Consider the following 91,005-nt stretch of genomic DNA (forward strand, 5'->3'; position numbering starts at 1 on the left):
TTCATCAAGATCGGCACCATCGCCGGACTCGCCTTCGGGATCATCGTGACGTTGCCGGAGATGAAGCTGCCGGCGATGACGCAGTTCGTGAACGGGACCGGGCCGGTCTTCGCGGGGTCGCTCTTCCCGTTCTGCTTCATCACCATCGCGTGCGGCGCAATCTCCGGATTCCACGCCCTCGTCTCCAGCGGCACCACGCCGAAGATGCTCGATCGCGAGAGCGACGCGCGCGTGATCGGTTACGGCGCGATGCTGATGGAATCGCTTGTCGCGGTCATGGCGATGTGTGCGGCGTCGATCCTCGATCCCGGCGTCTATTTCGCGATGAACGCGCCGCTCGCGCTCCTGGGCACGACCGGAGCAAGCGCGGTGCAGGCGGTGCAGCACTGGGGATTCACGCTGGCGCCGGGACAGATGGATGCGCTGGCGCATGCGGTCGGCGAAACGACGCTGATGGCCCGCACCGGAGGCGCGCCGACGCTCGCGGTCGGGATGGCGCAGATCCTGTCACGCGTCTTCGGTCAATCGCTGATGGGGCTCTGGTACCACTTCGCCATCATGTTCGAAGCACTCTTCATCCTCACCACCATCGACGCCGGCACCCGCGTCGGCCGCTTCATGATGCAGGAGCTCGGCGCGCAGATCTGGCCGGCGCTCGGGGAGACGTCGTCGTATCCCAGCACCATCCTCACATCCGCGCTGATCGCTGCCGCGTGGGGATGGTTCCTGATCCAGGGCGTGAACGATCCGCTCGGCGGGATCAACTCGCTCTGGCCGCTCTTCGGGATCAGCAACCAGCTCCTCGCCGCGGTGGCGTTGTCGGTCGGCACCACATTGATCATCCGGGTCGGGCGGGCGCGCTATGCGTGGACCACGTTGCTGCCGCTCGCATGGCTTCTCGCGGTCTGCAGCGCCGCCTCGTGGCAGAAGATGTTCGCCGCCGATCCCCATCTTGGATTCATCTCGCATGCCGCGACCATCGCAGCGGCCATTGCCGGCGGCACCATGGAGAGTGCGCGCGGCGCGCGGCTGATCTTCAACGATCGCGTCGACGCGGTGCTGTGCGGACTCTTCCTGGTGATCACCTGGGCGGTCGTCCTGTCGTCGGCGCGGGTGTGGCTGCGCTCGGTGCGGTCGCCCGCCGCGCAGCCGGTGATGAACACCGAGGGGATCGCATGACGCACGCTACCGCCGACGCCCGATCGGCCTCGCGCGCCCGGCAGATCATGACTGCGATCCGCCGGATCGTCGGCATGCCGGATTACGACGCCTACGTCGCGCACCTTCGCGATCACCACCCGGAATGCGTGCTGCCCACCGAACGCGAGTATTACGAGCTCTATCTGCGCGGACGCTACGGCGGCGGCTTCAGTCGCTGCTGCTGACTACCGCGGCATCCCGGCGATGCATTCGATTTCGACTTTCGCCGCCGGACTGACGAGTGCCGCCGCAATCACCGTGGACCGCGCCGGTGGATCCTTGGGAAATGCCGCCGCGTACGCCTGATTCATGCCGCCGAAATCCTTGAGGTCGATCAGGAATACGGTGCACTGTGTCACGTTCTCCATCGTCGTCCCTGCCTTCTCGAGCACGCCGCGCACATTCTCGAGCGCCTTGGTGGTCTGCCCCTGAATGGTGGAATCAGGCGCCGCGCGGCTCACGCCGAGCTGTCCCGAGACGAAGACGAAGTCGCCGAACCGGACTGCGGGCGACAGCGTGGCCGACGGTGTGCCGACCACCTGGCGGACCGGGGCTTGCGCTGACCCCGCGCTTGCTGCGACGATCCATACCGTAAAACTTCCTGCCAACAACTTCCGAAAGCTGGTCATGCCGAACCTCTGCGGGCTGGAGTGTGGCTCGTCGGCGCGCAATTGCGGGCGCCGGCGACGCCGGGGCGGTGTTGCGGTCGCGGTCATTCCGGTATTCCTCGCGATGATCGGCTGCAATCATCGGCCTGTCGGCCTCTACACTAGCGCGCAGGCGACGCGTGGCAAGGATGTCTACGCCGGGATGTGTCTCTCCTGCCATGTCGGGATGGGGAACCACACCGGCGCCAAGTTCCGCGCGCAGTGGAACGGACACGCCGTCGGCGAACTCTATGGATTCATCCATGACAACATGCCGCAGAACGATCCGGCGTCGCTTCCGGACGCCGATTATGCCGCGGTCGTCGCGTATCTGCTTCAGGTCAATGGCATGCCCGCGGGCGCAACGCCACTCCCGCCGGACACGCTGGCACTGGCTCACGATACCATCGCTGTGACACCCGCAACACGCTGATTCCCGGAGACGAAATCATGGCTGCACCGTCGGTCCTGCGTCGAAGCGCCGTCGCTGTCCTGCTCACCGTCACGGCCCTCGCCGGTGTCCCTCGCAACCACGCCGCGGCCCAGGCACGCACTGCGCTGGTTCGCGGCAATGCGCCGGGTGAATGGCGCTACTGGGGCGGTGACGCCTGGAGCACCCGCTATTCGCCGCTCGATCAGATCAACGCCGCCAACTTCAATTCGCTGCACATCGTGTGGCAATGGAAGGCCGGCGATTTCGGTGCAGACGAGTACTACCGCACCACGCCGCTCTATGCCAACGGGCGCATTCTCACCGTGGCGACGACGCACCGCGACGCCTTCGCGATCGATCCCGCGACCGGCAAGACGCTCTGGGAGTGGGTCAATCCCGAGACGATCCGCTATCAGAAGGCGCCGCGGATGTTCGCCGGCCGTGGACTCGCCTACTGGACCGACAATCACGAGGAACGGGCGATCGTGATCACGCCCGGATACCATCTCGTGTCGATCGACGCCAAGACCGGGAAGCTCGACCCGAATTTCGGACACGCTGGCATCGTCGATCTCGAGGAGGGGCTCGGATACCCGCTGGTGCCGCTTGCCGTCGATGACACCGGCGCATTGGTGATCAGTGAAGCGAATCCGGCGCGCCGCGCTCGGCCGGGAGAGAAGTGGGATGCCGCGACACGGACCGGCGCCGACGGCAGCGTCGGGATCGACCCGGCCAACGGCGAGATCGCGTCCAGCTCACCGGCGATCGTGGTCGGCGACGTGATCATCGTCGGCAACTCGTCGATCCATGGGTACTATCCGCTCCACCTGCACAACATTCCGGGATTCATTCGCGGCTTCGACGTCCACACCGGAAAGCTGCTCTGGAAGTTCAACCTGATTCCGCAGGCCGGCGAATTCGGCGCCAATACCTGGACGCGCGGCACCAAGCTCGGCACTCCCGGCGTCGGCAAGAACGATGCATGGGCGCCGTATTCCGCCGATCCTGACCTCGGACTGGTGTATATCGGCGTCGGCGAGGGGCTCAATGATGATTACGGCGGTCATCGTCCCGGCGCCAACCTCTTCGGCAATTCGATCGTGGCGCTCGATGCGAAGACCGGTGTTCGCAAGTGGCACTTCCAGCTCGTGCACCACGATATCTGGGACTACGATGTGCCGATGGCGCCGAATCTTCTCGACGTCACGGTCAACGGACAGAAGCGGAAGATCATCGCGGCGACCACCAAGCAGGGGTGGGTCTACGTCTTCGATCGCGTCACCGGCAAGCCGATCTGGCCGATGCCCGAGACACCGGTCGAGCAGAGCGAGGTCCCCGGCGAGAAGACCTGGCCGACGCAGCCGATTCCATCCCGGCCCGCGCCCTACTCGCAACAGGGACTCGTGGCGAGCGACCTGATCGACTACACGCCCGCGATCAGGGATTCGGCCCGCAAACTCGCCGAGCGCTGCCGCATGGGGCCGTACTTCGTGCCACCGTCACCGGCCGACGGCCACGGTGCGGCCGGACCGGCGAAGTACAGCTGCTCATGGTATGCGCCGGGTGCCGCAGGCGGCGTGAATATCGATGGCGGGACCGCCGCCGATCCCGAAACCGGGATGATCTACGTCGGCGGGCAGAGCGGTGTGCAGCCCCTCGGCATCCAGAAGGATCCCTGCTCCGAGCACGCCTACAGCGAAACGCACAACAGCTGCGGACTCCCCGGCGCGCTCCCGCCGCCGGCGGGATACACGGCGACCGAGACTCCGGGCCGGGGCGGGCGCGGCGGTGGTCGCGGCGGCGCACCATCGATCGGCGGCGTCTCGATCGTGAAGCCGAAGGAATTCGGCGGCGTCACCGCGTACAACCTCAATTCGGGTGACAAGATCTGGTGGATTCCCAACGGCGGGCAGATGCGGCCGGTGACATCCGCCGATCCGCTCTTCGCCGGGATCTCCCTGCCGCCGATCCCGGCCGGCAACGGCCAGGCGCAGGTGATCAACACCAGGACGCTGGTGATCTACGGCACCGGCCGCAGTGGCGGCGCGCCGAACGCGACACCGGAGTTGTATGCGCTGGACAAGATGACCGGCAAGCAGGTCGGCGCCGTCCAGATCCCGTCGAAGACCAGTGCCGTGCCGATGACGTTCATGCACGACGGCAAGCAGTACATCGTCTTCGCAACCGGGGTCGGGTCGAACACGTCGCTCGTGGCGCTGACGCTACCGCGGTAGCGTCACGCGTTGGCGGAGAAGGCGCCTCGTGCCACCAGTGGAGCTGTCGTGGGGAGTGCGAATAGTGATGACGAGCTTCTGCAGCGCGACCGTATCGGCTGCAAGCTCGGCGCTCCCCGCGGGCATGCCGTTGAGCTTGAGGAGATACGCTGTCACGTCGAGATAGTCCTGCTGCGAGAGCGTGCCGGGATCATCATCCGGCATCGTGCTCCGGAGATAATCGAAGAGTGAACGCACGGTTCGGCCCTGCCACGATGTCCGGAAGTCCGGTCCGGTGTGATCGGCCTCGAGATGGCACCGCCCGCACTGGACCTGGTATACCTGGCCGCCACGAACACCCTGCGCGGCGGTGTACATCCCGGCGGCGGTTGCCGCGGCAGCGGAATCCGACTGCGCAGCCGCCTCGCCGGACGTTCCGGCAATCAGCGCGACGACCAGGACTGCACGATGCAGCAACGCCACGAGCACACTCCGATTCGATCGCTGGACCGCACCTGCGAAGTGGTATAATCTCTAGGTATCCCAGCACTTCGCCAACTCCACCCCTGCGACCGCCGGTAGTGCGGCCGCGACAGCCACTTCCGCACTCGCTTTCGTTGACAGGAGTTTGAGATGCCGCGACGCCGTGTTCCAGATCCCGACGTGTCGATCCTCCCTCGCCGCGACTTTCTCAAGGCCGCCGGGTTGGGCGCCGGTGCGCTGATCGCCGGCAGCACCACGGCGCTCGAAGCCGAGGCCGCGCCAAAGCGGCGCACCTTCCCGAGCGTGACACCGCCGTCGTTCCGCGTGATCGTGATCGGTGCCGGCGCGTTCGGTGGCTGGACGTCGTATCACCTCCGCCATCTCGGCGCGCACGTCACGATGGTCGACGCGTACGGCCCGGCGAATTCCCGCGCCACGTCCGGCGACGAATCCCGCGGTGTTCGTTCATCCTACGGCGACAAGGCGGCACCGGTCGGCGAGCTCTGGTCGGCATGGGCGCGCGAAGCGATGCATCGCTGGCCGGCGTTCGACCGCGAGTGGGGACACGACCTCAAATCGCAGATGTTCTGGAAGACGGGCGATGTCTTCCTGCGCCCCGACTGGCAGCCCGATATCAAGCGGACCCGCGAAATCTGGGACAAGGCGAAGGTCCCGCACGAAGTGCTCACCCCGGACGAATGCCGCTATCGCTGGCCGCAGATCAACATCGACAACATCACCGCAATCCTCTACGAACCCGACGCCGGCGTCGTCCGGGCACGACGCGGCGCGCAAGCGGTCGCGTCGGTCGTGACCCACGCGCTCGGCGTCAAGCTGATCATCGCCCACGCGCGCCCCACCGACCCGGTCAACGGCCGCATGAACGAGCTCGCGCTGATCAACGGCGACAAGCTTCGCGCTGACGCCTATGTCTTTGCCTGCGGCCCGTGGCTGCCGAAGGTCTTCCCCGACCTTCTCGGCAACAAGTTCCGTCTCCCGCTCGGTCAGGTGGTGTACTACGGGACACCGCCGAGCAGCGATGCCTTCACCTTCCCCAACATGCCGAGCTTCAACTTCCCCGGCGTCACCGGATGGGTGGCGCTTCCGGAAGACAGCCGTGGCTTCCGCGTGCGCGGCACCGAGAGCGGCCCACGCCCGGCACCCGCGGCAACGGACACCACCGGCCGGGGTGGGCGCGGCGCGGCAGCTGGAGCGACGCCCGGAGCAGCCACCGATTCGGGACGAGGCGCAGGGCAGCGCGGTGCTGCCCCCGCGGATTCGACCGGCCGCGGCGGCGGTCGCGGCGGCGCTGGAGCTGCGACTCGCCCGCCCGCCGATCCCGCGCAGCAGGATCCCGATCTGAGCACGCGGTGGTTCGACATCGCGACGCAGGCGCGCCAGCGCGAGTTCGTCAATCATCGCTTCCCCGGGATGAAGGATGCCCCGGTAGTCGCCACGCACGCCTGTCACTACGAAACGACCAGCTCGCGGAATTTCATCATCGATGTACATCCGCAGATGAGCAACGTCTGGATCGCCGGCGGCGGCAACGCCGAGGCGTACAAGTCGGGGCCGGTCATCGGCGAGTACGTCGCGCGTCGCGTCACCGGCCACCCGGGAGATCCGGCGATCGCCACGCAATTCAAGATCCCGAAGGACGGATATCCCGCACCGGGAACGCCTGCAGATAGCGCCAGCCGTGCCGGGCGTGGCGGCCAACCGATTCCGGCGCGTACCGGCGGCGGATATGACGAGTTCGAGGACGAGGAGTATTGATGCCGCGGCGCCCACGCGCGTTGATGACGGCGTTGGTCACCTGCACCGCAGCCGGAGCGCTCGCGGCGCAAGCGACACCGACCAACGACGCTCCCAATCCGTATCGCACCATTGAGAACTGGGCCAAGCTTCCCGACGGTCGCACCTGGGGATCGACCAGCGGCGTCGCGATCGATCGCGACGGATCGTCGGTCTGGGTCGCCGAACGCTGCGGTGCCAACAGCTGCGCGTCGTCGGATCTCGCGCCGATTCTCGAATTCGACGCGTCCGGTACCCTGGTTCGATCATTCGGACAGGGGATGTTCGTCACCCCGCACGGGCTTTTCGTCGATCGCAACGACAACATCTGGGTGACCGATTGCGCCTGCACCGGTGCCGGGCGCGGCGGTGGACGAGGCCGCGGCGCTGATACCGCATCTGGACGCGGCGGACCACCGCCGGCATCACCACCAGCGACCACCGCACCGCGCGGCGATCTCGTCTACGAGTTCTCCTCTGACGGCAAGCTGCTCCTCACGCTCGGCACCCCAGGCGGCGCGCGCGAGCCGGGATATTTCTTTCAGCCCAACGCGGTCCTCGTCGCGCCGAACGGCGACATCTATGTCTCCGAAGGGCACTCCTCCGCCGCCGGCGCCACCGCGCGCGTCCTCAAGTTCGACGCGCACGGTACCTTCGTCGCCAGCTGGGGGAGCAAGGGAAACGGGCCAGGGCAGTTCGACCAACCGCACGCGCTGGCGATGGATTCGCGCGGCCGGCTCTTCGTCGGCGATCGCGCCAATAATCGGATCCAGATCTTCGACCAGAGCGGCAAGCTCCTCGACACCTGGTATCAGTTTTCGCGGCCGAGCGGGATCTACATCGACCAGCATGATTCGATCTACGTCGCGGATTCCGAATCGGGGAGCATCGCCCGCGATCGCACCGACTGGAAGCGCGGCATCCGCATCGGCAGCGTGCACGACGGGAAGGTGATCGCGTTCATCCCCGATCCCGTCGAAACCGCGACGAACACCAGCGCCGCCGAAGGAGTCGCCGTCGACGTGCACGGCGTGATCTACGGCGCCGAGGTCGGTCCGCGCGCCCTGAAGCGATACATCAGGAACTAGCCGGCGCGATTGTCGCCGGCCGACGTCAACTCCGGAGCCGCTCCATGATCGGAATGCGTCCGCGCCTTGTCATCGCCACCATGGCGGTCGTTGCCGTGGTGGTCTCCCAGCGCACGCACACCGTGCGCGCCGCAACGCCGCGCGCAGCGGGCCCGGCGCCGCATTTCACCGTCGATCCGTTCTGGCCCAGGCCGCTGCCGAATCACTGGCTCCTCGGCTCCGCCACCGGCGTCGCCGTCGACTCGCACGACAACGTCTTCGTGCTGAACGTGCCGACGTCGTTCAATGCACGCACCGAAATCGGCGGCGCGACAACACCGCCGACCGGCAATTGCTGCTTCCCCGCCCCACCGGTCCTCGAGTTCAATCAGGCCGGTGAATTGATCGGACACTGGGGCGGTGCCGGCTCCGGGTACGACTGGCCTGCGACGCCATCAGGGATCGCACTCGATGCCGACGACAACGTCTGGATCGGTGGCAGCGGTGTCGCCGACGGACAGATGCTGGAGTTTTCGCACGACGGCAAGTTCATCCGGCAGATCGGCAAGCCGGTCACTCCCGCGCGTGACAGCACACCTGGCCGCGGCGGTGGACGTGGACGCGGCGGCGGGGTGCAGGGTCCTGTCGCACAGCCACCCGGCAACAGCGCTGATCTCAATGCGTTCGGCGCGCCGGCGGGGATCGCCTTCGATGCAGCCGCAAGACTCGCCTACGTTGCCGATGGGTACCGCAATCGGCGGGTGGCGGTGCTCAACCTCGCCAACGGCACGATCGAGAAGGTCTGGGGCGCCTACGGAGCACTCCCCGACGATCGTGCAGCGACTCCCTACGCCTCAGACGCTCCACCGGCAAAGCAGTTCGCGGCGCCGGATTGCGTCCACGTCGCGACCGACGGCACCATCTACGTCTGTGATCGCGGCAACGACCGTATCCAGGTCTTTCACAAGGATGGCTCGTTCGTGAAGGAACAGACCGTCGCCGCCGGGACGCGTGGCGAAGGATCGGTCTGGGACATCGCCTTCTCGCGCGACGCGGCGCAGCGATATCTCTACGTCGCCGACGGGATGAACGAGCGGATTCACGTCCTCGATCGCCAGACACTGCAACCGATCACCGCTTTCGGCGACGGCGGACGCTATCCTGGGCAATTTCTCGCGGTGCACAGCCTCGCCACCGATTCACACGGCAATCTTTTCACCGCCGAGACGTACGAAGGGAAGCGGGTGCAGCGCTTCATCCTCGGCGGCACGCTCGCAAATCCGCCGGCCGATCAGGGAACGGTGTGGGGCGCGGCAACGCACGTCGCGCCGCACGCCGCACCCTCGGCGACCGTGGTGGCGCCACGCTTTGCCGTCGATCCCCAGTGGCCCAAGCCCCTTCCCCATCATTGGGTGATCGGAATGACCGTCGGCGTTGCGGTTGACGCGCACGACCACGTCTTCATCGTGCAGCGCCCCCGCAGCGTGAATCTCGCAACGGAGGCTGGCGGCGCGGCGAATCCCGCGACCGCCGACTGCTGTATACCAGCGCCTCCGGTTCTCGAGTTCGATCCCGCGGGAAATCTGGTGAATTCGTGGGGCGGCGCGTCGCCACAGTACGACTGGCCCAATGGGACCGGCGCATCCGGTGAGCACGGCATCGCCATCGATGGCCAGGGCAATATCTGGCTCGGGAGCACCGGCGTGACCGACCGTCAGATCCTCAAGTTCACCCACGACGGCAAGTTCATTGCGCAGTTCGGCAAGCCGTCGGCCGGCAAGAACTCGCTCAGCACCACCGACTTCGCCGGCGTCGCCACGATGTCGTTCGACGACAAGGCCAACGAGGCGTTCGTCGCCGACGGCTATCGCAATCGCCGCGTCGTCGTGATCGACATGACCACCGGCGCGGTCAAGCGCTTCTGGGGAGCGTACGGTCACAAGCCCGATGACGACGACAACACCGCGTACGTCCCGGGCGGGCCGCCGTCACAGCAATTCGGCAACCCGGTCCACTGCGCCATGCTCGCCAACGACGGACTGCTGTACGTGACCGATCGCAAGAACGACCGCATCCAGGTCTTCCACAAGGACGGCACGTTCATCAAGGAAAAGATCATCGCGCCCGAAACCCTCGGCGACGGCTCGGTGTGGGAAGTCGCATTCTCACGCGATCCCGCGCAGAAGTACATGTACATCACCGATGGCAAGAACGAGAAGATCTACATCATGGATCGCCAGTCGCTCGACGTCCTGACCACCATCGGCGACGGCGGGAGGCAGCCCGGCGAGTTCTTCGGCGTGCACAGCATCGCCACGGATTCGAAGGGGAACATCTATACCGCGGAAACCTACGAGGGACGCCGGCTGCAGAAGTTCAACTACCAGGGAATCGGACCCGTCGCAAAGGGCGATCAGGGCGTCACCTGGCCGGTGAAGTGACCCCTAGTGCGACATCGAGTAGATCAGGTAGTTGACGCCGAGCTTGTACGCTTCGTTGTCCTGCGGCACGGGATAGCGTCCCTGTGCCGCAAATTCCCAGTAGTCCGAGATGTCGGTGTTGAAGTTGATCATCGCGAGCAACCGCTTGCCGGGATCGTTGTCGTCGTAGATTCCGCGAAGCAGCGGCGGCCCCGCATCGTACGCCTGCGGCAGGATGTTGAATGAGTTGATCTCGAAGAACGAATGGAAGATCGGATCGGTCGGCTTCAGGTCCACGACCCGGCCCTGCGGCAGGATCCGCCGCATGTTCGCCGCGAATCCATCCCAGCCAATTCCCCCGAACCGCCCCGGATCGCGAAAGTCGTCGAAGATGATGAATCCGCCCTTCTCCAGATATTTCCGGAGATTGAGCGCGTCCTTGTCCGACAGTTCCCAGAAATCGGCCTCCGCCATGTACGCGACCGGATACTTGAAGAGCTTCGGATCGCCCACATCGTACACGACGCCGGTCTCGAGCCGAGGCTGCGCCGTGCTGAGCGAATTCAGGATCTGCATCAGGTTCCGCTCGGCGAGGTCATAGCCGTGCGCCCACGGCGGGAGACCGCGATAGTAGTACGGGTTGCCGGGGCCGCCCACCGTATAGCTCAGCCGGGCGAATGTGAAGCGACCATCGTACGGAATGTTCTCGATGGAGAGATTGACCGGCGCAAACGACCGGCGGCCGAAGCCTTGTGCGGATGCAGGGTGAAACCCCGCTCCACACAATGCCACGGCCGCCAGAATCCCGCCGAATCGCGCCATCAATGAATCGTGCACCGGCCGCGCCGGAACGCAAGTGCGCTACTTGAGGAAGAGCAGCTCCCGGTAGGTCGGCATCGGCCAGAGATCGGCCGCGACGTGCGTTTCGAGCTCGTCAACCGCTTCGCGGAGCGCTGCCATCGCCGGGCGCACCTTTGCCCGGAAATGCGCCGCGTGGCGCAGCGGATCATCGTCCTCATGCGCGGCGGTCGTCTCGACCGCAACCAGTGCCTTGCGGGTGGAAGTGACCAGCGCCGCGAACGCCTCCAGCGCCTTCACCGTGTCGTCGCAGTCGACGCCGGCACTCTCCGTGGCGGTGACCGCGGCAGCAAGCTCGGTCTGCTGCCGGATCGCCGCCGGTAGCACCATCGTCCGGGTCATCGTCGTCATCATCTCGGCTTCGATGCCAAGCTGCTTGACGAACTTCTCCACCGCGATGTGATACCGCGACTCCACCTCGGCCTTGGTCAGCACGCCGTACTTCTTGAACAGGTCGACCGTCTTCTTCGCCTTGAGGACCGGGAACGCCTCGACCGAATCGCGCAGGTGCGGGAGACCGCGCTTCGCCGCTTCCTTGTGCCAATCCGGCGAGTAGCCGTCGCCATCGAACACCACGCGCTTGTGTTCCTTCACCACCCGCTTCAGCACGCCCAGGACCGCGCCCTGCAGCTTCGCGGCTGTCGGGTTGGGGCCGGCGGCCTTCTCGAGTTCGGTGGCGAGATAGTCCAGCGATTCCGCGGTGATGGCGTTGAAGACCGTCGTCGGCCATGCCACCGATGCGGTGGACCCGACCGCGCGGAACTCGAACTTGTTGCCGGTGAACGCGAAGGGAGAGGTCCGGTTGCGATCGCCCGAGTGCCGCGGGATCTGTGGCAGCGTCAGCGCACCGAGGTCGAGCGTGCCGCCCTTGATGGTGCGCTTCGGCAGTCCCTGCTCGATCTGCTCGAGGATGTCGGAGAGCATGTCGCCGAGGAAGATCGAGATGATCGCCGGCGGTGCCTCGTTGGCCCCGAGACGATGATCGTTCCCGGCGGCGGCGATGGACGCCCGCAGCAGGTCGGCGTGAATGTCGACGGCGCGAACCACCGCGCAGAGGAAGGTCAGGAACTGCATGTTGCTGTGCGTGTCGTCCTGCGGATCGAGCAGGTTGACGCCGGTGTCGGTCGACATCGACCAGTTGTTGTGCTTGCCGCTGCCGTTCACGCCGGCAAAGGGCTTCTCGTGCAGCAGTGCCTTCAGGCCGTGCCGGTCGGCGACGCGACGGAGGATCTCCATCAGCACCATCTGGTGGTCGCTGGCAATGTGCGCCGTCTCGAACAGCGGAGCGACCTCGAACTGCAGCGGCGCGACTTCGTTGTGCCTCGTCTTGACCGGCACGCCGACGCGGAAGAGCTCTTCCTCGGCGTCGGCCATGAAGTTGAGGACCCGTGCCGGAATCGCCCCGAAGTAATGGTCCTCGAGCTGCTGGCCCTTGGGCGGGCGCGCGCCGAAGAGCGTGCGCTCGCAGGTGATCAGGTCGGGACGCGCCGAGAAGGTGGACTTGTCGATCAGGAAGTATTCCTGCTCGGGCCCGAGCGTGGTCTGGACGCGCGTCACGCCGGCGTCGGTGCCGAAGAGGCGGAGGATGCGCATCGCCTGCTTGGACAGCGCCTCCATCGAGCGGAGCAACGGGATCTTGGTGTCGAGCGCCTCGCCGGTCCACGATACGAACCCGGTCGGAATGCAGAGCGTGACGGCCTTGCCGTTGCGATTGAGGAAGGCCGGCGACGTCGGATCCCACGCCGTGTAGCCTCGCGCCTCGAAGGTGCCGCGCAGGCCGCCGGACGGAAACGATGACGCGTCCGGCTCACTCTGCGTCAGGTCGGTCCCGGAGAAGTTGTAGATCACTCCACCCATTCCGTCGGGCGACACCAGCGAATCGTGCTTCTCCGCGGTGAGCCCGGTGAGCGGCTGGAACCAGTGGGTGAAGTGCGTCGCCCCGCGCTCGACCGCCCAGTCCTTCATGCTCGCCGCCACGATATCGGCGATCCGCGGGTCGAGCGGCTCGCCCAGGTCGATGGTGCGCAGCAGCGATTTGTAGACCGCCTTGGGGAGCCGCTTCTGCATGACATGCTTGGAGAACGTGTCGACGCCGAAGAGGGCATCGACACGGGAGGTCGGCGAAGTGGGGACGGACGGATCGGTCACGCGCGAGGTCCTCGGGCTGGGGTCGGCAAGCGGAAGGCGAAGAACATAGCGAGTGGGGCGCTGTGCGCAATCTTGATTAGGCGGCTAACATAATGGGAATTCCAGCGATAGAATGCGGCTTTGGCGATACTCAATCTTCATGGCATCAATAAATAGCCGACTATCTTGATTCGATGTTTCGCGCCGTTCTCCGGCCCCGGCCGGCCGCGCCGCGGCCTGAATCGCCCGATCCCTTGCGGCCTCCTGCGGTCAACACGATCTTGGTCGGTCGGCATCAAACCCGTTCCCCGGAATCGTCGTGAGCAAGCTCCCATCCCTGAGCCTGGTCGTCCTGACGCTTGCCGCCTGCGCCGGCAACGCCGGCAACGCGCCGCCTCCCGGATCGGCGAGCGAGCCGTTGTCGACGTGGGATGTCGTGGAAGCCGATACGGGCTCGCGGATGATCTACGCGCGCAACAACACGTCGCAGCCGATCACCATCGAATCGATCACCATCACCCGCTGCGAGAATCTCCGCCAGAACTGCGGTGATCATCCGGCACACCTGGTCGTGCCGCCCGGGAAATCGCTGCCGGTGTTCCACGTCGACCGGCTCTCATCGCGACTTGCCTGGTCATGGGGATACCGGATTCACACCGCGCCGCGACCGGTCACCATGTCCACCGGCCCGACGCGAACGGTGGTCACCGGCCCGACCGGGGCGCAGACCACAGCGCAGCCGATCGCAGTCGACTCATTCCGTGCGGCGGTTCCACCGATCACCACCGACGCATCGTGCGGCCACATCACCGTCCCCGATCTGCCGGAGGGTCATCGCGCATTGCTGATGGTCTTTGGCACGCCGTCGCAACCCGCGGCGCGCCGCATCATCGTGCGGTACGACGCCAACGGGAACGCGTACGATTACAACGAGACACGGACTGGTCCACCCGAGGACGGCACGGCAACCTGGATCACCATCGACCTGGTGCGGCAACGCGGGCTGGTGCGGAACGCGCGGGCAGGCGGCACGTCAGAGTGGTACACTGTGACCGGCGGCACGCTGACAACTGCGCAATCGCTCGATCGTCCCGCCGAGATGATCGCCCGGATCAAGCGAGAGTGCAGCAACAGCTGAACCTTCCCGGGGAGTTTCCCGGGAATTTGGCTACGAAGTCTCCAGCGCCCACCGCGCCAGGTGCACCGCGAGTCCTCCCCCGCGGATCGCCTTCAGCAGGAAGACCACCGGATCGCCGCCGACCTCGGCATACCACGATTGCCACGCCTCGTGCGCCAGTCCCGCAGCGAGCGCGCCGAGCGGCTGGCACGCGACGTTCCCGACGATACGAATCGGTGCGTCTTCATCGGCACCGCCAAGCAACTCCGCCGTCCGTTCCACCAGTTCATCGGCGCTGCTCATCCCGGCGTGCAGCATGAGGTCATTCTCGGCAGCGACATTCTCCTCGAGCGCGACATACGACATCATCACCCGTCGCTCGGGGAGGCCGAAGACATCGGTGCCCCGCAGGAGCGCCGCGACCGTCCGTCCCCACCCTGCGAGCAGTCCGGGTGCCAGCAACGCGCGCCGCACCGACCGCGACATCTCCGCTCGCTCGGCGAGGAGCATCCGCACAGCGTGGTCGCGCACAGCGTACGCTGCCATCGACCAGCCGTCCTGCGCAGTGACCGGCGGCTCGGGTGGTTCGGTATCGACGACCGGGAGGCCAAGGGCGTGCATCTCTTCCCAGACGCGGCGCCATTCATCCTGCCAGAAATCAGTCATCAGGTCGGCGGCCGGACTGACCGCCGCCAGTCGCGCCGCGCACGCCAGCGGCTCCTCGTCGCCAAGTTCGGCCGCAGCCGCCACGAGCGAACGTTCGACACCGCCGCGCCGCAGCTCGAGGAGTCGAAAGGTCCCCTTGATGCCGAGCGGCTCGCTCACGAGGTGTGACAGGCACGCCTCGAGGGGCCCCGTTCCCCAGCCATAGGCGCCGCCTTCGCGCTCCGCGCCGTGCAGCCAGGCGCGATGCTCGCCGATCGCCACCAGCGCCGGTTGCACAGCCGCATCGTCGAGCCGCTCGGTCGCGGCATCGAGCGGGCCATCCGCGTCGAGCGCCGTCTCGCGCCGCGCCTGCGCCACGATCATCGGTGGCGCGGGCCGGGCGTCTTCCCTGAGCGACGCGAGAAAGCCGGGCACCGCGGCCACCCGATCGCGCAACGCCGCTTCGCATCGCGCATCGAAGTCCTCGCCCATCAGCGCAGTGAGCGCCGCATCGAGGTGCGCCAGCGGCAAGGCGGGATTGGATGTCTCGCAGCAGAGTGCGGCTTCGGCAAGGGAGATATCGCTGCGAATGGTATCGAGGAGCATCGTGCGATCGATTTCGTCGTCGATCATTTCGACCGTCTCGAGATCCTCGATCGCATTGGCTACGCTCTTGAGCGCGGCGACGTGCGCCTTCTGCGCCAGCGCGTCGAAGCGACCGAGCCGGTGACGGCACTCCGGCGGCGCATTCTCCGGATAGCGGAACGGGTCGATGTGGCGCGCCAGATCGAGATACGATGCAAGCAGCGGTTCGAGCTCGCTCACGCGCGCCCCGCAATCTCGCTGTGCGCACCGATCGTCCCCGACCCGGTGAAGTCGGCGATCTTCACCTTATCGCCGAGCATCGCGTGCGTCAGCGTCGAACGCTCGATGGTGCATCCCGGGCCGACGATCGCGTGCGCTACCGCGGCGTCGCGGACAGTGGTACCGGTTTCGAGTGTCACGTTCGGTCCGATGGTGCAGCGCTCCAGGGTGCAGCCAGCCTCGATCAGCACCGGCTCGACCAGCCGTACATCGGCGCCGACCGCCGGGTGCTTCGCAGCACCCTGCTCGAGGAGGATCCCGTTGGTCTCGATCGTCGTCTCGAGCTGTCCACAGTCGTACCAGCCGCCGACCTCCGCCGTCCTGATCTTGCAGCCGCTGTCGATCATCTGCTGGAAGGCATCGGTGAGGTAGTACTCTCCCTTGTTCGGCGCGCTCGCGAGGACGTGATCGATCCCCTTCCAGAGCGCGTCGACGTTGCGGATGAAGTAGAGGCCGATGTTCGCCAGCTTCGAGATCGGCTCGCTCGGCTTCTCGACGATCTTCGTCATGTGGCCGTGCGAATCGGTCACCACCACGCCGAAGCGCTGGTAATCCTCGACCTCCTTCGCCCAGATGATTCCGTCGTCATCGGTCCGCTCGGCGAGCGAGAGATCGGCCTCGAAGACGGTGTCAACGAAGATGATCATCACCGGTCCGTGCACGAACGGCCGCGCCAGATTCACGGCACCTGCAGTGCCGTCCTGGACCGTCTGCTCGACGAATCGCGACGGGATCGTGTAGTGCTCTCGGGCGTACTGCTCCACCTGTCCCTTGAGATGTCCCGTGATGAAGATCAGTTCCTCGACGTGCAGCCCTTCGAGGCGATCCATCACCCAGTCGATCACCGGACGGCCGGCAACCTTGAGCATCGGCTTCGGCACGAGATGCGTGTGCGGGCGGAGCCGGGTTCCCTTCCCCGCGAGCGGAATGATCACCTGCATGCGTTCAGCTTCTCCCGTATCGGTCGGTGATGCGAACCAGGTCGTCGAGTTCCGGCGTCGAGGCTTCGAGGACGTCGCTGTCGAGGACCGCTTCGATCTGATGGATCGTGGGCGCCGGAATATGAACCGATTCGCCGGCGCGAAAAGCGCGCTCCACCGGCTTCCCGTCGCGCTCCGGCCAGGTGCGGAGGATCAGCTCACCGGAGAGGACGTGCATCGTTTCGTCTTTCCTGTGATGGAACTGGATCGAGAGGAGGTGCCCGGCGTTGACGTGCAGGATCTTGCCGACATAGCGATCGGTGTGGGCCCAGATCAGTTCGTATCCCCACGGCTTGTCGACCCGGCGTGGCACCTGCTGCATCAGCGCTCCAGCGGAATCAGGGTGAACGACGACGGAAACGTGGGACAGGCGCGCACGCACACGCCGCACCCCACGCACCCTTCCCAACGGAGCACCGGCCGCCCCTGATCGTCGGCCACCAGCGCGCTTTCACCGATCGGACAGGCGTCGACGCAAATCCGGCACTCCTCGCCCCGGAACGTAACGCATCGGTCGGGATGGAAGACCGCCCGCCCCAGCCGCTCCTCCGCCCACCCATCCGGCGGCACCAGGAGCGCGCCGGTGGGGCACTTCGTGGCGCACGGCATGTCGGGGCAGGCGGTGCAGGCGACCTGGTCTGGCTCGAGAAACGGCGTCCCCGAGGCGAGCCCGCCCTCGGGCCCGGCGTAGCGGATCGCCTTCGGCGGGCAGACATCGGCGCAGATTCCGCAGCGGGAACACGCCGCCAGAAACGCGACCTCGGGGAGCGCGCCAGGTGGCCTGATATACCGGCGCTGCACGATCCGCTCCTCGGTGACGCGGGCGACCTGCTTGACCGCACCACCGAACGCCCGTCGCAGGAAGCCGCGCCGATCGCTGAGAAAATCCTTCATCGCCCCAATCTAGGGAGTCACCGTTCCCCCGGCTCGCGCCACAAAACGACGACGCCCCGTCGCGAGCGATCGCGACGGAGCGTCTGACCACAGAGTTCCCGCAGCTACGGAGTCAGCAACTGCTGCCGGAGGGCGCCGAGGCGCTTCCGGAGCGATCCGTCATAGATCCGATCGCCGATCCGCACGATGGTGCCGCCGAGAATGGCGGGATCGACGGTGAAGCCGGCGATGACACTCTTGCCGATCGACTTGGAGAGCCGCTCGATGATCAGGTTGCGAGCCAGCGCATCGACGTCGCGCGCCACCGTGATTCCGGCGCGGACGCGGCCGAGCTTGAGATCAACCAGCGCATGATACTCGTCGGCGATCTGCCCGAGGAGCGTCTGGCGCCCGCGGCGGATCACCGCCACGATGAAGAGCGAAAACGGCCGCGGATGATCCTGCAGCGCATCGCGCACCAGCTCGAGCTTTTTCTCGCGCGGCACCCGCGGCGACATCAGCACCACCTCGATCGCCGGGGTGCTGAACGCTGCCGCCGTGACGTCGAGCTTCGTGCCCCACTTCTCCAGCGCGTCGTGTTCCTGCGCCAGCTGCACCAGCGTTTCGGCGTAGTTCCGCGCGATGGTGACGTCTCTCACCCTTTGGCTCCGCTCTTCCCGATCGACGCGATGTAGTCATCGACGATCTGGCGGTCAGCGGCGGAGTCGAGCCGCGAACCGACCACCTTCCCCGCCGCCGAAATCGCCAGGTCGACGGCGTCGCGACGGATTTCCGCGATCGCGCGCTCGCGCTCGGCATCGATTTCACGCCGGGCACGATGGAGCAGCTCTTCCTGTTCCTGCCGGGTCTTCTCGACCCCGGTCGCGCGCTCGCGATCGGCCGCCTGGCGCGCTTCGGTGATGATCGCCTGCGCCTCGCCGCGCGCACTGGCGAGCAGCTCGCGCTGTTCCTCCAGCGCCGCGGCGGATTCCGTCCGCAGCCGCTCCGCTTCGGCGAGATCCTTGCGGATCTGCGCTTCGCGGTCGGCCACCGACTTCATGATCGGCGGATAGACCAGCTTCGCCAGGATCACCATCAGCAGCAGGAAGACAATCCAGGTCCAGATCGCGACACCGATCGTCGGCTGGAATGGCGCCGGCAGGTTGTTCATGCTCGCGTCCTCGGTCCGTTACATCAACTTGAAGAGAAGTCCGAACACCAGCGCGATGATCGTCGTTCCTTCGAGCAGCGCGGCGAAGAGAATGCCGGCGGCGCGAATCGCGTTGGTCGCTTCGGGCTGGCGCGCAATCGCCTCGGCGCACTGTCCGCCGATGCGGCCGAGACCGATGCCGGCACCGACGATGGCGAGACCGATGCCGATACCGGCGCCGAGCTGGCCGTAACCGGAGGCCGTGGCCTTGGCGAGGTCGAGCGGCGTCTGGGCCTGGAGCAGGATGGGAAGCAGCATGTCAGTTCAATCCCTGTGTGTTGGAAGAACAGTATCTGTCGCATCGCTCGTCGGACCACCGGTCTCTTCCGGAACCGGCGCCCTTCGGTGGAGACCCGCGGGATCACTCCCAGTCTCCGATGACGGCATCATGCGCCGCCTGTCGCCGTCACCGCGGGATGCGCGAGGTGACGGCCTCCTGCTCAACCGCTAGTGCTCGTGCTGCATCAACCCGATGAAGACCGCGGTCAGCACCGCGAACACGTATGCCTGGATCGTCGCGACGACGAGCTCGAGGATCATCACGCCGAGGACCACGAGTGCCGTGACCCCGCCGATGCCGTAGCTCGCCAGCCCGAAATGCCCGAACATGAACACGATCCCGAACATCGCCAGGATCACGAAATGTCCCGCGGTCATGTTGCCGAAGAGACGGACCGTCAGCGCGAACGGCTTGACCAGCTTCGACATGAATTCGATCGGCGCCATGAAGATCGACATCGCGATATTCCCGGCCGGCGGCAACCCCTCGATCGGCGGGAAGATCGTCCCCATGTATCCCTTGAAGCCGAGCTTGACCATCCCGCCGATCTCGATCACGACGAACGCGATCAATGCCAGTGCGCCGGTGAAGGCGAGATTCCCGGACGGCGTGTTGCTCCACGGCACCAGGCCGATGAGGTTCGCGACCCAGATGAAGAAGAAGAGGGTGAGGATCAGCGGCGCATAGAAATCCGCGGCCTCGTGCCCGATGTTGTCGATGACGAGTTCCTGCCGTGCCCAGAGGATCAGCGCTTCCATCATCCCCGAAAAGCCGCCGGGGGCGCGCCCTTCACGGCGAGCGCGCTGCACGCCGAGCGAGGTGATCTGCAGCAGCGCATAGGTGATGATCCCGGTGATGACGATCAGCACCACGTACTTGGTGGGCGAGACGTCGATGCTCCACGAGCCGATGTGAATCGGCTTCCACTGCGGCAGGTGGACCGTCCCGAACGGCGCAAAGTCGAACTCGTGCGAGTCGCCGGTGTGGTGGAAGATCATCTCGCCGATGTTGAGCGGCTGTTGCGGTTCTTGCATCATCGGGCCAGTCGCGTCTCCAGATACAACAGTGGCAACACCGTGCCGACGTAGCCGAGCGCGCTCGGCAGCGGCTGAAACACCGTGCGATCGAAGTGCACCGCGAGAAAGAGCACGATCACGCCGCTCAACCGCAGGATCACGCCGATCCCGTACACCTTGAGATGCTCCGGCGTCGGCGATTCACCGGTCTTCGCCATCGCCCGTGCGGCGAGGAGCTGCATCGCCAGCGCCACTCCACCCATCAGCACCGCGGCGCGGCATCCCGGCTCCCCCCATACCACCGCGGCGATGGCACCGATCAATCCGGCGCACACCACACCCCAGATCGCGCGCTGGCCCTGGGCGCCGATTCCGGTCAACGATCGCTCCGGCTCTCCCGGCGCAACCGCTGGAACATCCAGAATCCGCCGATCGCCATCCCGCCCAGCGTCCCCGCGACCGTGAAGAGCGGCACCGTGTGCAGCCGCCGATCGGCCCAGACCCCGAGGAGGACGCAACCGGTCAGCGTCAGCGCGAAGGTGATTCCGATCGTGAGCAGTGCGTACCCCTCGCCGATCTCCTTCGAATCGTCACCGGATCCGGGGCGCTTCACGGCGGCAAAATTAGGACTTTGTGAAATATTTCGCAAGCAAAAAGTGGCGCCCTTATCTTTGGGGCCGATGACCCTCGCACCCCCCTCCGACGACGTCGCCCAGCTCGCCTTCCTGGCGGACTCGGTGGCCACCCTCCGCAAGGAAGTGGCATCGAGAATCGTCGGTCAGCAAGGGGCGGTCGACGGGGTCCTGACCGCGATCCTCGGCGGCGGACATGCCCTCCTCGTGGGGGTGCCCGGGCTCGCCAAGACGCTGCTGGTCTCGACCGTGGCCGAGGCGCTCGCCCTCTCCTTTAATAGGGTGCAATTCACCCCGGATCTCATGCCCGGCGACATCACCGGGACCGAGCTGGTCGAGGAGGACCCGGCGACCGGGAAGCGTGCCTTCCGGTTTGTCCGCGGGCCGATCTTCGCCCAGGTCGTCCTCGCCGACGAGATCAACCGGACTCCTCCCAAGACCCAGGCGGCGCTCCTCCAGGCGATGCAGGAGCGGGATGTCACCGTTGCCGGGCAGACCTACCCGCTGCCGGCGCCGTTCTTCGTGCTGGCGACGCAGAATCCGATCGAGCAGGAGGGGACGTATCCGCTCCCCGAGGCACAGCTCGACCGCTTCATGCTCGAGTTGCGGCTGGGATATCCATCGCGCGGCGACGAAGAAGCGATTGTGACGCAGACGACGGGGATGCATACCTCGACAGTGCGGCCCGTCATGGATGGGCCGACGCTCGTCGCGATGCAGGCGTTGGTTCGTCGGATTCCGGTGTCGCCGTCGCTGATCGCGTCGGCGGTGATGCTGGCGCGGATGACGCGGCCGAACGAAGCCGATGCGGCAGCGATCAGCCGCGCCTATGTCGAGTGGGGCGCCGGCCCGCGCGCGTCACAGTATCTCGTCCTCGGCGCCAAGGCGCGCGCCGCGATGGATGGGCGACCGCAGGCCGATCTCGATGACATTCGCAATGTCGCGGTGGATGTGCTGCGGCATCGGGTGATGACGAACTTTGCAGCCGAAGCGGAAGACCGGCAGAGCGAAGATGTAGTTCGCGAATTAGTGGAAGGAGGTAACTGGGAGCAACGGTGAACGCATGATCGTTACCGTAACTCACCGGATTGGCGCATCGAATCCGGTTCGGGCTGTAACAGTATCCCACCAGAATTGATCAGTTGTCGAAGATGTGCTAACGGTTGCCCCCCTTCATTCGTCATATAGCGCATCCTCCGGCACGCGTGCGAACTTCGACGCGCGTGTGGTCATCCTGACCTTTCGCGCGGAGGGCTGACCAGGAGAACTGCAATGGATGCAACGAACCTCAAGCGAGGCACGCGGCGCGCAGCGTCGCGGCTCGCTCTTTCTGCGGTACTTGGCATCGCCGTGATCGCAGCGGCATGCTCATCGAACAACAACGACAACACCACCCCGACCCCCACGGCGATCGGCATCACCGGCGGCAACGCCCAGACGGCCACGACCAGTGCCGCCGGTCTCGCGGCACCGTTCAAGGTGAAGGTCACCGATCAGAGCGGCAATCCGATCAGCAACATCACCGTCACCTTCACGGCGAGCGGCGGCGCCACGCTGAAGTCGCCGACCGCGGTGACCGGCACCGATGGAAGCGCCACCGATTCACTGACGCTGGTTCCCGGCACCGCCGGTACTGATACGGTCACCGCGTCGGTCTCCGGCGTGACCACCAGCGCGGTCTTCACCTACACCGTGACCGCGCAGACCTCGGTCGCGACGACGATCGCCGTGACCAGTGGAAATACCCAGACGGCCGTGGCAGGCGCCGCGGGATTGACGACGCCAATGGTCGTCACCGTCACTGACCAGAGCGGCAATCCGGTCAGCGGCGCAACGGTGACGTTCACGGCGAATGGCGGGGCGACGCTGACCACTCCCACCGCGACGACTGGTGCAGGCGGGACCGCAACTGATTCGATCACGCTGGTCGGCAACACGGCGGGGGTCGACACGGTGACCGCGTCAGTCTCCGGTGTCGCGACGCCGGCGACCTTCACCTACACGGTGAACGCTGGTGCGGCGGCGACGGTCTCGGTGGTGAGCGGGAACAACCAGACCGCCACGCATGGAACGCTCCTCGCGGCGCCGATGATCGTGAAGGTGGTCGACGCACACGGCAACGCGGTTGCCGGCGCGACGATCAACTGGACCACCACCGGGGGCGTCCTGGGTGGACTTGCGGCGACGATGACCGACGTCACCGGGACGACGCAGAATACGCTGACGTTGCCCGGCACGGCGGGACCGGTCACGGTGACCGGAGCGCTGGCCGGGACCGCGTCGACGGCGGTGTTCACCGAAACGGGCAGCTGAACATCCGAGGCTGAAGACGGCGATGTAGCGCCGCTTCTGACAGGAAGTCGGCAACGAGCGCCGGTCCCCGATGCGGGGGCCGGCGCTCGATCGTTGGACAACGTCCTCCATTGAACCGATCGCGCTAGCGCGATGACTATTACTTGTGCGCCCCGAGTGGGGTAGGCAGGAGATATTCGACTATCCCGGGCGACGGATCGATGCGGACGATGAACAGCATGCGATCGTCGGGATCGACCGTGAGATCAAATGCTTCCGCCCCCAACCCCAGCACACGTTCGAGCTTCCCTGTGGGGCTATATACCTCGACATGGGACCCGGCCGCAGGCGAGGCCACGGTGGAGTCATCGTTTCGGTGCCCGGAGAACAGCGCGTAGATGTGTGACGCGGTCGTCTTGACACTCCGGACGCCGTTGTACGATTGGTTCGTCACCGTTGCCACCCGGCCGGCCTTGCCGACTTCCTTGAGCACCGGATCAAACGCGAAGGGCCGATCGACGCCGCCGGTCCGCTGGCCCTGGAGATTGAAGAAGTCGATTCGATCGCTGTAATGACTGAACAGCAAGAGACGGTTGCCGCCGTGATCGACCGCCATCTGGAATGCATATCCATTCTGCCGGCCTTCGATCGAGAGCTTCGGATCGCCGTAGTCAAAGGTGCCGAGCACTCCTTCGTTCTTCCCGTTCTTGTTGAACACGATCAAGAGGCCGCCGGGGATGTCTCCCGTGCTCACCAAACGCCCGTCGGCGACCCATTGCGGCCGCTCCAGGTTGGTCGCTCCACCCTGGAGTTGGAAGAGGAGCGACGGCTTGAACGCATTGGTCGCGAAGTCCTGCGATAACACCACTCTTGTCATGCGGAGCAGCTGGGTATCGAAGATCCAGAACGCGCCGCCTCGCGGATCGGGAACCAGCGTCTTCCACGGCCCGGTGAATTCACCCGGGCCGCTGCCGCGCCGGCCGAAGGTCCGCACCACGCCACCGCGCACCGCGTCAAACACCGCGATCATGTTGTCTGACTTGCGATCGATGACGACGAGCTTTCCGCTGACCCAATCAATGGCGGTCGGAATAGCCAACTCCGCCGACTGCATGAGCTCCTTCCCCACCAGCGTGGTCACCGGGACCGGAAAGCGGTTGAGTACCGGGGGTGGCTTATACGCCTGTGCATGGACGGTGCATACGGGCGCGGCGGCCGTGAGCCCGGCCACCAGACGCGCAACATCGAAGCGGGGGAGCTTCACCTGCAACATGGCGACTCGATTGTCTGGAGTGATTACCGCCTAAGCGTAGCACCAGCTGGCAATGCACGGAACCAGGAAAACCCCTGGTCGAGGTCTCTTGGTTTGTCCGGATCCGTGGCAGGCGGTGAGCCCTTAGATTTCTCCCTGTCTCGTACCGGAGTCGTTGTGGCGAATCCCGTTCTTTCCCGCGCTGGTTTTGCCGATGCGCACGCGGCGGCAAACGAAACCCCGATGACGCTCGCGGGGACGATCAGCAAGACGGCAATGCTGATGGTCCTCTGCGCCTTTGCCGCGGGCGGCGTCTGGGCCACGTCAAGCACCATCGGTCCGTCGATCGGCACCGCGCTCACGATTGCGGCTGTCGCCGGGTTCGCGCTGGCGATCGGAACGACGTTCATGCCGCGCTGGGCTCCGATCACCGCCCCGCTCTACGCTCTGGTCGAAGGGGTGCTCTTGGGCGGCGTGACGCTGCTGATCAACGCGCGCTACGCCGGCCTGCCGCTGATGGCGCTGGGACTCACCATCCTCGCCGGCGGCACGATGCTCGGCCTCTACGCCACGCGCGTGGTGCGGGTGACGCAGCGGATGCGGGCGATCGTGACCGGCGCGATCGTCGCGATCGTGCTCTACTATGTGGTGGCGATGGTGCTGGGATTCTTCCACGTCCAGATGCCGCTGCTGCAGGGGAGCGGCTGGCTGAGCATCGGCTTCTCGCTGCTGGTCTGCGGTGTGGCGACGATGTCGTTCCTCCTCGATTTCGACATGGTCGAGCGGGCGGTGAACAATCGCGCGCCGCACTACTTCGAGTGGTACGGTGCGTTCGGGATCCTGGTGACGTTCATCTGGTTGTATTTCGAGGTGCTGCGGCTGCTGATGGAGTTGAGCGGGCGGAGGCGGTAGGGGGGGAAAGCTGATAGAGGTCCGGTCGCCGCCCGCGTGGGCGGTCTGGACCTAGGTTAGGCCAAATCACGGCCCGATCGCTTTCGTCTCAGCGGACGTTCAGGCAATACGGCGACTCCGACAATAATTGCACCATCGATGAATGTCCCGGTCGAGTGATGATCTTGGGCGAACTGAATGGCGCTTAGTCCGAACCAAAGAACGGCAGTCATCGCCACGAGCCCTCGCGCATTCGTTTTGCACCTCCCGGTCAGTAAAAGGTCGTCCAGGTTTCGAATTGCCGACACAGAGCCGGCGAACAACCCGATCGCGATGATCGAAACGAGTGACGCAAACCGGGCCGATGCTGGGGAAAACAGGTCGACTGCCCAAGCAATCACGCAAAAGACTGCCGCGCGTGCGACGACTGACACAAGGAACAACGACATAGTGAGTCCGCGGTTGGGGCGGGGCCCCCGCCGCGCCGGATGCGCGGCGAGGGCGCTAGACTTAATACTAGTCGTGCCGGATGGCAGCTTTCCCAGTATGGGTGTGGCCTGAATTCAAAAGCAGTCCCGCTACGGAATCGACCAGGATATCGTAGATGACCTCCTGTGACGCTTCGATCCCCATGCTTAGTAGCGTTTGCTGCTCCTCGCCGGCGAAGGACCATAGGTCTTGCTCCGCAGCGTTCATCCATTTCTGGACTGTCTTGTTGACTATCGCGACGATCGCCCCGTGAATGATATGTGCACACCAGCCGCACGCGAGCATGTTCCCCGTTGCGCCTTGAGAGAAAACGCAAGTACCCATTGTCGCGACGAAATCGAATTCGGGGGATCCGCCGGAGGCATATAGATTCCAGACGGTAGTTTGAACGTACGGCCGCAGCGCATCATCAATCGACGTAAGATTGGGAATCGCGGCGGCAACCGTGGTATCTTGGGTGAAATTCGCCATGTCGGCATACGTTGCTGTCCATCCATCGGATATTGCCGTGGAGACGTCTACGTTGGTGTCGGCGACTTGTTCAGCCACGTCGAGCAGTGTGGCAATTGTCGCAGTAGTGTCGTTCGAACTGTGCGGCGGTTGTTGCGCCGACGACGTCTCGACAGTGGTGATCAGCAGCGCGAGGCCACATGTCGCACGGAGCATGAGTCGTTTCATCGAAGAATCTCCAAGTCTGCGCCCCGGAATGCAGTGGCGCGCCAAGACTAACCCCGCTTCGGGATCGACGCCCCGATCAGCCCGCCGACAAGACTGAAGACGACTGCCGGTACAAAGATGAGCGCCGCCGAATCGGAGCAATTGCCCGAGTCGCAGCTGCGCTTGGCGTATTCGTCGAGAAGAAACCCACCGACAAGACCGACCGCCGCGCCGTAGAGCATTCCCTCTTTCCAGTGCGTTGGCCGGGAATCGACGACAAAGGTCGAGTGCTTCGGCGGCGGCGAGCGCTCGGCGCGAGCGGTGAGACCAACGCGTGACGGCCCCTGCGCGACGGCGGGATGTGCGCTGGCGCAGAGAAGAACGATCCCCAATAACAGAGTCGAGCGCATGTCACATCTCCTGTTTGAAGTATCCAGAGGCTGTGCCGGCCGATGCAATTGCCTTAGCGGAGGCTTCGTACTGATTCGAAACGCCGGGAGAAAGTCCCCATGGGAATAAGATGGGCGAAGTTCCGGAATTGTCGACAGGGAGGTCAAGTGATTGGGGTTGCGGTGGTTGCGGGCTCCATGCGCGAGCCCATACGGAGCCAGAATGACGTTTCGCGCTGGCGATACGAGCCCGAATCGGGATGCAGTCGACGTGAAGCGGGACGATACGAGCTCGAATCGGGATGCAGTGAACGTGAAGACCAATGCAAAGCACGTGAAGAGCCGTGATACGAGCCCGAATCGGGATGCAGTCGACGTGAACCGGGATGATACGAACCCGAATCGAGATGCAGTCGACGCGAAGGCGATCGAAGAGGGCGCGCAGAGCCGTGATACGAGGGCGCATCGAGATGCAATGAGCCCGAAGACGATCGAAGAGCACGTGAAGAGCCGTGATACGAGCCCGAATCGAGATGCAATGAGCACGAAGACGATCGAAGAGCACGCGAAGCCCGATGATACGAGCCCGAATCGAGATGCAGTCGACGTGAAGGCGATCGAAGAAGACGCGAAGCCCGATGATAAGCGCCCGAATCGAGATGCAATGGACGTGAAGACGATCGAAGAGGACGCGAAGCGCCGTGATACGAGCCCGAATCGAGATGCAATGGGCGCGAAGACGATCGAAGAAGACGCGAAGAGCCTTGATAAGGTCCCGAATCGAGATGCAGTCGACGCGAAGCCAATCGAAGAGCACGCGAAGAGCGATGATATCGGCTTAGCGGCCGATGAAGTGATCGCGAGGCGAGACGATAAGGACCCGATGAGGAATGAGAAGGTGGCGCAGAGGGATGAGAAGCTCGCGAAGAGAGTTTAGAAGCTCGCGAAGAGAGTTTAGAAGCTCGCGCAGAGGGATGAGAAACCCCCTACCCCCCGCACCCCGGCCCCCGATAAAGCTCAATCGTCGTCCTCCGGGCGTTCGACCCCGGATTGATCCTGATCACCAGCTGCTCCAGCAGTCCCGGCCGAAACTCGGCCACCTTCTCACCCTTTGCATTCAGTTCTGCCACGCTTGTCTTGAACGCCTGCCGCACCGCAATCGCCGTATTGCAGGTCATCGGCATTCCGGCCAGATCGCTCGCTGCGACACTCGTGTCCGCCGGTGGCCGCAGCGTGTAGGCACTCGGGTAGAGAACCAGCGTTTCGTCGACTCCCACCACGCGGGTGATCTCTGGGTGCCGGCCAAGGTACAGAACCAGCCCGATGGTGTTGCGCTGCTCCACGGTGAACGACGTGATCACCAGAAGCACTGCGTTGATCGCCAGGAAATAGACGGTGCGCCACCGGCTCTTCTGCCAGATGTAGTGCGCCAGCGGCACGAGGCAGATGAGGAAGACCGGGACGATCGGCACCATGAAACGGTCTTCCTTGTGCGGCACCGCCGAATGGGCGACGAGGAAGACGGCAAAGAAGAGGAGCGCCGGAAGAAGCGGGCGATACTCCTCGCGCCAGCGAAGTCCCCGGTAACGAAGCCAGAACGCCGGCGGGATGGTGATCGCGAGAAAGAGGGTGACGAACGAATAGAACGGATGCACGCCGTACGACGACGAGTAGTGGACGTTGTAGTCGACGTAGGCGCGGAGCGAGGCGTAGAACGAGCCGCGGAGCCAGAGGTCGATCAGCCCGGGGATCATGAACGCCACGGCGCTGCTCGCCAGAAGCACCCAGCTGTCGCGCCATTGCCGCCGCAGCACGAAGACCGCGACGATCGCGGCGTAGCAGACGCCGACCTGGAAGCGGAAGGTTGCGGCAACCATCAGCGCGAAGACCGACAGCGCCAGCGACGACCGCCGTCCCCGGAGCCAGTAGTCGGTCGTGAACCAGGCGCTCGCGGCGACGAACGGCGCGGCGAGCGACTCGATCAGCGTACGCGAGAAGAAATACGGCGCCAGCCAGAAGAAGGAGATCAGACAGAGCGCCACGATCTCCTTGTTGCCGTCGCGCTCGTCGCGGAAATGGCGGCGCGCGACGGTGGAGAGCACAGCGAACGAGAAGATGGCGAGGACGATCAGGACGAAGCGGTATTGCGCGACCGGGTCGGTGAGGCCGAGGTGGAGCGCCGTTCGCGAGAGTGTGAGGAGGACGAGCGAAGGAACCGGCGAGCGGATCCCGGCTCCGGCGATGATTTGCGTGGCGCTCTGGAATTGCGCCGGAATGATTTGCGCCACGATTTCGTGATAGTCGTCGAGCGCCACGATGCCGATATTGACGCAGGCGGTGGAGACGTAGAGGACGAGTCCGCCGATCGACAGGAGGAGGATCAGGAATCGGCGGCGGTCGGCAGGCATCGAACGGGAAAGGTACCTGCGGAGATTACCCTTGCTGTTGCGGTGAATAACTGCCATAATCTCCGCAGGAGGTGCGGAGAATGGCCTATATCCATCAACAAGAGCGGTGGCCGGAATTCAGCTGGAGGGGCGATCTCCTCGCCCATCCGCTGGCGCAGGTGCGCCACAAGCAGGGGCGCCTCTTCGGCCGGATGGAAGCGCTGGGGTTCACTCTCCGCGGCGAGGCGGAACTCGCGACCCTGACCCAGGATGTCGTCAAGTCGAGCGAGATCGAAGGCGAAATACTCGATCAGGAGCAGGTCCGCTCGTCGATTGCCCGCCGTCTCGGCATCGATGCCGGGACGCTCACCCCTGCCGACCGCCAGGTGGAAGGGGTGGTCGAAATGATGCTCGACGCGACCCAGCATTACGACGAGCCGCTCACTGCGGAGCGCCTGTTCGCCTGGCACTCGGCGCTATTTCCCACTGCCCGGAGCGGGATGCGAAATATCCGGGCCGGAAAGTGGCGCGATGATCACGACGGCCCGATGCAGGTCGTCTCGGGTCCGATGGGCCGCGAACGGGTTCACTTCGAAGCCCCGCCTGCCGAACAACTCGAGTCGGCAATGTCGAAATTCCTGGAATGGTTCAACGGCGACGGGGAGATCGATCCGGTCCTGAAAGCGGCGCTCGCCCATTTCTGGTTCGTGACGGTGCATCCGTTCGATGACGGCAATGGAAGAATTGCGCGCGCGATTACCGACATGGCGCTGGCACGATCGGAGCGGAGCCCGCGGCGATTCTATAGCATGTCGGCGCAGATCGGGCTGGAGCGCGCGAGCTATTACCGCGTACTCGAATCGACGCAGAAGGGAGATCTGGACGTCACCGAGTGGATGCTCTGGTTCCTGGGATGTCTCGACCGTGCCATCGACGGCGCCGAGATCACGCTGGCGAGGGTGCTGGGCGCGGCGCGGTTCTGGGAACGGGTGGAACGGCACACGCTGAACGCGCGGCAGGTCGCCGTGCTCGACCGGTTGCTCATGGGGTTGGAAGGGAAACTGACCACGTCGAAATGGGGAAAGCTGACGCAGACGTCGCCGGACACTGCGCTGCGTGACATTCGCGAGCTCATTGATCGCGGGATTCTGGCGCGGGACAGTAGCGGCGGGCGAAGTACGAGCTATTCGCTGGTGGTTGGCAGTCCCGATTGAATGTCGGTCCAGCCCGCTATGGCTTTTCGCGGGAAGAACGCTTCAATCGGCGCGCCGCGCGTCGCTCGCGGAGGGACTGTTGCAGTTCGCCGCTGCGGAGTGAGGCGTAGAGCCAGATTCCTCCCTGCAAGAACAAGCCGGCGACTGGTGCTACAACAATCAGTGTGCGCGACCGGGTCCACCTGAATCCCCCAGGAAGCGAACTCAACAGTCCCCAGATGAGCGCCACCATCAGTGCCGAGCCGGCGACGACTCCCAGAATCTTGACGGCTCGCCCGATCGGGCGCCCCCGGGCAGCGGCGATCGTGTGCACCGCCAAGACCGCGATCAGCCAGAGCGGTACCAACACGATCGCCATCAGCACGAAATGATCTGGAGTCATCGGTGCTATGCCGCGCTGCAACAACAGAGCAAGGAGTCGGCTTGTCGAGTGGTCATGTCGGCGTCCTACCTCGCCGGTGCCACCAGTATCTCAGGATCTCAATGCCGATGAATACCGCGAGGCACGAGACGCCGTCGGTCAGCGGACGCAGTGACCCTCCATGACTCTGCGAGTATTGCGCGACCGCGATTCCCCACATTGCCAGCGCCGCCGCGAGTATCACTTCACCGATGAAGCGCGGTAGCCGCGACTTGCGGATCAGCAGTTCCATGTACCAATCCGCTGCGGCGACCGCGAAGCAGACCGCACAAAGGGTTGCAGTGGAATACCGCGCGGCGGGGTCCTCGCCGAACAGTTCGATCAGGCCGAATGCACATAACACCAGGACGGTAACGGATGCGAGGGATAGCGCCGACGCCTGCGGCGAGAGCGGCGCGTAGGGATCGACCGGGCGGCGGCGGAGGGTCACGCCGCCGCGCGGCGATGCGGCGGGATGTAGCGTTTTACTCTGATCTTGCCTTCGAGCTTACGCGCTTCCGCAAGATCGTACGCGATCTGCATTGCCAACCACGTCTCCGCCTCCCCGCCGAACGCCTTGGTGATCCGGATCGCCATCTCAGGCGTCATCCCGGACTTGCCGGTCAGCAAGTTCGTCAACCCCTGGCGGCTTACACCGAGAACCTCGGCGCCTGCGGACACCGACAGATCAAGAGCCTCCAGGCACGCGCTTCGCACGAGACGGCCGGGATGGACGGGGTTCTTCATAGGCATCCTGCGCTCCTTCAGCGATAAATCAGCGTCCTGAAGGACTGTAAAGTGTCACTTGTCACTTGTCAAGTTCGGACTGCGCGTCGAGCCGCGAATCACGCCGGCGCAATGAACCGCGCTCGCGATGCCACCACGCGAATCAGGACAACCGGCAGCACGTAGCAGTATCCGATGATCAGCGTGATCGGTGTGAGCCAGAGCAGCGTCGGGATGACCGAGAAGACGTTGCGAGGACCGGCGACCAACGCAATCAGCAGGAACCAGAGACCGACGAACGGGATGAGCAGCACCGGCGCGTAGTACATCGCGCGCCGAACGGCGGCCTGAGTCTTTCCCGTCATCCAGGTCGAGAGGAGGAGCGCGAACATCAGGTACGGCAACATCAGCATCAGCGACGCGCCCAGCGTCATCGCCAGCTTGGGCGCCATGACCCGGACCGGTTCAACCCAAGCCAGTACCGGCGTGAGCATCGGCAGGAACAATGAGGCTCGGTAGTAGGTCGTTTCCGTGATCATCGGACCAGGACGTCGCTGATCATCGCCGCTTCACGCCGCTGACGCCGCTCCTCGAGCGCACCGACGATGGTGGCAACCAGGACGTGACTGTACCAGCCGGCGATGCCGAGCTGAAAAAGGCCCCTTGCCCTTGACGACGGCCCCCAGCGCAGCGCCGCCGTCTCGCCGATTACGAGCGCGAGAATCGCCACGATCGCAGACGCGTTGATGATCTTCTCACCGCGCTTCCCCTCGACGAGCCGGTACGCCCGAGCAGTGAGGAAACGCTTCCGGATCATGATGCCGAACGGCAGGAGAATCAGCCAGGTCAACACCCTGAAGATCTCGATGGCGGTCGGTACCGTGTGCGTCATTGCCTCCCTCCTTTCACTCCCTGTCCCCCTGCGACGTTATTCTCAGCGCCGCTGTTCCGCAATGCGTCTCGCCCCCGGGCCAAGCCGGATCGGCCGGGTCAAACGCGGTCAATCCACCCTATTGTCGAAATCCGCCGCTCCCGTTCGTTGCATTGATGTACCGGTGCCTCCGGCACCCCAACCAGGGAGTCTCACCATGCATTTCCTCCTCGCAGTCATCAGCGATGGCACCGAAACCGACGCCCCGGCAGTCGGAATCGCGATCGACCGCTTCAACGACCGCCTCCGGGCCGACAAGCACTGGGTCTTTGGCGGGGGGCTGACTCCCTTGGGCGACGCCCGCACCATCGACAACCGCGGCGCCAAGCCGATGATCACCGACGGGCCGTTCACCGAGTCGAAGGAGTTCATCGCTGGCTTCTGGGTGATCGAGGCCGCCGACCTCAAGACCGCCCTCGCCCTCGGCACGGCGGCCTCCAAGGCGTGCGACAGGAAGATCGAGGTCCGGCCATTCGGCGGGATCGCATGACCGGTCCCTGACCGGTCAATCGTTCACCTGCTCCACCGGGACGGGGTAGTTTTCCCGGCACCGAAACAGCCGAACCAGAGGGTCGCCATGTCCTTCGTCCGTGATCTCAAAATCGCCGCCCGGTCGCTCTCCCGCGTCCCCTCCCTCTGGGCCACGGTGGCGCTCACCCTCGCCCTCGGCATCGGCGCCAACGCGGCGATCTTCTCGGTGGTGCGCACGGTGCTGCTGCGCCCGCTGACCAATCGCGACGAATCGCGCCTCCTCTATATCAGGCAGAGCGCCCCCGGCCTCAACGCCGACAACATCGCCTTCTCGATCCCCGAGATCGAGGACCTCCGCGCCCGGCTCAAGTCGATCCCTGAACTCGGCGAGTTCTCCGAGATCGATTTCACCGTTCACGGACTCGGCCAGCCGCGCACCATCCCCGCCGGCGTCGTCGACGGCCGGTATTTCGACGTGATGGGTCTTCGCCCGATCATCGGCCGGCTGATCGGTACAGCGGATGACGGCCCCAGCGCCCCCGGTGTCGCGGTCCTGACCTACAAGTTCTGGACGCAGTCGCTGCATTCCGATCCAAATGTGCTGGGCCGAGTGCTGCGGCTCGATTCGAACGAAGGATCGCGCGCGGCGACGGTGGTCGGTGTCCTCGAGCCGGCGGTGCCGTACCCGGTCGAGACGCAGATCATCGCCAACGTGGCGACGTCGCCGCATCACCTCTCGGCGACGATGGTGACGGGGCGAGCCCACCGGATGACCGAACTCTTCGGGCGTCTGGCACCGGGGGCGACGCTCGACCAGGCGCGCGCCGAACTCCACACCGATTACGCGTCGATGCTGCAGGCGCATCCGGAGAGCTACAAGCACGACGACCAGTTCGGGATCGCCGTGCGGCCGATGCGGGAGCAGATCAACTCGACGGCGTCGACAGTGCTGTGGATCCTCTTCGCCGCGTCGGCGCTCCTCTTCGTGATCGCGGCGTCGAATGTCGCCAACCTGATCCTCGCCCGGACGATCCGCCGCGAGTCGGAACTCGCCGTGCGCGCGGCACTCGGCGCGGGAACCGGCGCGCTCCGCCGCTCGCTTCTCGCCGAGTCGCTGATCCTCTGCGGAACAGGTGTCGCGGGCGCGCTGCTGATCGCCGCACCGATGGTGGCGATCCTCGGCCGGTACGCATCGCGCTTCTCGGTGCGCGCGGATGATCTCCACCTCGACGCGACACTGGTGGTCTTCGGGATCGTCCTCGCGCTCGTGGCGGCGGTGGCGCTGGCGTTCGTGCCGCGGCTGCCGTCGTCGAAAGGGGCGACGATGGGTGGTCTCGCCGGCGGCGGGACGCGGAGCACCACCGGCTCCAACCGGCGGCTGCGCGTCTTTGCGGTGACGCAGATCATCGCGTCGTTCCTCCTTCTCGCGGGGACCGGACTCCTGCTGCGCACGCTGTACACGCTCGAATCGACCAAGCCGCCGTTCGACACCACGCGCGTCCTGGCGATCAACCTCCCGCCCGATACCTACGACCGGACGCCGGAGCAGGTGCAGCAGATGACTCGCGACATCAACAGCCGCGTCGCGGCGATTCCCGGCGTGCAGAGTGTCGCGACCGGCTTTGCGGTGCCGTGGCGCGACGCGCAGGGACTCAGCATCCGCTTCGCCTTTGCGGTCGACGGCGGGAAGAAGGTGACCGAGGACGATCCGCACGCCGCCTTCCGCTCGATCTCGCCGGGGTATTTCTCGACGCTCGGCGTGCCGCTGCTCGAGGGGCGCGACTTCAGGGATGACGACAAGACCGGGACCGATCGCGTGGTGATCGTGAGCAAGAGTGTGGTCGACAAGCTCTTTCCGGGTGAGCCGGCGATCGGCCGGATGCTGCGGTGGACCGATCCGGTGATGAAGTTCATCGGGATCGCCGAGGAGAACCGGAAGATTGTCGGAGTAGTGCCGGATCTTGACGACCAGAACATCATCCCGAATCCGGCGATGACGGTGTACCAGCCGGTCGATCAGGAGGGGTGGGGTGGCCGGCTCTTCGTGCGGGCGGCGGGGAATCCGATGCCGTTGCTTCCGTCGATCGTGAAGACGATCCAGGGGGTCGACGCCGACCAGCCGATCGAGCAGGCGGCGACGCTGGAGGATGTGCGTGCGGCGGTGCTGGCGCCGCAGAAGCTCAACGCGGTGGTTTTTGGTGGCTTCGCGGCGGTGGCGCTGCTGATCTCGGTGATCGGGATCGCCGGTGTTCTCGGCTTCTCGGTAAGCGGGCGGACTCGTGAGTTCGGGATTCGCCTGGCGCTTGGCGCCGACCGGCGCGATGTGCTGGCGAGTGTGTTGCGTGAGGGAGTGGTGATCGCGGCGGTGGGAGTGTTGGCGGCGGTGCTGGTGGGTGAAGCGGGAGTGCGGGTGGTGGCGGCGAAGGTGGGGGCGGTGCAATTGCCGGGGATCGTGGTGCTGATCGGTAGTGCGGCGGTGATCGTGGTGGCGGCGGCGATCGCGTCAGCTGTGCCGGCGGCGCGTGCCGCGCGGGTTGACGTGGTCGAAGCGCTGAGGCGGGAGTAGCATCGCGGGTGTACGGTGTCACTTGGTTCTTGTGACTCCGTGTCGGCGGTAGGCCTCTTCGAGCTCGAGATAGGCGCGCTCGATGCGGTCGACACTGTCAGAGAATCGTCGCATGAGTTCCTCGCGCCGCCTGATCCTTGCCTGGGTGGCGTATTCGTGGAGCCGTTCGGGACACTCATGTACGGTCTTTTCGATGGTCACGGTTCCCTCCTGATCGCATTGAGTTCACTGCGGAGCTGGCTGAGTTCGCATTCCAGGTCTGCGATATCGACGCATGCTTTCATCGTCAACTGCTCTGCCTCTCGCCATCCTGCGGCGAGGGAGTTCTCGAAGTTCAACTGTGAATTCGCCACGGTAATGCTGGTACTTCGTGGGATCTCGCGGCCAACAAACTCGGACCTGTTCCCGAAAAGCCTGGTGATCCAGAGAACCGCGAACCCGATTCCCAATATTGCGCACGCCCCGATGAACGCCAACAGCAGCGCAAGTGCGCCGGCCGCGATGCCGCCGAGGATGCCGTGAAGCGGCAGCACGTTGAAGAAATCAATCATCACTGTGGCAAAATTGCAGGGTCGGCGAGCTGCGGGGGCACTTGATTACGCGAGCGAGTCCGCAATCGATGCCAACTCATCCGCTTCCCGCCACTGCCGTTCGAGCGATCGCAGTTCGCCGAGGAACGCCTGCTGTTCGTCGGCTTCGTTGAGCCACATTTCCATCGCGAGCCGGTCAGCGGGCAGCATCCCGGCGAAGCGGAATCCGCCGGCACCAAATCCCTCCCATCGTTCCCGCGCAATCGAAGGCCTGCGGGAACCGTGCTCCGCCGCTTCGACGCCGGGCTGACGGATCCACTCGGCGAAGGCAGCAGAGTCGAGGCGCATCAGGGCAGCATGGATATGAGCTCGGCTACCGACGAAATCGTTGACGCTGGCGGCGATCCGCTTGGCGAGGGTGTGCGCCTCCGCTCCCGTGATCGTGAGGAGATGCTTGCTCCCGACATTGGGGCGAAGGGTGACCTCGACCTCGGCCCCTGAAAACGCGAAGTGCGCCGTTCGCAACTGCGCTTCACCGAGGAGTTGCGAGTCGACTCGATCGGATGGGGCGAGGCACACGCGCCGGTGTCGGTCGAGGGCCAGTGCCCAGCCGTGTGCGGGGAGTTCGAGGAAGGCGCCTTCAAAGACGCCGAACTCGTGAATCGAGGCGCCGATCATTCCAGCCGAGATTACTGATCCGACGGCCGCTCCAGTCGCGGCGCGAAGGAAGGTATGCAGTCGGCGTGCGCGGAATTGATAGGCGTATCGCCACGACGCCAGTTCGAGGCGATCTGATCCGCCGATGTGAATCAGCGCCGAGCCGTCGTGCATTCTTGCGATCCCGATGGTCGCGGTCGAGTAGCGCCTCCTGGCCGCAGCGAAGAGGGTGGCGCATTCATCGATTGCTTCGAGGCGGTGGTCGAAGGGGACGAGGTTCCAGCGGGAGCAGCGGGTACAGACCACCCAGAGGCGGCCGCGAAGTGGATCGAATGCGATGCGGCGGCCGATCGCGAGGTGCTCGATGATCGTATTGCTACCGAATCGGTGGGTGCATGCGATGCAGGTGGAATACATCTCAGCCGTTCAGGCGAATGGCGTCACTTCACCAGCACCCCGAAATGATAGTTCATCTCGAAGGTGACCGACTGCACGTTGCTGTCCGCCGATAGCTCGTTCAACTGGTTGAACGGAATATCAGCGAGCAGCCCGGTCGCCCCGATATCCGAGACCTGTGTCGCGGACAACGACGCGACCAGCGCCCGGTCGCTCGACGACGGACTCGCGGCCAGCTCGATGTCGACAAACTGCAGCGATGCGGCAGACTGACTGGTGAAGAGGGTGACTTCACCTGAGAGCCGTGCAAATGCGGCAGTCGATGACGAGGTGGTAATCGCGAGCGCCCGGGCGACGGGGATCACGCCGACGCTGTCTGTGCCGAGGCGGATCGCGGCGAGGGAGTCCGCGGAAGTCGGCGTGTGATCGAGACGGACCACGATAAAGGTCGTGGTGGGATTCGACATCGGCGCGGCACACGCGGCGGTGAGGAGAAGGGAGACCAACCAACCGCGTCCAGTCATGATTCCCGCCTGCTGAGATCCGGGCACCGGTGTCTCCCTTGTTGCCCGGTCATACGTCGCGCAACGACCGGAGCGGCTGTAGAATGGTGAATCTCCGTCAGATGCTATGGCGAGCGTGATGCCCAGTCAAGTTGATACTGTTGCGGAGGTACTTCCATGAAATGGGTCCTCGCCATCGCCGCCCTGGTTACACTAGCTGCACCCGTTCAATCCCAGGGACCGACCCGCCTCGGCCTATCAGCTCGCGCCGCACCGATCGCAACCGCTTCGCGTCAACCATTCCATGACAATGTTGGCCAGACAGAATGGAAGAAAGGCGCCATCATCGGCGGGGTGATCGGAGTGGCGCTGGGGCTGGTATTCGCCCAGGCGCATCACAGCCTGTGTGACGAGTCGCACAACTGTTCCGATCACGACATCGTGGTCTTTTTCGGCACAACGGCGATCTGCGCCCTCCTCGGCGGCTTCATCGGATCGGGAATTCACAAGAAGGAATGACAGGGAGGGACCAATGAAATGGATCCTCACGATCGCAGCCATCGTCACGCTGGCCACCCCGGCGCATTCCCAGGGACCGACTCGGCTCGGTCTTCAGGCTCGGAATCAGTCGACGTCAATCCGGACGACGCGAATCAAGGTCGATTCGGTTGCATCGTCGCACTGGGCGCAGGGGATGGTGATCGGCGGGCTCATCGGTGCCGCGCTTGGCGCGCTCCTGAATCATCTCGGGTCGGGGATCAGCGACGTCTCCCACAGCAGTTCGGCGCTGATCCTCGGATCGGCCGCCCTTGGCGCGATCATTGGCGGACTGATTGGATCGGGGTCGCATTCCAAGTCGTAGCCCTGCGGCCATCTGCAGGACAAAGTGAACGTCGACCCCGCGTGAACGCTCGCACAGGTCGGCGTTCGGAACGGTGCACACGCTGACTAGTCCAGGAAATACGGACAGACCACCACGTACACGTAGCTGAGTATGGGATAGTCATCGAGCCTGTGCAGCTGATTCGCCGCGATGACTCCGTCGACGATCTGGATCGAGGTATCGACCTGGTGCACCCGGCCAAGTGCCGTGAGCAGCGCGACCGCGGAATCAATCGGTTGCGGGCCGACGCCGAGCTCGACTTCAATCTCCGTTGAGACTGAAGTGCCGAGCGGCTGGCATATGCCGACCACGCCGGGCAACGTGACCACGGCCTGAGTGTTTGCCGTTGGCAACAGCAGCACCATCGTCGAATCAGAGCGCACCACGCTGACGATCCGGCCGTATCGTGCCACCGTGGCGCTGTCGGTTGCGGTGAGTTGTCGGCCAAAGACGATGCCGCGAAGTGGCGGCGCCGGTTCCGTCGGGCGGGTCGGGACGCCGTCGTTGCATGCGATAAGCAACGTTGACAGCAGGATGATCGAGCTGCGGAGCAATCGAGTACTCATGGATTCCTCACCACCGTCAACCTCGTCTTTCCGGTTACCGACTTCACCCCATCGCCCACAGCCACCACCATCCGGTACGCTCCCGGATCGAGATTCTTCAACCCCATCGTCCTGGCGACTTCGATCCGCGACTGCCGCGCCACGTCGTTGAAGGTCAGCTGGAGCCGCGGCTTCTTCCCCGCCGCGTCACTCGCCCCAAAGAAGGTGATCGTGGTCCGGTACGACTTCCCCGCCTCGAGTTCGGCGAGTTGATAGTACACTGCCGCGTCATCGCCCGACGGAAAGGTCCCCAGCGGATTGAGGTCGACTGCCGTGGTCCCGGAGTTCCAGACGACGTGCCCCGCACCCCCTGCCCTTCCCATCACCACGTCGCTGATCGAGAAGCGGCTCGAATCGGGGAGGACGGCGTCGGTGAGCGCGGCCACCGCGCCGCGGCCGTCGCCCGCGTGAAGGTGAATGGTTTCGTCGGCCCGATCCACTCTTTTCTCACCTAGTGCGAGCGTTCAGGGCCATCGTTGCTTCGCAAGGACGTCCCGTCGCTCTCCCCAGAGCCAGATTAGGAACTCGGTCATTTCCGGCACGCTTGACTTCCCGGTGCTCGCAGCAATCTGATGGTCAACGATGCTAACGCGCTCAAATGCCTTTAGCATCGCCGTCTTCATCGGGTTCAAGATTCTGTATATCGACCAGATGGCTCGCGGCGCTGCCCAGCGCTGCAACTGCGGCAATCGAACCAATTCCTCTAGTGATAGTTGCTGTTGATCGAGGCCGTGAACGATGCCTCCCATAAAGGTGCCAGCAACGCCAGCAAATTCAGCGGCTCTTTCCTGGATAAGCGCGATCTTGCCTGGCTCCATCTCGTCGTCAACGATGCTGCTCAGCAATCGATTCCACACCGAAAGCGGGTCAGTAACATTCTGCTGCAACGTGAGTGCATCCAGATTGTAGTACCGAGTCGTCTTTGCGTATTGACTCAAGAACTCCAAGATCTTACGCTCGCGGGACGCGGTTTGAAGGGGTGCCAATGTTGCTGAGATGTCAAGATGATCCTTCGCGGCGAGAGCGTCTATCAAAGTCACAAGGTCGTGGCCCAAGCCGCGGAGGTCTTCGCGGCTGGGCGCGTTGAGCTGATGATCCGCCATGTAATCGAAAATGAAAGCAAGTTTCAGCAACCGTTCCATTCCCACACTTACAAGGAGAAAGCCAGAGTAATATTTCCCCTTCTCGCCTATGCTTGCATTCCGCAGGGATGTGAGCCCCGTTGCCAAAGTCGACTCGATTAGAAAGGCTTCCTGTTGTATTAGGTGCCACGTTGGCGTGAACCAATCACCTCTCAGCATATTCATGACGGGATGGCGAACTGAGCAAGAATTGTTTCCATTCGCCGATCTCGACTTGCAACTTGGGATCTGATCGTGGAGGCTAGCGGCCTAGGACATTCAGATCTGAACACTGGAGTCGCGCTCATTGTCATCGGTACGACCCTCAAGTTTCCGCGCAATATCCTGTACCCGATTGCGAAGCTTCACCCGCATTGAGATTGTCTCGCGGGTCTCGTCACCAATTTGCTTCCGCACAGCCAAGGAGCGCGGCAGTGGCAGCACGATCTCATGCACTCGACGGCCCAATGTGTCGATGATGTCCTGGGTGAATTGCTTCGCGCGAATCTGACGCATGACAATCGATGTGTTCAGGCACGCAAGCAGGAGCCAGGGGTCGAGGTCCTTTGGCTTCAGGACTCGCAATCGATAGATGTGACTTTGGTAGAGCATTGGAAGATCACTATCAGTTACAATGGCCGTCGTACCAATCAAGTACGTGCCATCACGTACCAATAGGATGTCTCCGGCCGCTACCTCTGCCTTGCGCTTCTCTGACTCGTAGATCGAGCGGCTCACACCATGCTTGAAGTCTGCCTTGATTTCCCAGTTTGATAGATCTGATGTTCGAATGAACGGAATGCGCCCAGTTCCGTAGGCCATCTTGCCAATCTCGGTGCCTGTCTCGACGGCAAGAATTCTCGCATCGACCAAATTCCCCACCGTCACTAGGTCATGAGTCTTGGACAGCTGTTGCAGTGCCGCCTCGATCTCCGGATCATAGTATTGCGGCACGAGGATGCGGTTGCGTACATCGGTGGATGGCATCTTGAAGCTGAGGTGATCCACCGCACCCATCTTACCCTTTAAGAACGCCTGATACCGAGCCGCGACCGTTGGCACTTCGTCAAGTAGCACCATTCTTCCGGATGGATCCCGCCGATATGTCGGATTGCCGCGCGAGTCGTGACCGCACCACTTCACCGCGCCAAAGAACATCGAGTGAGTCTTCCGAGGCTCGGTCTTCTCGAGTACCATGACAGCGACCTTCGTATGCGTGCCGCTCTTGCCGCTCGTCTTGAAGAGTGACTCCGGCATAGTGACGATTGCTCGGATCGTCGTCCGCTCCATTAGATAGTTGATCACGTACTCATACGACGGATTTCCGAGAATGCTTTCAGGCATGACAATACCAAGGCGGCCACCCACTACCAGGAGCTGAAGACAGCGCTCCAAGAATAGGATGTGCGGCGCTTGCTCGTCACGCAACTTGTCTGACTTCGAGATCGTTTGTGACTTCTTATCCTTCGACCACTTATACCCGAGTTCGTACTGAGCGAGCACCTGTGCACCCTTCACTGGAATCTTCGACCCGAACGGCGGATTGGTCATTACAACATTGAAGCGGCCCAGCCTGACCCGGTCCCGCGCATCGACTCTCCACTCGTCCGGTCGCATAAGCGCATTTTCGCAAAACACACCACCGCGGCCGTCACCGATGATCGCCATGTAGGCTTTGGTCACCTTCGCTAGAAACGAGTCCTTGTCTAGTCCGCGAAAACACCTCGACGCCAGTTCTCGCTTCTTCCGGTCAAGGATGACCTCGGACCATTCCTTTTTCTTGCCCTCACGTTCGAGCTTACCCCACACATGTTCCAGCGCAGCAATTAGGAACCCGCCTGAACCACAGGCCGGGTCAATCAGCAGATCGCCTGGTTCTGGATCGATCATATCTACGATGAGCTTGATGACGTTGCGAGGTGTGAAAAATTGTCCCTCAGCTCCTCGCAGCGCTGGGCCGATGAAGACCTCGAATGCGTCTCCCACGGCATCTCGATCCGCATCGATGATGCAGTAAGTCTGAAGTTCCCCTACGACGTACATCAGACTGGCAGCATCCAGCGTCACCGCATCCTTCGAGGTGAAGACATCGCTGTACTCACGCTTAACCTTGAACTCAAAAGTCTCGACTATGCGCTTGCGCACATCCTTCGCAGTTTCGTCCACGCCACAGCGAAAGGATACCATTTCGTCCGGTGCGGTGTTGATCTCATCGTAGATCTTGCAAAAGAGGAGGTTGATGATCTCCTGTGCCAGCGATTCATCCCGGGTGATGCCGGTCGTATTGCCTGCGAGATGGTTCCTGATGTCACGAAACACGGCCTTTAGATTGGAAGGCTTCTTGAGCTCGCGACGGCAGTAGAGTCCGATGTCCTCGACACGTTGACCGTACCGCGGAATGTTCGGCAACTCTTGATAAGTCCGGCGCCCGCTGGCGTGGTGTACCTTTCGGATGTAGGCGTGCTCGCTACCGTTGAACCAGACGCCAATCTCCGCGGTGCTCATATCAAGGTACAATTTCAGCTGAGCCAGGCCCTCCTTGCGCCGTGGTCGCTTGCACTCGACCACCATTTGAAGTTCGTCCTCTAGTCGGTTGTTGCTCGAGAAGACAGCAATGTCGATGGGGAATGTCTTCTTGTCGTCAGAAGGACTCTTCCGCACGCGATACTGTGGCCTAGTCTGGATATGCGCCTTGGGATACCCGTAGTCGGCCACGAGGCGCTTCGCGAACACCTGCACAGCATTGATCTCTTCGGGAGTTGGGCTAACGGCGACACCGCTAATGTAGTCCTCAACAGCATCGGTGTCCGTAGGCGCAAGAACATGCGCAGCATTCGCACCGCGTCGAGCCACTGTTCCCTCGTGTCTTGGCGAAGTGATTGGCAGGCTTGAAGATAGATCGGAATTTCTAATGGAATGTAAGCGGGGACTACTGCCAGCGCATCCCCCTCCAGCGCCGCTTCAAGAGTGGACAGAGAAGCCGGCTAATCGAGCGCCGCGCGATTCGCGGGTCCCAGCCGCAATCTTGCAGTAGCAGCAACGTCGGGCACGCGGCGAGTTCGAAACTCGGTCACCTGGCCAGTGGCAATGTCCTTTGTTTGGCCAAAGCGTAAACGCCAATAGCGGCTGCCACCAACATCAGCCCCGCAAATAGCTGCGGACTCGAACGCTGACCGTTCGCCATGAAGTTCGCGAAGTGCTCGCAGTTATTCCCAAAGAGATCATAAAGCGGGTTGCACTCAGCCTCGCGAAGCCGCGCACGCGCGCCAACCTCGTCAACGATTTTGCCAATGATCTTCCAGTTGGCCCGGGACTCGTCGAGCCACTGCGACCTGAGCTGCGGCGGCGCCTGATCGACCACGACTGGACGCCAAGGTTCAGCCTCAGCGAGCGACAGCACGTTGCCAATGTCGAGCACACCGAAATGCTTCACGACCTTCTGCGGATTTTCTTGTTCAACCAGGTACAAGCCGTTAGGAACTATCTGTCCGCTGAGTGCGCAATAGGGCATTGTTTAGCGTCCTGCTTATGACATATGACCAGTGACCGGAAGCGCCCCGGCCGGGCTACAGAATCAAACCTTGGTTCAGAAGCCTGACAAGCTCGGGCATCGGCGAGATCCCGGGGCCGGCTAGGTCCCGCGTTGAGGCCTAGGGAGTCCGTGTCGAAAATTGAATCGGGGCTGAAAGACGAGCCTGAACAGCGCATTCTAATGCGTGTCTGGACCCGGCAACTCATGATCAAGGCCTGGTAGCGACGAATTATACCGCGGGCTTTCGCCGGGGCTTGCGTTGTTCGATTAGTTAAAGAATCGATGGACGATGCTACGCTGGTCTATCAGCGGCCCGCCGCACGGTCCCCAACCCAGATAGCGCAGCGCCAGCTTTTCGGCGAGCTTCCACCGCGCGGTCCCGGATCTTCGGAGAGGGCAGATACTCAGGGATTAGCGACGGATCGGAAATCAATCGGCGCACAGTAACTGAGTTCACCGTCACGTCCACCAACGAGGTATCGAACTGGGACCCTCGACCTTTGTTGAGTTCGGCCAAGACGACATCGAGCGATAGAGCGTTGCGGTAAGGACGGTTCGTCGTCATCGCGTCGATAGTGTCCGCGATCGTGATAATCCTAGCGCCGAGCGGAATCGCCTCACCGGAAACTTGGTCCGGGTAACCTCGGCCGTCCCATCGCTCATGGTGATGCCGGACGCAGGAGACAACGTACCCTTGGAACCGCGAGAACAGGCCGACTAGGTCCGCACTCTTTGCAGAGTGGGTCTTCATGATGGCCCACTCCTCTTCAGTCAGCTTACCCTCCTTTTGAAGGAGGGGAGCAAACTCTGCGTGGATCTTTCCGACGTCATGCAGCAGCGCTGCGTTTTCGATCTCTTCGACTTGTTCGGGCGTCAATCCAAGATCAGTTGCGATCGCGCGCGATAGGCCGCATACGCGCCTTGAATGACCTGACGTGTATGGATCACGGGCTTCGATTGCTTTCACCATCATTGCAAGCTGTTCTCGAACATTCAACTCGAGTTGGTCGTACGCCCCATCGAGCTCTCCGTATAGATCTTGGAGGTTGTTGAGCTTCCCATAGATGTGCCTGAACCCAAGCAGCGGCAATGCCAAGGCTAGAAAGGCAAATCGCTCCAGTCCGCTTGCGCTGTTAGTCCGGACAAACACGCCTGCCACGAGCAGCGCAAGCATGCTTGCGGCGATATCGTACCCCAACACCCACATCGTATTGGACCGCCATGTGCGCAAAACCGGCCTGTCGTTCGCAAGCGCGACGACCGTGCTGACGAGAAGGGAGTTCGCAACAAAATAGATCAGCGCCGCCACCAAGAAGGCGCCGATCTGGACAAGCGCAGCGTTGAAAACAGCCGGATGACCGGGCACCGCAGGCAACAGGAATTGCGGCGGATGCTGACCACCGAGCAGGTAGTACACCGTGAACGTGAGACCTACTGAGATGCTACGTTCGGCAACGTTGAACGCAAGCCGCAAGGGAGAGTCTCGCTCCACAATCTTGGCGATTGCCTTTGCCAATGCCGCGATGAGGGCGCCCAAGAATGCACCCAGAACTAGGCCAACGGCGAGATGGAACACAAACACCAACGAGCCGGTCAGACCGCCAGCCTTATTGTGTGTACGAGACAATTCAAGGAGACATCCGACAAACAGGAAGCTGAAGACTGCCCACGCGTCGAAACCTGGTCGTGGCAGAACGCTGGTAACTCCAAGCACCAGCGCTGCAGCGACAACGACACTGAACACGTAAATCCGAACAGCCTTCGGGAACGTCATATAAAGTGGGAGGGAAAACCCACGATCAATCATCAGCCCCAGCCCTGCGTCTCCGCGTTGAACAAGCCCTCGACAAAATCGAGAGCAGCGGCCAGCCACTCTAGCATTTGCGTCACCTCCCGTCCTACTGCCAATGTCCTTCGACGAGTGGCAAACCCCGCTATGGTTCACCGGACGCTCCGCTGTATACAGCCGCTCACTTCGCTCAAAGACAGATCTCTGGGATCTCCCCCCCGTTATTCCTTTCGCGCTAATCGTTGACCTGCATCAACCACATGACCTTGTGCTTCTACTCTATCTCGCTGCGCCGAGCACCGCTCAACGCTTGTGCTGCATCGCCCAGCGGTTCGTCGCGTCAAGCACCGCATACACCGCCGCGTGCTCCGGACTCTCCCGCATTTCCGCCGTCCCCATCAGCAGCCGCGAATCACGCGACCCGCTCGCCAGCACGCCCACCATCGCGAACGACCGGTCGAACAACTCCACCGCCTGCGCCCCCTCCAGCGCCAGCGACTGCGCATCGAACAACTTCCCCAGCGCAATCACCGCCGCCCGCGCCGCCGTCTCCATCCGGTTCCGCTGCGTGTCGGGCCCTTCCTCGATCACCGTCTCAGCATGATCACCAACCGCCAGCGTCACCGTCGCCGTCACCCGCCGCGACCGCGGCACCGTGGCAATCGACAGATCCTCGAACAGCACCACTCGCTGTGCCGCGCGCTCGCGCACCGCGCCGAGATCGAGGGCCTGCAACGGCTTCACATCCGCCGTCGGCGCCACCGAGATCTTGCGGTGATCGACCTTGAGTCCCAGGTGCGCCAGCAACGCACTCTCGACGTTGCGGACCACCTGCTTCGGATTCTGTCCGGCGTGCGCGAGGATGTGGATCTCGCTCACCTCGCCCAGGGGTGTCGTCACCACCCGGGCCGAGAGAATCCCCTCGAGTGAAGTGAGAAGGTTCTCCGCCTTGCGGACCCCCCACGGGTCGGCGCTGGCATCGACAGGCGCGCCACCCGGCCGCGAGGCCGAACCATCATAGAAATGCGGTGATGCAGTCACGGCGTGTCCCTTCCAGAGAACGTCGTCAATCCCTAGGCGATGTTGTTGCGACCGGCGGCCTTGGCCAGGTACAGCGCCCTATCCGCCTGTTCCAACAACGCTCCTTCATTCGGCAGCGACGGGTCGAACTCGGCGACCCCGATACTCACGGTGATCTGCCCCGAGAGGAAACCCAGCCGCCGCCCCGACTCTTCCACCCCTTCCCGCACCGCGTCGGCCACCCGCAACGCACCGGCCCGGTCGGTCCTCGTCAACAACGCCACGAATTCGTCGCCGCCATATCGCGCCGCCATGTCGGTGGCGCGGATCGTCCGGCGCATCTCGTCGGCCACCACCCGCAACACCAGGTTGCCGCGCTCGTGCCCGTAGCGGTCGTTCAGCTCCTTCAACCGGTCGAGATCGAGGAAGAGCACCGCGAACGAATCGCCGCTGCGCTTGCTCCGCTCCATCTCGTGCGACAACCGCTGCTGCAGCGAGCGATAACTCGCCAACCCCGTCAGCGCATCGGTGCTCGCGTCGCGCGACGCGTCGTCGGCCCGCTTGCTGAGCCACGGCACGCACTGCTTGAGCGATGCGCGCCCGAGTGCAGCAGCCTGCGCGAAGCGATGACAGGTCGGATAGCCGCACGCCCGGCAATCCCACGGCTTCCCGTTCGGCCCCGTCCCGATCGCCTCGAGGATCGCCCGCACCGCCACCGCGTCGGCGACAGTGCGATTGGTGTTGAACGGGAAGACCGCCGTGACCGATACTCCATCACCGTCTTCATTCACCACCGGAACGCGACTCCTCGCCGGTTCGTACTGCTGCACCAGCATCCGCCGCCGGAAGAGATCGTCGGCCGGCCCCGCCGCCGGATGCGCCAGCGCGCCGGCGTGGGACTGCAAGTCGACGAAGCCGAGATCGATGTGATCGTGACCCACCGCGCGCGCCAGTGCCGGCAGCGTGTCGAGGCCACGAACCGCGAGGAGCCTCCGCCCCTTCGACGATCCAGACACCACCATTTCGAGCGCCAGACCGCCGGCAACCGAGAGATGGCGCCGCGTTTCGGGCGGCAACCGGGAGAAGGTCCGCGGCATCGCTTCGGGCCGCACTTCCCTCAATGCAAAGAGCTGCTCCAGATCGACGAAAGTCAGCGTAGCGTCAAGTTCTTTGACAGTTCCGGCCGTGCTGACCCCCGCATAGACCACCGGGAGCGATTCACCGTGACGGCTTCGCAGGAATCGAGCCTCGGCGACGCTCGGCGTCGTGACAGGTGCCAGATAGGGAACGAGCTCGGGATAATTGGCGGTAATGGTGGCCACGACGACCGGATCGGTCGAGCGGACGAGGGTCCCCCAGTCGGGATCTTCCCACAACCTGAGGTATTCCTGCGCCACAAGTTCTTCGCCAATGACCCCCCGGGAGACGTGGCGGAAGCCGGCATCGTAGCAGGCGTTGACCAGCTGTTCGGGAGTCGCCGGATGAAAATGCGCCACCGCCTCCGGTGCCAGGATCAGGGCACCATTTCCCGCCTCGGCGATGGCGATCGCGCGCTCGACCGCACCGGTGGCGGTGATCGCCCCGTGCGGACATGCGGGGATGCACTCGCCACACTTGATGCAGTTCTCCTCCACCACCTCGACGACGTGCGCCTCCGGCGGGAGGGCGATCGCGTCGGTGGGACAGACACGGACGCACGCCAGGCAAGCGACGCATCGAGTTTCGTCAACGGCGAGACGCACGCAGCCCTTTTGTTACAGAGGTTGTTGCTTTGGAGCCACTGTCAACATGGCGATCGAGTTGAGAACTGTCAATAGGTGTAGCAGTTCAAAGGCTTGTGAGAAAGCGACTTAGACGAACGGCGCATGGTGCGAGAAATCGGTGGCAAACGACGGTTCCGAGAGCGAATTACCTTTGATTCATGAATCGCGCCACGGCAGTGCAGCTGGAAGTTCAGCGACGCCTTACCGCCGCGGAGCGGCTGGAAATCACCGCCCAGATGTGCGATGCGATGCGGACCCTCGTCGCTGCCGGGATCCGGATGAGGAACCCGGGGTGGGGTGAGGACGAGGTGCGGCACGAACTGCTGCGGATCTACGAGGCGCTGGCACCGGAAACTGCGGGTTAGGCCTCGTCCTTTGGCAAACGTCCTTCGCAGGCTTCGAGGAACAGGCGTCGCACCTCCTGCTTCTCAGCAGACAGCAGCTCTCGTTTCAGTACCGCTCTGCTACCGGCGAGGAGCCGCGCATCTCGATCGCGAGGGATGCCGCCGCCGCCGCGAATCGCTTCGATGAGGCCCCGCAACTCTCCCTCAGGCACCTCAAAAGCCGCCCTGCGGGCCATGGAAGCGAGGGTGGTATCGCTGGCAGTGACCAGTGGATCAGCTATCAGGGGCCGGTTTGGTGTTAGTGCATCCCTGGGCTTGCAACTGAGAAACGACGAAACGTCATCAGCGTGCCACTCGTGGCAAGTATCTGCCTCCTGGAGCAGGAAGAGCGACTGACTGCCGCGAGAGGGCTTGATCCCAACCAAGTGAACGCGAACTCCAAACTCCTGTGCTTGTTGGACCCCTACACGCAAATCCTCGTCTCCCGACAACAACACCGCATCGGACATGGCTCGATTACGCGCAAGATTGATCATGTCGGTCACGATCAGCGAATCGACTCCCTTTTGTTCGCCGACACTGTTGACGAAGCCAAGGCGTACCTTGACGCCGTGTAGGTGGGCCAGAGCTATATGCTGTGAAGTTGGTCCTGTTGACGTCCCATCGTACCAGTACACCCGAAGAATTGGGACGCCGGAAATCTTCTCGGCGAATTCCTGAAACGCCGCGACGACTCGTTCATGATCGAGGCCAACCTCGCCCCGCTGAAGCTTTTTCCCATGCAGGAGCACCGATCCTTGCGCGAACAAATATCCGGCATCCACAAATACAGCTACGCGATCCATGTAAACCTCTGGGACTAGACATAAAGTGAAAAGGGCCCCCGAAGGGACCCTGTAGTACGCCGCCCCATTAATTCGCGCAGAGCGCGTAGTCGGAGCAGCGTGCCAAAACTATCGGCCAATTGGCCCCAAAAGTCAAGGCTAAGGCGGCCTAACTCGATCTCGGTGCGCAGCGCGCAAACAGTCAGCCGAGCTCATACTCCTTGAGCTTCCGATAGAGGGTCCGCTCCCCGATGCCGAGGACCTGGGCCGCCTTCCTACGGTTCCCCCGATGCTCGGTCAGGACCGCTTCGATCGCCGCCCGCTCGATCTCGGCCATCGTCATTCCCGGCCGGTAGATCACGGTCGTTGGCGGCGGCTCCTCCTCCGCTGCCGAAACCGGGCCAACCGCCGCGATCGGCAGCGCCACGGGAATCGTCGGGTCGGTGACCTCGATCAGCTGCACTTCGTGATGGCGCTCGTCGATCCGCCGCCGCAACTCCTCCAGTTGTGACCGCAGCTCCATCAGCGACCTGAGGATGAACTCGAACTCGGCGCCGCCCAGCGGCCGCTCGCCGAGTTGCGTGTGTGTGCCGATCCGCATCGGGAGGAGCGACGGTGTCCCTTCGAGGACATCGGGCGGGATGTCGCCGGCCTGAATCTCGTGCACCGGCGCCAGCACCACCATCGATTCGATCAGGTTGCGCAGCTGGCGCACATTCCCCGGCCACGGCGCCTGCACCAGCCGCTGCATCGCGTCGGCGGCGATCCCGGGGAAGGTGCGCTCGTGCTGCGCGGTGAATTCGCGGACGAAGCGCTTGACGAGGAGCGGAATGTCGTCGCGCCGCTCGCGCAGCGGCGGGAGATAGATCGAGAGGACGTTGAGGCGATAGAAGAGATCGTCGCGGAACTCGCCGCTCGCGACGCGATCCTTGAGCGGACGGTTGGTCGCTGCAACAACGCGCACATCGACCTTGATTGGTTGCACGCCGCCGACGCGGAAGAACGAACGGGTCTCGAGAACCCGCAGCAGCTTGACCTGCACGCTGGCGGGGATCTCGCCGATCTCGTCGAGGAAAATCGTCCCTGTGTCGGCGAGCTCGAAGCGGCCGAGGCGGCGTTCGGCGGCACCGGTGAAGGCACCCTTCTCATGACCGAAGAGTTCGCTTTCGAGGAGCGTCTCGGGGAGTGCCGCGCAGTTGACCGCGATGAACGGGCGGCCGCGGCGCGGCGAGAGATCGTGAATTCCCTTCGCGACGAGTTCCTTGCCGGTGCCCGATTCGCCCTGGATCAGCACCGTGCTCGACACCGGCGCCATCTGCTCGATCTTGACGAGGACTTCCTGGATCGCGGCGCTTTCGCCGAAGATTCCGGTGTGGCGCTGGAGATCGCGGCGATCGACCATCCGGTGCACCGTTGCGGCGAGTTCGTCGATCGCGACCGGCTTGACGAGGATCTCGGTTGCGGCGAGGTGGACGGCGCGACTGGTGTTCTCGGAGTCGGTCGATTCGAGCAGTGCGAGGACGGCGACTTCGTGATCGCGCGCGTAGGTGGCGAGTCCCGCGGTCGACGATTCGTGGACGCCGCCGGTGATCACCAGGAGTGATGGGTGATCGCGGCGAATGGCGGCGCGCGCTTCGTCGAGCGACGCGGCGACGGCAGAGGCGATGCCGGAGGCGCCGAGGGCGCGGTCGAGCGGGACCGCGGTTTCGAGATCGGCGAGGGTGATGACGACTTTGGCAGTCATTGATGTGCCGTATCGCCGTGCAGGATGGCGGCGAGGTGATCGACAAGCGGTGCGAGGGTGGTGAGACCGTCGCGAACGGCGGAGGTCGACCCGGGAAGATTGACGATCAGGGTGCGGCCGCGGATCCCGGCGATCCCGCGCGACAGTGCGGCGCGCGGCGTTTCGCGGAGTCCGGTGGCGCGGATCGCTTCGGCGATCCCGGGAGCTTCGCGGTCGATCACGGCGCGGGTCGCCTCGGGGGTGTGGTCGCGCGGAGCGAGCCCGGTGCCGCCGGTGGTGATGATCAGGTCGGCGATGTCGCTGTCGGCCCACTGCATTAAGTGGTTGCTGATCTCGAGCGATTCATCAGGAACGAGGGCGCGGGCGGTCAATTCGTGATGCTGCTCGGCGATCCAGTCCACGATCGCGTGGCCAGAGCGGTCTTCGCGTTCGCCGCGGGCGCCGGCGTCGGAGATGGTGAGGACGGCGATCCTGGTTGGTGCTCCCATCGTCGGTCCTCCTTCCGCTCGCCGTGGTCGGCCAGAATGGCAGCAGGAGGATAGGGTCTGTTGGGAGCGGCGGCAAGATTAGAGCGCGGCTGGCGTCGTGGGGCGGCCCTTCGCCGCGCCAGTCGGTCGGCTGTCGAATTCCCAAGGATCATCAACGCGTCCGTCCCGACCGAAGCCGCGCTACGGGCCCCCCACGACGCCAGCGGACGACTCGCCGCGCTACGGGCCCCCCACGACGCCAGCCACCACTGTCATGCCCTATCACGCATACCGGAACAACCGCATGAAGCCGAAATCCATGTGCAGCGTCTGGTGGCAATGGAAGAGTGTTGCGCCGGGGTCGTTTGCCACGAAGTCGACATCCATTGCGCCGAACCCGGGGACCACGATGGTGTCCTTCATGATGCCGGAGGTGGGACGGCCGTTGATGTTCACGAGCTCGAACGAATGCCGATGCAGGTGCACCGAATGCGGGTCGTCTGCCTCGTTGCGGAACGACAACCGATAGTGGCGCCCCTGATGCAGCACGATCGGCTCGCTCTGCTCGAAGAGCGTCCCGTTGATCGGCCATCGATTGAAGCCGTGCGGGCCGCCGTTGATCTTGCCGAAGGTGAGGGCGATCGTCTCGTCCGGCGGCGGCACCGCGCCTCCCGCAGCACCGAACCTGGTGTAGTCCCACGCCTCTTCTTGCGGAGCGATCCATCGCGGTGCGCCGGTTGCGCCGGCGTATTCGACGACGATCCCCATCCCGTCGCGCCGGTCGTCGTCCTTCGGCGTGCCGAGGATCCACACTCCCGGCCGGTTCATTTCGACGACGGCATCGATCCGCTCGGCGACGCCGAGTGCGAGGACGTTCACCTTGGTCGGAGTGGGAACAGGATTGCCATCGAGTGCCACGACTTCGAACTGATGTCCCGGCAGCGCGAGCTGGATGTTCTCGGTGGCACTCGCATTGATGATCCGGAAGATGACGCGCTCGCCTTGCCGAACGCGCACCGGCTCGCCGTGGCCGAGGGACTTGCCGTTGATCGAAAAGGAGCGGTAGCCGATTTCGTAACCGTTCGGCTTGCTGTCGGTAGAGGGGGGCCGCACCGTTCCCTGCGGCCAGATCTCCGCGTCGGTCCCCATCTCCTGGGCGCCGAAGAACGGTTCCCATTCGTGCGTCACCAGAAAGACTTCGCGATCGTAGCGCCCCGGTTCGCTCGCGGGCTCGACATAGACGCCGGCGAACTGGCCAGTGTAGGTGCCGCGATTCAAGTCGGATCCGGCGAAGGTGTGGGTGTGTACCCAGCGCGTTCCCGAAGGACGGGGCGTCAACTGGTAGCGCCGCCGACCGTGCGCTGCGACGGGAGGGGTCCCTTCCTCTGCGGCGCCGTCGATCGTGGTCGGCACGAACTGGCCGTGCCAGTGCACCAGCTCGGCGGTGTCGGTTTCGTTGATCAGCTCGATGGAGACTGTGCGACCTTCCTTGAGCCGGATGAGTGGACCGGGGACGCTGCCGTTGTATCCGATGGTGCTGATGATGTGATCGGGTGCCAGCTCCAGCAACACCGGGGCAATCCGGATCGTCACGTCAGCTGCGGACTGCGGTTGACTGGTGGTGTCTTCAGATGGAGCGTGGTCGGTGCGCTGTGATTGACGAGCGCAGCCGGCGGCGATCGCGGCGCTACTGGCGAGTCCGGTGAACATGAACTGGCGGCGCGAAAGTGATCGAGCGTAGTGGCCTGGTGTCACGGTCTCTCTCCTGTGATCGGATCGTGCGCTCAGGGTCGTGCTGCGCGGGAGAGGAGACGACGAGCGGATCCATTCTCGTCACGACTGGCGGCTGGTCGTCAGCCACCGCGCCGCAGAAACTCCGCGAACGCAGCGGGGAGCGACGTCGCCAGGATCGAGGTGGCGGCACGCTCCACGTCGTAGTCAATCCGGCGGAACTCAACCGTCGCTGGAAGACCGGGCGACATCGTCATCACCACATATCCTGCGCGAGGATCGCCGTCCTTGGGACGGCCGACCGACCCGGCATTGACGAAGTCGATCCCGTCGATCGTCCGGTGCCACGACAGATGGGTGTGACCGAAAGCAATCACGTCGCCGGCTTTCGCCCTGATTCGTTCGGCCATTTCCCGGCAGAAGGTGTCCGTGCGATCGGCGGTCCAGTAGAGGGTGTTGAGCGTTGCCGCTCCGTGGATCAGCGTCACCATCGGGCCGCTGAGATGCCCTCCGAACGGCCGCACGTCAACGCGAAACGGGAGTTGCGCGAGACGGCGCTTCGTTTCCGGTGTGACGTTCGCCCTGGTCCATTCGAAGCTCTCGTGCGCCTGCGCTTCCTGCAACGGATTCTCGTACCTGCAGCCGCAGTGGATGTAATCGAGCGCGACAGTCGAGTCGTAGTTGCCCGCGACTCCCGCGATGCCGCGGTCGTGCAGCAGTGCGACGACCTCGTTCGGTGACGCGCCGTATCCGACGAGATCGCCGATGTGATAGATCAAATCGACGCCACCGCGCGAGTCGATATCGGCGAGGACCCCTTCGAGCGCCGGGAGGTTGCCGTGGATGTCGGAGATCAGCGCGAGGCGCCGTGAGCCACCGGACGGTCTACTGTCGATGGTCATGCGCCGTCCCCTGGCGGATGTAGTCGTACAGGAGCACGGCGAGCGCCGCACCGGCGATCGGTCCCGCCCAGTAGATCCAGTGGCCTTCCCACTGTCCGGTTGCGAGCGCGGGGCCGAAGGAGCGCGCCGGATTCATGCTCGCCCCGGTGAGCGCCCCGCCCATGAGCGCATCGCCACAGACGGCGAGACCGACCGCCACTCCTGCCACCGGACCGGCAACACGATCGTCAGTTGCGACTGCCATGATGACGAGCATCAGGAAGACGGTGAGGACGATCTCCAATGCCAGCGCCGGGATCGCCGGAATGCTCGGCACCGTTGCGCTGGCGTTCGCCGCCGCGCCAATGACGAACCGCAACAGGAACGCGGCCGCTGTGGCCCCGATGAGCTGCGACGCGATGTATGGGGCAACCTCGCGGGGCGGCATTCGGCGCGCGACGAGAAATCCGAGTGTTACCGCAGGGTTGAAATGTGCCCCGGAGATGTGACCGAGGGCGTAGATCCCCGCGACGAGGACGCATCCGAACGCGAGCGCGATGCCGACGCCACCAACGTTGCCATGCGTGAAGGCGTTCACGCCGGCGGCGCCCGGCCCGATCAGCACGAGAAAGAAGGTGCCGACCGCCTCGGCGGCGAGCCGCGGACGAATCACGCCGCGGGCGGGCAGCAATCCGGCCCGCAGCAACTCTTCGCGAGAGGTTTCGTCGCGCGAACGAATGCGCCCATCACCCGGCCGCTCACTTCGCGCGCCAGCACTTCCGTGTTCACCCCTGATTCCTGCAGGAACGCGCGGGCATCCTCGAAGGCGTAGACGCGGGTCGGTTCGATGCTCGCGTCGACGAATCCCGCGTGGCCGAGAAAGCTGAGGAAGTCTTCTTCCGAGAGCGCACCGGCGACGCAGCCGACCCACAGTTCCATGCTGCGGCGAACTTCCGCCGGCAACTCACCGCGAACCACGACATCGGACACGGCGAAGCGCCCGCCGGGCTTGAGGACGCGGAAGGCTTCGGCGATCACGGTCTTCTTGTCGCCGGAGAGGTTGATGACGCAGTTGGAGATGATGACGTCGATGGAGTTGTCGGGGAGTGGAATGTGTTCGATGTCGCCCTTGAGGAACTCGGCGTTCATGACGCCGGCCTTCGCCTGGTTGGCTCGCGCCAGCGCCAGCATCTCGTCGGTCATGTCGAGGCCGTACGCCTTGCCGGTCGGTCCGACGCGCCTGGCCGAGAGGAGGACGTCGATCCCGCCGCCCGAGCCCAGGTCGAGGACTGTTTCGCCGGGTTCGAGTGCCGCGAGCGCGGTCGGGTTGCCGCAGCCGAGGGACGCGAGGACGGCGTCCTGTGGGAGGCAGGCGGTTTCGGAGTCGCTGTAGAGGTTGGAGGTGATTGGATCGTCGCACCCGGACGATGCGCTGCCGCCGCAGCAGCCATTCGATTCGCCGGCGGCGACGCGGAGTGCTGCGGCGGCGTAGCGGTCGCGAACGACTTCCTTGATTTCATCGGGCATTGGTCGACTCGCTATCAAGAAATGTTGATATACCGATCAGAAAAAAGGTCAGCAGCACTTGGCAGCCGCGCGTTTCCATGCGGGAGGCGACATCGTCAGCACATCGATTATCTCCGCGATTCCTTCGGCGCGCAGCGTGTAGTACATCCACTGCGCCTCACGCCGTGCGGTGACGAGACCGGCTTCGCGGAGGACGCGGAGATGGAACGAGAGACGCGACTGGGCCGCGTCGAGTTCGCTCATCAGTTCGCAGACGCAGCGTTCGCCGTGCATGAGCATGCCGACGATCTGGAGACGGGTCGGATCGGAGAGCGCGTGGAATCGCTGGGCAGCGATATCGAGATCGGCAGTGACGGCTGGCATCAGGGGTGAATGTATATCAACTAATCTTGATACGTCAAGGCGTGCGTGGCTGGCGTCGTGGGGGCCGCTTCGCCGCGCCAGTCGGTCGGCTGTCGAATTTCCAAAGATCATCAACGCGTCCGTCCCGACCGAAGCCGCGCTACGGGCCCCCACGACGCCAGCGCGACCGGAGCAGTACACGAGCACGACACGGACGCGACGCGAAGTAGATTCAGGAATGCATCGCCGCCCACGCCGCGGGATCACGCTGCTGCTCCTGGCAGCGACTCTGCTCAACGCCTGTGGCGCGCACTGGACGCCGGTGACGATGCCGCAGCAGAAGCCGCTCGACGAGCGCGTCGTGCTGGAGTTCCATGCGCGAGATCAGCTGATACGGCTTCATGGCGTGAGATTCGAAGGTGACTCGCTGAGCGGGATCCCGTGGCTCGAGCACCTCTCGTGTGATACCTGCCGCGTCCACTACGCAGTGGCCGAGATCTCAGGTGCGCGGACTGGCGCGCCGGGAAATGCTGCGTGGGGACCGATCGTGCCGCTCGCGGTGCTTCTCTCACTGGCGGGGCTCGCCATCGCCGGGTGTGAACTCAGCAGTCACTGCGGGTGGGGTGACTGAGCGCAACCGCGTGCGCGTCGCAGGCGAAGCGGTCATTTCGCCGGCACAAAGATGCGTAGAAGCGGTTTGCCGCCGACGTTTTCGAGCGGGAGATAGACGCGGTGCGTTTTCGGGTCGACCGAGACGGTGTGTGCGTGCGGAAGCCGGAGCTCGCCCACTGCATGAAGGTCTGCGCCATCCGCCTCGAACTCGCTCACCACACCCGACTCTGACGCCACGTAGAGCCGCTGCCACTCAGGGTCCCAGGCCAGGACATCGGGGTCGCCGCCGATACGATGCGTGCCGACGACTCGCATCGACCGCAGGTCGACGACCTGGAGCGTCGCATTCCCCTCGCCGCTCACGAAGGCGAGCCGCCCCGGCTCGTCGAGCGTGAAGCCGTGCGGATGATTGGAGGCGGGGAGATCGTAGCGCTGGACGATCCGTTCAGTCGCCGGATCGATCGCGACGAGCTGGTTGCGGGTCTGCACCGCAACGAGGATGCAGTGCGACACCGAGTCGTAGTGGGTGTTCCCCGCCTCGCCGCCGAGCGGGATGGTGGAGCGCCTGGTGTTGGTGCGGGCGTCGATCATCATGTCGGCGCCGCCTGACTCGTCGGAGACGAAGAGCTTCTCCTCGACTGGCGCGTAGGCGATTCCATCGGGGAAGGAGATACCGCCGACATGCGCAACGATCTTGAGCGAACGGTCGTCGATCACGACGACCTCATGCGCGCCGGCCGCGGAGACGTAGACCGCGTGGTGCGCCGGGACCGCAAGGATGCCGGTCGCGCGCGGCGTTCCGGGAACTGTGGCGATGACGCGTGACGATTCGAGGTCGAAGACGACGACGTCGCCGGCGTTCATGTGGCTGATGTAGAGCCGCCGCGAGGCGGCGTCGATCGTCTGGTAGTCGAATCGGTTGGCCGGCCCGAGGAGCGGCCGATCAGCGACGGGGAGCAGTGGGCCGCGTGGTACGCCGGGCTTCGCGGGGGTAGCGGGCGCTGGCCATCGCCCGGGGGTCATCGAAGTCGGCGTGGCGACGCATGAGTTGCTTTGCGCCGTGAGCGTGTGCGCTGCAATCACCACTACTGCCAGTGACGCGAACCGGAGTGACTGTGTCACGGGCCCCTCACGGGGTGGGGATAGCCCATAGTACCACGCCGCACCGATACGAGCAACGAAGAATCGTGGTTCGCGTTGCGCGGTTCACGGCGGCGTTGAGATGACCCTTGGGCTTCAGTGGGCTGCGTCAGAATGTGTGCATGCTCACGGGGCCCTCTTGTTTCTCCCAACTCGCCGAGATGATACTATGTCCATGCCGTCCCGTCTCAGGTACTCCGCAGCGATGGTACAAGCACTCCCCGACGACGGGAACCGTTACGAGACGGTTCACGGAGAGCTGCTAGTGTCGCCGACTCCAAGGCTGGCGCACCAGGTCGTGCTCCAACGGTTGGCGCTTGCCGTGCAGGAGTATCTCAAGGGAGCCGGACTGGAAGGGATGTTCAATGTGGACGCCGACATCTCGTGGGGTCCGGAGATCCTGGTCCAGCCCGATCTCTTCGTGGCAGATCCGATGGAATTGCGACGCGCGCAGTCGTGGTCCGATGTGAAGACTTTGCATCTTGTCGTCGAGATCCTCAGTCCGTCGTCGATGCGCGCCGATCGTGTGCTCAAGCGGCGGCTCTATCAGGAGCAGCGGATTCCGACGTACTGGGTCGTCGATGTCGACAACGCGCACGTCGAGATCTGGACTCCTGACGAGCTCTTCCCGCGGACCGAACGTGAGCGTCTCGTCTGGAAGCACCCAGCGATGAGCAGCGACTGCGTTGTGTCGCTGGCGGAGCTTTTCAGGGCGTGGTGAGGCCCCTTGCCGGGCATCTATTGGTAGCGTGATCGATCGCGGGACGCCGTATCCCGAGCGGCATCCGTGGCCGTGATCGCCACGCCCGTCACGGCCTTTCCACCAAACGGTCCCCGGCTCGCGGCAGCAGCGCGGCGATCCCTACACTGTCAGCGTGGCTGCCGGCGTCAGAGGGCTGGTCGCCCGCGGACCAGTCGGAGGATGAGGACGATCAGCGCCACGATCAGGAGGATGTGGATCAATCCCCCCATGGTGTACCCGCCGATCATGCCGAGGGCCCACAGGATCACGAGAATGATGATGATGGTTTCCAGCACGGGAACCTCGCTTCCGGAAAGCTTCGGCGCACTTGCACGTGCGCCGCAGGCGGCAGTCGGCTGCCTGGACGGTCGAGTCGCCTGATGCAGACTCGACCGGGGAGACGACGAGGAGGGTCCGCACAACACCGTATCCCGCCTGCGGGGAGCACCCTGCTCAACACATCCCGGGTCAGGGAAGGTGGTGGACGTCCATGTTGAGGGCGCCCCATCTGCCGAACAGCCGGGATTGCGGCTGCGCCGAGCACGTGGCGAGAAGAGCAGGGACGGCTGCCAGGATTCTATCAATGATTCGACAGCAGCAGATCGTAGAATCGTTCCGGTAGGATGCGGTGCAACGTTTCTACTCCAGGCAAATAAGCCCGGTTCGATCCGGGGGTTGGTTCCTGGTCAGCGTATGATGCGCCGGCGGGCCTTCTCCTTCCAATCGAGTCAGCGCGAGGTACACGTCAAGTGTCGAACCTCTGACGGTGCCGGTCATGTGCACTGAATCGCCAACGTCAAAGACATTTGTCGACTGGAACCGCACGCCATGCACGTCAAACTCCCCGGCGCTGTCGACGTTCGCGACCGGATATAGGTCTACGTTACAGAACGTGCTCACGATAATTGCGTGCGCAGCTGCGGAATCGGTGATCTGAATCCTGTCTCCACCCCATTCACCGGTGAGCTGCGTCGGCGGCGGGCTCGGCAGCTGCGATGAGCAGGCGGCGATGAGCAAAGTCACAAGCAGAGTGAGTATACCTGCAGGTTTCATCTATTCTCCTGCGTCGCTTCATCTGACATTCAGGCTGCCGCGTTACCCCACCGTCCTCCGCACGAACGGCCGATTCACCACCGTCGCCTGCCAGGTGCGATCACCCGACAACACCATCAGCGCCGTCCCCGGTGTCGCGGCGGTCGTCGGCAGCGCCGTCATCCCGATGATTCCAGCTCGGGGCGAATAACCGATCGACCGCACCCGATCGACCATCACTCCCGCCACGCGCACTCGCGATGAAATCGGGGGGACCGACACCCCCGCCACGTGCAATCCGACGAGTCGCTTCATCGCCCCCGCCGTGCGCCGCGCCGCAAGCGCCGTCTCGCCGGGAAATGGCGCTCCCTTCCGCTCCGCCACCAATTCCTCGAGCCCCGCTTCGACCGGCGTGTCGCCAGGATCGATCTCGACGCCGACGTTGGCGATCCCCCACTCGAGCCGATGGAGCCGCCACGCCTCATCGTTGACCGGCACCACACCGGCGCGATCAAGCGTGGCCACCAGCGTCGCGCGGTCACGACTCCTGCAGTAGAAGTCGATCCCTTCGGCGGTATCGGCGGTGGCACGTGCGGCGAAGACGTCGATGTCGCCGAAGCGCGCGGTGGTGAGATCGCCCGGCTCCATCGGAATCGGCGTGAGCCACGACGTCATCCGCGCGACTGTCGCGGGCCCGCGCACCGCGATCACTCCCATGTCGTCGGAGATGTCACGCAGCCGGACGTTGCCACGCTTTCGCTCGAGGATGTGATCCCACGCGGCAGTCCGCTGCGCCGCGTCGACCAGGAGCATCACCCGCTCCGGGAAGCGATAGACGGTGACTCGATCGAGAATCGACGCGTCGTCGCGCAGGATCAGCGAATGAACGAAGTGCCCCGGCGGGAGGATCGAGAGATCGGCGGTCACGACGCGATTGACGAAGGCGTGCGAGTCGGCGCCGGCGACTTCGATCAGGCCGAGTCCGTTGGCAACCCAGCTCGCCGCGCCAGAGACCAGCGCGCGATAGCCGTCAGTGAGATACTCGCTCGATTCGATCGCCTGACTCATTGCACGCCGCCCATCAGCATCGCCATCAACGCCTTCTGCGCGTGCATCCGGTTCTCCGCTTCGTCCCACACCCGCGACTGCGCCCCTTCGAGCACGCCTTCACTGATCTCCTCGCCACGATGCGCCGGGAGACAGTGCAGCACGATCGCATCCGGCGCGGCCGCGCGCATCAGCGCCTCGTCGACGCAATAGCCAGCGAACGCCTGCTGCCGCACCGCCGTTTCGCCCTCCTGGCCCATCGACGCCCAGACATCGGTGTTGACGACATGCGCGCCGGCAATTGCCTCCTCCGGATCTTCGGTCACGAGGAGCCGCGCGCGGGACGAATTCGCCTCGAAGATGGTGCGGTCGGGTTCATATCCCGCCGGGCAGGCGAGGCGCACGTCGAATCCGAAGAGGCCGGCCGCTTCGATCCACGAGTTGGCCATGTTGTTGCCGTCGCCGATCCATGCGACGACGCGGTCGGCGATCGAACCGAACTCTTCCTGCACCGTGAGGAGATCGGCAAGAAGCTGGCACGGGTGGAGCAGGTCGGTGAGGCCGTTGATCACCGGCACATCGGCGAATTGCGCCAGCTCCTCGACGTCGCGCTGCGCAAAGGTGCGGATCATGATCCCGTCGACGTAGCGCGACAGGACGCGTGCGGTATCGCGAATCGGTTCACCACGTCCCAGTTGAATATCTCGCGACGAGAGGAAGAGCGGATCGGCGCCGAGCTGGCGGGCGCCAACTTCAAACGAGACGCGAGTGCGGGTCGAACTCTTGGCGAAGATCAGGGCAATCGATTGGCCCTGGAGCGGGCGATCGCGGTACTCGCCGGACTTCATGCTGAGCGCCAGGTCGAGGAGCGCCTGGCAGTCGCTGCGAGTGATATCGCTGAAGGAGAGAAGGTCCTGCATGCCTCGTCCGGATGGCGTGGGTCCGATGACCGGTGGAGGATAGGGGACGATCGGGAGCGGAACAAGGCGCGGTGTGCCCCCGCGACGCCTCGCCATCGTCCCAATCGCGATAGCGGCGTGCTCAGGATCGAGGCGGCAACTCATGGCGGCAGCAGGACAACGGCGATGGGTCGTTCCCGACGGATACATCCCGCCGTCGAGTACCGGCACGTCGCGGCCGCTCATCAGCCACGACGCGCTCTGCATCCTCAATGCCGGTGACGACGAGGCGCAGGTCACGCTGCAGATCTTCTTTGCCGACCGCGAACCGGTGGGACCGTACTGCCTCACCGTCGCAGCGCGCCGCACGCTGCATCTTCGCTTCAACGAACTCTCCGATCCGGAGCCGGTGCCGACCGGGACTGACTACGCCACGGTCATCGAGTCGGATCAGCCGATCGTGGTGCAGCATACCCGGCTCGATTCGCGCCAGCCGGCCCTCGCACTGATGACCACCATCGCCTGCCCCATCTAGCGAGTCCACACCCACGCGCCGCCGGCGCAATTCAAGGAGCGCCCGATGGCCAAAACTGTCGCCGATCTGCTGGTCGAACGCCTGATCGCATGGAAGGTCAACACGATTTTCGGATTTCCCGGCGATGGCATCAACGGGATCTTCGAAGCGCTGCGCACCCGGCAGGACAAGATCCGATTCATCCAGGTCCGCCACGAAGAAGCCGCTGCATTCGCCGCCTGCGGCTATGCCAAGTACACCGGCCGACTCGGCGTCTGCCTCGCCACATCGGGGCCGGGCGGGATCCATCTTCTCAACGGACTCTACGACGCCAAGTGCGACGGCCAGCCGGTCCTCGCGATCACCGGTCACACCTTCCACGACCTGATCGGCACCAACTATCAGCAGGATGTCGATCTCGACAAGCTGTACATCGACGTCGCGGCCTACAATCAGCGGATCATGGGGGCGGCGCATGTGGAGAGTGTTGTCGACCTGGCGATCAAGACCGCGCTCGGCCGGCGCACGGTGAGTCACATCACCATCCCCAAGGACATCCAGGAGTGGAAGGCGTCGGATGCCAAACGCTCCGAGGCCAACGTCGCCGATCACAGCGCCGATTTCTACGCCGCCGCGCATCCGATTCCGCCGCACGCCACACTGGCGCGCGCGGCCGACCTGATCAACGCCGGGTCGAAGGTGGCGATCCTCGCCGGCCGCGGCGCGCTCGGCGCCCGCGCGGCAGTGCTCCGTCTTGCTGAACTGGTTGGTGGCCCGATCGTCAAGCCGCTGCTCGGCAAGGGAGTGGTTCCCGACGACAGTCCGTACACCACCGGTGGAATCGGCCTGTTGGGCACCGCGCCGTCACAGGACGCACTCGCCGAGTGCGACACGCTGATCATCGCCGGCAGCGGCTTCCCGTACATGGAGTTCTACCCCGAACCGGGTAATGCGCGCGCGGTGCAGATCGATGTCGACTCAAGCCGCATCGGACTCCGCTATCCGGTCGAGGTGGGACTGGTGGGCGATTGCCGCACGGTGCTGGGGGCGCTCCTGCCGCTGATTCAGCAGAAGAGCGACCGGAGCTTCCTGGAGAGTGCGCAGGAACGGATGACCGACTGGCGCAAGGTGATGACGGTGCGCGGCACGGTAACCGAGATGCCGATGAAGCCGCAGGTGCCGGCGTATGAACTCAACAAGCTCCTCGACCGCGACGCGATCGTGTCGGCCGACAGCGGGACGATCGCGACCTGGGCGGCACGATACATCGACATGCGCGACGAGATGCAGTTCTCGCTGTCGGGATCGCTTGCCACGATGGCGAATGGATTGCCGTACAGCATCGGCGCAGCGGTCGCCTACCCCGGGCGGCAGGTGGTCTGCATCGTGGGAGACGGTGGCTTCACGATGCTGATGGGAGAAGTGGCGACGCTGGTGAAATACAAGCTCCCGGTCAAGGTGCTGATCATCAAGAACAACGTGCTCGGCGAGATCAAGTGGGAGCAGATGGTCCTCGACGGCAATCCGGAATTCGGAGTCGAGCTGCAGCCGATCGACTTCGCGGCGTACGCCCGCGCGTGCGGCGCCGGGGGCTACATGATCGACAAGCCCGGCGACGCGGCCGCGATCCTGGCCGAGGCGCTGGCGCATCCGGGACCGGCGGTGATCGAAGCGGTGGTCGATCCCAACGAGCCGCCGATGCCGGGGAAGATCAGCACGAAACAGGCGGTGCACTTCATGGAGGCGCTGGTGCGCGGCGAGCGCGATCGCTGGGAGATCCTCAAGACGGTACTCAAGGACAAGGTGCGGGAGGTCGTGTAAGTGGACAGCGGGGATGCAGTGCCGGTCACCGCCGTCGCGGTGTCGGTGTATCGGGTGCCGACCGACACGCCGAACGAATCCGACGGCACGCTGGTCTGGAATGCTACGACGATGGTGCTGGTGGAAATCACGGCAGGCGGGATTACTGGACTCGGGTACACCTACGCCGACACTGCGACAGCGCAACTGATCCGCGACCTGCTCGCCGATCTGGTGGTGGGGAAGAACTCGATGGCGCCGGGCGATATCTGGCGGGTGCTCGGCGCCGCGGTGCGCAACCTCGGGCGGTCGGGGATCGCGTCGATGGCGATCGCGGCTGTGGATGTGGCGCTCTGGGATCTCAAGGGGCGACTCCTCGCTCTCCCGCTCGCGACCCTTCTCGGCGCAGTTCGGCGGTCCGTGCCGGTCTACGGCAGCGGCGGATTCACGTCGTACTCCATCACACAACTGCAGGAGCAATTGACCGGCTGGGTTGGCGCGGGGATTCCGCGCGTCAAGATGAAGGTCGGGCGCGACGCGAGCGCCGACGTACAGCGCGTGGCTGCGGCGCGCGCGGCGATCGGCGATGCAGAGCTCTTTGTTGACGCCAATGGCGCGTACGATCGGAAGGAAGCGTTGCGACAGGCGGAGCGCTTTCGCGATTCGGGCGTGACCTGGTTCGAGGAACCGGTGTATCACGGCGATCTCGAAGGGCTTCGCCTCTGCCGTGATCGCGCGCCGGTGCAGATGGAGATCTCGGTCGGCGAGTACGGCTACGTGACGTCGGACTTCGCGCACATCCTCAATGCCGGCGCCGTCGACGTCCTGCAGGCCGACGCCACGCGGTGCGAAGGGATCACCGGGTTGCTCCTCGTCGATGCACTCTGTGAGGCGCGCAACATGCCGTTATCGACGCACTGCGCACCGGCTCTCCACCTGCACGTGGATTGCGCGTTGAAGCGGCTGCGGCACGCCGAGTATTTCCATGATCATGTCCGGATCGAGCGGCTCTTCTTCGACGGCGTCAGTGCACCAGTCGATGGCGAGCTGTTTCCCGATCTCACGCGTCCGGGGATGGGACTCGACTTCAAGCGCAACGATGCCTCGCAGTGGCTGGTGGGATAGCGATGACGCGACGCGACGAACTGGTGCCGCTCACGCGACGAGCTCCAGAGGCGCCGCCGGCGACGAAGCCGCGCCCCGACGCGGTTCACGCATTAGCGGAGATCGACGTCAGCGCGCTCGCCGATGCGCTGTCGCGCGAGGTCGAGGGTGAAGTCCGCTTCAACGACGGCGATCGTGCCCTCTATTCAACCGACGCCTCCAACTACCGGCAGATACCTGTCGGCGTCGTCGTGCCGAAGACGATCGACGACGTGGTGCGCACCGTCGCGACGTGCCGCGCGTTCAACGTGCCGATCACGGCGCGCGGCGGCGCCACCGATCTCGCGGGGTCGACCTGCAACGCCGCGGTGGTGATCGACATGAGCAAGTATCTCAATCATGTGACCTCGATCGATTGGGACGCTCGCGTTGCCACGGTCGAGCCGGGCACCGTGCTCGACGACCTCCGGCATCAGGCGGAGACGCATCACCTCACCTTCGGTCCCGACCCCGCCACGCATGATCGGAACACGCTTGGCGGGATGATCGGCAACAACTCGTGCGGGATGCATGCGCAGATGGCGGGGAAGGTCGAGGAGAATACATCGGCGCTGGAGATCCTGACGTACGACGGCCTGCGGATGTGGGTCGGGCCGACGAGCGAGGAGGAGGTGGCGTCGATCATCGCGGAGGGCGGACGGCGCGGCGAGATCTACGCGAGGCTCAAGGCGATTCGCGACGAATACGGCGAAGAGATCCGCGCGCGCTTTCCGAAGATACCGCGCCTCGTCTCCGGCTATCCGCTGCACCAGCTGCTGCCGGAGAACGGTTTCAACGTCGCGCGTGCGCTGGTCGGGACCGAGAACACGTGCGTTACAGTGCTGCAGGCGCGGCTGCGACTGGTGCCAAGTCCGCCCTGCCGCACGCTGGTGGTCTTCGCCTTCGACGACATCTTCACCGCGGGGGACCAGGTCGCCTTCTGCAATGCGCACAAGCCGATCGCCCTAGAGGGGATCGACGGCAGCATGTTCACGTACATGCACGACAAGGGGATGTCGACGTCGGGACGCGACATGCTTCCCAAGGGGAACGCGTGGCTGGTGGTGGAGTTTGGCGGCGACACGACCGACGACGCCGATGCGCAGGCGCGCGAGCTGATGAAGGCGTTCGCGGAGACGCCGCTCAATCCGCCCGGAAAGCTCTTCGACAACCCGGCGGAGGAGAAGCTGCTCTGGAAGATCCGCGAATCGGGACTTGGCTCGACCTCCAAGATTCCGAACGATCCCGACTTCTACCCCGGCTGGGAAGACTCCGCCGTCGGACCCGAGGATGTCGGCAAGTATCTGCGCGGATTGCAGGCGCTCTTCGACAAGTACGGATATACCGCGTCGCTGTACGGGCATTTCGGGCAGGGATGCATCCACTGCAGCATCGATTTCGACCTCTACAGCGCCGAAGGGATCGCGAAGTGGAAGGAGTTCCTCACCGAGGCCGCCCATCTCGTCGTCTCGTTCGGCGGATCGCTGTCGGGGGAACATGGCGACGGCCAGGCGCGCGGCACATTGCTGCCGATCATGTTCGGCGACCGGCTGATGGAGGCGTTTCGCGAGTTCAAGGCGATCTGGGATCCCCTCGGCCGGATGAACCCCGGGAAGGTGATCGACGCCTATCCGGTCGATGAGAATCTCCGCTGGGGAACGCATTACCACCCATGGGAACCGGAAACGCATTTCTCCTTCGCCGACGATCGCGGCTCCTTTGCGTATGCCGCCAATCGCTGTGTCGGCACCGGGAAGTGCCGCAAGCACGACAGCGGCACGATGTGTCCGAGCTACATGGCGACGCGCGAAGAGAAGCATTCGACTCGCGGGCGATCGCGCCTCCTCTTCGAAATGCTCGAAGGGAATCCGCTCCGCAACGGCTGGCGCGACGAGGCGGTGAAGGATGCGCTCGATCTCTGCCTGTCATGCAAGGGGTGCCGCGGCGAGTGCCCGGTCAATGTCGACATGGCGACGTACAAGTCCGAATTCCTGTCGCACTACTACGCGGGGCGCTGGCGCCCAATGGCTGCGTACGCCTTCGGATTGATGCCCTGGTGGGCGCGCGCGGCGGGACATATGCCGAGCGTCGTGAATTTCTTCACGCAGACGCCGGGGCTCCGCACCATCGCGAAGGCGATTGCGACGATGGCGCCGGAGCGCAGTATCCCGGTCTTTGCACCGCAGACGTTTGTCTCGTGGTTCCGGAAGCGCGCGGTCCGCAACGCCGACAGGCCGGCGGTGCTCCTCTGGCCCGACACCTGGAACAATCATTTCCATCCGACGACCGCGCAGGCCGCCGTCGAGGTGCTCGAAGCGGCCGGCTTTCGGGTCACGCTCCCTGCGGTTTCGCTCTGTTGCGGCCGCCCGCTGTACGACTACGGGATGCTGCCGCTGGCGCGGAAGTTCCTGCTCAAGACGCTCGACGCGCTGCGTCCGCAGATTCGCGATGGCATCCCCGTCGTGGGACTCGAGCCGAGTTGCGTCTCGGTCTTTCGCGACGAACTCGGCAACATGCTTCCGCATGACGAGGATGCGAAGCGCCTTGGTCGCCAGACACTCATGCTGAGCGAATTCCTCCAGGACGAGGCACCGGACTTCAACATCCCGGCGCTGCAGCGGAAGGCGATCGTTCAGGGACATTGCCACCATAAGGCGGTTCTCCGGTTCGACGCCGAAGAGGCGCTGCTCAAGAGAAGCGGACTCGATCACACCGTCCTCGACTCGGGTTGCTGCGGCATGGCTGGGGCATTCGGCTTCGAACGCGGCGCGCATCATGACGTCTCGATCGCCTGTGGCGAGCGCGTCCTGCTCCCGGCGGTCCGCGCCGCCGGGGCCGACACGCTGATTGTGGCGGACGGTTTCAGCTGTCGCGAGCAGATCTCGCAGACGACAGGACGCAGAGCGCTGCACATCGCCGAGCTGCTCAAGATGGCGCTCGACGGCGCCGCCACATCCGCGCAGGCGCACCGGCAATGAGGGGAACGACTCGATGAAGGCGATTGCAATCACGCCCGGCAAAGCCGGCGCACGGATGATCGAACGGCCGGAACCGTCGATCACGGCGGGGGACGAGATCAAGGTGCGCGTGCTGCAGGTCGGAATCTGCGGCACGGATCGCGAAGAAGTGTCCGGCGGCCGCGCAGCCGCTCCACCGGGTGCATCCGATCTCGTCATCGGGCATGAGATGCTCGGCCAGGTTGTCGCAGTTGGCGATGCCGTGAAGCGGGTCACCGCAGGCGATCATCTCGTCTTCACGGTGCGCCGCGGATGCAACCAGTGCGCGTCATGCGCCATGGGCCGGTCGGACATGTGTCAGAGTGGTCAGTATCGTGAGCGCGGGATCAAGGGGATCGATGGCTATCACGCGGAGTTTGTCGTCGACAAGGAAGTGTACGCCATCAAGGTGCCGGCGACGCTGGTCAACGTAGCCGTGCTCACCGAACCACTCTCGGTCGTGGAGAAGGCGATCGACGAGGCCGGACATCTGCAGCGGGCACGCTGTCCCGATGTCGCGATCGCGGCTGACTGGCTGTTCGGGCGGCGCTGTCTCGTCGCAGGGCTCGGCCCGGTCGGGCTGCTCGCCGCGATGGTCCTGTCGCTGCGCGGCGCCGAGGTGTATGGGCTCGATGTGCTCGATGCGAACAGCGCGCGGCCGCAGTGGCTCGAGAAGATCGGCGGCAAGTACATCGACGGTCGCGCGGTCCCGGCGGAGCGCGTCGCCGAGAAGGTCGCGCCGATGGACGTGGTGATCGAAGCGGCGGGGATCGCCAAGCTGGAGTTCAATCTGCTCGACGCACTGGCGTTGAACGGCGTCTGCGTCCTCACCGGCATTCCCGGCGGCGACCGGCCGCTGCAGATCCCCGGCGCCGAGATGGCGCGGCGTCTGGTGCTGGGGAATCAACTACTTGTGGGGAGCGTGAACGCGTCGGCCGGTCATTTCCGGATGGCAATCCAGGACCTCTCGCAAGCAGTGCTTCGGTGGCCGGGGCATGTCGAGAAGCTGCTGCAGCACTACCCGGTCGGAGATTTCGCCAAGCCGATGCAGCAGGCTCAGTCCGGCGCGATCAAGGAAGTCGTCGACTGGGCGACGGGCGCGTCAACGGAATCTCATTGATCCGTTGATCGGCGCTCGACGCGAAAGCGGACGACTGCGGGGATGTCGTCGGCATCGCGCACCACCGCCCAGAGATATTCGCCGCGCACCAGAATATTCGGGCCGGATGCGATCGCGACGGGTGCGTCGATCGTCGCGATCTCCTTCCCCTTTTGATTGAACACGTCGTAGCGAGTGTGACCACTGACTGCCGGGGTGAGCCGCACCCAGAGATTGTGGTCGTCATCGGACGCAAGACCGATGATGACCGGCTTGGTGCGGGGTACGTCACCGGCCGAAATGATCGATGCGTCGAGTTGGGCCTGGGTGAATGCCTTTCGCGCATTGGTGACGGCGCTGTCGCGTTCGGCCGCGCTCACAGCAACCGGCGCTGACGACCCACGAATGACCTGTTGCGTGTCGCCATGTTCGAGGCCAATGCGGTAGATGGCGTACGTCGCTCCCCAGGCACACCAGACAAAGCCCATGGGATCGTACAGCGCCGGCATTGACGGGATGAACGGCACCGGCATCATCATCCCTCCGTGGCTCGATCGCCCTGACCATTGCGGGTACCTGGTATTCGCCGGCGCGCAGTTCGGAGTCGGAAGAGTGTCGGCGTGCTGGGTCTTCATGTTGCGCCGCTCGAGTCGCGATTGCGCCGAGACACCGGGTCGCGCTGGCACGTAGACCGGACTCAGGAGGCGGCCGGTCGCGTCGAAGGTGGCATCCCAGATGTAACCGAAGCTGGTCATCGCGGAGGGGACATCGCGGATGTACTCGCCGTCGTCGCGCCGTACGGAGTAGCGATGGTTGGCAGGATCGTTGACCCAGATCGTCCCGTCCGGGGCCCGCAGGAAGCCGTTGGGCTGCTCGAATTCGCCGGGCCCTCCGCCGTTGCGGCCGATGGTCTTGAGGAACGCGCCCGAAGGCGAGAAGACCTTGATATTCTGCGCCTTGAAGTCGAGCACCAGGACGTTGCCGTTCTTCGAGACTTCGAATCCGCGGATGTCGGCGAGTTCCGCCGCCGGATTCGGATCGGTCGACGATCCGAAGGTCGCCTCGGGGATGAGGCGCCAGCGGGCAACTCCCTGCGCAGAGAGCGGCGCCGCAACCAGGGCGGCCGCGGCAAGGGCGGAGACGAAGCGGTTGGGGTGCATGAGTTGAGGATACGGCTCGATCGCGGGAATGCCAATGGTGGCGGGCTGAGCGGCTATCGGACGAGGATTTCCGTACCTTGAACTCGTTCCAATCCTGCGCTCTTCACACTGAATTCCAGCAGGTAGCGCCCCGAATGGATATGAGAAAGATCCAGTCCCTTATGGACCCCGGCGAGCCCAGTGGGGAGCGTCATCGGGAAGACGATCTGAATGGCCGCGTGGTCGGCCCGCTTGCCGTGGTCGACCCGGTAAGCTCGAAAGGTGGCCGTCGCGGAGCCGAGCTGTTGCTCCGTTCGCACCTGCACGAAGAGGTCGACCGCCTCCTTACGGTCGATCGACCCCAGAGGGGCGAGCACGACCGAGTCGTCACCGGATGTCCACGCAAGATGTTGCGAAGCCTGGCCGACCACGATATCGGAGAGTGCCAAAGGACCCTCGCGAATCGGCGGATCCGCGTGATCGAGAATTCCCCGTCGCGCTGCAGACTGCGTCACCGCCACCGCCCAGTCGCTCGCGTTCTCACGACGCGGAAGTACCACCACTTCCTCCAGGGCACCTTCCCGTTTTTCCGGGACGGGGCGACGACGAATAAACGTAGTGTCAGTCCACGCACCACTCGCTCCGTCCCGCTCCCGAAAGTGCAGCACAAGCTGCACGAACTGGTCGGAGAAACCTGAGGGCGCCAACCCGCTCACCGCGACCGCGTCCGTCAAGACCGAAATCGGAAGACCCTGCGAGTCCCACAACCGGAAACGGGACGCTGCGATCGGGATCTCGTGGATTTCGGGATCGAGAACTGGCGCGCATGGCGGGCGGGGCATCGGGCGAGCCGAGGACCCCGCCTGGTTCGGCGGAACGAACAATGGCCCCCAGTTGGCGTACGACTGGGTGCAGGACCGGAAGGCACCGCGTGCATACGTCACAACGAAGAAGTGATGGCCAAGGACAGCAGCGATCGGTTCGTGCGCGATTTGCGCCGCGTTCTGCAGTCTCCTGTCCACCCATCGCAGGCGCCGAACGCTATCCGACTGCGACATCCAGTCGGCTGTGAGGCCGGAGTCCATTGCCGCCAGAACAAATGGTGGACCCCGTCCGCGGCCAATGTCGACCGTCCGGCTCCGGAAATCGAGGTGCCAGGCAACCTCTCGTCGTGATTGTTTGTCGTGCGCGGCAGCGACGGCTCCCCGAAAATCCTCGCTACCGCCAATTGAATCGGCGAGATGGAACGCAATGTAGGCGAGCCGGAGGAGGTGCCACGTTGAATCGGCGCCATTTGCGAGTGCCCGACTGCTGCATTCCCGCGCGCCGAGAAAGTCCCCGGCTTGGAGCAACATGCTGCTGCAGGCTCGATATGCTCCGGAATCGGCGACGCCGGCTACGACCGACTGAAAGAGCTGGTTGCCGATCGGCCCCGGTTGCTGACCAGTGAGATACCGGGCCCCGTCTGGAAACACCGCGTTGGTGTCGGCCCGGACCGCAACGGGAGCGAGTTCCGCAAGAAGCTTGACCGCGGCGAGGTAACGCGGTTGGCTTCGGATGGCGGTCATCAGGAGCGTGATCGCACCGTCGATGCTCCGCGTGCCGAGAGGCATGAGGAACCCCTGCTGCGCGACGACATTGCGCGTCGCCTCCGTCGCCCGCACGCAAGCGAGATGGACGGCGGCAGAATCCCAAGACGCATCCCGCTGTGAGCGTTCGAGCCGGGATGACAGGGAGAGTTCCACCTCCTGCAGCTTCGACGCTGGCAACTGCTCGGCGGGGCAGAGCCGCGCAACGTCTGCCGCCAACGCCGCCAAGCTGTCGCGGATTGGCGCGAGAACCGGCGGCGTGGAGGGGTGTGCTGCGAGCAGATTGATCAGCGACAGAAACGTGAGCATTCGCAACAACTCAACCGTTCAAGACAATACACCTTCGCCAACGGGCACCGCGCGCTGCCGATGTGAGCCAGCAACAGATGATAGCACTTATTCGACCAATTTCGCTGGCGTTGTCGCACTCGACCAATTCATAGTACAGGAAATTGCATTCGGTGCCGCGGTGTCCGTTGCTCGACGTTCACTGAACTGGTTCCGAGGTAAAATGGCAGAACACCTCGGCGTTTGGACAATCATCGGATTCGCCGCAGAACGAGTCGTCAATGCCCGGAAAGTTGCGGCAGCTGGAGAAAGCACGTTGTGTGCAAATCCGCCACGAATCCTGCTGTCCATCGCATTCATCAGCACAGGCGAAGTACCAACCGTCCGGGCAGTTCGCAAGTTCAGCATGGGCGGCGCGCGAGCCAGCAAGCGCCATCGTTGTCACGGCACACGCTATTGCAATTATCCGCTGTTTCCTGGTCATGTACGTCCTCCTTGTTGTGAGGAATTGGGTGCAACCCTGTTATCGAGCCAGATGAAGCGCATCTTTGACCATTCGTTCAAGCGTCGCGCTGTCTGGAACCCCGGTTAGGCGGAGCTGATTGACCAAGATTGTCGGGGTTCCACGCCCGCCTAACGCTCTCGCGGCAATGGAATCCCGCGCAACCGCTGCGATAGGTGAGGCAGCTCGATTGCAAAGGTTGAACGCAGCGGTATCTGCCACACCTGCGTCTGTGGCATAGCTGGAAAACGGCTTGATACCGAGCGAGTCCTGCTTGGCATAGAGCAAATCGTGCATGGCCTCGAACCGACCTTGCGCGCTCGCACACTCAGCGGCGCGGGCACTTGGTATAGCGAAGCGGTGGTACGGAAGGGGCCAGTGACGAAATACCAGCGAAACGGACGTCGGAAACTCCGCTCGAATCGCTCGAATCACTGGTTCGAAGTGGCGGCACGCAGGGCACTCAAAATCGCCGAACTCGACAATCGTTACGGGTGCGCTAGAAGGACCAAATCGATGACCGACTGCGCTGAATGAAGCCCAATTGGACACCGCAACGGGAGCTCCAGATTGGGGAAGCTGACCAGATGCCTGCTGAGCGTGATCGCGAATTGTGTAACCAGATGCGATGATCGCAGAAAGTACACACAGGGCTACGACTACGTTTGAAACCACTTCTCGGACGCGCGCCATGGGCTCCTCCTACGGATCCGGCAAATAGGGCTCAATACTGACCGTTGAACTGTCATCCGTTACCGCGCAACGAATTGAAATGTCCGCTCGTTTGAAGATGGCCTTCACCCGATCCTTGGCCCGCTTTACGGCTCGCCGTTGCTCGCCGATTCCCAAGCTCAGGATGCCTAACACGGCAGCGAACATTGTTGTATTGCGTATACCACGTGCAATCATGGCCGCAATGGCACGATCCATCTCGCTGAGTTCTAGGTGCCGCGTATCGCGGTAAATCGAGCCGGGATTGATTGATGAATTGTCTCTCTCAACCTTCCCCGCCGCCCCACAAAGTTCGACAACTCTTCTTTCGGACGCCCGGTTCCTGGTAAGCGTGTCTTGCGCAAACACGGCTTCGCGGCGCGCCCGCCGCCTTTCAGCTCGCTCAAGATTCTTCAGGTTTCGCCACGCTGCAAGCTGCAAGTGTGCGAAGACTTCGCGCCCCGTCGTGGCGCGCGCGGCGCTGGGGCGCGCAAGGTAAGCGATCACCGCGTCGTCGACAGCATCGACTATCGCCTGAGCATCCGCTCTCGGGTTCCGCGATTTCATGTACACGAGGAGACGATCGAGGGTAAGGGCAGCGATTGCCTCCGCGGCCTCCGTCAAGTCGCCCCCCAGCAAGCGCGCATGCTGCGCCCCTAGATCCATCAAGAATGAGGACCGAATACGGCGCCCCGATTTCTGGTCAGCGGAGAGCACTTATGCAATTGACTTACCGCCCGCTGCGAAACCTGTCAAGCCGGTGGGCAGTCGAGAACAAGCCAGTCGCCGGAACAATCGTGCACGAGGGCGCCGGGCATCGTCCCGCAGCCAGCAAAGCGAAGCGCTGGCGACATTCACAGGCTAGAGGCGTGCAGCGCACCATCGGTCACAGCCGATACGTTGATTCTCTCCGGGAAACCAATCGTGCTAAGGACCAACACGCGGAATAGGCTCTCCTGAACGAAGTCAGGAATTCTCCTCGCACAATGTCGCGCGCGACCGACATCTTGGCTGCCAGTCGACCCGTTGCTTCGCTTCGCCAAGGATGCGCCTGGGCCCGGAGTACCGACGCCGCCCTCGCGCCGGGCGCCACGCCGGGTTTCATTTCGTCCCGACACGCCCACCCGATCCCCGACGGAGCCGTGCCCGAGATACGCGCCGCGCTGCAGCAGGCCCTGGAACCGACGCATACGCTGGAGCGCGAGCTCACCGGCGGCGGGATGGCGACGGTCTTTGTCGCGCGCGAGAACGCCCTCAACCGGCAAGTCGTGATCAAGGTGCTTCCGCCGGAACTCGCCGCCGAGGTGTCGGTGGAGCGGTTCCGGCGCGAGATCCTCATGTCGGCGGCGCTGCAGCATCCGCACATCGTTCCCGTCATCTCGGCCGGCGAAGTCGGCGGGCTGCCGTACTTCATCATGCCGTTCATCGACGGCGAATCGCTGCGCACCCGCCTCACCCGCGGGCCGCTGGCGGTGCGGGAGACGGTCGGTGTCCTCAAGGATGTGTCGCGCGCGCTGATCTACGCACATGGCCGCGACGTGGTCCACCGCGACATCAAGCCGGACAATATCCTGATCACGGGCGGCTCGGCGGTGGTGACCGACTTCGGGGTCGCAAAGGCGATCAGCGCGTCATCGCGCTCGGCGCGTGGCGGCCGGCAGATCACGCCTGGAGGATCGCCGGCGGCGATCACCGCGCACGGGATCGCGATCGGCACACCGGCATACATGGCGCCCGAACAAGCCGCCGGCGATCCGGCGACAGATCATCGCGCCGATCTCTATGCCCTGGGAATCGTTGCGTGGGAGATGCTGGCCGGGACGGCGCCGTTCCACGGGATCTCGCCGCAGCAGGTGATGGCATCGCAGCTCACCGCGCGTCCGGCGCCGATCGGATCGCGCCGCTACGACGTGCCGAAGGCGCTCGCCGCGATCGTCGATCAATTGCTCGCCAAGGAACCGAAGGACCGGCCGAAGAGCGCTGCCGATGTCGTGCGGATGCTCGACAACCCCGCGGTGGTGAGCGGGAACTTCGCCGCGGCACCAAGGAACCGGGTGCAGCAGGCGAAGCGCGCGGGAGTCGTGGCGATGCTCATCGCCGCGATCGCCGCGGTGCTGTATTTCGTGTTGCGGGGGAAGCGGTAGCTAGAGGATGTACTTCCGCAGGTCGTCGTTCTGCACCACCGACGCAAGCTTCTCCCTCACTGCCGCCGCATCGATCACGATCTTTCGCTCCGACCCATCGGGCAAGCTGAAGAGCAGCTCCTCGACCAGGGTCGACATCACCGTGTGCAGCCGCCGAGCGCCGATGTTCTCCATCCGGTCGTTGGCGATCCACGCCGTTCGCGCGATCTCGTCGATTGCGTCGTCCGTGAAGGCGAGCTCGCATTTCTCCGCCGCGACGAGCGCACTGTATTGACGCGTCAATGCATTCTCGGGCTCGGTGAGGATGCGGATGAAATCCTTCTCGGTGAGCGGCTCCAGCTCGACGCGGATCGGGAAGCGCCCCTGCAACTCGGGGATCAGGTCCGACGGCTTCGACACATGGAATGCACCGGCGGCGACGAAGAGGACGTGGTCGGTGCGGACGTAGCCGTAGCGGGTCTGCACCGTCGATCCCTCGACGATCGGCAGCAGGTCGCGCTGCACTCCTTCGCGTGAGACATCGGGCCCGCTCGGATTCCGCTCGCCGGCGATCTTGTCGATCTCGTCGATGAAGATGATACCGTGGTTCTCGACGCGGTCGAGCGCCTCGTTCACCGTCTCGTCCATGTCGACGAGCTTGCGGAGTTCCTCGTCCTCGAGGATCCGACGGGCCTCCGGGATGCGGGCGCTGCGCCGCTTCTTCTTGCGCGGCAGCATCTCCATCAGCCATTCGCTGAAGGCCGAATCGACCTCCATCATCCCCGGCGGCTGCGAGCTCTCGGGCGACGGATAATTCATCGGCGTCACCTCGATCTCGACCTCGCGCTCGTCGAGTTTCCCTTCGAGGAGCTGCTCGCGAAGTTTCTCGCGCGATTCCTTGCGGCGCTGGCGCAGCGCGGGATCGTTCTCCTCCGCCTCGACCTTGGGCAGGAGCAGATCGAGAATGCGTTCGATCGCCTGCGCCTCGGCCTTCGGCCAGACCTCATCTTCGCGCTCGGCACGCACCAGCGAGATCGCGGCGTCGACCAGGTCGCGCACCATCGACTCGACATCGCGCCCGACGTACCCGACCTCGGTGAACTTCGACGCCTCGACCTTGACGAATGGTGCGCCGGCAAGGCGCGCGAGCCGACGCGCGATCTCGGTCTTCCCTACCCCGGTCGGTCCGATCAGGATGATGTTGCTCGGCGTGATCTCATCGCGGATGTTCTCCGGCGCCTGCGAGCGCCGCCAGCGATTGCGGATCGCGATCGCGATCGCCTTCTTCGCCGCCCCCTGGCCGACGATGTAGCGATCGAGCTCGGCGACGATCTGGCGCGGCGGGAGCTCCTCGAGCCAGGGGAGTGCCGGCGGTTGTGCCTCGGTAGGTGCGGTCATGCCGAGGCAGGCAGTTCGAGGACGGTGATGTTGGCGTTGGTGAAGACGCAGATCTCAGCGGCGATCGCGAGCGACCGCTCGACGATGGCACGCGCGCTGAGACGATCGTCGGGATAGAGCGCGCGCGCCGCGGCGAGCGCGTAGGTCCCGCCGGAACCGACCGCCATGATCCCGTCGTCGGGTTCGATCAGCTCGCCGGTGCCGCTCAGCAGAAAGACGTGATCGATATCGGCGACGACGAGGAGCGCCTCGAGCCGGCGGAGAAAGCGATCGCCGCGCCAGTCCTTGGCGAGCTCGGTCGCTGCGCGGGTGAGGTTCCCCGGGTAGCGATCGAACTTCTCCTCGAATCGCTCGAAGAGTGTCAGCGCGTCGGCCACGGAGCCGGCGAATCCGGCAAGGATCCGCCCGCCCTTGAGGGTCCGCACCTTGTTGGCGCGCGACTTCACCACTGTAGTATCGATGGATACCTGGCCGTCGCCGCCGAGCGCGACCTGACCGTTCTTGCGGACCGCGATGATCGTCGTGCCGTGGAATTCCGTCATTTCCTCGCCCGCGGATGTGCCTTGTGGTAGACCTGCTTCAATCGTTCGACCGACGTGTGGGTGTACACCTGCGTGGTGGCCAGTGACGCGTGGCCGAGCAGTTCCTGCACCGCGCGAAGGTCGGCACCGGCGTCGAGGAGGTGCGTCGCAAACGAGTGCCGCATCGAGTGCGTGCGCATCCCGTCGGCGCCGATCGCGTCGTACATCCGGTGCATCCGCCGCTGCACGGTCACCGCACTCAGCCGCTTCCCGCGCCGTCCCACGAAAATCGCGGCGCGATCGCTTCCCGCCGCCTTCACCATTTCGTCGCGGAGAGGAAGGTAGCGTCGCAGTGCAAGACTCGCCCGCGTCCCCACCGGAACGATCCGCTCCTTGCGCCCCTTCCCGAGGACCTTGACCTGATCGCTCACCAGGTCGAGCTGGCGGGAATCGAGCATCCGGAGCTCGGAGAGGCGCAGCCCCGACGAATAGAAGAGCTCCAGCATTGCGAGGTCACGCATCGCGTCGAATTCTCCCGACTCGGCGAGCGCCTCGGCGTACGCAAAGAGCTGGTCGATCTGATCCCGCAGGAGATAGCCGGGCAGGCGTCGTTCGAGCCGCGGCGTGCGCGCCGATCGGATCGCCGGGATGTCGATGTCGTATTCGATGTGCAGCCAGCGGTAGAACGACCGGAGCGCCGAGAGCGCGCGTGCCGCCGATCGCTTGGAGAGACCGCGACGTTCGAGCTCACCGAGGAAGCCGCGCAGGGCGAGGCGGTCGACCGCTTCGAACGACCAGGCCGTCCCCTCGGTGCGACGATCGAGAAAATCGCAGAAGGCGTCCAGGTCGCGGCGATAGGCGGAGACGGTATTCGGCGACTGATCGCGCGCCTTGACGAGGTGTTCGAGGAATCCGGCGACGAGGGCGCGGGGAGGGGTCGTCATCCCGAGGCGAACAGGTCCGATGCTTCGATCCACTCCGCAAACGCGCTGCGCGCCCGCTCGACCATGGCGCCCTTTCGGTCGCTCTTCGCGACCGTCGGCAACGGGTCGAGCAACCCGAAGTTGGCGTTCATCGGCTGGAAATGCGCCGGGTTCGCCTCCGCGAGATACCGAAGGAGCGCACCGAGCATCGTGGTCGGCGGCGGGACCAACGGCGATTCACCGTTCAGTGCGCGCGCGAGGTTGATTCCGGCAAGGATCCCGGTGCCGAGCGACTCGGTGTATCCCTCGACGCCGGTGAGCTGGCCGGCGAAGAAGACCGGCGCGCCGTCCTTGAGTTGCAGTGCCGGGCCGAGCGCCGCCGGCGCGTTGATGTAACTGTTGCGATGGATGCTGCCGTAGCGGAAGAACTCCGCGGCAGCGAGTCCGGGGATCTGGCGCAGCACGCGTTGCTGTTCGGGAATGCGCAGTCGCGTCTGGAAGCCGACGAGGTTCCACATCTGCCCGACCTTGTCTTCGCGGCGCAGCTGCACCACGGCGTACGGCTCGCGGCCGGTCCGCGGATCGTGGAGGCCGATCGGCTTCATCGGCCCGAAGCGAAGCGTCTCGCGACCGCGCTTCGCCATCTCCTCGACCGGCAGGCATCCTTCGAAGTACGCCGCGTCGTCGAACTCGTGCCCGTGAAACTGATCGGCGGCGACGAGTTCGTCGATGAGGTGCTCGTACTCCTCGCGGGTGAGCGGCGCGTTGAGGTAATCGTCGCCATCACCCTTCCCCCACCGCGACTTCGCATACAACCGCTCGTGATCGAGCGACTCCGCGCTGACGATCGGCGCGATGGCGTCGTAGAACGCGAGTGCACCGGCACCGACCCGATCGGCGATCGCCTTGGCCAGCGCATCCGAGGTGAGCGGGCCGGTCGCGATGACGCCCGCGTCGGGGATCGCACTCACTTCGCGCCGTTCGATGGTGATCAGCGGATGACTGCTCACCTTGGCGTGCACCAATTGCGAAAAGATGTCGCGGTCGACGGCGAGTGCGGCACCACCGGGAACGCGCGCTTCATCGGCGAGCGGCAGCAGGAGCGAACCGAGATCGCGCAACTCCGCCTTGAGGAGTCCGTGCGCGTTCTGCAATTCGACCGACTTGAAGGAATTGCTGCAGACGAGTTCGCCCAGGCGATCGGTCTGGTGTGCCGCCGTGCGAACGACCGGGCGCATCTCGACGATCGAAACGGGAGTGCCGCGCTCGGCGATCGCCCATGCAGCCTCGCATCCGGCGAGGCCGCCGCCAACGATCGTCGGCGTCACGACGTCGCGGCGCGGGAGCGACGTGCCGGCCGGCGAGCTCGCCCTTTCCCCTGCGGTGCCTTGCCACGGTCGGCCAGAAGCGCCACCGCCTGGTCGAGGGTGAACGCGTTCATGTCGGCGCCGCGCGGAAGCGACGCATTGAGGTCACCGTGCTTGACGTACGGGCCATACTTCCCTTCGAACAGGTTCACCGGCTGCTGATCGGACGGATGATTGCCGAGGGTGCGAAGCGGAGTGGCCGCCACACCGCGGCGACCGCGCGCCGCTTTCGGTTCGGCGAGCAGTTGCAACGCACGCTCGAGGTTCACCGTGAGGACATTGTCCTCGCCCTTGAGCGAACGAAATTCCGCTTCACCCTTCCCCTTGTCGTGGAGAATGTACGGGCCGAACCGACCGAGCCCCGCCTTGACCGGACGGTGCGTCTCGGGGTGCTCGCCGAGCGTGCGCGGCAGCGCGAGGAGACCGACCGCCATCTCGAGCGTCACGTCGTCAGGCTTGACGCCTTTCGGAAGCGACGCGCGCTTCGGCTTGTTCTTCCCTTCCACCTCACCGAGCTGCACGTACGGTCCGTACTGCCCCTCGAGGAGGTAGATCGGATCGCCGGTTTCGGGATGGGTGCCGACCGATGCCGGTCCCTCGGCGCGCTGGCGGAGCAACGTCTCGACGCGTTCGGCGGTGATGTCGGCCGGCGTGGCGTCGCGCGGCAGCGATGCACGCAGCGGCGTGTCGCCCTCTTCCCGCTCGACGTAGGGGCCGAACCGCCCGATGCGCACCGTGGCGCCGAGGCCGTCGAGTGCGACGATCCGCGCTTCCGACGGCTTGATCTCCTTCTCGCCCAGCGCGGTCTGATTCTGCAAGCCCTCGTCGCCGAGATAGAACTCGCGAAGATAGCCCAGATGATCGGAGTCGCCGGCGGCGATTTCGTCGAGACGATCTTCCATTCCCTTGGTGAATTCGACGTCGACGAGATGCCCGAAGTGGCGGATCAGCAGATCGGTGACGGCAAAGGCGGTGAAGGTCGGAATCAGCGCCTGCCCCTGGCGCACCACGTAGCCGCGGTCGACAATCGTCCCGATGATGCTGGCGTAGGTCGACGGACGACCGACGCCGTTCTCTTCGAGCGCCTTGACCAGCGACGCTTCGGTGAATCGTGCCGGCGGCTTGGTCTCGTGACCGAGCGGCTCCAGCGCGGTGCAGTTCGGCGTGTCGTCGACGGCGAGCGGCGGGAGCGGCGTGTCGCGATCCTCGATCGCCGCCTCGGGGTCATCGGAGCCTTCGACATAGGCGCGGAGAAAGCCGGCGAACTCGGTGCGCAACCCGTTCGCCCTGAAGGTCGCGTTGAGCGCCTGCAGCTCGACGGTCGTCGCGGTCTTGCGGGCATCGCGCATCTGCGACGCCATGGTGCGCTTCCAGATCAGGTCGTACAGTGCGAACTCATCGCCCTCGAGCCCGGTCTGATCCGGGGTGCGGAAGACACTCCCCGCGGGGCGGATCGCCTCGTGCGCTTCCTGCGCGTTGGCGACCTTGTTGGTGTAGTGACGCGGGGCGTCGGGAAGATATTCGTCGCCGTACAGTCCCTTCACCAGCGACCGCGCCGCAGTGAGCGCCTGCTCGGAGAGCGCGACAGAATCGGTACGCATGTAGGTGATGTAGCCGCGCTCGTAGAGGCGCTGCGCGATCTGCATCGTCTGCTTGGCGGAGTACCGGAGCTTGCGGTTGGCTTCCTGCTGCAGCGTCGATGTGGTGAACGGCGCATACGGCCGCATGGTACGCGGCGTCTGTTCGACCGAGGTGATGCGCCATTTCGCGTCGCGCAGCGTGTCGACGAGGGTGCGGGCGGTGGCTTCGTCGAGGAGGACGACGTCGACGTCGCGCGCGAGCTTGCCGGTCTGCTCGTCGAAGTCCTTGCCGGTGGCGAGGCGCTTTCCGTCGAGGGCGATCATTCCCGCTTCGAACGATGCGTCGCCGTGCGACAGGGTGGCCGAGAGATCCCAGTAGGAGCCGGTCCTGAAGGCGAGGCGCTCGCGTTCGCGATCGACGATCAATCGCGTGGCGACCGACTGCACCCGCCCGGCGGAGAGACCGAACGCGACCTTCTTCCAGAGCAGCGGCGACAGCGTGTATCCGACGAGACGGTCGAGAATGCGCCGCGTCTCCTGCGCGCGGACGAGATTCTGGTCGACGTCGCGCGTGTGCTCGAGCGCTTCCTGGATCGCCTCACGGGTGATCTCATGGAAGACCATCCGCCGCACCGGAATCTTCGGCTGCAACAGGTCGAGCAGATGCCACGAAATGCTCTCGCCTTCGCGGTCTTCGTCGGTCGCGAGGTAGAGCGTGTCGACGTCCTTCAATTCATCCTTGAGCTCGCGAACGATGACCTTCTTGTCGCTCGGGATCACGTACAGCGGCTGGAAGTCGTTGGCGACGTCGACGCCGAATCGCGCCCACTCCTGCCCCTTGTATTTGGCGGGGATCTCCTTGGCGTCTGACGGGAGGTCGCGCACATGACCCATCGAGGCCGCCACGGTGTAGCCGTCGGGGAGAAACCCCTTGATCGTGCGCGCCTTGGTCGGTGACTCGACGATCACCAGGGCGCGACCGAGCCCGCCGGACTGTCCGGCGCCCCTGCTTCGGCTTCGGGAAGAACTCTTCTTCGGCATTCCAATCCTATGGCTGCGATCGCGGTGCGTTGGAGCGAACCGCCGGTGATGTCATCACTACTGTCGTCCAGATGGTCAAGAAGGACAAGCCCGGCCGCGTGGCCGGGCCGCAGGACTAATAGTCTACTGGTCCCACTGGTCGCAAGGAGTGGCGAGTCAAATACCGGCTCAGCAACGACTTACCAATTGCCGTACTGCCGTGCTGCGACCGATACCGCCGCCGCGACCGCTTCGACGGCAGCATCGCCAGTCGCGATTTCGAGGTCCGCGAGGCGATAGAAGCGCTCCCTGATGCGGAAAAGATCAGTGATTCGTCGCTCCAACTCGTCGCCGTCGAGGAGCGGACGGGTCCGGTCGCCGGCGAGCCGGGCCGCGGCGTCGGATGGCGCAATAGATAGGTATATGACGAGAGTGCGGCCGGTCACCGATTCGAGGTTTCCCGGCTCCGCCGCCCACCCAGCACCGGCGGCGATCACCTGGGGCGCTTCGTCCAGCGCCTGCCGCAAGGCGGCTCGCTCCAGATCGCGGAAGTGGGGTTCACCATGGCCCGCGAAGATCTCGCGGATTGGCTGTCCGGCATCGCGGACGATCCGCTCGTCAAGGTCGCACCACGACGCTTCGAGCAGCTTCGCTGCATGCGGCGCCACGGCGCTCTTCCCCGCGCCCGGAAGCCCGATCAGGATGATGTGACGGGGAGCGGTCAGCCGCCCTCCGACCGGGGGGCGGCAGCGTCGGATTGGGCGCGAACGGCATCCCAGCGGCGCCCGGCGGCGGCGAGGTACCCTTCGAGATTACGGCGAGTCTCGGTCAGCGCATCCCCACCAAACTTCTCCAGCATCGCGTCGGCGAGGACAATCGCAACCAGCGCTTCCGCGATCACCCCCATGGCGGGAACCGCGGTCACGTCGGAGCGTTCGCTCTGTGCGTTGGCTTCGGCGCCGGTGGCGAGGTTGACGGTCTTGAGCGGCGACATCAACGTCGAGATCGGCTTCATCGCGACGCGCACAACGAGCGGCTCGCCGGTGGTCATTCCCCCTTCGAGTCCGCCGGCGTTGTTGCCAATGCGCGCAAAGCCGGCGCGGGGGTCGCGTGCACTCGGGGAACGATCCCTCGCTTCGCTCGGGATGACATCGGAAGGCGTTACGCCATCGGATGTCACAATCGGATCGTGTACCGCGGAGCCGGGGCGCCGCGCGGCTTCGAAGCCGAGACCGATTTCGACGCCTTTCACTGCGGGGATCGACATCAGCGTTCCGGCGAGGCGACCGTCGAGCTTCCTGTCCCAGCTCACGTGGCTGCCGAGACCGACCGGGAGCCCGCGCGCAACGACTTCGATTTCGCCGCCGAGGGTGTCGCCGTCCTTTTTCGCCCGGTCGATGCGCGCGATCATCTCCGCTTCAGCAACGGGGTCGAGCGTCCGCACCGGTGAGGCGTCGCTGGCGTCGTCGAGGGGTGCGGGGAGCGGCGCCGGCGCGTTGGCGCGGATTCCGCCCAGCGAGACGAGATGGGAACCGATCTCGACGCCAAGCTCCGCGAGGAGGCATCGTGCCACGGCGCCCGCGGCGACCCGCGCCGCCGTTTCCCGCGCCGAAGCGCGTTCGAGGATGTCGCGGGCATCGAGTCGGTCGTACTTGATCACGCCGACCAGATCGGCATGGCCGGGCCGCGGCCGCGTGACCCGGCGCCGGCGCGCGTCGCCAGGCGTTCCCTCGGCGGCCATGACGTCTTCCCAGTTGGCCCAGTCTCGATTGTGAATCAGCATCGCGATCGGCGACCCGATCGTCTCGCCGGCGCGAACTCCGGCGAGCCATTCGATGCGATCCTGCTCGATTTTCATGCGCGCACCGCGGCCGTATCCCTGCATCCGGCGGCCGAGATCCTTGTCGACCGCCGCAGCATCGATCGGAAGGCCGGCGGGAACGCCCTCGACGATGACGACGAGTGCCTTGCCGTGCGATTCGCCTGCGGTCGTGAAGCGGAAGTGCATGATAGAGGATAGCGGAGCGAGAAAGGGCCCCGCAACTTCGCGGGGCCCCTCTCAATGTTCCGGTTCGTCGCCGATCAGTTCGTGGCGGCGGGGTCGTCGAGGATCCGCGGCGTCACCAGGATGATCAGATCCTGGCGGTGCTCGCTGTTGGTCGTGAAGGAGAAGAGGTTGCCGAGGAAGGGCAGCCGCGACAGGAGCGGGATGCCGGACCGGTTGCGGGTCACCGTCGTCACCGTGAGCCCGGCGATCACCGCAGTCTCGCCGTCGTTGACAAGCAGACGGGTGATGCCGTGCTGGATCGGGATGTTGAAGCCGAGGTCGACCGACGCGAGGAGCTGGATCGACGAGCGCTCCACGTCGAGGTCCATCGAGATCTGCCGGTTGGCCGTGACGTGCGGCGTCGCCGTGAGCTTGATGCCGGTTTCCTTGAACTGCACGTTGGCGCGCGGCGCGGTGTTGGCCTGGCCGAACGACGACGCGTCGATGACCCGCACCGGCGTCTGCTCACCGGAGACCAGCTGTGCCTGCCGGTTGTCGAGCGTATTGACGATCGGCTGCGCTTCGACGTCGGTGAGCTGCACCTGTTCGAGGGCCGACAGGAACGACGTGAGCGAGAAGCCGCCGATCGCTGTTGAAAACATCAGGTCGAGTGCCGAACCGGAGATCAGCGCGTCGGCGTTGGAGACGGCGGCGATGGCGTTGCCGCCAAGATCGACGACGTTCTGACCCGGGATGAACGGCTGCCCCGTGGTCGGATCGGTGCGCTGCACCACGCTGTTGAAGAACTGATTCGCAGTGCCGACGTCGTACTTGACGCCGAGTTGCTGGAGTTCGGTGCGGTCGACGAAGATCAGCTTCGCGGCGATCGAGATCGTCGGCGTCTTGAGGTCGAGGTTCTGGATGAACCCTTCGATTGCCGAGATCCGCTGTCCGCCGTCAACGATGATCAGCGAGTTGGTCGAGGTGTCAGCCACCACCGAGCCACGCTTGGTGAGCATCCCCTTGACGTTGTTGGCCATCTCCGCGGCCTTGGCGTAATTGAGCCGGATCACCTTCTGGGTGAGCGGTTCGATCGAATCGTTCTTCGCCAGTTCCTCGGGTGAGTCGACGCGGATGATGTCACCCGCCATGACGGTGGCGGAGAGTCCCTGCTGCGCCAGCAGCGCCTGGAAGATCTCGCTCCAGGTCTGGTTGGTGAGCGTCATCGACACGGTGCCGTTGACGTTCTTCCCCGGAACGATCGAGCGATGCGCGCGGACGGCAAGCTGATTCAGTGCGTCCTCGATCGGCGTCTTGTCCCAGTTGACCGAGAAGCGCGTCGAGTCGCCCTGCTGTGCGTAGCTGGGCCGGGTCGACTGCGAGAGCGGGATCGATGCGGACGACGCAGCGCTGCGCACCAGCACCGGCGTCGCATCGCTTGTGGCTGCGATGGCGTGCGGCATTGAGCCCCAGGCCGCGAACGGCTGGTCGGCGTATGCCACGGACACACTGCCATCGAGCCCCTGCTCCACGCGGAGATCGGGCATCCGGTCGAACTCGATGACGACGCGCACGACGTCGGGCTTGTACTGATTGACCCGGATGTCGCTGATCGCGCCACGGCGCTGCCCGTCGTAGGCCGGGAAGTCACCCTTGGTCGCGGGCTCGAAGTCGAGAATCAGGCGTGCCGGATTCTGCAGCTGGGACTGCCGCACCTCGACACCGCGATCCGCGGCGATCGTGAGGCGTGCCGTCCCGGCAATGCTCGAGAGAGAGAGCGACGAGACCTGGCCTTCCGGCTGGGGTCGCGACGGGCTGGGGCTCAGGCCGACGAGAATCGGCAGCAGCGCCCACGAGATAGTTCCGAGCTTCATGGTGTCTCGTCCCCCGGTTTGCGGAGCGAGTAGGATTGTTCGCGCGCGGTCCCGAAGTCGTCCTCGCGCAGCTTGACGGTGTTCTCGGCGATGGTGACCACCGAGAGTCGGCCGAGCCGCTGGCCGGACACCAGGGTATAGCGCTTGTCGTTCCCGATATCACGGAAGGTCGCGATGCTTCCTTCCGGACGGCGCGAATCGTACAGAATGGCGACGAGCTTGAGGTCGGCGAGTTCCGGTCCGCGGTCGAGCTGTACCTGGATCGGCATGAATGGATCGTGCATCCCGCTGCTTTCGTACTTGTAGGTCTCGCGAACCATCGGACGGACACCTGCAGCCGCCAGCGTGTCGAACGGATGCTGGTAGGCCACCACCTTGGGTGCACCAGGCTTGGCTGCAGCAGCCGGCTTGGGTGTCGAATCCTCGACGCCTGCGGCCGCGGTGGGCGCCGGTGGCGTCTTGCTGCCGCACGCGGCGAGGAAGAACGCCGGGAGAACGAGCAGCGACCGCTTAGTTGCCATGGGTCGAGTCTCCCGAGGTCGAATCACCAGCGGTGGCCGACTTGACGTAGGTCCGCACGGTGAAGTGCGCCTCGAGGAGCGAGGTGGTATCGCCAAACGCGCGCGCCTGCTGCATCGAGGCGCCGGCGAGCTTGACGTCGCCCGGCACCATGATCCGCCGCAGCGATGCGATGTCGGTGAGGAATTCCGCGACCTGGTGATAGTGGCCGACGACCGAGAACTGGTAGGCGTAGGTGTCGAACGGCGCGGGCCCCGGCTGCGGGGCAACCGGCTGGAACGACGTCATCCGCACCCCGCGCACCCGCGACCGCATGTTCACGTCATCGAGCATGTTGTTCACTTCGCGCTGCTCGGGGACGAGCGTCCGCAACAGGGCGAGCGACGAGCGATAGGCGGCGACGCGCTTCTGCACGTCTTCCACCGACTCACGGGTCAGGTCGCGCTTGGCGACATCGATCTTGGTCTGCAGCGTCTTGATCGAATCGGCGATCGAATCGGCGTGCATCTCGCGCGCATGCAGGCCGGTCATGTGCACCATTGACAGGCCGTCGCCGGTGTAGGCGATGTAGCCGATGGCGATCGCGATGATCGCGAGCAGGACTGTGGTGGTTCTCGAAGATTCGCCCATGGTTACCTCACCGTCGATTCTAGGATCGGCACGGTCTGGACCTGGGTCGAATCGGCGCGCGTGAAGGTCGCCTGCACGGTGAAGGCGGTGAGCGGACGATTGCTCCGGTCGATCACCGTTTCGGTCTTGACCGGCACCACGTTGGTGAGCCAGTGCGAATCACCGAGCCGGCGCAGGAACGCGGTGTAGTTCTGCAGATCGCTGGTCTGGCCGGCGATGAGCACGGTGACCGGCGCGTTGCCGAGGGTATCGGCCGGGACCGAGACCTGCGAGACGCTGGTCAGCCAGGTGAACTCCGGCATCGCGCCCGAGATCTCGTCGAGGATGTGCGACCAGGTGTAGCGCGCCTGGTCGACCGATGAAATCGTGCCGATCTGCGCCAGGATCGAGTCGCGGACCCCTTCTTCCTTGCGCTTCTCGGCGGTGAACGTCTGGTATCGCTGATACTCGTCATGGGTCTTCTGCATCTCGGGCTCGAGCGCGTGGAGACGCGACGAGGTGTGCAGGTACATCGCGCCAATCACGCCGGCGACGAGCACCCACGCCCCGATGGCGACCGCCGGTCCCGGTTCCTTGATGCGCGAGCCGAGGCCGCGAAGCTTCTCGCCGAATCCGGCGAAGGCGCTCCCCTTGGCGGATTGCCGCCGGGCGCCAGGCTTGAGATTGATGTTGATCACGGGCGGTTCCTCATGCGACAGACCGCAGGGCGAGACCGACAGGAAGCATGAGCAGCGGCGACACTTCGTCGACGTTGAGTCCGTCGAAGGCACCTGGAGCGACGTCGAGGCGTTCGATGGCGTGGGCCGGCGTCACCGGCACGCGGAGACGATCGGAGAGTACCGCCGCGATCCCCGGGACGCGCGATCCGCCGCCGGTGACGTAAAGGCGTGACAGCGACCCGACCGGCCGGTTGGACGTCTGCAGGAACGCTGCGGCGCGCTCGATGCCGAGGGCCATCTCCTCACCGCGCGTCGCGACGTGCGGCGCGAGGGCCGGATCGGGATCGGTACCGCGCACCACGCGATCGGCGGCGTCGGCGGCAAGGCCGCGCTCACGCTGCAGATCCTCGCGCAGCCGGCGGACTCCGATGGGAAGATCACGGGTGAGGACGGGGACGCCGTCCTCGAGCAGGTTCACCGTCGTCGTCTCGTGGCCGACATTCGCCAGCGCCACCACGCCGCGCATCGCGTCGGGATAGTTGCGCTCGAAGGCGTTGTGCAGGGCGAAGGCGTCGACATCGATGATGCTGGCGTCGAGTCCGATCTCGCCGAGCAGGGTGAGCTTCGATTCGACCAGTTCCCGCTTCGCCGCGACGAGAAGCACCTGCATCTGCAGGCCGTCACCGTCGGGGTCGAGGATCTGGAAGTCGAGCTCCACGTTTTCGGGATCGAACGGGACGTGCTGATCGGCTTCCCAGCGAATCACTTCGCGGGCTTCCGCGTCCTTCATCCGGTCCATCTGGATCTTCTTGATGATCACATCGCGGCCACCGACGCCGACGACGACTTCCTTCGCCTTGACCTGCGTGTCGTCGAGCAGCTTGCGCACCGCCTCGGCGACGAGCGTCGGATCCATGACTTCACCTTCGACGATCGCGTCGTCGGCAACGCGAGCGAGCGCGACCTTTTCGAGCACCGGCTGACCCGAGGCGTGATTGATGATCACGGCCTTGATGTAACCGCTGCCGATGTCGAGCCCAACAGTGGAGCGCGAACGCGGGAAGAGCGCCATAGGTGCCCGGATTGTGCGGTGGAAGGTTCTCGCAACGTAGCGTGGCACCGAAGGTGGTGTCAAGCGGTTACGATCGAGTAACCCATTGCCAAACTTGTACTTACCTGTTCAGGAGACCGGTCTGGAATCGACCGTCGCCGCGAGTCCTGAAACGGTAGCTAGCAGTCCCCGTGCCACTCGTTTCAGAATCGAGCCATTCTCCCTAACACCCGGACAGTATCGGCGGCACGACGGACGAGCAGGAGACTGGCTCGACGTGTGGCGACCAGCGAGCCGTCCGCCGCGCGGCGCTCCGCCGTCGCGCTGAGCGTGATCAGCGTCCCACGGCGCGCTCCGACGGCGAGATACGACCAGCCATCGCCGCGCACGACCCGAGGGAAGGAAATCGCGGCGTGGTCGGCGAGCCCGGCAAGATCCGCCGCGCGCTCGACCGAGATCGACGCCAGTGCGCCGTCGGCGATGAGCTGCGCTTCGGTCGCCCAGCGGTTGTCGGCGGCCAGCCGGAGTCGCGCGTTGCATGCAGTCAGCGCCACGATCGATAGCGAGCTCATGAGGAAGAGCGCGATCAGCACCAGGAGCAGCGCGGCGCCCCGCCGGCCATTCACGGCGGCCCCAGTGGAAAGACCGTGATGGTCGAGTCTTCGCCGTCGGGGCGAATCGTCGCAGCAAGGGCCGGGATGCGGAGCTCGATCGATCCCGATCTCGGCGCCAGCGGCCCCGCGAACGGCTGCACCGACGACGAATGGTCCTGCGGCAGGAGGCCAAGCCAGTCGTAGGCGCCGCTGGAGTAGATCCGCAGTTCGACCGGCTCGATCGCGCGCACGAAGATGGTGCCGTCGGCCGGTCCACGAACGACGAGGCGAGTCGCCGGTGATGGATCACCGGGACAGTGATCGACCACGACGGAGTCGATCGGCATCGAATCCCAGGTGGCGGCCATGGGATCGGTGAGAAGCCACGCGGCGTCTCGTCCCGCCTCGGGCGCTCGCGTGCCGTGCCACGCGCTATCGGGGTAGATCAGGTCGGAATCGGCCACGGCGCACGGGACCGCCGCACCGACGCCGCGACGCAGCGCAAGCGACGTCGTGGACGTGACTGCGACGTCGCTGATCCCGGCGTCGCCGAGTTCTCGCTCGAGGAGGCGTCCGAGCGACAGCGTGGTCCGGTCGACCGTGAGTCCGCTGGTGGCCCTGGTGGTGACATGCGCAACGTGCCGCAGCAGGTCGATGGTGATCGACGCGACGATCGCGAGCACGACCAGGGAGATCATCAGCTCGATGAGCGTGAATCCCCGCCTCATGGGCCGCACCGCCACACGACGTTCAGCGACGGCCGGTCGGCGGTCGCCGGCAGGATCGCAACGCCGGTGTCGGGATCCGCCGCCGTGACGCACGCCGGCGCCGTCTCCGCTCGGCGGTACTCCGCCCAGCGTGCTGCGTCCGCCGCTGCACCGGCGCGGGCGTGACGGTCGAAGCGTTCGACGGCGAGCGCGGTCGCGAGGGCCGCAGCTCCGATGCATTCGAGCAGCACGAGGGCGATGATCAATTCGACGAGCGAATCGCCGCGGCGAGTCAGCAGACGCACAGACGCCTCCGGGAATGGAGGCGGTATGAAAGAGGATCAACGCGGCGATCGCGGAACAATCCGACGCCGCACGGCGCCAGGAAAAGCAACAAGGGGCCTCGACGTCGCCGTCGAGACCCCTCGTCGAGATCAGGAGTTGATCAGGTCACGGGCAGGTGATGTTCCCATCGGCGCCCGAGGTCGCGCCTGCACCCACCTGTACGTGGCAGGTCGTGATGCCGGTCGAGATCGACGTGTTCGACGCCGTCACCGTGTACCCGCTCGCCACCGGCGAGATCGACATCGTATTGCCGTTCGACACGATGAAATTGC

At 64.5% G+C, this 91,005-nt stretch carries 93 protein-coding genes; 27 read left to right on the forward strand and 66 right to left on the reverse strand.

Features of this window, described 5'->3' with window-relative positions:
- A partial coding sequence (locus VGM20_08680; protein ID HEY4100935.1) for a carbon starvation CstA family protein occupies positions 1-1,179 on the forward strand: 1,179 nt, incomplete at its 5' end.
- A complete protein-coding gene (locus VGM20_08685) occupies positions 1,176-1,385 on the forward strand; it encodes a YbdD/YjiX family protein (protein HEY4100936.1) in 210 nt (69 codons plus the stop codon). The genes VGM20_08680 and VGM20_08685, both read left to right, overlap by 4 nt.
- Here VGM20_08685 and VGM20_08690 read toward each other — a convergent pair whose 3' ends face one another.
- Positions 1,386-1,829 carry a RidA family protein gene (locus VGM20_08690; GenBank protein HEY4100937.1) on the reverse strand — a complete coding sequence of 148 codons (444 nt, stop codon included), beginning with the start codon at positions 1,827-1,829 and terminating at the stop codon, positions 1,386-1,388.
- Between VGM20_08690 and VGM20_08695 the strand changes: the two genes are divergently transcribed.
- Both VGM20_08695 and VGM20_08700 read left to right on the forward strand, forming a co-directional pair.
- On the forward strand, positions 1,828-2,280 hold the full coding sequence (locus VGM20_08695) for a cytochrome c (protein ID HEY4100938.1): 453 nt from the start codon (positions 1,828-1,830) through the stop codon (positions 2,278-2,280). The two genes, VGM20_08690 and VGM20_08695, sit on opposite strands and share 2 nt — an antisense overlap.
- 17 nt (positions 2,281-2,297) lie before the next feature.
- Positions 2,298-4,514 (forward strand): PQQ-binding-like beta-propeller repeat protein, encoded by a 2,217-nt coding sequence (locus tag VGM20_08700; GenBank protein HEY4100939.1) that lies wholly within the window; start codon positions 2,298-2,300, stop codon positions 4,512-4,514.
- On the opposite strand, the gene VGM20_08705 is transcribed toward VGM20_08700, so the two are convergent.
- Positions 4,503-4,976, reverse strand: coding sequence for a cytochrome c (locus VGM20_08705; GenBank protein HEY4100940.1), 474 nt, complete (start codon positions 4,974-4,976; stop codon positions 4,503-4,505). The genes VGM20_08700 and VGM20_08705 overlap by 12 nt on opposite strands.
- Before the next feature lie 150 nt (positions 4,977-5,126).
- Here VGM20_08705 and VGM20_08710 point away from each other — a divergent pair, with 150 nt between their 5' ends.
- From VGM20_08710 to VGM20_08720, 3 genes are read left to right on the forward strand one after another with little or no spacing between them, the layout of a single operon-like run.
- Positions 5,127-6,752 carry an FAD-dependent oxidoreductase gene (locus tag VGM20_08710; protein HEY4100941.1) on the forward strand — a complete coding sequence of 542 codons (1,626 nt, stop codon included), beginning with the start codon at positions 5,127-5,129 and terminating at the stop codon, positions 6,750-6,752.
- The gene (locus VGM20_08715; GenBank protein ID HEY4100942.1) at positions 6,752-7,858 is read left to right on the forward strand and encodes a peptidyl-alpha-hydroxyglycine alpha-amidating lyase family protein; all 1,107 of its coding nucleotides are present in this window, start codon (positions 6,752-6,754) and stop codon (positions 7,856-7,858) included. The genes VGM20_08710 and VGM20_08715 overlap by 1 nt, the downstream gene beginning before the upstream one ends.
- 44 nt (positions 7,859-7,902) lie before the next feature.
- On the forward strand, positions 7,903-10,278 hold the full coding sequence (locus VGM20_08720) for a hypothetical protein (protein HEY4100943.1): 2,376 nt from the start codon (positions 7,903-7,905) through the stop codon (positions 10,276-10,278).
- A gap of 3 nt (positions 10,279-10,281) precedes the next feature.
- Here the strand turns inward: VGM20_08720 and VGM20_08725 are convergent, their stop codons facing one another.
- Entirely contained in the window at positions 10,282-11,094 is an 813-nt protein-coding gene (locus VGM20_08725) for a DUF4159 domain-containing protein (GenBank protein ID HEY4100944.1), read from the reverse strand.
- 24 nt (positions 11,095-11,118) lie between these two features.
- On the reverse strand, positions 11,119-13,263 hold the full coding sequence (locus VGM20_08730; protein ID HEY4100945.1) for a glutamine synthetase III: 2,145 nt from the start codon (positions 13,261-13,263) through the stop codon (positions 11,119-11,121).
- Positions 13,264-13,561: 298 nt separating this feature from the next.
- Between VGM20_08730 and VGM20_08735 the strand changes: the two genes are divergently transcribed.
- On the forward strand, positions 13,562-14,380 hold the full coding sequence (locus VGM20_08735; GenBank protein HEY4100946.1) for a hypothetical protein: 819 nt from the start codon (positions 13,562-13,564) through the stop codon (positions 14,378-14,380).
- Between the two features lie 30 nt (positions 14,381-14,410).
- Here the strand turns inward: VGM20_08735 and VGM20_08740 are convergent, their stop codons facing one another.
- From VGM20_08740 to VGM20_08785, 10 genes are all read right to left on the reverse strand, one after another.
- Positions 14,411-15,829 (reverse strand): hypothetical protein, encoded by a 1,419-nt coding sequence (locus VGM20_08740; GenBank protein ID HEY4100947.1) that lies wholly within the window; start codon positions 15,827-15,829, stop codon positions 14,411-14,413.
- Entirely contained in the window at positions 15,826-16,809 is a 984-nt protein-coding gene (locus VGM20_08745) for a sugar phosphate nucleotidyltransferase (protein ID HEY4100948.1), read from the reverse strand. Before VGM20_08745 ends, VGM20_08740 begins: the two co-directional genes overlap by 4 nt.
- A 4-nt stretch (positions 16,810-16,813) precedes the next feature.
- Positions 16,814-17,170, reverse strand: coding sequence for a cupin (locus VGM20_08750; protein HEY4100949.1), 357 nt, complete (start codon positions 17,168-17,170; stop codon positions 16,814-16,816).
- On the reverse strand, positions 17,170-17,742 hold the full coding sequence (locus VGM20_08755) for a 4Fe-4S dicluster domain-containing protein (GenBank protein ID HEY4100950.1): 573 nt from the start codon (positions 17,740-17,742) through the stop codon (positions 17,170-17,172). The genes VGM20_08750 and VGM20_08755 overlap by 1 nt, the downstream gene beginning before the upstream one ends.
- A gap of 104 nt (positions 17,743-17,846) precedes the next feature.
- Positions 17,847-18,380, reverse strand: coding sequence for an ATP synthase F1 subunit delta (atpH, locus tag VGM20_08760; GenBank protein ID HEY4100951.1), 534 nt, complete (start codon positions 18,378-18,380; stop codon positions 17,847-17,849).
- Positions 18,377-18,892: a F0F1 ATP synthase subunit B gene (gene atpF, locus VGM20_08765; GenBank protein HEY4100952.1), complete on the reverse strand. Its 516-nt coding sequence runs from the start codon at positions 18,890-18,892 to the stop codon at positions 18,377-18,379. Before atpF ends, atpH begins: the two co-directional genes overlap by 4 nt.
- 18 nt (positions 18,893-18,910) lie before the next feature.
- Positions 18,911-19,189, reverse strand: a complete 279-nt coding sequence (gene atpE, locus VGM20_08770; GenBank protein HEY4100953.1) for an ATP synthase F0 subunit C — start codon at positions 19,187-19,189, stop codon at positions 18,911-18,913.
- A 189-nt stretch (positions 19,190-19,378) separates the two neighbouring features.
- The gene (atpB, locus tag VGM20_08775) at positions 19,379-20,248 is read right to left on the reverse strand and encodes a F0F1 ATP synthase subunit A (GenBank protein ID HEY4100954.1); all 870 of its coding nucleotides are present in this window, start codon (positions 20,246-20,248) and stop codon (positions 19,379-19,381) included.
- Positions 20,245-20,607, reverse strand: coding sequence for a hypothetical protein (locus VGM20_08780; protein ID HEY4100955.1), 363 nt, complete (start codon positions 20,605-20,607; stop codon positions 20,245-20,247). Before VGM20_08780 ends, atpB begins: the two co-directional genes overlap by 4 nt.
- Positions 20,604-20,840, reverse strand: coding sequence for an AtpZ/AtpI family protein (locus VGM20_08785; protein HEY4100956.1), 237 nt, complete (start codon positions 20,838-20,840; stop codon positions 20,604-20,606). Before VGM20_08785 ends, VGM20_08780 begins: the two co-directional genes overlap by 4 nt.
- A 67-nt stretch (positions 20,841-20,907) precedes the next feature.
- Between VGM20_08785 and VGM20_08790 the strand changes: the two genes are divergently transcribed.
- Positions 20,908-21,918, forward strand: a complete 1,011-nt coding sequence (locus VGM20_08790) for a MoxR family ATPase (protein ID HEY4100957.1) — start codon at positions 20,908-20,910, stop codon at positions 21,916-21,918.
- Between the two features lie 213 nt (positions 21,919-22,131).
- The gene (locus tag VGM20_08795) at positions 22,132-23,172 is read left to right on the forward strand and encodes an Ig-like domain-containing protein (GenBank protein HEY4100958.1); all 1,041 of its coding nucleotides are present in this window, start codon (positions 22,132-22,134) and stop codon (positions 23,170-23,172) included.
- A 139-nt stretch (positions 23,173-23,311) separates the two neighbouring features.
- Here VGM20_08795 and VGM20_08800 read toward each other — a convergent pair whose 3' ends face one another.
- Complete coding sequence (locus tag VGM20_08800) at positions 23,312-24,424, reverse strand: BF3164 family lipoprotein (GenBank protein ID HEY4100959.1); 1,113 nt, start codon at positions 24,422-24,424, stop codon at positions 23,312-23,314.
- Between the two features lie 156 nt (positions 24,425-24,580).
- Between VGM20_08800 and VGM20_08805 the strand changes: the two genes are divergently transcribed.
- Positions 24,581-25,315 (forward strand): Bax inhibitor-1/YccA family protein, encoded by a 735-nt coding sequence (locus VGM20_08805; GenBank protein ID HEY4100960.1) that lies wholly within the window; start codon positions 24,581-24,583, stop codon positions 25,313-25,315.
- 495 nt (positions 25,316-25,810) lie between these two features.
- Here VGM20_08805 and VGM20_08810 read toward each other — a convergent pair whose 3' ends face one another.
- Positions 25,811-26,461, reverse strand: a complete 651-nt coding sequence (locus tag VGM20_08810) for a hypothetical protein (protein HEY4100961.1) — start codon at positions 26,459-26,461, stop codon at positions 25,811-25,813.
- A gap of 47 nt (positions 26,462-26,508) precedes the next feature.
- Positions 26,509-26,850 carry a hypothetical protein gene (locus tag VGM20_08815; GenBank protein HEY4100962.1) on the reverse strand — a complete coding sequence of 114 codons (342 nt, stop codon included), beginning with the start codon at positions 26,848-26,850 and terminating at the stop codon, positions 26,509-26,511.
- Between the two features lie 202 nt (positions 26,851-27,052).
- Here VGM20_08815 and VGM20_08820 point away from each other — a divergent pair, with 202 nt between their 5' ends.
- Positions 27,053-27,766: a hypothetical protein gene (locus tag VGM20_08820; protein HEY4100963.1), complete on the forward strand. Its 714-nt coding sequence runs from the start codon at positions 27,053-27,055 to the stop codon at positions 27,764-27,766.
- 49 nt (positions 27,767-27,815) lie between these two features.
- On the opposite strand, the gene VGM20_08825 is transcribed toward VGM20_08820, so the two are convergent.
- The gene (locus tag VGM20_08825; protein ID HEY4100964.1) at positions 27,816-29,237 is read right to left on the reverse strand and encodes a hypothetical protein; all 1,422 of its coding nucleotides are present in this window, start codon (positions 29,235-29,237) and stop codon (positions 27,816-27,818) included.
- Positions 29,238-29,317: 80 nt separating this feature from the next.
- Here VGM20_08825 and VGM20_08830 point away from each other — a divergent pair, with 80 nt between their 5' ends.
- Positions 29,318-30,430 carry a Fic family protein gene (locus VGM20_08830; protein HEY4100965.1) on the forward strand — a complete coding sequence of 371 codons (1,113 nt, stop codon included), beginning with the start codon at positions 29,318-29,320 and terminating at the stop codon, positions 30,428-30,430.
- Between the two features lie 16 nt (positions 30,431-30,446).
- On the opposite strand, the gene VGM20_08835 is transcribed toward VGM20_08830, so the two are convergent.
- The 5 genes from VGM20_08835 to VGM20_08855 form a co-directional block, all read right to left on the reverse strand.
- Entirely contained in the window at positions 30,447-30,812 is a 366-nt protein-coding gene (locus VGM20_08835) for a hypothetical protein (protein HEY4100966.1), read from the reverse strand.
- Between the two features lie 52 nt (positions 30,813-30,864).
- Positions 30,865-31,281 carry a hypothetical protein gene (locus tag VGM20_08840; protein ID HEY4100967.1) on the reverse strand — a complete coding sequence of 139 codons (417 nt, stop codon included), beginning with the start codon at positions 31,279-31,281 and terminating at the stop codon, positions 30,865-30,867.
- Entirely contained in the window at positions 31,278-31,577 is a 300-nt protein-coding gene (locus VGM20_08845) for a HigA family addiction module antitoxin (protein ID HEY4100968.1), read from the reverse strand. The genes VGM20_08840 and VGM20_08845 overlap by 4 nt, the downstream gene beginning before the upstream one ends.
- A 98-nt stretch (positions 31,578-31,675) precedes the next feature.
- The gene (locus VGM20_08850; protein HEY4100969.1) at positions 31,676-32,095 is read right to left on the reverse strand and encodes a hypothetical protein; all 420 of its coding nucleotides are present in this window, start codon (positions 32,093-32,095) and stop codon (positions 31,676-31,678) included.
- Positions 32,092-32,448 (reverse strand): hypothetical protein, encoded by a 357-nt coding sequence (locus VGM20_08855; protein HEY4100970.1) that lies wholly within the window; start codon positions 32,446-32,448, stop codon positions 32,092-32,094. The genes VGM20_08850 and VGM20_08855 overlap by 4 nt, the downstream gene beginning before the upstream one ends.
- Positions 32,449-32,644: 196 nt before the next feature.
- Between VGM20_08855 and VGM20_08860 the strand changes: the two genes are divergently transcribed.
- Positions 32,645-32,977 carry a YciI family protein gene (locus VGM20_08860; GenBank protein ID HEY4100971.1) on the forward strand — a complete coding sequence of 111 codons (333 nt, stop codon included), beginning with the start codon at positions 32,645-32,647 and terminating at the stop codon, positions 32,975-32,977.
- An 87-nt stretch (positions 32,978-33,064) separates the two neighbouring features.
- On the forward strand, positions 33,065-35,524 hold the full coding sequence (locus VGM20_08865; protein HEY4100972.1) for an ADOP family duplicated permease: 2,460 nt from the start codon (positions 33,065-33,067) through the stop codon (positions 35,522-35,524).
- Between the two features lie 18 nt (positions 35,525-35,542).
- Here the strand turns inward: VGM20_08865 and VGM20_08870 are convergent, their stop codons facing one another.
- Genes VGM20_08870 through VGM20_08885 form a run of 4 tightly spaced genes read right to left on the reverse strand, consistent with a single transcriptional unit; the run spans position 35,543 to position 37,631 of the window.
- On the reverse strand, positions 35,543-35,725 hold the full coding sequence (locus VGM20_08870) for a hypothetical protein (GenBank protein HEY4100973.1): 183 nt from the start codon (positions 35,723-35,725) through the stop codon (positions 35,543-35,545).
- Positions 35,722-36,075: a hypothetical protein gene (locus VGM20_08875; GenBank protein ID HEY4100974.1), complete on the reverse strand. Its 354-nt coding sequence runs from the start codon at positions 36,073-36,075 to the stop codon at positions 35,722-35,724. The genes VGM20_08870 and VGM20_08875 overlap by 4 nt, the downstream gene beginning before the upstream one ends.
- A 45-nt stretch (positions 36,076-36,120) precedes the next feature.
- A complete protein-coding gene (locus VGM20_08880) occupies positions 36,121-37,128 on the reverse strand; it encodes a hypothetical protein (GenBank protein ID HEY4100975.1) in 1,008 nt (335 codons plus the stop codon).
- A 23-nt stretch (positions 37,129-37,151) separates the two neighbouring features.
- A complete protein-coding gene (locus tag VGM20_08885) occupies positions 37,152-37,631 on the reverse strand; it encodes a hypothetical protein (GenBank protein ID HEY4100976.1) in 480 nt (159 codons plus the stop codon).
- A 156-nt stretch (positions 37,632-37,787) separates the two neighbouring features.
- Between VGM20_08885 and VGM20_08890 the strand changes: the two genes are divergently transcribed.
- Positions 37,788-38,129 (forward strand): hypothetical protein, encoded by a 342-nt coding sequence (locus VGM20_08890; GenBank protein ID HEY4100977.1) that lies wholly within the window; start codon positions 37,788-37,790, stop codon positions 38,127-38,129.
- A gap of 13 nt (positions 38,130-38,142) precedes the next feature.
- Positions 38,143-38,472, forward strand: coding sequence for a hypothetical protein (locus VGM20_08895; protein HEY4100978.1), 330 nt, complete (start codon positions 38,143-38,145; stop codon positions 38,470-38,472).
- Positions 38,473-38,558: 86 nt separating this feature from the next.
- On the opposite strand, the gene VGM20_08900 is transcribed toward VGM20_08895, so the two are convergent.
- The 8 genes from VGM20_08900 to VGM20_08935 all read right to left on the reverse strand — a co-directional run bounded on the left by VGM20_08900 (position 38,559) and on the right by VGM20_08935 (position 48,302).
- Positions 38,559-39,059, reverse strand: coding sequence for a hypothetical protein (locus VGM20_08900; GenBank protein ID HEY4100979.1), 501 nt, complete (start codon positions 39,057-39,059; stop codon positions 38,559-38,561).
- Positions 39,056-39,538, reverse strand: coding sequence for a hypothetical protein (locus VGM20_08905; GenBank protein ID HEY4100980.1), 483 nt, complete (start codon positions 39,536-39,538; stop codon positions 39,056-39,058). Before VGM20_08905 ends, VGM20_08900 begins: the two co-directional genes overlap by 4 nt.
- A 24-nt stretch (positions 39,539-39,562) precedes the next feature.
- Positions 39,563-40,240: a hypothetical protein gene (locus VGM20_08910; GenBank protein HEY4100981.1), complete on the reverse strand. Its 678-nt coding sequence runs from the start codon at positions 40,238-40,240 to the stop codon at positions 39,563-39,565.
- A 258-nt stretch (positions 40,241-40,498) separates the two neighbouring features.
- Entirely contained in the window at positions 40,499-43,072 is a 2,574-nt protein-coding gene (locus tag VGM20_08915) for an N-6 DNA methylase (GenBank protein ID HEY4100982.1), read from the reverse strand.
- Positions 43,073-43,289: 217 nt separating this feature from the next.
- The gene (locus VGM20_08920; GenBank protein HEY4100983.1) at positions 43,290-43,688 is read right to left on the reverse strand and encodes a hypothetical protein; all 399 of its coding nucleotides are present in this window, start codon (positions 43,686-43,688) and stop codon (positions 43,290-43,292) included.
- Positions 43,689-44,043: 355 nt separating this feature from the next.
- Positions 44,044-45,525, reverse strand: coding sequence for an HD-GYP domain-containing protein (locus tag VGM20_08925; protein ID HEY4100984.1), 1,482 nt, complete (start codon positions 45,523-45,525; stop codon positions 44,044-44,046).
- 318 nt (positions 45,526-45,843) lie between these two features.
- Entirely contained in the window at positions 45,844-46,581 is a 738-nt protein-coding gene (locus VGM20_08930) for a hypothetical protein (GenBank protein HEY4100985.1), read from the reverse strand.
- A 32-nt stretch (positions 46,582-46,613) separates the two neighbouring features.
- Positions 46,614-48,302 carry a diguanylate cyclase gene (locus VGM20_08935; GenBank protein ID HEY4100986.1) on the reverse strand — a complete coding sequence of 563 codons (1,689 nt, stop codon included), beginning with the start codon at positions 48,300-48,302 and terminating at the stop codon, positions 46,614-46,616.
- 179 nt (positions 48,303-48,481) lie between these two features.
- On the opposite strand from VGM20_08935, the gene VGM20_08940 reads away from it, so the two are divergent.
- A complete protein-coding gene (locus VGM20_08940; GenBank protein ID HEY4100987.1) occupies positions 48,482-48,688 on the forward strand; it encodes a hypothetical protein in 207 nt (68 codons plus the stop codon).
- On the opposite strand, the gene VGM20_08945 is transcribed toward VGM20_08940, so the two are convergent.
- The 8 genes from VGM20_08945 to VGM20_08980 form a co-directional block, all read right to left on the reverse strand.
- Positions 48,685-49,512, reverse strand: coding sequence for an NYN domain-containing protein (locus VGM20_08945; GenBank protein HEY4100988.1), 828 nt, complete (start codon positions 49,510-49,512; stop codon positions 48,685-48,687). The two genes, VGM20_08940 and VGM20_08945, sit on opposite strands and share 4 nt — an antisense overlap.
- Before the next feature lie 181 nt (positions 49,513-49,693).
- Positions 49,694-51,235: a sigma-54 dependent transcriptional regulator gene (locus tag VGM20_08950; protein HEY4100989.1), complete on the reverse strand. Its 1,542-nt coding sequence runs from the start codon at positions 51,233-51,235 to the stop codon at positions 49,694-49,696.
- Positions 51,232-51,723 (reverse strand): MogA/MoaB family molybdenum cofactor biosynthesis protein, encoded by a 492-nt coding sequence (locus VGM20_08955; GenBank protein HEY4100990.1) that lies wholly within the window; start codon positions 51,721-51,723, stop codon positions 51,232-51,234. Before VGM20_08955 ends, VGM20_08950 begins: the two co-directional genes overlap by 4 nt.
- Positions 51,724-51,984: 261 nt before the next feature.
- The gene (locus VGM20_08960; protein HEY4100991.1) at positions 51,985-53,457 is read right to left on the reverse strand and encodes a multicopper oxidase domain-containing protein; all 1,473 of its coding nucleotides are present in this window, start codon (positions 53,455-53,457) and stop codon (positions 51,985-51,987) included.
- 98 nt (positions 53,458-53,555) lie between these two features.
- Positions 53,556-54,335, reverse strand: coding sequence for a metallophosphoesterase family protein (locus tag VGM20_08965; GenBank protein ID HEY4100992.1), 780 nt, complete (start codon positions 54,333-54,335; stop codon positions 53,556-53,558).
- Positions 54,319-55,005 carry an MIP family channel protein gene (locus tag VGM20_08970; protein ID HEY4100993.1) on the reverse strand — a complete coding sequence of 229 codons (687 nt, stop codon included), beginning with the start codon at positions 55,003-55,005 and terminating at the stop codon, positions 54,319-54,321. Before VGM20_08970 ends, VGM20_08965 begins: the two co-directional genes overlap by 17 nt.
- A complete protein-coding gene (locus VGM20_08975) occupies positions 54,984-55,841 on the reverse strand; it encodes an arsenite methyltransferase (GenBank protein ID HEY4100994.1) in 858 nt (285 codons plus the stop codon). The genes VGM20_08970 and VGM20_08975 overlap by 22 nt, the downstream gene beginning before the upstream one ends.
- Before the next feature lie 48 nt (positions 55,842-55,889).
- Positions 55,890-56,204 carry a metalloregulator ArsR/SmtB family transcription factor gene (locus VGM20_08980; protein ID HEY4100995.1) on the reverse strand — a complete coding sequence of 105 codons (315 nt, stop codon included), beginning with the start codon at positions 56,202-56,204 and terminating at the stop codon, positions 55,890-55,892.
- 217 nt (positions 56,205-56,421) lie between these two features.
- Between VGM20_08980 and VGM20_08985 the strand changes: the two genes are divergently transcribed.
- The gene (locus tag VGM20_08985) at positions 56,422-56,814 is read left to right on the forward strand and encodes a hypothetical protein (protein ID HEY4100996.1); all 393 of its coding nucleotides are present in this window, start codon (positions 56,422-56,424) and stop codon (positions 56,812-56,814) included.
- A 32-nt stretch (positions 56,815-56,846) separates the two neighbouring features.
- On the opposite strand, the gene VGM20_08990 is transcribed toward VGM20_08985, so the two are convergent.
- Positions 56,847-57,917, reverse strand: coding sequence for a YncE family protein (locus VGM20_08990; GenBank protein ID HEY4100997.1), 1,071 nt, complete (start codon positions 57,915-57,917; stop codon positions 56,847-56,849).
- Positions 57,918-58,110: 193 nt separating this feature from the next.
- Here VGM20_08990 and VGM20_08995 point away from each other — a divergent pair, with 193 nt between their 5' ends.
- Entirely contained in the window at positions 58,111-58,656 is a 546-nt protein-coding gene (locus VGM20_08995; GenBank protein ID HEY4100998.1) for a Uma2 family endonuclease, read from the forward strand.
- Positions 58,657-58,823: 167 nt separating this feature from the next.
- On the opposite strand, the gene VGM20_09000 is transcribed toward VGM20_08995, so the two are convergent.
- From VGM20_09000 to argF, 4 genes are all read right to left on the reverse strand, one after another.
- Positions 58,824-58,973 carry a lmo0937 family membrane protein gene (locus VGM20_09000; GenBank protein ID HEY4100999.1) on the reverse strand — a complete coding sequence of 50 codons (150 nt, stop codon included), beginning with the start codon at positions 58,971-58,973 and terminating at the stop codon, positions 58,824-58,826.
- Positions 58,974-59,316: 343 nt separating this feature from the next.
- Positions 59,317-59,730: a hypothetical protein gene (locus VGM20_09005; protein HEY4101000.1), complete on the reverse strand. Its 414-nt coding sequence runs from the start codon at positions 59,728-59,730 to the stop codon at positions 59,317-59,319.
- A gap of 42 nt (positions 59,731-59,772) precedes the next feature.
- Positions 59,773-60,777 carry a glycine cleavage T C-terminal barrel domain-containing protein gene (locus tag VGM20_09010; GenBank protein ID HEY4101001.1) on the reverse strand — a complete coding sequence of 335 codons (1,005 nt, stop codon included), beginning with the start codon at positions 60,775-60,777 and terminating at the stop codon, positions 59,773-59,775.
- Entirely contained in the window at positions 60,774-61,676 is a 903-nt protein-coding gene (argF, locus tag VGM20_09015) for an ornithine carbamoyltransferase (GenBank protein HEY4101002.1), read from the reverse strand. Before argF ends, VGM20_09010 begins: the two co-directional genes overlap by 4 nt.
- Before the next feature lie 142 nt (positions 61,677-61,818).
- Here argF and VGM20_09020 point away from each other — a divergent pair, with 142 nt between their 5' ends.
- From VGM20_09020 to VGM20_09040, 5 genes are read left to right on the forward strand one after another with little or no spacing between them, the layout of a single operon-like run.
- Positions 61,819-62,190, forward strand: a complete 372-nt coding sequence (locus VGM20_09020; GenBank protein ID HEY4101003.1) for a sensory rhodopsin transducer — start codon at positions 61,819-61,821, stop codon at positions 62,188-62,190.
- 45 nt (positions 62,191-62,235) lie between these two features.
- Positions 62,236-63,990: a thiamine pyrophosphate-dependent enzyme gene (locus tag VGM20_09025; GenBank protein HEY4101004.1), complete on the forward strand. Its 1,755-nt coding sequence runs from the start codon at positions 62,236-62,238 to the stop codon at positions 63,988-63,990.
- Entirely contained in the window at positions 63,991-65,094 is a 1,104-nt protein-coding gene (locus tag VGM20_09030) for an enolase C-terminal domain-like protein (GenBank protein ID HEY4101005.1), read from the forward strand.
- A gap of 2 nt (positions 65,095-65,096) precedes the next feature.
- Positions 65,097-68,090: an FAD-linked oxidase C-terminal domain-containing protein gene (locus VGM20_09035; GenBank protein HEY4101006.1), complete on the forward strand. Its 2,994-nt coding sequence runs from the start codon at positions 65,097-65,099 to the stop codon at positions 68,088-68,090.
- A 13-nt stretch (positions 68,091-68,103) separates the two neighbouring features.
- Positions 68,104-69,228 (forward strand): glucose 1-dehydrogenase, encoded by a 1,125-nt coding sequence (locus VGM20_09040; protein ID HEY4101007.1) that lies wholly within the window; start codon positions 68,104-68,106, stop codon positions 69,226-69,228.
- Here the strand turns inward: VGM20_09040 and VGM20_09045 are convergent.
- Both VGM20_09045 and VGM20_09050 read right to left on the reverse strand, forming a co-directional pair.
- Positions 69,222-70,367, reverse strand: a complete 1,146-nt coding sequence (locus VGM20_09045; GenBank protein HEY4101008.1) for a 6-bladed beta-propeller — start codon at positions 70,365-70,367, stop codon at positions 69,222-69,224. The genes VGM20_09040 and VGM20_09045 overlap by 7 nt on opposite strands.
- A gap of 53 nt (positions 70,368-70,420) precedes the next feature.
- Positions 70,421-71,080 carry a hypothetical protein gene (locus tag VGM20_09050; GenBank protein HEY4101009.1) on the reverse strand — a complete coding sequence of 220 codons (660 nt, stop codon included), beginning with the start codon at positions 71,078-71,080 and terminating at the stop codon, positions 70,421-70,423.
- Between the two features lie 1,156 nt (positions 71,081-72,236).
- On the opposite strand from VGM20_09050, the gene VGM20_09055 reads away from it, so the two are divergent.
- Positions 72,237-72,815 (forward strand): hypothetical protein, encoded by a 579-nt coding sequence (locus VGM20_09055; protein HEY4101010.1) that lies wholly within the window; start codon positions 72,237-72,239, stop codon positions 72,813-72,815.
- 612 nt (positions 72,816-73,427) lie between these two features.
- Here VGM20_09055 and VGM20_09060 read toward each other — a convergent pair.
- On the reverse strand, positions 73,428-74,003 hold the full coding sequence (locus tag VGM20_09060; GenBank protein HEY4101011.1) for a hypothetical protein: 576 nt from the start codon (positions 74,001-74,003) through the stop codon (positions 73,428-73,430).
- Between the two features lie 575 nt (positions 74,004-74,578).
- On the opposite strand from VGM20_09060, the gene VGM20_09065 reads away from it, so the two are divergent.
- A complete protein-coding gene (locus VGM20_09065; GenBank protein HEY4101012.1) occupies positions 74,579-75,580 on the forward strand; it encodes a serine/threonine-protein kinase in 1,002 nt (333 codons plus the stop codon).
- Here VGM20_09065 and hslU read toward each other — a convergent pair whose 3' ends face one another.
- The 15 genes from hslU to VGM20_09140 all read right to left on the reverse strand — a co-directional run bounded on the left by hslU (position 75,581) and on the right by VGM20_09140 (position 90,693).
- Complete coding sequence (hslU, locus tag VGM20_09070) at positions 75,581-76,957, reverse strand: ATP-dependent protease ATPase subunit HslU (protein ID HEY4101013.1); 1,377 nt, start codon at positions 76,955-76,957, stop codon at positions 75,581-75,583.
- Positions 76,954-77,499, reverse strand: coding sequence for an ATP-dependent protease subunit HslV (gene hslV / locus VGM20_09075; GenBank protein ID HEY4101014.1), 546 nt, complete (start codon positions 77,497-77,499; stop codon positions 76,954-76,956). The genes hslU and hslV overlap by 4 nt, the downstream gene beginning before the upstream one ends.
- On the reverse strand, positions 77,496-78,422 hold the full coding sequence (locus VGM20_09080; GenBank protein HEY4101015.1) for a tyrosine recombinase XerC: 927 nt from the start codon (positions 78,420-78,422) through the stop codon (positions 77,496-77,498). The genes hslV and VGM20_09080 overlap by 4 nt, the downstream gene beginning before the upstream one ends.
- On the reverse strand, positions 78,419-79,729 hold the full coding sequence (gene trmFO, locus VGM20_09085; protein HEY4101016.1) for a methylenetetrahydrofolate--tRNA-(uracil(54)-C(5))-methyltransferase (FADH(2)-oxidizing) TrmFO: 1,311 nt from the start codon (positions 79,727-79,729) through the stop codon (positions 78,419-78,421). Before trmFO ends, VGM20_09080 begins: the two co-directional genes overlap by 4 nt.
- The gene (gene topA, locus VGM20_09090) at positions 79,726-82,389 is read right to left on the reverse strand and encodes a type I DNA topoisomerase (GenBank protein ID HEY4101017.1); all 2,664 of its coding nucleotides are present in this window, start codon (positions 82,387-82,389) and stop codon (positions 79,726-79,728) included. The genes trmFO and topA overlap by 4 nt, the downstream gene beginning before the upstream one ends.
- 179 nt (positions 82,390-82,568) lie before the next feature.
- On the reverse strand, positions 82,569-83,147 hold the full coding sequence (locus tag VGM20_09095) for a shikimate kinase (protein HEY4101018.1): 579 nt from the start codon (positions 83,145-83,147) through the stop codon (positions 82,569-82,571).
- Entirely contained in the window at positions 83,090-84,376 is a 1,287-nt protein-coding gene (aroC, locus tag VGM20_09100) for a chorismate synthase (GenBank protein ID HEY4101019.1), read from the reverse strand. The genes VGM20_09095 and aroC overlap by 58 nt, the downstream gene beginning before the upstream one ends.
- 74 nt (positions 84,377-84,450) lie before the next feature.
- On the reverse strand, positions 84,451-86,229 hold the full coding sequence (locus tag VGM20_09105) for a secretin N-terminal domain-containing protein (protein HEY4101020.1): 1,779 nt from the start codon (positions 86,227-86,229) through the stop codon (positions 84,451-84,453).
- The gene (locus tag VGM20_09110; GenBank protein HEY4101021.1) at positions 86,226-86,750 is read right to left on the reverse strand and encodes a hypothetical protein; all 525 of its coding nucleotides are present in this window, start codon (positions 86,748-86,750) and stop codon (positions 86,226-86,228) included. Before VGM20_09110 ends, VGM20_09105 begins: the two co-directional genes overlap by 4 nt.
- Complete coding sequence (gene pilO, locus VGM20_09115; protein ID HEY4101022.1) at positions 86,740-87,378, reverse strand: type 4a pilus biogenesis protein PilO; 639 nt, start codon at positions 87,376-87,378, stop codon at positions 86,740-86,742. The genes VGM20_09110 and pilO overlap by 11 nt, the downstream gene beginning before the upstream one ends.
- Before the next feature lie 2 nt (positions 87,379-87,380).
- A complete protein-coding gene (locus tag VGM20_09120) occupies positions 87,381-88,055 on the reverse strand; it encodes a PilN domain-containing protein (protein ID HEY4101023.1) in 675 nt (224 codons plus the stop codon).
- Between the two features lie 10 nt (positions 88,056-88,065).
- Entirely contained in the window at positions 88,066-89,109 is a 1,044-nt protein-coding gene (pilM, locus tag VGM20_09125) for a type IV pilus assembly protein PilM (protein ID HEY4101024.1), read from the reverse strand.
- A gap of 182 nt (positions 89,110-89,291) precedes the next feature.
- Positions 89,292-89,714 carry a hypothetical protein gene (locus VGM20_09130; GenBank protein ID HEY4101025.1) on the reverse strand — a complete coding sequence of 141 codons (423 nt, stop codon included), beginning with the start codon at positions 89,712-89,714 and terminating at the stop codon, positions 89,292-89,294.
- Positions 89,711-90,409: a prepilin-type N-terminal cleavage/methylation domain-containing protein gene (locus tag VGM20_09135; GenBank protein HEY4101026.1), complete on the reverse strand. Its 699-nt coding sequence runs from the start codon at positions 90,407-90,409 to the stop codon at positions 89,711-89,713. Before VGM20_09135 ends, VGM20_09130 begins: the two co-directional genes overlap by 4 nt.
- Positions 90,406-90,693, reverse strand: coding sequence for a hypothetical protein (locus VGM20_09140; GenBank protein ID HEY4101027.1), 288 nt, complete (start codon positions 90,691-90,693; stop codon positions 90,406-90,408). Before VGM20_09140 ends, VGM20_09135 begins: the two co-directional genes overlap by 4 nt.
- Positions 90,694-91,005: the final 312 nt, after the last annotated feature.

Source organism: Gemmatimonadales bacterium, assembly GCA_036500345.1.
In the GTDB taxonomy this organism is placed as follows: Bacteria; Gemmatimonadota; Gemmatimonadetes; order Gemmatimonadales; family GWC2-71-9; genus Palsa-1233.

Excerpts from the sequence above, each read along its gene's own strand:
- VGM20_08685 (HEY4100936.1), top strand. The coding sequence starts at position 1,176 with ATGACGCACGCTACCGCCGACGCCCGATCGGCCTCGCGCGCCCGGCAG.
- VGM20_08695 (HEY4100938.1), top strand. The coding sequence starts at position 1,828 with ATGCCGAACCTCTGCGGGCTGGAGTGTGGCTCGTCGGCGCGCAATTGC.
- VGM20_08690 (HEY4100937.1), bottom strand. The coding sequence starts at position 1,829 with ATGACCAGCTTTCGGAAGTTGTTGGCAGGAAGTTTTACGGTATGGATC.
- VGM20_08700 (HEY4100939.1), top strand. The coding sequence starts at position 2,298 with ATGGCTGCACCGTCGGTCCTGCGTCGAAGCGCCGTCGCTGTCCTGCTC.
- VGM20_08710 (HEY4100941.1), top strand. The coding sequence starts at position 5,127 with ATGCCGCGACGCCGTGTTCCAGATCCCGACGTGTCGATCCTCCCTCGC.
- VGM20_08715 (HEY4100942.1), top strand. The coding sequence starts at position 6,752 with ATGCCGCGGCGCCCACGCGCGTTGATGACGGCGTTGGTCACCTGCACC.
- VGM20_08720 (HEY4100943.1), top strand. The coding sequence starts at position 7,903 with ATGATCGGAATGCGTCCGCGCCTTGTCATCGCCACCATGGCGGTCGTT.
- VGM20_08745 (HEY4100948.1), bottom strand. The coding sequence starts at position 16,809 with ATGCAGGTGATCATTCCGCTCGCGGGGAAGGGAACCCGGCTCCGCCCG.
- VGM20_08750 (HEY4100949.1), bottom strand. The coding sequence starts at position 17,170 with ATGCAGCAGGTGCCACGCCGGGTCGACAAGCCGTGGGGATACGAACTG.
- VGM20_08755 (HEY4100950.1), bottom strand. The coding sequence starts at position 17,742 with ATGAAGGATTTTCTCAGCGATCGGCGCGGCTTCCTGCGACGGGCGTTC.
- atpF (HEY4100952.1), bottom strand. The coding sequence starts at position 18,892 with ATGAACAACCTGCCGGCGCCATTCCAGCCGACGATCGGTGTCGCGATC.
- atpE (HEY4100953.1), bottom strand. The coding sequence starts at position 19,189 with ATGCTGCTTCCCATCCTGCTCCAGGCCCAGACGCCGCTCGACCTCGCC.
- atpB (HEY4100954.1), bottom strand. The coding sequence starts at position 20,248 with ATGATGCAAGAACCGCAACAGCCGCTCAACATCGGCGAGATGATCTTC.
- VGM20_08790 (HEY4100957.1), top strand. The coding sequence starts at position 20,908 with ATGACCCTCGCACCCCCCTCCGACGACGTCGCCCAGCTCGCCTTCCTG.
- VGM20_08795 (HEY4100958.1), top strand. The coding sequence starts at position 22,132 with ATGGATGCAACGAACCTCAAGCGAGGCACGCGGCGCGCAGCGTCGCGG.
- VGM20_08800 (HEY4100959.1), bottom strand. The coding sequence starts at position 24,424 with ATGTTGCAGGTGAAGCTCCCCCGCTTCGATGTTGCGCGTCTGGTGGCC.
- VGM20_08810 (HEY4100961.1), bottom strand. The coding sequence starts at position 26,461 with ATGAAACGACTCATGCTCCGTGCGACATGTGGCCTCGCGCTGCTGATC.
- VGM20_08815 (HEY4100962.1), bottom strand. The coding sequence starts at position 26,850 with ATGCGCTCGACTCTGTTATTGGGGATCGTTCTTCTCTGCGCCAGCGCA.
- VGM20_08820 (HEY4100963.1), top strand. The coding sequence starts at position 27,053 with ATGACGTTTCGCGCTGGCGATACGAGCCCGAATCGGGATGCAGTCGAC.
- VGM20_08825 (HEY4100964.1), bottom strand. The coding sequence starts at position 29,237 with ATGCCTGCCGACCGCCGCCGATTCCTGATCCTCCTCCTGTCGATCGGC.
- VGM20_08830 (HEY4100965.1), top strand. The coding sequence starts at position 29,318 with ATGGCCTATATCCATCAACAAGAGCGGTGGCCGGAATTCAGCTGGAGG.
- VGM20_08835 (HEY4100966.1), bottom strand. The coding sequence starts at position 30,812 with ATGACTCCAGATCATTTCGTGCTGATGGCGATCGTGTTGGTACCGCTC.
- VGM20_08845 (HEY4100968.1), bottom strand. The coding sequence starts at position 31,577 with ATGAAGAACCCCGTCCATCCCGGCCGTCTCGTGCGAAGCGCGTGCCTG.
- VGM20_08850 (HEY4100969.1), bottom strand. The coding sequence starts at position 32,095 with ATGATCACGGAAACGACCTACTACCGAGCCTCATTGTTCCTGCCGATG.
- VGM20_08855 (HEY4100970.1), bottom strand. The coding sequence starts at position 32,448 with ATGACGCACACGGTACCGACCGCCATCGAGATCTTCAGGGTGTTGACC.
- VGM20_08860 (HEY4100971.1), top strand. The coding sequence starts at position 32,645 with ATGCATTTCCTCCTCGCAGTCATCAGCGATGGCACCGAAACCGACGCC.
- VGM20_08865 (HEY4100972.1), top strand. The coding sequence starts at position 33,065 with ATGTCCTTCGTCCGTGATCTCAAAATCGCCGCCCGGTCGCTCTCCCGC.
- VGM20_08875 (HEY4100974.1), bottom strand. The coding sequence starts at position 36,075 with ATGATTGATTTCTTCAACGTGCTGCCGCTTCACGGCATCCTCGGCGGC.
- VGM20_08880 (HEY4100975.1), bottom strand. The coding sequence starts at position 37,128 with ATGTATTCCACCTGCATCGCATGCACCCACCGATTCGGTAGCAATACG.
- VGM20_08885 (HEY4100976.1), bottom strand. The coding sequence starts at position 37,631 with ATGACTGGACGCGGTTGGTTGGTCTCCCTTCTCCTCACCGCCGCGTGT.
- VGM20_08890 (HEY4100977.1), top strand. The coding sequence starts at position 37,788 with ATGAAATGGGTCCTCGCCATCGCCGCCCTGGTTACACTAGCTGCACCC.
- VGM20_08895 (HEY4100978.1), top strand. The coding sequence starts at position 38,143 with ATGAAATGGATCCTCACGATCGCAGCCATCGTCACGCTGGCCACCCCG.
- VGM20_08900 (HEY4100979.1), bottom strand. The coding sequence starts at position 39,059 with ATGAGTACTCGATTGCTCCGCAGCTCGATCATCCTGCTGTCAACGTTG.
- VGM20_08910 (HEY4100981.1), bottom strand. The coding sequence starts at position 40,240 with ATGGAACGGTTGCTGAAACTTGCTTTCATTTTCGATTACATGGCGGAT.
- VGM20_08925 (HEY4100984.1), bottom strand. The coding sequence starts at position 45,525 with ATGACGTTCCCGAAGGCTGTTCGGATTTACGTGTTCAGTGTCGTTGTC.
- VGM20_08940 (HEY4100987.1), top strand. The coding sequence starts at position 48,482 with ATGAATCGCGCCACGGCAGTGCAGCTGGAAGTTCAGCGACGCCTTACC.
- VGM20_08945 (HEY4100988.1), bottom strand. The coding sequence starts at position 49,512 with ATGGATCGCGTAGCTGTATTTGTGGATGCCGGATATTTGTTCGCGCAA.
- VGM20_08950 (HEY4100989.1), bottom strand. The coding sequence starts at position 51,235 with ATGACTGCCAAAGTCGTCATCACCCTCGCCGATCTCGAAACCGCGGTC.
- VGM20_08955 (HEY4100990.1), bottom strand. The coding sequence starts at position 51,723 with ATGGGAGCACCAACCAGGATCGCCGTCCTCACCATCTCCGACGCCGGC.
- VGM20_08965 (HEY4100992.1), bottom strand. The coding sequence starts at position 54,335 with ATGACCATCGACAGTAGACCGTCCGGTGGCTCACGGCGCCTCGCGCTG.
- VGM20_08975 (HEY4100994.1), bottom strand. The coding sequence starts at position 55,841 with ATGCCCGATGAAATCAAGGAAGTCGTTCGCGACCGCTACGCCGCCGCA.
- VGM20_08980 (HEY4100995.1), bottom strand. The coding sequence starts at position 56,204 with ATGCCAGCCGTCACTGCCGATCTCGATATCGCTGCCCAGCGATTCCAC.
- VGM20_08985 (HEY4100996.1), top strand. The coding sequence starts at position 56,422 with ATGCATCGCCGCCCACGCCGCGGGATCACGCTGCTGCTCCTGGCAGCG.
- VGM20_08995 (HEY4100998.1), top strand. The coding sequence starts at position 58,111 with ATGCCGTCCCGTCTCAGGTACTCCGCAGCGATGGTACAAGCACTCCCC.
- VGM20_09005 (HEY4101000.1), bottom strand. The coding sequence starts at position 59,730 with ATGAAACCTGCAGGTATACTCACTCTGCTTGTGACTTTGCTCATCGCC.
- VGM20_09010 (HEY4101001.1), bottom strand. The coding sequence starts at position 60,777 with ATGAGTCAGGCGATCGAATCGAGCGAGTATCTCACTGACGGCTATCGC.
- argF (HEY4101002.1), bottom strand. The coding sequence starts at position 61,676 with ATGCAGGACCTTCTCTCCTTCAGCGATATCACTCGCAGCGACTGCCAG.
- VGM20_09020 (HEY4101003.1), top strand. The coding sequence starts at position 61,819 with ATGGCGGCAGCAGGACAACGGCGATGGGTCGTTCCCGACGGATACATC.
- VGM20_09025 (HEY4101004.1), top strand. The coding sequence starts at position 62,236 with ATGGCCAAAACTGTCGCCGATCTGCTGGTCGAACGCCTGATCGCATGG.
- VGM20_09035 (HEY4101006.1), top strand. The coding sequence starts at position 65,097 with ATGACGCGACGCGACGAACTGGTGCCGCTCACGCGACGAGCTCCAGAG.
- VGM20_09040 (HEY4101007.1), top strand. The coding sequence starts at position 68,104 with ATGAAGGCGATTGCAATCACGCCCGGCAAAGCCGGCGCACGGATGATC.
- VGM20_09045 (HEY4101008.1), bottom strand. The coding sequence starts at position 70,367 with ATGCACCCCAACCGCTTCGTCTCCGCCCTTGCCGCGGCCGCCCTGGTT.
- VGM20_09060 (HEY4101011.1), bottom strand. The coding sequence starts at position 74,003 with ATGAAATCGCGGAACCCGAGAGCGGATGCTCAGGCGATAGTCGATGCT.
- hslU (HEY4101013.1), bottom strand. The coding sequence starts at position 76,957 with ATGACCGCACCTACCGAGGCACAACCGCCGGCACTCCCCTGGCTCGAG.
- hslV (HEY4101014.1), bottom strand. The coding sequence starts at position 77,499 with ATGACGGAATTCCACGGCACGACGATCATCGCGGTCCGCAAGAACGGT.
- VGM20_09080 (HEY4101015.1), bottom strand. The coding sequence starts at position 78,422 with ATGACGACCCCTCCCCGCGCCCTCGTCGCCGGATTCCTCGAACACCTC.
- topA (HEY4101017.1), bottom strand. The coding sequence starts at position 82,389 with ATGCCGAAGAAGAGTTCTTCCCGAAGCCGAAGCAGGGGCGCCGGACAG.
- aroC (HEY4101019.1), bottom strand. The coding sequence starts at position 84,376 with ATGCACTTCCGCTTCACGACCGCAGGCGAATCGCACGGCAAGGCACTC.
- VGM20_09105 (HEY4101020.1), bottom strand. The coding sequence starts at position 86,229 with ATGAAGCTCGGAACTATCTCGTGGGCGCTGCTGCCGATTCTCGTCGGC.
- VGM20_09110 (HEY4101021.1), bottom strand. The coding sequence starts at position 86,750 with ATGGCAACTAAGCGGTCGCTGCTCGTTCTCCCGGCGTTCTTCCTCGCC.
- pilO (HEY4101022.1), bottom strand. The coding sequence starts at position 87,378 with ATGGGCGAATCTTCGAGAACCACCACAGTCCTGCTCGCGATCATCGCG.
- pilM (HEY4101024.1), bottom strand. The coding sequence starts at position 89,109 with ATGGCGCTCTTCCCGCGTTCGCGCTCCACTGTTGGGCTCGACATCGGC.
- VGM20_09135 (HEY4101026.1), bottom strand. The coding sequence starts at position 90,409 with ATGAGGCGGGGATTCACGCTCATCGAGCTGATGATCTCCCTGGTCGTG.